Below are 115,343 nucleotides of genomic sequence, written 5' to 3' on the forward strand. Positions count from 1 at the left end.
CCGGGTGACAAGCACTAATTTCAACTTTTTTATCACCCGGCTAATGTTTGTGCAAAACCGGTTATTTATGCCTGTTTAATGCGCGCCGGCAGCTCTGCCAGGCTATTTAATACCCAATCTGCTGCTGCCTCACCTTCAGCTGTCACCGCCTGGCCGCTGCGCACCAGCACGCGGGTGCCCACGCCAGCGGCCTGCCCTGCCAGCATATCTTCCAGCTTGTCACCTACCATATAAGAAGCGGCCATATCGATGTTCAGTTCCTGCTGTGCAGAGAGCAGCATGCCGGGCTGAGGTTTGCGACAGTCACAGTTCTGACGATAAGCAGGCACGGCGGCATCCGGCAGATGAGGACAATAGTAGATACCATCCAGATCAATATCGCGATCGGCCAGCGACCAGTCCATCCATTCGGTCAGCTGCATAAAGGTATCTTCCGTATACATCCCGCGGGCAATACCCGACTGGTTGGTCACCAGCACCAGCGCATAGCCCATCTTTTTCAGCGTCTGCAGCGCTTCAATGGTGCCTTCTATAAACTGAAAATTGTCGATCTCATGAACATAACCGTGATCAACATTCAAGGTGCCATCACGATCGAGAAAAATAGCCGGAACTGGGTTCGCCACGTAAATACTCCTGCTGCAATTAATAGTGCTAAGTATTGCATGATTGGGCATAGCGAGAGAATGGCAGATTGCATTACGTCGATTGATTTAGACGTCTGGATGCCTTACCATCCATTCAGCTTTCGTCCAGCTTTGCTGATCGAATATTGATACACCACGGACAACGTCAGACGATAATAATTAACTAATGATTAAACTCGAAAATATCACCAAAGTGTTCCAGCAGGGTTCACGCACAATACAGGCGCTTTCCGGCGTCAGCCTGCATGTGCCGGCGGGACAGATTTATGGCGTCATTGGTTCATCAGGCGCAGGCAAGAGTACGCTGATTCGCTGCGTTAATCTGCTTGAGCGCCCTACTTCCGGTCGCGTGCTGGTTGATGGTCAGGACCTCACTGCACTCTCCTCCGGTCAGCTGACGCTGGCACGCCGTCAGATCGGCATGATTTTTCAGCACTTCAATCTGATGAACTCACGTACGGTGGCAGGCAATGTGGCGCTGCCGCTGGAACTGGGTAACCTGTCACGCGAGCAGATTAAAGCACGCGTCAGCGAGCTGCTGGAACTGGTTGGTCTGAATGATAAGCATGACAGCTGGCCGGCTAACCTCTCTGGCGGGCAAAAGCAGCGTGTGGCTATTGCGCGTGCACTGGCCAGTAACCCCAAAGTGCTGCTGTGCGACGAAGCCACCAGCGCGCTCGATCCGGCTACCACCCGTTCGATACTGGAGCTGCTGAAAGACATTAACCGCCGTCTCGGCATTACTATTCTGCTTATCACCCATGAGATGGATGTGGTTAAGCGCATCTGCGATCAGGTTGCCGTGATCAGTAATGGTGAACTGATTGAAAAAGACAGCGTCAGCGAAGTCTTTTCTCATCCGAAAACGCCGCTGGCACAACAATTTATTCAGTCGACGCTGCATCTGGATATTCCGGAAGATTATCAGGCGCGCATGCGTGCGCAGCCTGCCACGCAAACTGTGCCGCTGCTGCGCCTGGAATTCACCGGTAAATCTGTTGATGCACCGCTGCTGTCGGAAGCCGCGCGTCGCTTTAATGTAAATAACAACATTATCAGCGCGCAGATGGATTACGCAGGCGGAGTCAAGTTCGGCATCATGCTGGCAGAAATGGATGGCAGTGAAACAGATACGCGGGCCGCAATAAGCTGGCTGAAAGAACATCATGTGAAAGTAGAGGTATTAGGTTATGTCTGAAGCGATGCTGTGGTTACTGACGCGCGGCGTCTGGGAAACGCTGATGATGACCTTTGTCTCTGGCTTCTTCGGTTTTGTTATTGGCTTGCCGGTCGGTGTACTGCTGTATGTTACGCGTCCTGGCCAGATTCTGGCCAACAGTGCGCTTTACCGCGTACTCTCTGCTATCGTCAATATCTTCCGGTCAATCCCGTTCATTATATTACTGGTATGGATGATACCGTTTACCCGCGCGATTGTCGGCACCTCTATCGGACTGCAGGCAGCCATTGTCCCGCTGACCGTTGGCGCCGCGCCGTTTATTGCCCGTATGGTTGAAAACACCCTGCTGGAGCTGCCGACTGGCCTGATCGAAGCGTCCCGCGCAATGGGCGCCACGCCGCTGCAGATTGTCCGTAAGGTATTGCTGCCGGAAGCGATGCCGGGCCTGGTTAACGCAGCCACCATCACGCTCATTACGCTGGTTGGCTATTCTGCTATGGGTGGTGCCGTGGGTGCGGGTGGTCTGGGTCAGATTGGCTATCAGTATGGTTATATCGGGTATAACGCTACCGTAATGAATACTGTACTGGTGCTGCTGGTCGTGCTGGTATATCTCATTCAGTTCTGCGGCGATCGCATTGTTCGCGCGGTGTCGCATAAATAAGCCAATAACATCAATACTTCTCTATTAAGGAAAGGATATGTCTTTCACATTTAAAAAGATTGCCGCAGCAGGTGCTCTGATTGGTGCTATTGCTCTGGCCGGATGCGATCAGCAGGCGAAGGATCCCAACCATATCAAGGTGGGCGTGATTGTCGGTGCTGAACAGCAGGTTGCTGAGACTGCCGTTAAAGTGGCTAAAGATAAATATAATCTCGATGTCGAGCTGGTAACGTTCAATGATTACGTTTTACCCAATGAAGCCCTGAGCAAAGGGGACATTGACGTTAACGCTTTCCAGCATAAGCCCTATCTGGATCAGCAGATTAAAGATCGTGGCTATAAACTGGTACCGGTTGGCAACACCTTTGTTTACCCGATTGCCGGCTACTCTAAAAAGATCAAATCGCTGACCGAACTGCAGGATGGTGCGCAGATCGCCATCCCTAACGATCCGACCAACCTGGGCCGTTCTCTGCTGCTGCTGCAGAAAGCGGGCCTGATTAAGCTGAAAGAGGGTGTGGGTCTGCTGCCAACCTCACTGGATATTGTTGAAAACCCGAAGAACCTGAAAATTGTTGAGCTGGAAGCGCCACAGCTGCCGCGCTCACTTGACGATCAGCAGATTGCGCTGGCGGTTATCAACACAACGTATGCCAGCCAGATTGGTCTGACCCCGGCGAAAGATGGCATCTTTGTTGAAGATAAAGATTCTCCATACGTTAACCTGCTGGTAAGCCGTGAAGATAACAAAGACGCGGAGAACGTGAAAAAGTTTGTTGAAGCGTACCAGTCAGACGAAGTCGCTGAGTCCGCAAACAAAATCTTTAACGGCGGTGCGGTTAAAGGCTGGTAAGCCAGCGTATTTCTTCCCCTGAGGGCGGCGCTGGCCGCCCTTTCTATTTCTGCATGTGGCTGCTGACTTGTTATTTGCGGGCGTCCTTGTTTCAATAACGCCACTTTTATTACAGGAGGATGTTGCCATGCGTTTTTTACCGCTCTGCCTGTTGGCGTTGATGCTGACCGGGTGCGTTCGTGAATATCACCCGATAAGCAGTGCTCCGGTCCGTCCGCAGCAGTCATCCGCTCAGCCGCAGCGCAAGCCGGCCCCACGCCCGGCCCCGGTGAAAATCTATACCGACGCAACCGATCTGGTCAGCAATCCTTTCCGCGATCTGGGTGAAGTGTCTGGCGAAGATTGCCAGAGCAGCACGCAGGATTCGCCCCCCAACATCAATACCGCACGCAAACGTCTGCAGATTAAAGCGGCAGGCATGAAAGCCAACGCCGTGCTGCTGCACAAGTGTGAAATTGTGACCAGTACACCAGGCTGCTACCGCCAGGCGATCTGCCAGGGCTCAGCGCTGAAAGTTTCCGGTCAATGAGTGAGTTTGCCGTTACGCAGATTGGCGTGATCCGCTCTCCGTGGAAAGAGAAGTTTGCCGTGCCGCGCCAGCCAGGTCTGGTTCAGGATGGCAGCGGCGAACTGCATCTGCAGGCTCCGTATAACCAGCCGGAAGCCGTACGCGGTCTGGAAGCGTTCAGCCATATCTGGATCCTGTTTATGTTTCATCAGACGATGGCGGGTGGCTGGCGCCCCACTGTCCGTCCGCCACGCCTCGGCGGTAACGCGCGTATGGGCGTATTTGCAACGCGATCAACATTTCGCCCTAACCCGGTGGGTATGTCACTGGTTGAGCTGAAAGGAATTCGCTGTGAGAAGTCGCAGGTTATTCTGCAGCTCGGCAGCCTTGATCTGGTAGATGGCACACCGGTCATTGATATCAAGCCCTACCTGCCGTTTGCCGAGGCGCTGCCCGACGCGCGCGCCGGTTATGCCCAGGCTGCACCTGAAGCAACCATGCCGGTGCGTTTTTCAGCAGTGGCACAGCAGCAGATTCAGCAGCAGGCGCATATGCCTCAGCTGCAGCGTTTTATCACAGAGGTTCTGGCTCAGGATCCGCGTCCCGCCTATCGCAAAGGTGAATCGCTGGATCGTGAATATGCCGCCTGGCTACTCGATTTCAACGTGCGCTGGCGCATTGATGAAGCGGGTACTGAGGTCATTGCCGTGGATCCACGCTAAAACAGGCTTTTGAGCGCTGTTTCTCGCTGGTACACTAACGGCCAGCAACGATCTGCTCTTCTTCTTCCATATAACTGGAATCATAATTAATGCGTACTACTCAATATCTGCTCTCCACCCTTAAGGAGACGCCTTCCGATGCAGAAGTGATCAGCCATCAGCTGATGCTGCGTGCCGGGATGATCCGTAAACTGGCTTCCGGACTCTATACCTGGCTGCCGACCGGGGTTCGCGTGCTGCGAAAAGTTGAAAACATCGTGCGTGAAGAGATGAACAACGCCGGCGCAGTAGAAATCTCTATGCCGGTCGTTCAGCCGGCCGACCTGTGGGAAGAGAGCGGTCGCTGGGAGCAGTATGGCCCGGAGCTGCTGCGCATTAAAGATCGTCACGAACGTCCGTTTGTGCTGGGTCCGACGCACGAAGAGGTGATTACCGATCTGATCCGCAACGAGCTAAGTTCTTATAAGCAGCTGCCGCTGAATCTGTATCAGATTCAGACCAAGTTCCGTGATGAAGTGCGCCCGCGGTTTGGCGTGATGCGTTCGCGGGAATTCATCATGAAAGACGCATACTCCTTCCATACCTCGCAGGCGTCACTGCAGGAAACCTACGATGCGATGTACCGCGCCTACAGTCAGAGCTTTACCCGCATGGGTCTCGACTTCCGCGCAGTGCAGGCGGATACCGGATCTATCGGCGGCAGCGGCTCACATGAATTCCAGGTACTGGCGCAGAGCGGCGAAGATGATGTCATCTTCTCCAGCGAGTCAGACTACGCTGCGAATATTGAAAAAGCTGAAGCGCTGGCGCCAGCTGGCGAGCGTCCGGCGGCGACACAGCCGATGACGCAGTTTGCCACGCCGCATGCTAAAACCATCGCTGAACTGGTTGAGCAGCATCAGATCCCGGTTGAGAAAACCGTTAAGACGCTGATTGTGAAAGCGAGTGAAGAGAGCGGTCATCAGCTGGTCGCCCTGCTGGTGCGTGGCGATCACGAGCTGAATGAGATCAAAGCTGAACACCTTGATATCGTTGCTTCGCCGCTGGAAATGGGCAATGAAGACGCGATCCGTGCCGTAACAGGCGCAGGCTTTGGCTCTATCGGACCGGTCGGCCTGACTATTCCGGTAATTGCAGACCGTACCGTGGCCAAAATGAGCGACTTCTCAGCCGGTGCTAACATTGATGGCCAGCACTTTGCCGGCATCAACTGGGGCCGCGATCTGCCCGAAGCGCGGGTTGAGGATATTCGCAATGTGGTTGAGGGCGATCCGAGTCCGGATGGTAAAGGTGTGCTGCAGATCAAACGGGGTATCGAGGTGGGTCACATTTTCCAGCTTGGCACCAAATATTCTGATGCAATGAAAGCAACCGTTCAGGGTGAAGATGGTCGTAACCAGATCATGACCATGGGTTGCTACGGTATCGGTATTACCCGCGTGGTGGCTGCGGCGATTGAGCAGAACCACGATGAGCGCGGCATTATCTGGCCTGCTGCCCTGGCGCCGTTTGAAGTCGCTATTCTGCCAATGAATATGCATAAATCTTTCCGGGTCCAGCAGCTGGCAGAATCGCTTTACAGCGAACTGCGCGCCCGGGGCATTGACGTTATCCTCGACGATCGTAAAGAGCGTCCGGGCGTTATGTTTGCTGATATGGAGCTGATTGGCGTGCCGCACACCATCGTGATTGGCGATCGCAATCTGGATAACGAAGAGGTTGAGTACAAGTCCCGCTCCGCAAGCGAGAAGCAGATGATCAAACAGCATGAGATCGTCAGCTTCCTGGCAAGCGCACTGAATAAGTAAGGGCAAACGCCTCCTGCGGGAGGCGTTTTTTATCGCACTTTGCCGCGCATCGCTTTTACGCTGCTGCGCCGTGATTTCCCCTCCAGCCGCCGCTCTTTTGACGCGCGCGTGGGCCGCGTCGCGCGGCGCGCTTTTTCCACTGTGGTTAACTCGCGGATCAGATTGATCAGACGCTGCAGCGCGGCCTCACGATTCATCTCCTGACTGCGATACTCCTGCGCTTTAATAATGACCACGCCTTCTGCCGTGATCAGATGATGACTGGCAGCAAGCAGCCGGGTTTTATAAAACTCCGGCAGCGATGAGGCACGGACATCAAACCGCAGGTGAATGGCCGTCGAGGTTTTATTTACGTGTTGTCCCCCCGCCCCCTGGGCGCGGATAGCCGTCAGCTCTATTTCACTCTCCGGGATCTCAACCGTTCGTGACAGCATAATCATCTGCCACCTGCCGGTGCAGGTGACGTTCTGTACTGAATTTTCCTGTTCATCAACTTAACCTTTTGTGCGCCAGCCAGAGTCCGGCAGGCCGTGCCGGCCGCTGTTCTGCCGCTTTTCTTTATGTGTTTCCCCGCTTACCCCGGCTGATTTCCTGGAAACCCCTGTGTTATAGTCGCCAGGCAACCAGGGTATTTATGCTCTGCTGAGGAGGTGCATGTGCAAACGTATTGTGAGTTAGTTCGCCAGAAATATGCTGAAATCGGCAGCGGTGAGCTGGGATATGTGCCCGATGCGCTGATGTGCGCGCTGAAGGCACTCAATGATATTGCCGCTAATTCCGCGCTAAACTCTTCTGTCAGGGATCAGGCAGCCTATGCTGCTGCAAACTTATTGGTGAGCGACTATGTTGACAAATGAAGCTTATAAACCCATCAACTGCGATGACTACGACAACCTGGAACTCGCCTGTACCCGACACTGGATGCTGTCACTGCAGCTGAAAAATGGCGACCAGCTGAAGGCGAAAGCGCGGGATATGGTCTCGCGCAAAAACGTTGAGTATCTTGCGGTTGACCTCTCTGGTGAAACCCGCGAGCTGCGCCTCGATCACATTGCCAGCTTCAGCCATCCTGAACTCGGTACCGTGGTAGTCAGCGAAGACGAGTAGTCTCGTGGCGGGCGGACCCTCTCCGCCCGCGCTTCTTACGGCTTAAGGCCGCTGTAGTAAGCCGCTATATCCTCAATATTGTTATCGCTCAGTCCCGCCACAAACGCTTTCATCACTTCTGCCTGACCGCCGCTGCGCTCACCTTTTTGATAAGCGCGCAGCGCATGCGCCAGATAGGGCGCCTGCTGCCCGGCCAGATGAGGATAGAGCGGCACCGCGCTTTTACCCTCTGCGCCGTGACACGCCATACAGCGGGCCACTTTCTCCGCACCCGCGGCCGCATCCCCTTTAGCCCAGAGCGGCAGCGCGACAAAACATAGCACAGCCGTCAGCCAGTGCCTCATGATACCTTCTCCCCGTCAGGCTGATGCCAGATCGCCTGCCAGCCCCGATCGCTGCAGGCAGCGCCTTCATGGGTAACAAACAGACCCGGCGCACTAATCAGCGTATGGTCATAGTAGATCAATGGAATACGTTCCCGCTGCCAGGGCGGGATCGCCAGCTCCTGCCACAATTTTTTCATTTCGCGCCCGCCCGCCCGTCCCAGCAGATGATAGTAGCCACGCGCCTGAAAGCGAACGTAGACCGTTTCATCCGCCGCGGGCAGGCGCAGCTCCGCGCGTGAGAAGTCAGCCCGCAGCTGACCCAGTCCGGCAGGCAGCAACAGCGGTCGGGTCAGCTGCGGCCAGCAGCACGTCTGATCGCGCAGCGACGGCTGTGGCGGTAACCAGTAAAGCGCGTCGCGATAACGGCGCAGCGTAAATTGTCCCAGCTGCAGCGCCGGCTGTGCATCAGCCCGGCTCGCAATAACCTCGGTATACATACGCTGCAGCGCCGCACGCGATGGCATCGCCCCGCCCTGCCCGGCGATCCAGCGCCGCAGCAGCGCATTACGCCGCGCGTCGCTCATGGTCTGCAGCGGCGGAAAATGCAGTGCACCCTGTGGGGTGATCAGCTGGCTCAGCTCCTGCTGCAGCAGCTCATCCAGCAGCTGCTCCTGCTCTGCACAGAGCGCGGCGCTGCGGGCGCTGGCAGCGCTGAAGTGCGGCCAGCGCTGATGCAGCAGTGGCAGAATCTGCTGACGCAAAAAGTTACGGTCGTAGCGGCTGTCGTGATTACTCTCATCCTCGATCCAGCTGAGCTGGTGCGCAGTCGCCCACTGCTCCAGCTGCTCACGGCTGAGGCTGAGCAGCGGACGCAGATGTTCATGCTCTCCCGCGGTACGCCGCGGTGGCATCGCCGCCAGCCCGGCCGGGCCGCTGCCGCGCTTGAGCGCCAGCAGCAGCGTTTCGCACTGATCGTCCAGATGCTGCGCGGTAAGCAGCTGTTCACCCGGCAGCAGCCGGGCGAACAGCGCCCGATAGCGCTCTCTGCGCGCTGACGCTTCCACGCCGCCCGCCCGGGCATCGACCGTCACCGGTAACACATCACAGCTTATATCCCAGCGCTGACACTGCTGCTGGCAGTGTGCGGCCCACCGGTCGGCGTGCGGACTCAGTCCGTGATGCACGTGCAGCGCCCGCACGCTCAGCTGCGGATGCTGCTGCTGCCAGCAGACCAGCTGATGCAGCAGTACGGTGGAATCCAGCCCGCCGCTGAATGCCACCACATAGCGGCCAGCCGGATTCAGCAGCGCAGCAAGGTGGGAAAAAGACATAGTGCCGTTCCATCTGATGATGCCGCCTGATTGCGGCATCCTGCGGCGGCTATTTTACGCCTGGTAGAGCTCCAGCGGCAAACCATCCGGGTCAGTAAAAAAGGTGCAGGCTTTACCGGTCAGCGCATCGATACGCACGGGTTCGCAGGTCACGCCTTTCTCTGCCAGTGCCGCAACGGACTGCGCGACATCCTCTACGCAAAATGCCAGGTGGCGCAGGCCGCAGGCTTCAGGTGCGGTCACGCGCGGCGGCGGTGAGGGGAATGAGAATAGCTCGATGGTATAAACACCGTGCAGGCCGAGATCGCCTTTCCACGAGTCGCGTTCAGCGCGGTAGTATTCACCCAGCAGGGAAAAGCCCAGCACATCGCAGTAGAACGCTTTGCTGCGCGGGTAGTCAGTGGCAATAATCGCAATGTGATGAATCTGTTTGATCTGCAGCATAGCGGCTCCGGAAAAATTTCTGAGCCGCCAAGCCTACGTGCCGGACGCCAGTGTGAACAGAGGCATTTATCCGAAGTTATGGCTGTGATACGTCACGCAGCACCCGCACCAGATAACGCCCATCCTCTGTCAGCGTGGCACCGTGAATATCCGTTTCAAAACCAGGGTAGTGCCGCCCGATGGTGCAGAGCATCAGCAGAAAGTCGAGCACGGCCCGGCTCTGCCCGGTAATCATCTCTCCCGGCATCACCAGCGGCACGCCCGGCGGATAGGGCAGGATCATGTTGGCGGAGATGCGCCCCACCAGCTCGCGGATATCCACGGTTTCAACCTCGCCTTTCACCTGATGCTGGAATGCCTGATGCGGCGTCATCTTCATTTCAGGCAGCACATCAAAGGCCTTCAGCATCAGCCGCGGCAGATCGTGCTGCAGGATCAGCTGGTGGATCCCCTGCGCCAGCGTCTGGATCCGCATATTGCGATAGAAATCGGGATCTTCCGCATAGAGATCGGGCAGCATATTTTTCACGCGCAGATTGAGATCGTAGGCGCGCTTAAATTCGGTCAGGCCGCGCAGCAGGCTCATGGCGCGGGTTTTGTCGATCCCGATACTGAACAGAAACAGAAGATTGTAAGGCCCGGTTTTCTCTACCACCACACCGCGCTGATCGAGAAATTTCGCCACCAGCGCCGCCGGGATCCCCTCTTCCGCCATCGCGCCCAGTTCGCTCATACCCGGTGTCAGGATCGTGACTTTAATGGGATCGAGATACATATGATCGCGATCGGCCTGCTGAAAGCCGTGCCACGCCTCTTCCCCCGGCTGAATCGGCCAGCATTCTGCCTCATCCACCTGCTCTGGCTGCCAGATATCAAAGAACCAGCCGTCTGACTCTTCACGCAGCCGCTGGATCTCGCGCCGGAAGTGCAGCGCGCGCTCAACCGAACGGTTGATTAACCGCTTGCCCGGATTGCCGCGCAGCATCGCCGCAGCGGTTTCGATGGATGACACAATGCCGTAGCTCGGCGAGGTCGTGGTGTGCATCATATAAGCTTCGTTGAACGTATCGTGGTCGTAGTCGCCTTTGATATGAATCAGCGAGGCCTGTGAAAACGCGGCCAGCAGCTTATGGGTGGATTGGGTTTCATAGATCACTTTGCCCGGGATACGTTCACCGCTCATCCCGCTTTTTCCGCTGTAGATGGGGTGGAAGTTGGTATAGGGCACCCAGGCAGAATCAAAGTGGATCGAAGGCACGTCCAGCGTCTGCTTGATATATTCGGTGTTATAGAGCAGTCCGTCATACGTTGAATTGGTGATCACCGCATGGACCGGCCAGCTGGCACGCGGCGTGTTATCCACTTTATTCTGAATACTGTCCCGGGTAAATTCACGCTGCGGAATGCCGCCCAGAATACCCAGCGCATTGCGGGTCGGCTTGAGCCAGACAGGCACGATATCGCTCATCATCAGCAGATGGGTCAGCGATTTGTGACAGTTGCGGTCTATGATCACCGTACTGCCTGCCGGGGCGGCATACATACCGACGATTTTATTTGAGGTTGAGGTGCCGTTAGTCACCATATAGCTCTGCTCTGCCCCAAAGGTGCGGGCGATATACTCTTCGGCGTCGAGGTGCGGCCCGGTATGGTCGAGCAGCGAACCCAGTTCAGTAACAGAGATAGAGACGTCGGCTTTGAGCGTGTTGGCACCGAAAAAGTCATAAAACAGACTGCCGACCGGGCTTTTCTGGAAAGCGGTGCCGCCCATATGGCCTGGCGTGCAGAAGGTGTACTTGCCCTCTTTGACATACGTAAACAGCGCTTTGGTCAGCGGGGGTAAAATTTTATCGATGTACTCATCGGTGTACTGACGGATATGCAGTGCGATGTCATCCGCGGTGCTCAGCGCATATTCAAAAAACTGCAGCGCCATCCGCATTTCATTAACGCTGACATCCATCTGCGAATGGGTGTTGATAAAGGCGTAGAGCGGCAGTGATTCATTGAGCTGGTTGATGTCGCTGCAGAGCGCCATGCTGTATTCGTCCCAGTCAAATACGACGCCGCACACGCGCGGGTTGTGCTCAATCAGCTTCAGCAGGTCGCTGGCATTGCTGGGATAGACGGTGTGGAAGCCCTGCAGTTTCAGCGCGGCATCCAGTTCGCGGATCGGTTCATCTTTATAGAACGCGCCGTGCGGTCCCATGATCGCAATAATGTTCAATGCTCACCTCCTGTGGTCTTGTGGCACAGAGTAAGGATAGCGAAAAGTGACCGGAGAATGTTCCGGAATCGATGGGCAGACAGCGTGACCGCAAGCGGTACGCCGCCAGCAGGAAAATTCAGGCATAAAAAAAGCGGACCGGAGTCCGCTTTTTTGCTGCAGTGCTTACCTTACGCGTAACCGTAGTTCATCAGGCGCTGGTAGCGGCGATCGAGCAGCTCTTCCGTGCTCAGCCCGTCGAGATCGGCCAGATCGGCCAGCAGCTGCTGCTTCAGAGAAGCGGCCATATCGACCGGACGACGATGTGCGCCACCCAGCGGTTCAGGAACGATGGAATCAATCAGCTTCAGCTCCTGCAGACGCTCAGCAGTGATGCCCATCGCCTCTGCCGCCAGCGGCGCTTTGTCTGCGCTTTTCCACAGAATTGACGCACAGCCTTCCGGTGAGATCACCGAGTAGGTGCTGTACTGCAGCATGTTCACTTTGTCACCCACGCCAATCGCGAGTGCGCCACCGGAGCCGCCCTCACCAATCACGGTGCAGATCACCGGAATTTTCAGACCAGACATCTCACGCAGGTTACGGGCAATCGCTTCAGACTGACCGCGCTCTTCAGCGCCCACGCCCGGATAAGCACCCGGCGTGTCGATAAAGGTGATAAGTGGCATCTTAAAACGCTCTGCCATCTCCATCAGACGCAGCGCTTTACGATAGCCTTCTGGTGCAGGCATACCGAAATTACGGCGAATTTTCTCTTTGGTTTCACGCCCTTTCTGATGACCAATGATCATCACCGGACGACCATCCAGACGCGCGATACCGCCGACAATCGCTTTGTCGTCTGCATAGGCACGATCGCCTGCCAGCTCGTCAAAGTCGTCAAACGCGTTGCGCACGTAGTCCAGCGTATAAGGACGCAGCGGATGACGCGCCAGCTGCGCGACCTGCCATGCACCCAAATCGGAGAAGATTTTACGGGTCAGTTCAACGCTTTTCTCGCGAAGGCGCTGAATCTCTTCATCCAGATTAATATCGTGTTTCTCATCTGAACGGCCAATCGATTTCAGCGAATCGATCTTCGCTTCGAGTTCAGCGATCGGCTGTTCAAAATCCAGGTAATTAAGACTCATAATGTTCCTGTTTTAGTCAAACTCCAGTTCCACCTGCTCCGATCCTACTAACGACCGCAAATCGTTGAGTAAACGATCGCTGGGCGAAATACGCCACGCTGCACCAAAGCGCAGCTTCGCCCGCGCATCTGCTCTCTGATAATAGAGATGTACCGGAATGGTCCCGGAACGATGAGGTTCCAGAGACTGGCGGAGACGGTTTAAAAGCTGGTCATCAATTTGCCTGTCCGTCAGCGAGATAGCAAGTCCGCGCGCATATTTTTCCCGCGCTTCATCAATATCCATCACTTCCCTGGCGGTCATTTTAAGCCCGCCGCTGAAGTCATCAAAGCTGACCTGTCCGCTGACGATCAGGATACGGTCTTTCTCCAGCAGCTGCTGGTACTTATCTAACGCATCGGTAAATAGCATGACCTCCAGACGACCGGAACGATCGTCCAGAGTACAGATACCAATTCGGTTGCCGCGCTTGGTCACCATGACACGGGCGGCAATCACCAGCCCCGCAGCGATGGTCACCTTGCCACGTTCAGTCGGATGCATATCTTTCAGCCGCATCCCGCCGACGTAGCGCTCGATCTCTTTCAGATACTGATTAATCGGGTGCCCGGTGAGATAGAGCCCCAGCGTTTCACGCTCGCCATCCAGCTGCACCTGCTCTGGCCACGGTGTAATTGACGCATACGATTTCTCAACCTGCTCCGGCTCTTCCGCCAGCACGCCAAACATATCCGCCTGCCCAATCGCTTCTGCTTTCGCATGCTGGTCAGCGGCTTTCAGGGCATCGCCCAGGGCGCTCATCAGCGCCGCGCGATGGGGCCCGAGCCGGTCAAACGCGCCAGACATGATGAGCTTTTCCATCACCCGGCGATTGATTTTGCGCGTATCGGTACGGGCGCAGAGATCGAACAGCTCTTTAAAATAGCCGCCCTGATTACGCGCTTCCAGAATCGCTTCGATCGGGCCTTCACCGACGCCTTTAATCGCGCCAATGCCGTAGACAATTTCACCTTCGTCGTTGACGTGGAACGGATAGAGGCCGGCATTGATATCAGGCGGCAATACTTTCAGCCCCATGCGCCAGCACTCATCCACCAGCCCGACCACTTTCTCGGTGTTATCCATATCGGCGGTCATCACCGCAGCCATAAACTCAGCCGGATAGTGCGCTTTCAGCCACAGCGTCTGGTAGGAGACCAGCGCATAGGCTGCGGAGTGTGATTTGTTGAAGCCATAGCCGGCGAACTTCTCTACCAGGTCGAAGATTTTCATCGACAGTTCGCCGTTGATGCCCATGCTCTCAGCGCCATCTTTAAACACTGAGCGCTGCTTCGCCATCTCTTCCGGTTTCTTTTTACCCATCGCACGACGCAGCATGTCGGCGCCGCCGAGCGTATACCCCGCCAGCACCTGGGCGATCTGCATCACCTGTTCCTGGTAGAGAATGATGCCGTAAGTAGGCTCCAGTACCGGCTTCAGACTCTCATGCTGCCACTGGATGTCGGGATAGGAGAGCTCTTCACGGCCATGCTTACGGTCAATGAAGTTATCCACCATGCCGGACTGCAGCGGGCCGGGACGAAACAGCGCCACCAGGGCGATCATATCTTCAAAGCAGTCAGGCTTCAGGCGCTTGATCAGATCTTTCATGCCGCGCGATTCAAGCTGGAATACCGCCGTCGTCTCTGAGCGCTGCAGCATATCGAAGCTTTTTTTGTCATCCAGCGGAATCGCCGCAATGTCGATCGGCGGCAGCCCCTGCTTTTCACGGCGCGGGTTGATCATCTTCAGCGCCCAGTCGATGATGGTCAGCGTACGCAGGCCGAGGAAGTCAAACTTCACCAGCCCGGCATACTCCACATCATTTTTATCAAACTGGGTGACAGGGAACTGGCCGTTTTCGTCGCAGTAAAGCGGGGCAAAATCGGTGATTTTAGTCGGCGCAATAACCACGCCGCCGGCGTGCTTACCGGCGTTTCGTGTGACACCTTCCAGCTTGCGCGCCATGTCGATCAGCGCCCTGACCTCTTCATCAGCATCATAGATCTCAGGCAGCTGCGGCTCAGCCTGAAACGCTTTTTCCAGCGTCATGCCCGGATCGGGCGGCACCAGCTTGGAGATGCGATCGACAAAGCCATAGGGATGGCCCAGCACGCGCCCCACATCCCGGATCACCGCTTTCGCCGCCATGGTCCCGAAGGTGATGATCTGCGAAACCGCTTCCCGGCCATACATCTCGGCGACGTGATCGATCACCTGATCGCGCTTCTCCATGCAGAAGTCGACGTCAAAGTCAGGCATAGAGACACGTTCCGGATTCAGGAAGCGTTCAAACAGCAGGTCAAATTCCAGCGGATCGAGATCGGTGATCTTCAGCGCGTAGGCCACCAGCGAGCCGGCACCGGAACCGCGCCCCGGCCCGACCGGGATCCCGTTATCCTTTGACCACTGGATAAACTCCATCACGATCAGGAAGTAGCCCGGGAAGCCCATCTGGTTGATAACGTTAAGCTCAATCTCCAGACGCTCATCATACGCCGGACGCTTCTGCGCACGCAGCGCCGCATCCGGAAAAAGAAACGCGAGGCGCTCTTCAAGTCCTTCGCGTGATTTCACCACCAGAAACTCTTCGGTGGTCATCTCACCGGTCGGGAACTGCGGCAGAAAATATTCGCCGAGGCGGACGGTAACGTTACAGCGCTTAGCAATCTCTACGCTGTTTTCCAGCGCCTCCGGGATGTCCGAAAACAGCTCGCACATCTCCTCTTCACTGCGCATATATTGCTGAGGACTGTAGTGGCGCGGGCGTTTCGGATCGTCCAGCGTATAGCCGTCGTGGATCGCTACGCGGATTTCATGCGCATCGAAGTCCTCTTCATTGATGAAGCAGACTTCATTGGTTGCGACCACCGGTATCCCTTCCGCTATCGCCAGCTCAACGGCCGCATGCAGATAGCTCTCCTCATCGGCACGTCCGGTGCGGAGCAGTTCAAGATAGTAACGGTCGGGAAAGTGCTGCTGGTAAAAGCTCAGACACTGCGCCACCAGCGCGTTGTTGCCGCGCAGCAGGCTGCGCCCGACATCGCCGCGTCGTCCGCCTGACAGTACAATCAGCCCTTCGCCCAGCTCAATCAGCCAGTCGCGATCGAGGATAGGACCGGCAATGCCGTAGCCGCGCTGATAGGCGCGCGAAATCAGCAGCGTCAGATTCTGATAGCCGGTGTTATTCGCCGCCAGCAGCGTAAGCTGCGTAAGCTCATCGCCCATCAGCTCGCTGGCGACCTGAAAATCAGCGCCGATAATCGGTTTAACGCCGGCACCGTGGGCGCTGCCATAAAAGCGTACCAGCCCGCAAAGGTTGGTGTAGTCCGTGATCGCAATGGCCGGCATACCCAGCGCCGCGGCTTTTTTCACCAGCGGGCCGGTTTTCGCCAGGCCATCGACCATGGAGTAGTCGCTGTGCACGCGCAGATGTATAAAACGAGGTTCAGCCATATCGGTTTCCGGTTAAAACAGCGTCAGGCTTAATAAAGCGGCGCAGGTTGTACTGAGGCCTGCAGTTCAGCATCCAGCAACGCGTTGCGCACCGGCGCAAAACTGCGACGATGATGCGGCGTGGCACCAAACTGTTTGAGTTTCGCCATATGCAGCGCGGTAGGATAACCTTTGTGCTGCGCAAAGCCATATTGCGGAAAGAGGTGATCGAGCTCAGCCATTTCGCGATCGCGCGTCACTTTGGCAATGATCGATGCGGCGCTGATTTCCTGCACCAGACTGTCACCTTTGATCACCGCCTGCGCGGGCATCGCCAGTGCCGGACAGCGGTTGCCATCAATCAGCACAAAATCGGGCGTCAGGTGCAGTCCTGCTACTGCGCGCTGCATCGCCAGCAGGGTGGCATGCAGAATATTAAGCTGGTCGATCTCTTCTGGCTCAGCGCGGCCAAGGCTCCACGCCAGCGCCTTTTCGGTAATTTCATCATACAGCGCCAGACGGCGTTTTTCCGACAGCTTTTTTGAATCGGCCAGGCCGGCAATCGGGTTCGCAGGATCGAGGATCACCGCCGCCGTTACCACGGCACCGACCAGCGGACCGCGTCCTACTTCGTCCACGCCCGCAATACGCTGCGCATCAGGATAGATAAATTCAGCCATGGGCGATCTCCAGTACCGCATCCGCCGCCTGCTCATCGGCGTTCCAGCGGATCTGCTGATGCAGCTGAGTAAAGGTTTCCAGCAGCGCATTGCGCTCGGCACCGGCATGCAGCAGCGGCTCCAGCGCGGCGGCCAGCGTCTGCGGCTGGCACTCATCCTGCAGCAGCTCTTTAACCAGCTCACGACCCGCCAGCAGATTAGGCAGCGAGACATAAGGTGTTTTAACCAGGCGCTTTGCCAGCCAGAACGTGAAGGGTTTCATACGATACCCCACGACCATCGGGCACTTTGCCAGCATACACTCCAGCGCCGCCGTGCCGGACGCCAGAATAGCCGCATCGCTGGCGATCATCGCCTGACGCCCTTTGCCATCCAGCAGGTGCATGGGCAGCTCAGGCGCAACCTCTGCTTTAATCTGTTCAAACTGTGCCCGCCGCTTTGCGTTAACCAGCGGAACCACAATTTCCAGCGCCGGGTAGCGCTGACGCAGCAGCTGCGCCGCACGCAGAAAATCAGCGCTCAGCATCTCAACTTCTGCTCCACGGCTGCCGGGCAGTAAACCCAGGCAGATCGCGTCGTCTGCAATACCCAGCTCGCGACGTGCCGCCTGCTTGTCAGGCTGAAGCGGCATCGCATCGGCCATGGTATGGCCGATAAAACGGCACGGCACGTTAAAGCGATCGTAGAATGCTTTCTCGAATGGCAGAAACGCCAGCACCATATCGGTGTTGCGGCCAATCTTAAAGACACGTTTCTGACGCCATGCCCAGACGGAAGGGCTGACGTAGTGCACGGTACGAATACCGGCACGCTTCAGGTTGCCTTCCAGCGTGATGTTAAAGTCCGGCGCATCAATGCCTACAAACACGTCAGGACGAAGCGCGGTGAAGCGCTGCGTCAGGTCTTTGCGGATGGTCAGCAGGCGCCGCAGACGGCCCAGCACTTCGACAATGCCCATGACCGCCAGCTCTTCCATCTCATACCAGACTTCGCAGCCTTCTGCCTGCATCAGCGGGCCCGCCACGCCAACAAAGCGTGCATCAGGATGACGCGCTTTGAGCGCGCGGATCAGACCGGCACCAAGAATATCGCCGGAGGTTTCTCCGGCGACCAGGGCAATCGTTAAGGGACGCACTGACATGAATTAACGAATCAATCCACGGGTTGAACGGGCGAAGAAATCAAAGAACGGCTGGACTTCGCTGTGCTGCTGCGCCAGCGCCTCAATTTCAGGCTTTACCTCATCCAGCGTTTTACCGCTGCGATAGAGCAGCTTGTAAGCGTTGCGAATGGCATGCAGCGCCTCTTTGCTGAAGCCCCGACGCTTGAGACCTTCAATATTGACGCCAAACGGCGTGGCGTGGTTGCCCTGCGCAATAATGTATGGCGGTATATCCTGCGCCACGCCGGAACAACCGCCAACCATAACGTGAGCGCCGATAGTGCACCACTGATGCACAGCCGTCACGCCGCCGATGATCGCAAAATCATCAACGGTAACATGGCCGCCCAGCGTCACGTTGTTCGCCAGAATACAGCGGCTGCCAATTACGCAGTCGTGTGCAATGTGCGCATTCACCATCAGCAGGTTGTCGCTGCCAACTTTAGTCAGTCCGCCACCCTGCGTGGTGCCGCGATGAATGGTCACGCTCTCGCGGATCCGGTTGCGATCGCCAATTTCGGTGCGGGTAGGCTCACCCGCATATTTCAGATCCTGGTTTACCTCTCCAATAGAGACAAACTGATAGATCTGGTTCTCTTCGCCGATACGCGTATGGCCATTAACCACAACATGTGATTTCAGCACCGTACCAGCGCCAATTTCCACATCAGCACCCACGATACAGAATGGGCCGATATGAACATTTGCACCCAGTACAGCACCCTCTTCAACGATGGCGGTCGGATGGATGGTGGCGGTTGAATCAATCACTAATTATGCCTCCCGGCTACGGGCACACATCATGGTCGCTTCACAGACAATTTTACCATCCACTGTAGCAACGCCTTTAAAACGTGTCAGACCACGACGGGTTTTTTCGAAGGTGACTTCCATGATCATCTGGTCGCCTGGTACTACCGGACGCTTGAAGCGGGCTTCATCGATACCGGCGAAATAGTAGAGCTCGCCAGGTTCCAGCTTGCCGACGCTTTTAAACGCCAGAATACCGGTTGCCTGCGCCATCGCTTCTAAAATCAGAACGCCTGGGAAAATCGGTTTACCAGGGAAATGCCCCTGGAAAAACGGTTCATTAACAGAAACGTTCTTTACCGCACGCAGATATTTGTGCTCTTCAAAATCCAGCACGCGATCCACCAGCAAAAACGGATAGCGGTGCGGCAGCAGTTCTAAAATCTCTTCGATTTTCAGAGTATGCGTTTCAGTAGTCAAAATACTCTTCCTGTCCTAAAAAATCTGATGGCAACAATAACACGGCCTGCACCGATCAAAATGATCTTTCGCAGGCCGCAAATCAGTTCGGTGGCGTACGCTTCCCTGCGCTACCTGCCGCCCTCTGCAAAACTGAAGGGCAAAAGCAGGCAGGCTGCATTGTTATGAAAGCGGGTCGCGCGGATGTGCTTAGCTGTTTTTATCAACTTTGCGTTCGATGGCTTTCAGGCGTTTGCTTATGTCATCGATATTCATCACCAGCGCTGCCGTTTTACGCCAGGCTTTGTTCGGTTGCAGTGGGATCCCTGAGGAGTAAACGCCCGGTTCTGTGATGGGACGCATTACCATGCCCATACCGGTTACGGTTACTTTGTCGCAGATCTCCATATGGCCGTTAATGACGCTGGCGCCGCCAATCATACAGTAACGTCCAATCTTCAGGCTACCGGCCATGATCACACCACCCGCAACGGCTGTATTGTCGCCAATTACAACGTTGTGGGCAATCTGACACTGGTTGTCTATGATAACACCATTGCCGATCAGAGTGTTATCCAGCGCACCGCGATCGATGGTAGTGCAGGCACCAATCTCTGTCCGGTCACCGATGATAACCGTACCAAGCTGAGGGATTTTTACCCAGTTACCACGATCGTTAGCATACCCGAAACCATCCGCGCCAATGACAGTGCCTGACTGAATCAGACAATCCTGACCGATCTGAATCTCATGATAAATCGTCACGTTGGCCCAGAGACGCGTGCCGCTGCCAATCCGGCTCTTTTTCCCGACAAAGCAGCCAGCGCCAATCACGACGTTATCACCCAGCTCTACGCCAGACTCAATAACCGCGTTCGCGCCTACCGAAACATTCTGTCCCAGCGAGGCGGAAGGATCGATCACCGCGCTGGGCGCGATATTCTGCGCGGGCTGCGGCGTGGTGTCCAGCAGTTGTGCCATGCGGGCATAGGTAAGATAAGGGTTTTTCACTACCAGGGCGGCAGTATTGCACCATTCCAGATCCGCTTCCGTCAGCACCACGGCTGACGCCTGAACGCTGGCGAGCTGCTCGCGGTAGCGGCTGTTGGCAAGAAAAGTGATTTGACCAGGGGTGGCGGATTGCATAGAAGCAATGCCGGAGATGACGATATCGCCATCTCCGTGCAATTCTGCATCCAACTGCTGGGCTAAATCAGCCAGTCGAATTGATGACATCAATTATTTAACCTGTTTCAGCACGTCAGCAGTAATGTCTTTCGCATTAGCGGCATACGCTACGGCGTTAGCATCAATCACGACATCGTAACCATCGCTGTCCGCCACTTTCTTCACGGCATCCTGAATGCGGCTCAGCAATTTGTTACGCTCTTCCATCTGGCGACGACGGTTATCCTGCTCGAAAGACTGGGCTTTGCTGGAGAACGCTTCGCGCTGTGACATGATGTCTTTTTCCATGCGGCTACGCTCGCTCGCCTTCATGGTAGAAGCATCACGCTGCAGTCTCTGCATTTTGGTCTGCAGATCGCGCTCCTGGCCCTGCAGCTCAGTTGCGCGGCCTTTGAACTCATTCTCAAGCTGTTTAGCAACGGTCGCACGTTGCGGTAACTGCTGGAAAATGCTGGACACGTTTACCACTGCAATTTTGTCAGCAGCCTGAACGCCAGCGGAAACCGCTAAAGCAAGACCCAGACCTGCGGCACACAACAACTTTTTCACTATAAACTCCTTACCATCAACGTTTGTGTCTGCGACACAGTGTTTGGCTTGCTTAGCGCTTACTGCGCTAAGCCATGCCGTACTTCGCTTCCGCTTCCCTGCTCAGAGCATTACCAGGTTTTACCGATGTTAAACTGGAACTGCTCTGCTTTGTCTCCCTCGACTTTCTTCACCGGCTGGGCATAGGAGAAGACCAGCGGGCCCAGTGGTGACATCCACTGCAGCGCCAGGCCTGCAGAGACGCGAATGTTGTTAGGATCGCTGTAGTCCGGAATATCTGCAGCACGTGTTGCCGCCGTGTTCTGCCAGTTGGTATCCCAGACGGTACCGGCGTCCACAAACAGTGAGGTGCGCACAGAGTTAGCGTACTTCTCACTCAGGAACGGCGTCGGCGTGATCAGCTCCAGGCTGGCAATCGCCATCGCGTTACCCCCCACCGCATCATCTGACTTACAGATCCCGTTTGGATCGGTCAGATTACATGAGGAGGAGCGATCGTTAAGATAAGCAGCTTTCGGACCAATGGTATTGGAACGGAAACCACGTACCGTGCTGGAGCCGCCGGCATAGAAGTTCTCATAGAACGGCATCTCTTTATCCCCGATGCCGTCACCATAGCCCACGCGGCCGCGACCCAGTACTACCCAGGTGCCATCACGGTTCAGCGGCACATACTGCTGGGTATCCAGCGTGGCTTTATAGAACGCGTTGTCTGAACCTGGAATCGTCACCTTACCGTTCAGGTTGGTGCGGTTACCGCGCGTCGGGAAGAAGCCGCGATCCAGCGTATTGTAGGTCCAGCCATAGTTAAAGGTAAAATCATCCGCAGAGAAATCGCCTTTATTATTGAGTCCCTGAGGACGCCCGACCGAATCGAGGTAACGCCACATTGCTACCTGTGGGCGCATATTCGACAGATCGTTATGCACGTAGCCTAAGCCGACGCGCAGCGTGTTGTTCTCATTAACCGGGAAGCCCAGCGTGCCATCAACACCGTAACTCTTGTTGGTGTAGTCTGACAGATCGGCATCGTCCGCTTTAAAGTCGTTGTAGAACAGGCGACCGCCCAGACTCACGCCGTCAACCGTGAAGTACGGATCGGTCAGTGAGAACTCAGCATAGGTCTGATAATCGTTTTTGGTACCGCTGATGCCAACGGTGTTACCGGTGCCGAGCCAGTTGTCCTGGGTAACACCTACCTGGAAGCTGACGCCGCTTTCAGTACCGTAGCCCACACCAAAGTTAAAGGTACCGGTGTTGCGCTCTTTAACTTTGTAGACCACATCAACCTGATCCGGTACGCCCGATACACGCTGCGTATCCACATCGACGGTTTCAAAATAACCGGTGCGGTTCAGACGCTCTTTACCCTGGTCAACCAGATCGCTGCCCAGCCATGCGCCTTCCATCTGACGCATTTCACGGCGCAGTACGGCATCTTTTGAAGTGTCATTGCCTTCAAAACGGACTTTACGCACGTAATAACGATTACCGGCATCAACGTTGATATGCAGCTTAACGGTTTTGTCAGCGTCGTTGATTTCCGGCTGCGTCATGACGCGCGGATAGGCATAGCCATAGCGACCCAGCAGCTTTTTGATATCATCTTCCATCTGCGTCACTTTGGTGCCGTTGTAAAGCTCACCGTTCGGGATTTTGGTCAGATGTTCAATTTCTGCTGAGTGGCCCGCCATGCTGCCGTTCACGATCACGCCAGCAATTTTATACTGGTCGCCTTCGTTGATGTTGACGGTGATGTAGATGCCTTTTTTATCCGGCGTCAGGCTGACCTGTGTAGAGTCGATGTTAAAGCGCGCATAACCGCGATCCAGATAGAAGCTGCGCAGCGTCTCAAGGTCGCCGGCCAGTTTCTGCTTCTGATATTTGCGATCGCCGACCACGTTCCACCACGGCACTTCATCACGCAGCTGGAAGCGGGAGATCAGTTCATCAGAGCTGAACGCTTTGTTGCCCACGATGTTGATCTGCTGAATTTTGGCAGAGACCCCTTCCTGGAAAACAAATTTCAGATCGACACGGTTACGCGGCAGCGGTGTCGCAATCGCTTTTACGCTGGCGGTATATTTACCCACGCTGTAGTAAAAATCTTCCAGTCCCTTCTCGATTGAAGAGAGCGTGGTACGATCCAGCGCTTCACCTACGCGAATGCCTGACGCTTCGAGGTTCTGCTTCAGCTGATCCTCTTTCACCGCCTTGTTACCGGAGAAGGTGATGCTGGCAATAGTCGGACGCTCTTTCACCTGAACAATCAGGGTCGTTCCGTCACGTAAAACCTGCACATCTTCAAAATTGCCGGTGGCAAACAGTGAGCGAATAGTGTTTCTGATATCATCATCATTCACCGTATCACCGACGCGTACCGGCATGCTAAGCAGAGCCGCGCCGACGGCGACTCGCTGGAGACCTTCGAAATGAATGTCGTTCACCACGAAATCGTCTGCACCGTAAACGGTGGCGCTGCTAAACAGCAGCGACGCTATGAGCAACTTTTTCATCGCCATCGTTGTTATGCGTTTTCCTAACACATCCCGCACCTGTTTCCGTCCCGGACGTTACAGGCGAGAGAAATCATTGAAAAGTGCAAGTCCCATTAACAGCACCAGCAAAATTGAGCCGATGCGATAACTGAAGTCCTGAACTCGCTCAGACACCGGTCCCCCTTTGATCTTTTCGATCGCCAGAAAAAGCAGATGCCCACCATCTAAAACCGGTAATGGAAACAGGTTGATGATGCCCAGATTGACGCTAATCAGCGCCAGGAACATCAGATAGTAAATCACCCCGTACTCCGCTGATAAACCCGCACCCTGCGCAATCGAAATCGGGCCGCTCAGGTTATTCAGCTTTACATCACCTGTAATCAACTTACCCAGCATTGACACCGTAAGCTTCATCAGCTGCCAGGTTTTGACCCCTGCCTCACCGATAGCGGCCACCGGTCCATACTGTTTCACCGTTTTATACGCGTCAGGCAGCGGCTGCACGCGCGGAATAACGCCTGCGAACCCCTCATCAGGCTTGCCCGGCTTCGCGGCTGGCGTCAGCGTCAGACGCTGCTGTTCACCCTTTCGCTCAACCTCAAGCTGCAGCGGTTTATCCGGATTATCCCGCACCAGGCTGGCAAAAGCCTGCCACTGCGTTAACGGCTGACCATCGACTTTAACGATCCTGTCGCCCGCTTGCAAACCGGCAGCGCTGGCGGGTGAATTAGCCTGTATTTCTGCCAGCGTGGTTTCAATCTGCGGCCCGCGTGGGCGAATGCCGAGCGCCACCACCGGATCCTGCTTATCTGGCTCAAACTGCCAGTCGCGCAGATCAACCCGCTTCTGCTGCGTGACGCTTTCGCCAAACTGAGACACTGTCAGCGTGGTACTCTCATCGCCGATTTTCCCAATCAGGGCCATGCGCACAGCATCCCAGTCAGGCGTTTCGATACCGTCAACTGCGTTAAGTTCCATGCCAGACTGAATTTGCGCTTCCGCCGCAACGGAGCCGCTCACAATTTCGCCAACCACCGGCCGTACGCCGGGCACGCCGTGCATAAAGACCAGCCAGTAAGCGAAAATAGCGAAGAGGAAATTGGCAACCGGACCTGCGGCGATGACAGCTGCACGCTGCAGCACAGTTTTGTTGTTAAACGCTTCGTGACGGCGCTCAGCGGGAACGCTCTCTACACGCTCATCCAGCATTTTGACGTAGCCGCCAAGCGGGATCAGCGCAATCACATACTCTGTCCCCTGCCGGTCAGTACGTCGCCAGAGGGCTTTACCGAAACCGATAGAAAAGCGCTCGACATAGATGCCACAGCGCCGCGCCACCCAGAAGTGGCCAAACTCATGCACGGTGATCAGCACGCCCAGTGCGACGATAAAAGCAGCAAAACTCCAGAGAATGCTTAACATAGTTGCTGCTCCTAGAGGGTATGAAACACCAGCAGCAGCAGGCAGGCAAACACCGGCACGGCTGCTGTCAGGCTATCGATACGATCGAGGATACCGCCGTGGCCGGGGATAAGATTTCCACTGTCTTTGATGCCCGCTTCACGCTTGAACATGCTTTCTGTGAGATCGCCCAGTACGGAGGCAAGCGTGGCAACAACGGCACAGGCAATCAGCGTACCCGGCGCCACCGTCAGCGGAGCCAGCAGCGCAAACAGCCAGGCGATGATAGCCGAGGAGAGCAGTCCGCCAAAGAAACCTTCCCAGGTTTTACCCGGTGAGACTTTAGGTGCCAGCTTGTTTTTGCCGAACAGACGACCAAACATATAGGCACCCGAGTCCGCGCCCCAGACCAGCAGCATAACGAACAGGAGCCACCAGGCGCCGGCAAAGTGATCGGTGTCGTAGTGATACTGGCGCAGGGCGATCATGCCCCAGAAAAACGGCACAATGGTCAGCACACCAAATAGCAGACGTAGCGGGCGCGAGCCGCGCCATAGCGCGGCAGAGGCGGGATAGAACAGCACCAGGAATAGCGCAACGATCCACCAGCCAAGTGCCGCCCAGAGCGAGCTTTCCAGCTGAGGCTGGTGCGCATCGTGTGAATAGGACGGTAAGGTAAACAGCATCGCTGACAGCAGCAGACCACAGAGCAGTGCCAGCCAGACGCGCTGCTGACGGGTAGCCATGCCAGACAGCTGCCCCCACTCCCAGGCGGCAAGCATGCAGATAGCAATCGTGGTAATCGCGAAACCAGACAGCGGTAACCAGAATAGCGCAGCGATCACCAGCGGAATCAAAATAAACGCGGTGATCAGACGAGACTTCAGCAAAGGTTACCCCCAGGTAGCTCAGGCGCCGCCTGGTGCAGCGCCGCCATAGCGTCGCTCCCGCAGAGAGAATGCATTCAGTGCACCTTCAAAAACATGTTCATCAAAATCAGGCCAAAGAACATCGGTAAACCAGAACTCAGCATAGGCTATCTGCCACAGCAGGAAGTTGCTGATTCGATGCTCTCCCCCGGTCCTTATCACTAAATCCACCGGCGCCAGCTCCTGCATACAGAGGTAGGGAGCAAGGCTTTCTTCGGTTATCTGGTCAGGACGCAGTAGCCCTTCCTGAACCTGTTCGGCCAGTTTCCTGGCACCCTGGATAATATCCCAACGGCCACCATAGTTGGCAGCAATGTTGAGGGTCAGTCCATTATTTTGTTGAGTCAGTTCCTCGGCGCGGCGAATGCGTTCCTGAATACGACCAGAAAAACGACTGATATCACCAATAATGCGCAGACGCACATTATGTTTATGCAGGCTCTTTACTTCACTGTCGAGAGCCCAGATAAATAATTCCATCAACGCCGTCACTTCCTGCGGCGGTCGGCTCCAGTTTTCACTGCTGAACGCATAGAGCGTTAACGCTTCCAGCTTGTGACTGACCGCAAAGCTGACGGCACGGCGAACCGATTTTACCCCGGCTTTGTGGCCTGAAATACGCAGTTTGCCCTGATTTTTTGCCCAGCGACCATTACCATCCATAATGATGGCCACGTGACGTGGTGTGCAGTACGACCCGTCATCGATTGTATTGTGATTGTTGGACGACATAACGCGTAATAATTCCTTTCATCAGAAATGCTGTGTTTTCTGAATACATTGCGCCTGCGGCAAAGGCCGGCTCGTAAGCCGGATGACATCGAAACAATGTCGTGCCGTAAAACGCGAGCGACTATACCATTTTCAGCCAGAGCGAACAAATAGCGGGGCTATCAGCCAGCCAGAGAGACGCGTGACAGCAATGCCGTTGCACGCTGCCGCGCCAGCCGATCGATTTCCAGCACATCATCAATACTGGCGGGCTCCGGACAACTGAGCGTCCCCAGTACTTCGCTGTTGAGGGCGGCAATATCGGTAAAGCGAATCTGATGCTGCAGAAACGCTGCTACCGCGATTTCATTTGCTGCATTCAGCGTCGTCGTGGCCGCCTGCCCTGCAGTACACGCATCAATTGCCAGCTTCAGGCAGGGATAGCGCACGTAATCGGGTTCAGCAAACGTCAGTGCTTTCATTCGGGTGAAATCAAGCGGCGTAACGCCAGCGGCGATGCGTGCAGGCCATGCCATGCTGTGAGCAATCGGTGTGCGCATATCAGGCGAGCCCAGCTGCGCCAGCACGCTGCCGTCACAATAACGCACCATAGAGTGGATCACCGACTGCGGGTGCAGGATGACCTCCATTTGCGCGTCAGTGGCGTTGAACAACCAGCGGGCTTCAATGTATTCAAGACCTTTATTCATCATAGTGGCCGAATCAACGGAAATTTTGCGCCCCATCGACCAGTTCGGATGCGCACAGGCCTGATCCGGCGACATTGTAGCCAGATCTGCCAGTGGCGTGTCACGAAAAGGACCACCCGATCCCGTAAGGAGAATCGAGTCGATCCCGTTCTCCCGCAGATCAGCGTACCCCAACTGATGCTGTATGGAAGCGGGCAAACTCTGAAAAATGGCATTATGCTCGCTATCAACCGGCAGCAGCTGCGCCTGATGCTGACGCACCGCCTCCATAAACAAGCGGCCGCATGTGACAAGTGACTCTTTGTTGGCCAGCAGTACGGTTTTCCCGGCATGAATTGCTGCCAGCGTCGGCTGCAGGCCCGATGCGCCGACAATCGCCGCCATCACCTGATCAACATCATCCAGCGCCGCCAGCTCGCAGGCTGCCTGAACGCCGGAGAGCACTTCGGTATCAACGTTGAGTGCTTTCAGTCGCTCACGCAGGTCGGCAGCGGCAGTCTCATCAGACATCGCTGCATAGCGCGGCCGGAACTGGTGACACTGCTCAGCCATCAGCGCGGCATTCTGCCCTGCTACCAGCGCAGTGACCTGATAAAGTTCAGGATTCGCGGCCACAACCGCCAGTGTACTGGTGCCAATTGAGCCGGTGGATCCCAGAAGGGTTAATCGCTTCATCATGCTATCCCTGTGAAGTCATCATGGGTGCCCGCAACGGCGCCAGGCACAATGTAAAACGCCGCCAGAGTGCATTCGGTACGAATACGGCTCTGAACGGCGTTTTATATCTGTTACAGGCAGGCAATCACCTGCCTCCAGCAGATACAGACCGGGCTGACAGACTCAGAAGTCCATCAGCTCCTTCTCTTTTTCAGCCAGCGCAGCATCAACGTGCTTGATGTGAAGGTCGGTCATTTTCTGGATTTCATCCTGTGAACGACGTTCGTCATCTTCGCTGATCTCTTTATCTTTCAGCAGCGCTTTAATCTTATCGTTGGCGTCACGGCGAACGTTACGCACGGAAACACGTCCCTGCTCTGCTTCGCCACGTACGATTTTGATCAGATCTTTACGACGCTCTTCTGTCAGCGCTGGCAGCGGAACACGGATATCGGTACCGGCTGAACTTGGATTCAGGCCGAGATCAGACGTCATGATCGCTTTTTCAACGGCCGGGCCCAGAGAGCGGTCAAACACGTTGATTTTCAGCGTACGGGAATCTTCTACCGTCACGCTGGCGAGCTGACGCAGTGGCGTAGGTGTACCATAATATTCCACCACAATGCCGTCGAGCAGTGAAGGTGAAGCACGGCCGGTACGCACTTTGCTGATGGTGCTTTTGAATGCTTCCACGCACTTATCCATGCGTGTGTCGGCATCTTTTTTAATATCGTTAATCACGTTAAAACCCTTGGATTCGGTTTGACCTGGCCATTTCCGCACGCGTCGGAACTGGTATCGATAAACATCGATCATCCTGCTACCTGCTGCTGACGCATAAGCCGCCTGCAACAGCGATTATGTCAGGTAGTGGCGCAGCGTCAGGCACTGCGCTATCAGAATATACCTTATTTTACCTTGCATCGGATATTAATGCGTAATCAGGGTGCCTTCTTTTTCACCCATCACCACGCGACGCAGTGCACCAGGCTTGTTCATATTGAAGACGCGAATCGGCAGCGCGTGGTCGCGCGCCAGCGTAAAGGCGGCCAGATCCATAACTTTAAGCTCTTTTTCCAGCACTTCAGCGTAGCTGAGCTGATCGTACAGCGTCGCGTCCGGGTTTTTAACCGGATCGGCTGAGTAGACGCCGTCTACTTTCGTCGCCTTCAATACGACGTCCGCTTCAATTTCAATGCCGCGCAGGCAGGCCGCAGAATCGGTAGTAAAGAACGGGTTGCCGGTACCCGCAGAGAAGATCACCACGCGGTTATTACGCAGCAGGCTGATCGCTTCGGCCCAGCTGTAGTTATCACAGACGCCGTTAAGCGGGATGGCAGACATCAGGCGTGCGTTCACATAGGCGCGGTGCAGCGCATCACGCATCGCCAGGCCGTTCATGACGGTCGCCAGCATGCCCATGTGGTCGCCGACTACGCGGTTCATGCCTGCCTGAGCCAGACCTGCGCCGCGGAACAGGTTGCCACCACCAATCACCACACCTACCTGGATGCCCAGCTCAACCAGCTCCTTCACCTCTTGCGCCATGCGGTCAAGCACGCTCGCGTCGATACCAAAACCTTCGGCACCCTGCAGGGCCTCGCCGCTCAGTTTCAGTAAGATACGTTGGTATACAGGTTTTGCGTTGGTCGCCATGGTCAATTCTTCCTGGAGGATAAGATGAATGAGAAGTTAAATCTGGTGAATCATCCGCTTAGCGCGTCAAAAAAGCTATTGGGATGAGACTGAAAATCACTGCGTCAAAACGCAGACAAAAAAGAACCGCCTCGCGGCGGTTCCGGTCATTCATTAAGACTGTTTGGACATTGCAGCCACTTCAGCTGCAAAGTCGGTTTCAACTTTCTCAATGCCTTCGCCCACTTCAAAGCGGATGAAGTTGATGACGTCTGCGCCTTTCTCTTTCAGCGCCTGACCAACAGTTTTGCTTGGGTCAATAACGAAAGCCTGACCAGTCAGAGAGACTTCGCCGGTGAATTTCTTCATGCGGCCTTCAACCATCTTCTCTGCGATCTCTTTTGGCTTACCAGACTGCATCGCGATATCCAGCTGTACCTGGTACTCTTTCTCAACCACATCAGCAGAAACATCTTCTGGCTTAACGAATTCTGGCTTGCTCGCCGCAACGTGCATTGCGATCTGCTTGCTCAGCTCTTCATCAGCAGCAGTGGTAGAAACCAGAACGCCGATACGCGCGCCGTGCTGATAGCTGTTCAGCTGAGCACCTTCCAGTACTGCTACACGACGGATATTGATGTTCTCACCAATTTTAGCAACCAGTGCAACACGCTCTTCTTCGAACTGTGCTTTCAGCGCTTCAACGTCGGTGATTTTGCCGGCAGTTGCCGCATCCAGAACTTTGTCAGCAAACGCCTGGAAACCGCCATCTTTAGCAACGAAGTCAGTCTGGCAGTTAACTTCCAGAATCACGCCGTAGCCTTCAACGATTTTGGTTTTGATCACGCCGTCAGCTGCAACGTTACCCGCTTTTTTCGCAGCTTTGATTGCGCCAGACTTACGCATGTTTTCAATTGCCAGCTCGATGTCGCCGTTCGCTTCAGTCAGCGCTTTTTTGCAGTCCATCATGCCTGCGCCAGTACGCTCACGCAGTTCTTTTACCAATGCAGCGGTAATTTCAGCCATTCCAGAATCCTCGGTTCGTTTCCGGGTGCGTGGGCACGCGCAGAAACCTGTTGCGGAAAATTTACTCTGCCCCGCCAGCCCGTAACAGGGAGCGCGACAGACGGAGATAAATAAAAGGGGCCTGTGCGGCCCCTTATACAGATAACATCTGATGTCTAAGGGCTCTCAGAAAGAGCAATCCTTATTAAGCGTTTTCTAAAGACGCGTCTTCAGCCTGCTCAGCCAGATCCTGTGAACGGCCTTCGCGCACGGTAGTGGCAACAGCAGTCAGGTACAGGCTTACAGCACGGATCGCATCGTCGTTACCAGGGATAACGAAATCAACGCCATCTGGATCAGAGTTGGTATCAACGATAGCAAATACCGGGATACCCAGGTTGTTTGCTTCTTTGATTGCGATGTGTTCGTGGTCAGCATCAACAACAAACAGCGCATCTGGCAGACCGCCCATGTCTTTGATACCACCCAGGCTGTTTTCCAGCTTGGCCAGCTCACGAGCACGCATCAGTGCTTCTTTCTTGGTCAGTTTGTCGAACGTGCCGTCCTGAGACTGAGTTTCCAGATCTTTCAGACGTTTGATTGACTGACGAACGGTTTTCCAGTTAGTAAGCATACCACCTAACCAGCGGTGGTTAACGAAGAACTGGTCGCAGCTCAGAGCTGACTCTTTTACCGCTTCAGCAGCAGCGCGCTTGGTACCAACGATCAGGATTTTACCTTTGCGAGAAGAGATCTTCTGCAGCTCAGCCAGAGCGTCGTTGAACATTGGTACAGTTTTCTCAAGGTTGATGATGTGAACCTTGTTACGTGCACCAAAAATGAATGGCTTCATTTTTGGGTTCCAGTAACGGGTCTGGTGACCGAAGTGAACACCAGCCTTGAGCATGTCGCGCATGGAAACAGTTGCCATGATTACCTCTAAAGTATGTTTGGGGTTGGGCCTCCATGTATCCCATACGACCGACCTCTTTCAAGGCACCCCGGCGTATGTGTCGATACATGTGTGTTTTAGTACACATAATGAGATTTATGCGCTTCCTGCCGTCTCGCATTCGCAAGGCAGCAGAGAATCGTCGGCGCGCTTTATACCATAACAGGTATAAATACGCCAGCGGTTGTTAGCGCAAAACGTGTGCGGCAATCCCGATTTGGCAGCCCATTTGCTGCCTGCTAACATGACTGCCACAGAACTCATTATTGTCGAAAATTTCGGCGATTGCGGAAAAATTCATGGCTATCTCAATTAAAACTCCTGACGAAATCGAAAAAATGCGCGTGGCGGGCCGTCTGGCTGCTGAAGTGCTGGAAATGATCGCCCCTCACGTTGTGCCGGGTGTGACCACCGGTGAGCTTGATCGCCTCTGCCACGAGCACATTACGCAGAAGCAGCAGGCGGTTTCTGCCTGTCTGGGCTATCACGGCTTCCCTAAATCGGTCTGCATCTCGGTAAACGAAGTGGTGTGCCACGGTATTCCCAGCGACGACCGCGTTCTGAAAGATGGCGATATCGTGAACGTCGATGTCACCGTCATCAAAGATGAGTATCACGGCGACACCTCAAAGATGTTTATCGTCGGCAAGCCCACTATCCTCGGCGAGCGCCTCTGCCGCGTGACGCAGGAGAGCCTCTATATCGCTCTGCGTCTCGTGAAGCCGGGCATCCGCCTGCGTGAGCTGGGACGTGCGATTCAGCAATACGTTGAGGCGCAGGATTTCTCTGTGGTGCGTGAATATTGCGGTCACGGGATCGGCAAAGGCTTTCATGAAGAGCCGCAGGTGCTGCACTATGACGCCGACGACAGCGGCGTGGTGCTGCAGGCCGGCATGACGTTTACCGTGGAGCCGATGGTCAACGCAGGCGATTACCGCATCCGCACTATGAAGGATGGCTGGACGGTGAAAACCAAAGATCGCAGCTTGTCCGCGCAGTATGAGCATACTATTGTGGTGACGGAAACTGGCTGTGAGATTCTGACGCTGCGTGAGGATGACACCATTCCGGCGCGGCTGGAAAACGTATAATCCTCTCTCTGCTACACACCGAGCCGGCTTAATGCCGGCTTTTTAATGCGCGAAGGGGCATGTTGATGAGCGGTAACGTGACCGAGGCAGTACACAAAATTCTCACCGATTCACCTGCCGGCTGGGCCGACGACGCCCTGACGCGTGAGCAGCTGAAAGCCGCGCTGGAACAGTTTCAGCACGCGCTGAGCCTCGCTTTTGATGCCGGCAGCGATGTGGAGTCGCTGATCGATACGCGCACGCTATTTATCGATCGCCTGCTGCGACGACTGTGGCGTTTTTTTGGTTTTGATACGCTAAGCGATATGGCGCTGGTGGCGGTAGGCGGCTATGGTCGTGGCGAGCTGCATCCGCTGTCAGACATCGACATTCTGATCCTCAGTCGTCAGCCGCTCAATGAAGCAGCCGCGCAGCGCACCTCTGAACTGATCACGCTGATGTGGGACCTGCGGCTTGAAGTGGGACACAGCGTGCGCACGCTTGAGGAGTGCCTGCTTGAGGGGTTATCCGATCTCACCGTGGCGACCAACCTGATTGAGTCGCGTATGCTGACCGGCGACGTCGCGCTGTTTCTTGAACTGCAGAAAAATATTTTCAGCGAAGGCTTCTGGCCCTCGTCACGTTTTTTCGCTGCCAAAATTGAAGAGCAGCAGGAGCGTCATCAGCGCTACCACGGCACCAGTTACAATCTCGAACCCGATATCAAAAGCAGTCCGGGCGGCCTGCGCGATATTCATACGCTGCAGTGGGTGGCGCGTCGCCATTTTGGTGCCACCACGATGGATGAGATGATGGGCTTTGGCTTTCTGACCGAAGCGGAACGCAATGAAATCAACGAGTGTCAGGAATTTCTCTGGCGTATCCGTTTCGCGCTGCATCTGACGCTGCCGCGCTATGACAACCGCCTGCTTTTTGATCGGCAGCTGACCGTAGCGCATCGCCTCAGCTACTCCGGCGAAGGCAATGAGCCGGTTGAGCGCATGATGAAAGATTTCTACCGCGTAACGCGCCGCATCAGCGAGCTGAACCAGATGCTGCTGCAGCTGTTTGATGAAGCGATTCTTGCGCTGCCAGCGACCGAAAAGCCACGCGCGCTGGATGATGATTTTCAGCTACGCGGCGATCTGATCGACCTGCGCGATCCGGATCTGTTTCAGCGCGAGCCGCAGGCCATTATGCGCATGTTTTATGTCATGGTACGCAACGCCTCGATTAGCGGGATCTACTCAACCACCCTGCGCCAGCTGCGCCATGCGCGCCGCCATCTGCAGCAGCCGCTGTGCCAGATTGCTGAGGCGCGACGCACCTTTATGGCGATTCTGCGCCATCCCGGCGCGGTTAAACGCGCGCTGCTGCCAATGCATCGTCATAGCGTACTCTCCGCCTATACGCCGCTATGGGGCAACGTGGTGGGGCAGATGCAGTTTGACCTGTTTCACGCCTATACGGTGGATGAGCACACGATTCGCGTGCTGCAGAAGCTGGAAAGTTTTGCCGATGAGAGCACCCGGCCAAAGCATCCGCTGTGTGTGGAACTCTGGCCCCGCCTGCCGCAGCCGGAGCTGCTGCTGATGGCAGCGCTGCTCCATGATATTGCCAAAGGCCGCAACGGCGATCACTCAATCCTGGGCGCGCAGGATGCGCTGGAGTTTGCTGAGCTGCACAACCTCAACTCCCGTGAAACCCAGTTAGTGGCCTGGCTGGTACGTCATCATCTGCTGATGTCAGTCACGGCTCAGCGCCGCGATATTCAGGACCCGACGGTGATCCAGCAGTTCGCCGAGGTAATGCAGAATGAGAGCCGCCTGCGCTATCTCGTCTGCCTCACCGTCTCTGATATCTGCGCCACTAATGAGAGTTTGTGGAACAGCTGGAAGCAGAGCCTGCTGCGCGAGCTGTTTTTTGCTACCGAGAAGCAGCTGCGACGCGGCATGGAAAATAGCCCGGATCTGCGCGAGCGGGTGCGCCACCATCGTCTGCAGGCGCTGGCGCTGCTGCGCATGGAGAACCTTAATGAAGAGCGGCTGCACCATATCTGGAGCCGCTGCCGCGCCGACTATTTTCTGCGCCATACGCCTAATCAGCTGGCGTGGCATGCCCGTCATCTGATTGACCATGACCTCAGCCAGCCGCTGGTGCTGGTCAGCCCGCAGGCGACGCGCGGCGGCACGGAAATTTTTATCTGGAGCCCGGATCGCCCCTATCTGTTTGCTGCCGTAGCGGGTGAACTCGATCGCCGTAATCTGAGCGTGCACGATGCGCAGATTTTCACCAGCCGCGACGGCATGGCAATGGACACCTTTATCGTTCTTGAGCCGGATGGCAGCCCGCTGTCACCCGATCGCCACCCGCTGATTATTCAGGCATTGCAGCAGGCGATTACGCAGCAGGAGTGGGTGCCGCCGCGCACCCGACGCCAGTCTGCCCGCCTGAAACATTTCAGCGTGGATACCGAGGTGAAATTTTTGCCGACCCACACTGACCGGCGCAGTTATCTGGAGCTGATCGCGCTCGATCAGCCGGGTCTGCTGGCCCGGGTGGGCGAAGTGTTTGCCGATCTTGGCGTATCGCTGCACGGCGCGCGCATCAGCACCATTGGCGAACGGGTCGAGGATCTCTTTATCCTTGCCAACAGCGAACGGCGTGCGCTGAATGCAGAAATGCGTGATGTGTTACAACAACGGTTGACAGAGGCCCTTAATCCAAACGATAAAGTGTCCTGAATCACACTGCACAGATAAATTGAATCCTGTCCGGACACGTCCGGGCATCCGTATGACAGACTCAGGAAATAGCTATGCAACAGTTACAGAGCGTTATTGAATCCGCCTTTGAGCGCCGTGCTGACATCACGCCCGCCAGCGTCGACAGTGCCACCCGTGATGCGATCAATCAGGTGATTGACCTGCTGGATAGCGGCGAGCTGCGCGTCTCTGAAAAAATCGATGGCGAATGGGTAACGCATCAGTGGCTGAAAAAAGCGGTGCTGCTGTCGTTTCGCATTAATGACAATCAGGTTATGGAAGGGGCTGAAACCCGCTTCTATGACAAAGTCCCGATGAAATTTGCCGGCTGGGATGACGCGCGTTTCAAAGCGGCAGGTTTCCGTGTAGTGCCGCCTGCGGCCGTGCGCCAGGGCGCTTATATTGCGCGTAACACCGTGCTGATGCCCTCTTACGTCAACATTGGGGCTTTTGTTGATGAAGGCACCATGGTTGATACCTGGGCCACCGTGGGCTCGTGTGCTCAGATTGGCAAAAACGTGCATCTTTCCGGCGGCGTGGGTATCGGCGGTGTGCTGGAGCCACTGCAGGCTAACCCGACCATCATTGAAGATAACTGCTTTATCGGCGCGCGCTCTGAAATCGTTGAGGGTGTGATTGTCGAAGAGGGCTCGGTGATCTCGATGGGCGTTTACATCGGGCAGAGCACTAAAATTTACGACCGTGAAACCGGTGAAGTGCACTATGGTCGCGTTCCGGCCGGTTCAGTGGTGGTCTCTGGCAACCTGCCGTCGAAAGATGGCAGCTACAGCCTCTACTGCGCGGTAATCGTGAAAAAAGTGGATGCTAAAACGCTGAGCAAAACGGGTATCAACGAACTGCTGCGTACCATCGATTAACCTCCCGGCGTTATTCTTCTTCTGATGACGGTACCGGAAACAGTGCCGTCATTTTTTCTTTACAGCCTGCCTGATATAACCTGTTTTGCGCCGCAAATTAACTGGTGCGTTTACTTTTCAAACAGTTCATAATCCGCGCCAGTTAATGCCGGACGCGCACTGTCTGACCCGGTTTTTCGTCTAAAGTTTATAAGTATGCCGTAAGCGTTCCGGATCCAGCCTGGAACGATTGATGACATGTCTGCGCGCTCACTCACTCTCAGAGGGAATTTAAACGCCATGTATGACAACCTGAAAAGCTTAGGTATCAGCAATCCTGAAGACATCGATCGTTACAGTCTGCGTCAGGAAGCGAACAATGACATCCTGAAAATCTATTTCCGCAAAGATAAAGGTGAGTTTTTCGCCAAGAGCGTGAAATTCAAATATCCGCGCCAGCGCAAAACCGTGGTGGCCGAGCATAACGGTCAGGGTTTCCGTGAAATTCAGGAGATCAGCCCTAACCTGCGGTATGTTATCGATGAGCTGGATCAGATTTGCCAGCGCGATCGGGTTGAAGTGGATCTGAAGCGCAAGATCCTCGACGATCTGCGCCATCTGGAGAGCGTGGTCTCAAATAAGATCGCTGAAATTGAATCCGATCTCGATCAGCTGACCCGCAACAGTCGCTGATCGGTTTACTGACCGCTTTCAGGCCAGCGCAGCTGGCCTTTTTTATGCCTGTTCATCCAGCTGCAGCGCCACATACAGCAGCAGCCGATCGTCAAAATTACCGAGATCCAGCCCGGTCAGCTCTGAAATCCGGTTCAGGCGATACTCCAGCGTATTGCGATGAATAAACAGCGCGCGTGCCGTGGCGCCAGGCTGTACGTTATGGCTGAACCAGGCAAGCAGCGTTCGCCGCAATAAACCGTTGGTATCGATGCTTCTGAGTTTTTCCAGCGGGCGTGCCAGTTCACCGGCCTGCCAGCCGCCACGCAGGCTGTCGAGCAGTACCGGCAGCACCAGATCCTGATAAAAAAAACTGCGCTGCTCCGGCATACGCTGCTTACCCACTGACATAGTGGTGCGGGCTGTACGCCACGAGCGCGCAATGCCGCCCGGACCCGGAAAATAATTGCCCAGCGCAATCCGCATGCGCACCTGGCCGCTTTCTCGCATGCGCTGCAGCAGCTGGTCAACGCGCCGGCGGTGATCGTCGTGATCGTAACGGCCGTGAGCGTTCAGCGCAGGTTTCAGTACCACCATCTCCGTCAGTGATACAATGGCGATCAGGTTATCGCGATCCGGTGTGGTAAGCAGCGTTTGCAGCTGCTGCAGCTCTGACATTGCGCTGTCCACACCGAGCTGGCCGCTATCCACTTCCACCACCGCCACCACGCGTGGCTGGTTAAGATCGATGCCCAGCCGCTGCGCCCATTCGTTCAGGGTTGGCGAGAGCGTGTCACTGCGGATCAGGTTGAGCACCAGCTCTTCACGCAGGCGGCTATCCTGCGCCAGCAAATGCAGCAGCCGCGCCTGCTCCAGCATCATCTCTGCCGTCATGCAGACCAGTTCACCATAGTGCCGCAGGGCAGCAGGTTCTCCGGTCAGCCCGATAACGCCCACAATACTGCCTTCAATACGCAACGGCAGGTTGATGCCAGGCCGCACACCGTGCAGATGCTTGGCTACCGCTTCATCGATATCCACTACCCTGCCCTGCGACAGTACCAGCAGCGCGCCCTCATGCAGCTCGCCGATACGTTCACGGTCGCCGCTGCCGATGATGCGCCCGCGCGCGTCCATCACATTGACATTGCTGTCGATAATTTTCATGGTGCGCGCAACGATATCCTGCGCCAGACGCGCATCAAGATGAGAAGTTGCCATGGATCACTTCCTGAGCAAGAGGCAAACCGACAGAATACGCATCCTGATGGCTGCTGACATTGTGCAATTGCACATAGTGGCGGAGAGATTGCGGGAAATGTTACCGGGCGCACAAAAGAAAAAAGGCGAGCCGCAGCCCGCCCTGTTTATGCACCGGGAATTACTGCATCAGCAGATAAAGCGACGCGTCGCCGCGCAGAATGTTGAGCGCCAGTACAGGCGGTTTCGTGTCGAGGATTTTACGCAGTTCGCCCAGGTTGCTGATCGCCTGCTGGTTAACCCCGAGGATGATATCACCTTTCTTCAGGCCGATACGTGCGGCCGCGCTGCCTGCCTTCACGCTGTCAACGCGCACGCCTTTGTGGCCATTGCTCTCCACATTACTGAGATCGGCGCCTTCAATACCGGTGTAAATGGTCGCCGACTGTACTTTGTCTTTGGTACTCTGCTGCAGCTCAACCGTCACGCTCTGAGATTTACCCTCGCGCAGCAGACCCAGCTGCAGTTTGGTGCCCGTCGGCAGCGAGCCCACTTCGGCACGCAGGGCAGCAAAGCTGCTCAGCGGCTTGCCATTCAGTGAAACCACTACGTCGCCGGCTTTTACGCCTGCTTTTGCCGCCGCAGAACCTGGCAGTACCTGGCTGACAAAGGCGCCGCGCTGGGCATCAACCTTCATCGCTTTCGCCAGTTCTGAGTTCAGCTCGGTACCAAGGATCCCCAGCTCACCGCGTTTTACCTGACCAAACTCCACCATCTGCGCCGTCAGGTTTTTGACCATCGAGCTGGGAATAGCAAAGCCGATACCGATGTTACCGCCATCCGGTGCCAGAATAGCCGTGTTAATACCAATCAGCTCGCCGTTCAGATTAACCAGCGCGCCGCCCGAGTTACCGCGGTTAATGGCGGCGTCGGTCTGAATGAAGTTTTCATAATTTTCCACATTCAGGCCGCTGCGTCCCAGCGCAGAGACAATGCCGGAGGTCACGGTTTCACCCAGCCCATAGGGATTGCCAATGGCAACGGTGTAGTCGCCTACCCGCAGCGTATCGGAATCGGCCATTTTAATGGCGGTCAGGTTTTTAGCATCCTGCAGCTGGATCAGGGCAATATCAGACTGCGGATCTTTACCGATGATTTTAGCTTCATAGCGGCGACCATCGCTGAGCTGAACCTGAATTTTTGTGGCGTTATCCACTACGTGGTTATTGGTAACCACGTAGCCTTTTTCAGCGTTAATAATGACGCCGGAACCCAGCGCGCGGAATGGCTGTTTTGGTGCATTGCCGGGTGCGCCCTCATCTGCACCGCCGCCCTGGCAGAGCGGCGATCCCTGAAACGGGGATCCATCCTGACAGAACGGTGAATTATCGCCAAAGAACTGCTGGAACTGCTGCGGCATACGCGGGGTGTTTACCGCCGTACTGCCCTCAACGTTGATGCTCACCACGGAAGGCATCACTTTTTCCAGCATGGGTGCCAGGCTTGGCAGCTGCTGACTGGAGGAGGAAGCCGTCTCAGCGGCAAACACTGCAGCAGGCGCGCACGCCATACTCAGACTCAGTGCCAGCGCACTCAGCATCAATCTGTTTTTTTTCATTCGTTTTTTCTCTCTGAAAGTTGCAGCCTGACCATTGCTGTGGCCGTCATAACGGAGATAAATTTTATACGCAAAAAAGACGATAAAGTTTTGCCTAAAGGTAAATATTTATGCGTCATCTTTACAAAACTGGCCCTATTCTACTGCCATCATCCGGCGATATTCATCCCATGCGTAATTATCTGTCATGCCGCTGATATAATCCTGAATAAGACGAAAGCGATAATAGCGCTCCCACAACAGCCGCTGATATTTATGTTCTACAATGCGCGCACGCATCTGCTGCTGATATGCTTTTCGGTGTTTGCCGGAAAGTTTATGAAACAGGCGCGTTTCAATAGGATGACCCGCCAGATAATCGTCATTCATTAACGTAGTAAATTGCTCATAATCGAGCTGCATCAGCGACTGATAGATTTCCAGCAGACCTTTAATTACCCGGTAGCCCTGCAGCTCCAGCTGCTCTACCTCAGGATGATTGAATACCTGCTGGCGCGCCACGGTTTTAAACAGCTTCAGCAGGCGCCCTTCATCACCGTCATCTTCCAGCAGGGCGTGATTGAAATTGCCGGCAAAAATTGCCGGCAGGTTATCAACAAAGCGCCGCACGGCGTGACCCACCAGCAGATTCTGTACATTGACGCGCAGTGACATAAAAAACTGGTCGCTGATGCTGCGCCGTTTTTTCTGATTCGCCTCTTTCCAGGCTTCACCAATGGTGCGGCTAAATGCATCACCGGGAATAAGCGGCCCCCAGGCTTTGACCAGCGCGTGATAGAGCGTATCCACGGTAAATATCGCTTTTTCAACGGCGTCATCCAGATCGGCAATACAGTATGAAATATCATCAGCCGCCTCCATTATCCAGGTCAGCGGGTAGCGATGATGTTCTGCCAGATCGGTGGCGGCGCGCAGCTCTGCAATATATTCCCGTTCAGAGAGATAAAAGCCGGTTTTTTTCATCAATACGCTGAATTCAGCCGGCTTCTCCCCCTGCCACCAGGCAGGCGCGGTATATTTCAGAATGCAGGCGACCTGTGCATAGCTGAGGTTAAGCTGCAGCAGCGTATGGACCAGCCGAATCGCCTGCGCATTCCCCTCAAAATTGCACAGATCCTGACGAATCATTGCATTCAGTTCGCTAAAGTCAGCCTGCTGCTCGTCGCTGGCCACGCCGGCGACCAGCGGATCGACCAGTTCTGCCGGCAGATTATCTTCAAACCAGTCATTAATCGCCGCTTCGCCAAAATGACCAAACGGCGGGTTGCCGACGTCATGCAGCAGACAGGCCATCTCGACCAGCGTCTCCGCAGCGCCTTCAAAACCGTCCAGGCCATACAGCTCCAGCCCGCCGCCCTGCGTTTTCAGGGTATGCAGGATCTCTTTGGTGATGTAACGCCCGGTCTGCTGGACTTCCAGCGAATGGGTCAGCCGCGAGCGCACCGCTGCGTTACGCTCCAGCGGAAATACCTGGGTTTTCTGCTGCAGCCGGCGGATAGCGGCGGAGTTAATAATCCGGCCGCGATCGCTCTCAAAATGGCGGGTAATCGCGTATTCGCCTTCCGGCGCTTTACGGCTGGTATAAGGGCGCGTGAAACCGATCTTCTTCCTGAAATTAATCGCCACCATAGCGGGCCCTCTTTTTGGTGAATTCATCGCTTTGAAGCCATGATAGACTATGCCTCAGTTTCCTCTTAAACATCTATAAACACAGCGAGATTCTTTATGAAAGCAGGCATTATTGGCGCGATGGAGCAGGAAGTTACCCTGCTGCGTGACAAAATTGAAAACCGTCAGACGCTGAAGCTGGCCGGCTGTGAGATCTATACCGGTACCCTGAATGGCGTTGAGGTTGCCCTGCTGAAATCAGGAATCGGGAAAACGGCTGCCGCGCTGGGCACAACCCTGCTGCTGCAGCTCTGCAAACCCGATCTGGTGATCAATACCGGCTCCGCGGGCGGCCTTGCGCCGACGCTGCAGGTCGGGGATATCGTGGTATCCGATGAAGTTCGCTACCACGATGCCGACGTCACGGCTTTTGGCTATGTGCCGGGCCAGATGGCAGGCTGCCCGGAAGCGTTTGTAGCGGACAGCCAGCTGGTTACGGCCGCAGAGCAGACGATCAGCGAGCTTCAGCTGAACGCCGTGCGCGGGCTGGTGGTCAGCGGTGACGCGTTTATCAACGGTGCAGAACCTTTAGCCCGCATCCGCTCGCTGTTCCCGCAGGCGATCGCCGTGGAGATGGAAGCCACCGCCATTGGCCATGTCTGTCATCAGTTTAACGTACCGTTTGTGGTGGTACGCGCGATCTCTGACGTGGCCGATAAAACATCCCACCTGAGTTTTGATGAGTTTCTCAGCGTGGCAGCCCGACAATCCTCCCTGATGACAGAACGCCTGCTGGCCCGGCTGACGCATGGCTAAGTGGCTGTTCACCGGGCTGCTGCTGCTCTGCAGCGGCCTGGTTTTTGCTGCTCCGCGCGTTATTACCCTCGCTCCGCATCTTACAGAAATGGCCTTTGCCGCCGGTATCACGCCGGTGGCGGTCAGCGCCTGGTCCGACTATCCATCCGCTGCCCGGACGCTGCCACAGGTGGCGAACTGGCAGGGCATCGGGATTGAGAAGGTGCTGCAACTGAAACCGGACGTGGTACTGGCGTGGCGTGGCGGTAATCCGGCCCGTCAGATTGAGCAGCTGCAGCATGCTGGCGTCAATGTGATATGGATTGATCCACAAAGCCTGGATGAGATGATTGATGCCGTGCAGTCGCTGGCGCGCTGGAGCCCGCAGCCGGAACAGGCTGTTTCAGCGGCGCAGGCGCTGCGGGCACAGGCGGCGGCATTGCGCCAGCGCTACCGGCACGCTGACCCGGTGGCGCTGTTTCTGCAGTTCGGGCAACAGCCTTTGTTTACCGCTTCACGAAATACGCTGCAAAATGAGATCGTTACGCTGTGCGGCGGGCAGAATATTTTTGCCGACAGCAGGGTAAGCTGGCCGCAGGTCAGCCGGGAACAGGTGCTGACACGGCAGCCGCAGGCGATTGTTATCGGCGGTGATACCGCTCAGGCCGCCAGCGTCCTCCGGTTCTGGCAGCCGCAGCTCAGCGTCCCGGTGATTGCCATCAACCCTGACTGGCTGAGCCGTCCCGGTCCGCGCCTGCTGCTGGCGGCGCAGCAGCTCTGCTCTGTTCTGCATCCGGTAAAAAAATAAGCGTAAACGCATAAAGTTCAGCCGGTATTTGTCGACAATTAAGAAAGCAGGCACGGCAGCCACGTAAGCTCTGTGCCCTTTTAGCGCAACGCGCTTTTGACTACACCAGGAATTAATCATGACCCGAGCTGTGCTGCTGGCCATTATGCTGGCGGGCGCTGCGTCCGCCACGGCGGCAGGCACCACCGGCTCGATTGCGGTGTCGCTGACTATCGTGTCACGCTGCACTGTCTCATCCGCCGGTGCACCCGGGCTGCCTGCCGCTGACTGCGGCGGCGGCAGCGGCGCTCAGCCGCGTATTTCCCGGCAGACGCTCACCGGCGATGCGCGCCGGCACGACACAACACAATTAGTCACTATTGAGTGGTAGGACTGGCTGCCGGAACGGCAGCCAGATCGGCATCAGATGCTGAAAGAGGAGCCACAGCCGCAGGTGGTTTTAGCATTGGGGTTGGTAACAATAAAGCGCGAACCTTCCAGACCTTCAGTGTAGTCCACCGATCCGCCCACCAGGTACTGCAGGCTCATCGGATCCACTACCAGCGATACGCCCTGCTTTTCGATGGTCATATCGCCATCGTTCATCTGGTCATCAAAGGTAAAACCGTACTGGAAGCCACTGCAACCGCCGCCGGTGATATAGACGCGCAGTTTCAGCGCCGGATTCTCTTCATCCGCAATCAGATTTTTTACTTTGTTGGCTGCTGCATCGGTAAACTGCAAGGGCAGCGCTGCTACGTCATCACTCATGTTTTACTCCGGGTAAACGTCCAGGTCAGAAAACAACCTTAATCACGCTATTATCTGCCAGCCGCCCGGTGCAATCAAGTAGCGCCCTTGACACTGTGTGCCCCTGAAATGAACTACAGTTTAAACCCTGAGTGCGCGAGGCCCCGGCTGCGCGCCGCGTGACGGTTCACCGTCGCGGCATCTTCCCGTAGAATGGCGGGAAGATTTTTTCCAAACAGCTGGAGCCGAACCATGAGTAAGTCAGAAAATCTGTACACCGAAGCGCAACGTCTTATTCCCGGCGGCGTGAACTCCCCGGTGCGCGCGTTTACCGGTGTTGGCGGCGTACCGCTGTTTATTGAACGCGCCGACGGTGCCTTTTTATATGACGCAGATGGTAAAGCCTATATCGACTATGTCGGTTCGTGGGGCCCGATGGTACTGGGTCACAACAACGCGACCATTCGCAATGCGGTCATTGAGGCTGCTGCGCGTGGCCTGAGCTTTGGTGCGCCGACGGAAATGGAAGTAAAAATGGCGGAGCTGGTGTGCGAGCTGGTACCGAGCATGGATATGGTGCGTATGGTGAACTCCGGTACGGAAGCGACCATGAGCGCCATCCGTCTGGCACGCGGCTTCACCCATCGCGACAAAATTATTAAATTTGAAGGCTGCTACCACGGCCATGCCGACTGCCTGCTGGTTAAAGCGGGTTCCGGTGCGCTGACGCTGGGTCAGCCGAACTCCCCTGGCGTGCCGGCTGATTTTGCCCGCCATACTCTGACCTGCACCTATAACGATCTCGCCTCCGTGCGCGCGGCGTTTGAACAGTATCCGGACGATATCGCCTGTATTATTGTGGAACCGGTCGCCGGCAACATGAACTGTATTCCGCCACAGCCTGATTTCCTGCCGGGCCTGCGCGCGCTGTGCGATGAATTTGGCGCCCTGCTGATTATCGATGAGGTAATGACCGGTTTCCGCGTGGCGCTGGGCGGCGCCCAGGCCTACTACAACGTGACGCCTGACCTGACCTGCCTCGGTAAAATCATCGGCGGCGGCATGCCGGTCGGCGCATTTGGTGGCCGCCGTGACGTGATGGACGCGCTGGCACCCACCGGCCCGGTCTACCAGGCGGGCACGCTGTCAGGTAACCCGATTGCGATGGCAGCCGGCTTCGCCTGCCTGACACAGATCGCCCAGCCAGGCACGCACGCCACGCTGACCGAACGCACCACCCAGCTGGCTGAAGGCCTGCTGGCTGCCGCACAGGCAGAAAATATTCCGCTGGTGGTTAACCACGTGGGCGGCATGTTTGGTCTGTTCTTTACCGATGCTGCCAGCGTAACGTGCTACGCAGATGTGACCCGCTGTGACACAGAGCGTTTTAAGCGCTTCTTCCATCTGATGCTGGATGAGGGGATCTACCTGGCCCCATCCGCTTATGAGGCGGGCTTTATGTCGCTGGCGCATACGCCGGAAGATATTGAGCGCACCGTTGCTGCGGCACGGCGCTGCTTTGCGCAGCTGTAATGGTTGCTCTGAAGAGCGCCCTGCTCTGCCCTGACAGGCCATAACAAAAAGGTGCGCCGCGGCGCACCTTTTTTATATCACGCCCGGCGCAGCAGCCAGATAAAATAGGGGGCGCCAAAGAAGGTCGCCATCAGCCCTGCCGGGATCTGATCCGGAAACGCCAGCATTCTGCCGCACCAGTCAGCGACCAGCATCAGCCCGGCGCCGATCACGCCAGCCATCATCATCTGCGGCAGCGCGCGCCGGAAGCCGAGCATCCGCACAATATGCGGCGCCATCAGCCCGATAAAGCTCAGCGGTCCCACCGTCAGCGTTGCGGCAGCGGTCAGTGCGGCCGCCAGCAGCAGCAGCAGCAGCCTTGAGGCAGTCAGCGACATCCCCGCTGAACGGGCGGTTGCGCTGCCGAGCGGCAGCAGCGTCAGCCAGCGGCTTGCCAGGGGCGCCAGCGCAACCAGCACCAGAGCGATAGCCGCACTCTGCAGCGCCTGCGGCAGCGTAATGTTATAGGTGGAGCCCGAGACCCAGCTCAGCAGCCCCGCCATGCGCGGATCGCCACTCGCCATCAGCAGCATCAGCAGCGTCGCAAACGCGCTGTTCAGCGCCATCCCTGCGAGCAGCATACGCTGCGGTGAAAAGCCCCCCCGGCTGGCAACCAGCATAATCACGCCGAGCGTTAATGCGCCTCCGGCTATCCCTGCCGGCAGCAGCCACGCCAGCGCATCGCCTGGCACAAAAAACAGCATCAGCACGACGCCGCATGCCGCCCCGGAGCTGATACCCAGCACTTCCGGGCTGGCCATCGGGTTGCCGGTCAGACGCTGGATCAGCGTGCCCGCCACGCCCAGCATTAACCCCACCGCCAGCGCCGCCAGCACGCGCGGCGCGCGCCACGGCAGCAGCTGCTGCAGCATGTCACCGCTGACCCATGCCCAGCCTGTGGCGTTACGACCAAAACTGATCCCCGCAATCGTCAGCAGCAGCAGCACGGCCAGCCCCGTCAGCACCCAGTGCAGGACACGCTGACGCTCGGCCGGCACCCGATCGCCGCTGTTCATTTCCGGCGGCTGAGACCCGGCACGCAGTCGCGGCAGCAGCCACAGCAGCAGCAGCACGCCGGTCAGCGCCGTCGCCGTCCCGGTCGAAATCTCACGCCAGTACACCGTGAGCCACTGCACCGACTGATCGGCCAGCCACAGCAGCAGGGCGCCAATCAGCGGAGCCAGCAGAATGCGGCTGAGCAGCCGCCGCGCGCCCAGCATTTTTGCCAGCAGCGGCGCAAACAGGCCGATAAAACCGATAATGCCGGCAATGTTCACCAGCTGCGCGCTGAGCAGAATTGCCAGCGCAAGCGCGGCAACGCGCGCGACGGAAAGCGACAGGCCAAGATTTTTTGCCACGCTGTCATCCAGTCCCATCAGCGTCAGCGGACGCAGCAGCGCCAGCGTCAGCACAAACGCCAGCAGCAGCCGGGGCCAGAGCAGCGCCACGTTGTGCCCGTCCAGCTGATTAAGCGCCCCGGTACTCCAGAGGAACATATTCTGCAGCTGATCGTGATTAAAAATGGCAAAGACCTGATTAACCGCGCCGGCGTACAGGCTCAGAACCAGCCCGGCAAGGATCAGCGTCACCGGTGAAAGCCGTCTGCCCCACGCCACGCCAAACACCAGCACGCCGACCAGCAGCGCCCCGCCTGTCGCGGCAAACTGCTGCGTAAGCTCACCACCCGGCAGCTGCCACAGCGTGGCAACGGTAATGCCCAGCTGGGCGCCGGAGGAGATGCCGAGCGTGGCAGGCTCTGCCAGCGGATTACGCAGCACCTGCTGAAACAGCAGGCCCGCCAGCCCCAGTCCGGCACCGAGCAGCAGCGCCAGTGCCAGACGCGGCAGCAGACTGTAGTGAAATACCATCTGGTGAATTGCATCGGTATCGGGCGTGAAAAGCGCCTGCGGCCACTGCGACAGCGGCAGCGTGTGCTGCAGGTTGATACCCGTCAGCAGCAGTGCGACAGCAAACAGCGTGCTCAGCAGCGCCGCGGGAAACAGAGAGATACGCATTAGCGGGACTCCAGCGCGCTTTCCAGCACGCGTACAAAACGCAGGGCGGCCAGCGTGGCGCCGTAATACCATACGGCCGGTACGCGCCGGAAGCGGCCCGCGCGTACAAACGGCAGCGCCTGCCACAGCGCGGTGCGGGTCACCTGCTGCATATCGCGTTGATTATCGTGGTCAAAGCAGAGCACTTCAACGTTGCCCACCTCTGCCAGCCGCTCCAGGCCAATCACCGCGCTGCCCCAGTAGCTGGTTTCTCCCTGCCAGGCGCTGGTAAGGCCGAGCCGCTGCATCACATCAAGAAACAGGCTGTTTTGTCCGAAGACAATGGCGTGCCGGCTGTCGAGCAGCGACATCAGCAGGATCGGGCGTCCGGCCCATCGCTGCAGGCGCGTCCTTGCTGCCGCCAGCTGCTGTTCTGTCTCCTGCAGATGCTGCTCCGCCTGCGCTTCGCGGCCAATGCGCGCACCCAGCTGCCGCAGCGAGCGTTGTGCGGCGCTGAACGGTTTACCGTCACCGCTGTGAAGCGAAAAACCCAGCGTCGGGGCGATGTGCTGCAGCGTTTCTGCTGTCGGACCAAAGCCGCTATAGTACAGAATCAGCGAGGGCTCCAGCTGCGTCATCAGCTCCAGATTAGGTTCACCACGCAGCCCGATATCAATCGTGCTGGCGGGCAGCGGCGGCTCGCCAACCCAGATGTTGTAGTTATGCACGTCAGCCACGCCGAGCGGCGCCACACCCAGCGCCATCAGCAGTTCAGCAGAGAGCCACTCCAGCGCCAGAATGCGTGAACGATCCGGCACGGCAGCACGCAGCGGCGCGCACTGCATTAACGGTGAGAGCGCCAGCGCCGTCAGCAGACGACGACGGGTCAGTGAGATCATCCCTGCTCCTCAGCAAACAAAACTGACGGGTGCGCCGCCCTGCGGGTGCGGCAGTATGCCCATCGGAATGCCATAGATAGTGCCCAGCACGTCAGCCTGCATGATTGCCTCCGGCTCGCCTTCGGCGATAACCTCGCCCTGACGCAGCGCTACCAGCCGGTCGCAGTAGCGCGCCGCCATGTTGATATCGTGCAGGACGGCAATCACGGTGAGTCCGCGTTCGCGGCTCAGCCGCTGGATCAGTGCCAGCACCTCAACCTGATGCGCAATGTCCAGCGCCGACGTCGGCTCATCCAGCAGCAGACAGCGGCTGTTCTGCGCCACCAGCATCGCCAGCCAGGCGCGCTGACGCTCGCCGCCGGAAAGGCTATCCACCAGGCGGCCGGCAAAGGGTTTCAGCCCCACCAGCGCAATCGCTTCTTCCACCCGGTTGCGATCTTCTGCACCGTAACGTCCCAGCGCACCGTGCCACGGATAGCGCCCCATTGCGGTGAGTTCACGCACCGTCATGCCTTCGGCTGCGGGCAGCTGCTGGGGCAGATAAGCAACCTGACGCGCAAACGCTTTGCTGTTCCAGTGCGCCACCGGTTCATCGTTCAGCAGCACCTGCCCTGCCGTCGCGGCATGATGGCGCCCCAGCATTTTCAGCAGCGTCGATTTTCCCGAGCCGTTGTGGCCAATCAGTGCGGTGACTTTCCCCGGCGTAAACGTCAGCGACAACGGATGCAGCAGCGTACGCCCCGGCACGTGAAAGCTGGCATTCTCCAGCGCAAAAGTGGTTTCGGCGTAGTCCGGATGCAGCATGGTACTCCCTGGCTAACGGGCGCAGCGCGCCCGGATATCAGTTTCAGAAACGGAAGGTGGCGGTGCCGACGATACGGCGCTCAGCGCCCCAGTAGCAGGCGTAGTCGCGGTAGCAGCTGGCCACGTAGTCACGATTGAACAGGTTGTTGACGTTGACGCCCACAGTCGAACCCGGCAGGCCGAAGCGACCCAGATCATACTTCAGCGCGGCGTCTACCGTGGTGTAAGCGGCGACATCGAAGTTCTGGTTCGCGTTGCTACCGCTGGCATACAACCCTTTGCTTTCACCGACGTAACGCACACCGGCACCGATAGTTACGCCCGATAGCGCCGTGTCATGGAAGGTGTAGTCGCCCCACAGCGATGCCATGTGCTTCGGCACTTGCACCGGCGTGCGGCCTTTCAGCAAGTTATCTTCGGTGTATTCCGCATCGGTGTAAGAGTAAGCCGCCGTCAGGTTGATGCTGGCGTTCACCGCGGCTTTCGCTTCCAGCTCCACGCCGCGTGAGCGAATTTCGCCGCTCTGCACGCTAAATTGCGGATTGTTGGGATCGGCCGTCAGGTTTTTGGTTTTGGTAAGCTGATACACAGCGGCCGTCATAACAATCGGACGATCTTTCGGCACGTATTTTACGCCTGCCTCATACTGCTTAGCGCGTGAAGGATCGAATGCCTGACCGTCCCCTGTCGCACCGGCATTCGGAATAAACGCTTCGCTGTAGCTGAAGTAAGGTGCGATACCGTTATCGAAAACGTAGTTAAGCCCACCACGCCAGGTAAATGCCTGATCATTCTGACGGTCTACGGAATTTTCCACCCGGTCGGTAACGGAGTTCATCGCGTAATCGTAGCGGCCACCGAGCGTTAACACCCAGCGGTTCCATTCCATTTGATCCTGCGCATACAGGCCGGTCTGGCGCTGCTGATTTAAATGCTGATAAGGATTGGTATAAGGCGTATAGCTGTCATCACCATATTGCGGATTGAATGGGCTAAGGCCACTGGCGACACCAAACTGACCATCAATATCGTTACGGGTGCGCTGGAAATCAACGCCCAGCAGTAAGGTATGAGCTAAATCACCGGTAGCAAAGTTAGCCTGAGCCTGCGTATCAACCGCGAACTGGTTGAGTTTCTCTTTCGAGAATGCCGCATTACGGGTAATGCGTTGATTATCAGGGTTATAACCAAAGCCATAAATGCTGCGGTAATCCGTACGCAGTTCGGCATAGCGCAGGTTCTGCCGTACCGTCCAGGTATCGCTGAAGCTATGCTCAACGCTGTACCCGACCATTTTGGTGTTGCGCGAAATCTTGTTGCTGTCTTCGCCTTCATCAAAATCGGTCGGCAGCTTGTAACTGCTGCCGTCCGGGCGGGTGATGCCCACCACCGTGCCTTCGCGCGGCAGCCAGCCGTAATAGCCGGTTTCCGGTTCATTCTGGAAGTAAGTCAGCAGGTCAAAACGCGTATTTTCGTCCGGACGCCAGCTGAACGAAGGCGCAATGGTGTAGCGCTTCTCTTTATTACGTGCCTGCTGCGCATCCGCGCTGCGTGCGAGACCGGTCAGACGATAGCTGTAGACGCCTGCGTCATCGAGCGCACCGCCAAAATCGAAGCCGGTTGAGAACAGATTGTCATTGCCCATCTGAAACTGCACTTCACGCAGCGTCTCCTGCGTAGGACGCTTGCTGACCAGCGCCACCACGCCGCCCGGATTACTTTTTCCATAGAGCACCGATACCGGGCCGCGCAGCAGCTCCGCACGCTCCAGGAAGTAGGGATCGAGGGCGAATTCTGAGTAGTTGTCGCCCTGCAGTTTCAGGCCATCCAGATACTGATTGGTATTGGTTTCGCTGAAGCCGCGAATCGAGAGTGCGTCAATCACGTCAGAACTGCCGCGGTTACCGGTCAGTACGCCAGGGGTATAGTTGAATGCCCCTTTAACGCTGGTGACGGCATGCATCGCCATCTCTTCCTGCGTCACAACCGAAACCGACTGCGGGTTTTTCTCAATCGGCGTATCGGTTTTGGTGCCGGTGGCGCTCTGCTTCGCCGCAATGGTCGGGGCCGGGCCCCAGGCGCTCTCCTGCGCCACCGCGCCGGTATCGCCAGCGGTGACAACAACAGTCTCTTCTGCCAGCGCCTGCGCGCTCAGCGTACCCAGTGTTAACGCAATGAATAAAGCCAGCGGGCGACGAGGCGTCAGCACCGGCCGGAAAAAAGTAGTTCGCGCACTCATGAAGGAGTCTCTCAACAGATGAACAATGCGGGCGAATGAAAACGATAATGATTATCAGACGCAAAGATTCTAGGCGAAGCTGCGCGCGATCTGCAAGATGTAATCTGCGCTAACGGCCCGATCGCTGCCCGATTGCAGCAATTTTTGATCGCGGATAAAAATCAGAGACAAAAAAAGGGCGCCGGAGCGCCCTGTATGAAGGGATGACTTATTTACTGCCGAACATATCTTTGATCCAGCCCGCCACGCCGTCAGAATCCTTCTGTTCATTCTGCTGCTGAGGCTGCTGTTGCTGTTGCTGTTGCTGCTCAAGCTGCTGTTGCTGCTGCTGGAACACCTGCTGCTGCTCCATCTGCTGCTGGCAGAGCGCGGCCGGATCCAGCGTCCAGACAGGCAGTGAACGCCAGGTGCTGCTGCCGGATCCGCATACAAAATTACCTGCCGAATCAACGTTCATCTGCGTGATATCTTCCGGCGGCGTCAGCACCAGCGGCATCGGTGCCTGATTATCGAGATAGCGACGGTAGATCTGCATTGCGCCGCTGGAGCCATAAAGTTTCGACGTCTGGTTGTTATCACGTCCGACCCAGGTAATCGCCACTTCTTTGCCATCAACACCGGCAAACCAGCTGTCGATCAGATCGTTGGTGGTGCCGGTTTTGCCCGCCAGATGTGCTTTAGGATAGCGCGCGCCCAGCGCATGCGCGGTACCGCGTTCCGCCACCTGCTGCATGGTATAAAGCGTCAGATAGGCCGCCTGAGCAGGCTCCACGCGCTGTGCCTGCGGGAAGCTCTGGAACAGCACCGAGCCATCTTCGGCAATCACCGAACGCACCGCTGACAGATCAGCGCGGTTGCCGCCGCTGGCGATTGACTGGAACGCCTGCGCCACTTCCACCGGCGTCAGGTTCAGCGCCCCCAGCAGCATCGCCGGCACCGGGTGCAGCTGATCTTTCGATACCCCCAGTTTATTCCAGGTATCCACTACCGCATCCAGTCCCAGCGTCATACCGAGATTAACGGTTGGTACGTTCATGGAGTTAGTCAGCGCATCCACCAGCATCACTTTGCCGCTGAAACGACGATCGTCGTTCATCGGCTTCCAGACGCTGCCGTTAGGCTGCTTCAGCGCAATCGGTTCATCCGCGATCCAGCTATTCAGCCGGTAGCTGTTAGGCTGACTCAGTGCGGTAAGATAGGTAGCCGGTTTGGCCAGCGAGCCAATAGAGCGGCGCGCCTGCAGCGCACGGTTATAGCCGGCAAACTGCGGATCGGAACCGCCCACCATGGCACGTACTTCACCGCTGAAACGGTCTACCACTACCATGGCGGTTTCCAGATCTTTCAGCCCGCGCTGTTTTTTCAGCGTCGGAATGCCCTCTTCTACCGCCTTTTCCGCCGCGTCCTGTGAAACCGGATCGAGCGTAGTGAAAATTTTCACGCCCGAGAGATCTTTTACCTTATCGCCCAGCTTCGCCTGCAGTTCATTACGCACCATCTGCATAAAGGCGGGTTGCGGGGTGATCACGCCACCTTTCGGCTGGACGCCCAGCGGACGCGCCGAGAGCATGTCATACAGCTCCTGATCGATCACCTGCTGCTGCTGTAACAGACGCAGCACCAGATTACGTCGCTCCAGTGCCAGCTTTGGATTACGCCACGGGTTGTAGAGCGAGGCACCTTTTACCATCCCTACCAGCATCGCCTGCTGATCGAGGCTGAGCTCATCAACCGGACGCCCGAAATAGTAGAGGCTGGCCAGCGGGAAGCCGCGGATCTGATCGTTACCGGCCTGGCCGAGATAGACCTCATTGAGATAAAGCTCAAGGATGCGATCTTTGCTGTAACGCGCATCCATGATCACCGCCATATAGGCTTCGCGCGCTTTACGCCATAGTGAACGCTCATTGGTCAGGAACAGGTTTTTTACCAGCTGCTGCGTCAGCGTACTGCCGCCCTGCACCGCTTTTCCGGCGGTGATGTTGGCGAGAAACGCACGGCCAATTGAGTAAGGGCTGATCCCGTCATGCTCATAGAAGTGACGATCTTCAGTCGCGATCAGCGTATCAACCAGCAGATCCGGGAAGCCGGCACGCGGCACAAACAGACGCTGTTCGCCGTTAGGCGACTGCAGCATGGTGATCAGGCGCGGATCGAGACGGAAGAAGCCGAAGTCGCGTCCGGTATCGAGATTTTTAATGCCGGACAGCTCATCATTACTGAAGGTCAGACGCGCGTTAATCTGTCCCTCTTTACTGTCCGGAAAATCAAACGGCCGGCGCAGCAGATCGATGGTGTTACCTTTGACGCTGAACTCGCCCGGACGCGTAATGCGCGACACTTCGCGATACTGCGTGCCTTCCAGCAGCGCAATCATCTCTTTCTTGTCATAGGCCATGCCAGGCTCAAGGCTGACCATGCGTCCGTAGACGGCGGCAGGCAGCTGCCAGACTTTGCCATCAATACGGCTGCGGATCTCGGAGTCGAGATAGACACCCCAGGCCGCCATCACGACAACAACGATCAGGAAGAGCTTGATCAGCCAGCCTAACCAGCGGCGTTTGCCGCGCTGCGGACCTTTCCCTCTTCCTTTACTTTTCGGTGGCACCGGAGCGCTCTCCTCATAATCATCATCAATATCAGTTTGCCCGATGTGACCATCAGGCTCTTTGCGGGTCCCGCGCCGCGCGGTCGTGCGCGGCGGCTTTGGCGCTTTTCCTTTGCGCCCAATAGGTTCGCGATCGTTCCCAGACATACTCTTTTCTCTCCAGGCATAGCGGTGGCTGCGGCCGTTACTCTAACTGCTTTCTCCCGCGGCGCATGGCAGAACCCTCTGAATTCGATCCACAGGATTACGGGGAAAACTTTTTGGTGCGCCTTGTTGGCAGGGCGCTGGCCGGATCGTCCGGCCATGGGTGTTTGGGATAGCGCCCTTTCATCTCTTTCTGCACCTCGGGATACGCCCCGCGCCAGAACGCCGCCAGATCGCGGGTGATCTGCAGCGGACGATGCGCCGGTGACAGTAGCTCCAGCACCAGCGGTACGCGGCCGTCGGCGATAGCCGGATTCTGCGCCTCGCCAAACATCTCCTGCAGGCGAACGGCCAGCGCGGGCGGGTTCTCTGCATGATAGCGGATCGGCAGGCGGCTTCCGGTCGGCACAGTGTAGTGAGTTGGCAACGCACTATCCAGCCGCTGACGTTGCGACCATGTCAGCAAATGTAATAATGCCCGGCTGAGGCTGATGCCCTGCAGCCCTTTCAAATCGCGCACGCCCGTCATCTCAGGCAGTAACCAGCTTTCCAGTGTATCAAGCAATGCCATATCGTCCAGCGGTGGCCACTGCTCTTCCGGCAGCCACTGTTTCGCGCACTGCAGGCGCAGGCGCAGCTGCTCCGCTTCCGGTGTCCAGCCCAGTACAGACAGGCCCTTTTCGCGTATCCAGCGCAGCATGGCGAGATGCAGAATGTCCGGCTCTGGTCGCGCCTGCGGCTGCGCGCTGAGCACCAGCGCGCCCAGCAGTTCGCGCTTCCAGGCGCGCAGCGTGCCCCTCTCCTCATCCCACTCCACGTCAACCCGGCGGGTAACGAGCTGCGGCAGCGCGACACGCAACGCCGCCAGATCCACCGGCAGCGCCAGCAGCATCCGTGCCTCCGCCGCACCGGCTCCCTGCAGCAGTGCGGGCGCAATCAGCGCAGGATAACGACTGAGGCCATGATCCTCATCCAGCATGGCGCCCAGACCGTTTGCCAGCTGATAGCGGGCGCTCTCGCCGCGCCGCTGCGCAATGCGATCGGCAAAACCTGCCGCCAGCAGCGCCGGTATGCGGTCGGCATCAACCCGTCCGTCAGTGGCATGCAAACGCTGCTGCCACTGCCGCGCCCGTCGCTGCCACTGCGGCTGGGGGTGGTTCAGCGCGTCGCGCAAATCGGCACTGCCGCCGCGCGGCGGATCTTCGAGAATAGCCACCAGCAGCGCCGCGCTGGCAATGGCATCGCTCTCTTCACCTGCGGCACAGAGGATGGCTGCAAGACGCGGATCGCTGCCGAGCCGGGCCATTTTCCGGCCGGTGGCGTTAAGCCGTCCGGCGCCGTCAAGCGCACCCAGCTGGTACAGCAGCGCATCGGCTGCCTGCAGGTTGCGTGCCGGCGGCAGGTCAAGCCACTGCAGCTGCGTGACCGCGCTACAGCCCCACTGCAGCAGCTCCAGCCGCAGGCCGGCCAGATCGCTGCAGAGCATTTCTGCATCGCTCTGCGCCGGCGCGCGCAGCGCCTGCTCCTGCGGCAGCAGATGCAGGCAGATACCCGGCTCAAGCCGTCCGGCGCGGCCGGCGCGCTGTGTCATCGACGCCTGACTGATACGCTGCGTTTGCAGCCGGGTGACGCCGCTGCGGGCATCAAACTGCGCGACGCGCTCCAGCGCGCTATCGACCACCAGACGGATACCCTCAATGGTCAGGCTGGTCTCCGCGATATTCGTGGCGAGCACCACCTTACGGCGGCCTGTCGCGGCAGGCAGAATGGCGCGCCGCTGCGCCTCCAGCGGCAGCGCGCCGTAGAGCGGCGCCAGATCGATGTCGTCCCCTACCCGAGCGCTCAGCTCCCGCCTGACACGCTCAATTTCTGCCACGCCCGGCAGAAACAGCAGCAGCGAGCCATGCTCCTCGCGCAGCAGCTGTGCAACCTCGCGCGCCACGGCTTCGTCAAAACGCGTCTGCGGATTAAGGCTGGCATAGCGGCGCGCTACCGGATAACTGCGCCCGGCCGAAACAATGGCAGGCGCAGCGGGCAGCAGTGCCTGCAGACGCTGATTATCCAGCGTGGCAGACATCAGCAGCAGCTTCAGGTCATCGCGCAGTCCCTGCTGCACATCCAGCAACAGCGCCAGCGCCAGATCGGCCTGCAGACTGCGCTCGTGAAACTCATCGAGGATCACCAGCGCTACGCCCTCCAGCATGGGATCGCGCTGCAGCATACGCGTCAGGATCCCCTCAGTGACCACCTCAAGCCGGGTATGCGCGCCGATGCAGCTCTCACCGCGCAGCCGGAAGCCCACGGTTTCACCCGGCTGCTCGCCGAGCTGCTCCGCCAGCCGCTGTGCCACATTACGCGCTGCCAGACGACGCGGCTCCAGCATAATAATGCGCCCCGAAAGCGATGCCTGTTGCAGCAGCTGCAGCGGCAGCCAGGTCGATTTCCCTGCGCCGGTGGGGGCTGCCAGCAGCACCTGCGGCGAACTCTCCAGGGCTGTCAGCAGTGCAGGCAATACCTCGCTGACCGGTAATTCACTCACGCTCTTCTCCTGCTCTGCCTGTGCTAATATGGCGCGCATTGTACACCACCCGGCGCAGATTACCGGAGCACGCTTATGACCACGCAACGCCTCTTTTTTGCTCTTGAACTGCCTGCTCCGCTTCAGCAGCAGCTGGTGCAGTGGCGGGCGGATAATTTTGCCGCTGATGCCGGTACGCCGGTTGAAGCAGCCAACCTGCACCTGACGCTGGCGTTTTTAGGTGAAGTGAGTGGCGAGACGCAGAACCGGCTGCAACAGCTCGCCGCACGTATCAGCCAGCCCGCTTTTACGCTTGACCTGGATGATGCCGGACACTGGCCGCGCCCTGGCGTGGTATGGCTTGGCTGTCAGCGCGCGCCGCGTGGCCTGCTGCAGCTGGCGGCACTGCTGCGCGCTCAGGCCGCACGACACGGCTGCGTGCAGAGCGCACAGCCTTTTCATCCGCATGTCACCCTGCTGCGTCACGCCACGCAGCGTATTGCGCTGCCGCCGCGCGGCTTTCACTGGCAGACAGAGGCGACCCGATTCGCCCTCTGTTCATCGCTCTTTTCCCGCGGCCGTACGCGCTATAAAACCCTGGCGCGCTGGCCGCTGACTTCAGTCTGAGGATCCGCAATGCAGTTTACCCCGCCGCTCAGGCCGGCTCGCCTGGTAGCACGCTACAAGCGCTTTCTGGCTGACATCGTGACGCCTGACGGCACCCTGCTGACCATCCACTGCGCTAACACCGGTGCCATGACCGGCTGCGCCACGCCGGGCGACACGGTGTGGTACTCCACATCAGCCAGCACGACGCGCAAATACCCGCATAGCTGGGAGCTGACAGAGACGCAGATGGGCCACTGGATCTGCGTCAATACGCTACGTGCTAATCAGCTGGTGCAGGAGGCGCTGCAGCAGCAACGTATTCCGGAATTATCCGGTTACACCCACTGCCGCAGCGAAGTGAAATATGGCACGGAAAAAAGCCGAATTGACTTCCTTCTTCAGGCAGAGGGCAGATCAAACTGCTATATTGAAGTCAAATCCGTCACCCTTTTACAGAATGGTAAAGGCTATTTTCCGGATGCGGTGACGGCCCGTGGACAGAAGCATCTGCGCGAACTCAGTGCAATCGCAGCAGAAGGTCATCGGGCCGTTTTGTTGTTTGCTGTTCTGCACACGGGGATTGAGGACGTTTCCCCGGCGCGCCATATCGACGCGCACTACGCAGAACTACTGGTACAGGCACAGCGCCGTGGCGTAGAAGTGTTCGCGTATCAGGCCACGCTTTCTCCTGAACAGATGCGGCTCTCACGACCGCTGCCGCTGGCAGCCTGCGCTGAGCTGTCATAATAGTGGCGATAAACTGTGTCAGGATGGAGCCGGAGGCGCGCTAAATACGCTTTTACTCACAGGCTTGTCAAGGTGTGTTCAGGAATAATTGCCAACCTTGATTGCTTCTGCTATTTATAGCGGCCTGTTTTTTTCCCTGATGGGAATCGATAAACCCAGAGCAGACAGGCCAGCCGTACGGCAATCCTGCCGGGCAGTCTGAATCGCAACGGGTAGTGCGTGTTATCCAGGAGAAACAACATGCAAGAAGGGCAAAACCGTAAAACATCGTCCCTGAGTATCCTCGCCATCGCAGGTGTGGAGCCGTATCAGGAGAAACCGGGCGAAGAGTACATGAACGACGCCCAGCTAGGTCACTTCCGCAAGATCCTGGAAGCCTGGCGCAACCAACTCAGGGATGAAGTAGACCGTACTGTGTCACACATGCAGGACGAAGCTGCTAATTTCCCCGATCCGGTTGACCGTGCCGCGCAGGAAGAGGAGTTCAGCCTGGAACTGCGTAACCGCGATCGCGAGCGTAAGCTGATTAAAAAGATCGAAAAGACGCTGAAAAAAGTGGAAGATGACGACTTCGGCTACTGCGAATCCTGCGGTGTTGAAATCGGCATTCGCCGTCTGGAAGCGCGTCCGACTGCCGATCTTTGCATTGACTGCAAAACGCTGGCTGAGATCCGCGAGAAGCAGATGGCTGGCTGATGTCCATCCGCCTGTTCTCACCGCACAGCAGGGAAAAGCAACGCTTCCCCGCCGTGCGGTGTATCTTCTGATGACCCCCTCTGCTATGTCCTCCTGTACCGGTCGCTTCGCCCCTTCGCCCTCCGGCGATCTTCATTTTGGTTCCCTGATTGCTGCTCTGGGCAGTTACCTCAGCGCGCGCGCGCAGCAGGGCCGCTGGCTGGTCCGTATTGAAGATATCGATCCGCCGCGTGAAGTCCCGGGTGCAGCCACGCGCATTCTGCAGCAGCTGGAACATTACGGGCTGGAGTGGGATGGCGATGTCATGTGGCAGTCACAGCGGCATGAGGCGTATCGGGCGGCGCTGGCCTGGCTAAGGACACACCGCCAGAGTTATTTCTGCACCTGCAGCCGTCGGCGTATTCAGCAGCTGGGGGGGTATTATGATGGTCACTGTCGCGACCGCCAGCTGCCGCCGGATAACGCGGCACTGCGCCTGCGCCAGCATGCGCCGGTCTGGCATTTTACCGACCGGCTGCGCGGGGAACTGCTGGCGGATCGTCAGCTGGCAGAAGAGGATTTTATTATCCATCGCCGGGACGGGCTGTTCGCCTATAACCTGGCGGTGGTGGTCGACGATCATGATCAGGGCGTTACTGAAATTGTGCGCGGCGCTGATTTAATCGCCCCCACGGTGCGCCAGATTGCACTCTACCAGCAGTTAGGCTGGTCGCCGCCGGCATACCTGCATCTGCCGCTGGCAATCACCGCGGACGGCAATAAACTCTCCAAGCAGAATCACGCCCCTGCCCTGCCCGCAGGCGATCCGCGTCCGCTGCTGGTGCAGGCGCTGCGTTTTCTCGGGCAGCCGGTAGCGGAAGGCTGGCAGGATAGCCCGCTGGCGTCGCTGCTGAGCCAGGCCGTTACGCGCTGGTCACCGGCGCAGATCCCGTTACATGACGCGCTGAAGCCGGATGAAATGACAACGCCATTCCTAAATGGTTCGCAACAGGCTATGATTAGCCGCTGATTTTATTACCACCCATTTTTTGTCACTGTCGAGGTGTCCCATTTTTACCCGAGTCGCTAATTTTTGCCGGAGAGTCCTCAAGCGTGACGAGGAGGTGCCTGAAGAGGTGGAAGCTGAAAACCAGATGACCATCATTCCCCGGGAAAACCATAACATCTCACGCAAAGATATCAGCGAAAACGCCCTTAAGGTGCTCTATCGCCTGAATAAAGCGGGCTTTGAAGCTTACCTGGTCGGCGGCGGCGTACGCGACCTGCTGCTGGGTAAAAAGCCGAAAGATTTCGACGTGACGACCAACGCCACGCCAGAGCAGATGCGCAAACTGTTCCGTAACTGCCGTCTGGTTGGCCGCCGCTTCCGTCTGGCGCACGTGATGTTTGGGCCGGAAGTGATCGAGGTAGCGACCTTCCGCGGCCATCATCAGGAAGAGAGCGACGACGATCGCAACAGCTCGCAGCGCGGCCAGAACGGCATGCTGCTGCGCGACAATATTTTCGGCAGCATCGAAGACGATGCGCAGCGCCGCGATCTCACCATCAACAGCCTCTACTACAGCGTGGCGGATTTCACGGTCCGTGATTATGTGGGTGGCCTGCAGGATCTGCAGGAGGGCGTGGTACGCCTGATTGGCGATCCGGAAACGCGCTACCGCGAAGATCCGGTACGCATGCTGCGCGTGGTGCGCTTTGCCGCCAAACTTAATATGCAGATTGCACCGGCAACCGCCGAGCCGATCCCGCGTCTGGCAACGCTGCTGAATGACGTGCCCCCTGCCCGCCTGTTTGAAGAAGCGCTGAAGCTGCTGCAGGCTGGCTACGGCTATCGCACCTGGCAGATGCTGTGTGAATATCAGCTCTTCCAGCCGCTGTTCCCGACGCTGGCGCGTCATTTTACCGAACAGGGCGACAGCATGATGGAGCGCATGGTGGCGCAGGTGCTGAAAAACACCGATACCCGCCTGCACAACGATTTGCGTGTCAATCCGGCGTTTCTGTTTGCCGCTATGTTCTGGTACCCGCAGCTGGAATCCGCTGAGCGTATCGCTCAGGAGAGCGGCCTGACCTACTACGACGCTTTTGCGCTATCCATGAACGATACGCTGGATGAAGCGTGTCGCGCGCTGGCGATCCCGAAACGCATTACCACCCTGGTCCGCGATATCTGGCAGCTGCAGCTGCGTATGTCGCGTCGCCACGGTAAACGCGCGTGGAAACTGATGGAGCATCCGAAGTTCCGCGCCGCTTACGATCTGCTGGCGCTGCGTGCCGATGTGGAAAAGAACCCGGAGCTGCAGCGTCTTACTCAGTGGTGGGGTGAATTCCAGGCGGCCGTTCCGGTCCAGCAGAAAACCATGCTGAACACGCTGGGCGACGATCCGCAGCCGCGTCGTAAACCGCGCCGTCCGCGCCGTCGCTCTGCCGGTCCGCGTCGTGAGCAGGATAACAGCAGCAGCGCATCATGACTCGCGTCTACCTTGCCCTGGGCAGTAACCTTGCCGATCCGCTGCATCAGATTGATGCAGCGCTCGCCGCGCTGGATACGCTGCCGGAGACCTCCCGCGTGGCGACCTCATCGTTCTATCGCACGCCACCCTATGGCCCGGCCGACCAGCCCGACTACCTGAACGCGGTGGTCGCGCTTGACACCCAGCTGCTGCCCGAAACGCTGCTGGATCACACTCAGCATATTGAGCTGGAACATGGCCGCGTACGCAAAGCCGAGCGCTGGGGGCCGCGTACGCTGGATATCGATATCATGCTGTTTGGCAATCAGGTTATTCATACCCCGCGTTTAACCGTACCGCACTATGATATGCACAACCGTGCATTTATGCTGCTGCCGCTGCTGGAGGTTGCGCCTGGTCTGCGCCTGCCCGATGGCCGGCCACTGAGCGGCGTGCTCGCCACGCTGGACTGCAGTGAAATCACGCTCTGGTCCGTCTGAACCGCGATAATTTCCTGCCGGTCATATCCGCCCTGCAATCAATCCAGTACACTGCGCGCATCAGAAACGCCGGAGATTGCGATGAAACCAACCACTATCTCTCATCTGCGCCAGCTGAAAGCCAGCGGGCGCCGCTTTGCCACCCTGACTGCTTATGATTTCAGCTTTGCCCGCCTGTTTGCCGATGAAGGCATTCAGGTGATGCTGATTGGCGATTCGCTGGGTATGACGGTACAGGGGCATGATTCCACGCTGCCGGTGACGGTCGCCGATATCGCCTATCATACCGCCGCCGTACGTCGGGGTGCACCGCAGGCGCTGGTCATGGCTGACCTGCCGTTTATGAGCTATGCCACCCCGGAGCAGACTTTTACCAGTGCCGCACAGCTGATGCGCGCCGGTGCCAATATGGTCAAGCTGGAAGGCGGAGCCTGGCTGGCAGAGAGCGTACGCCTGTTAACCGAGCGCGCCGTGCCGGTCTGCGGCCATCTTGGCCTGACGCCGCAGTCGGTCAATATCTTTGGCGGTTATAAAGTGCAGGGCCGGGATGAGGCGGGCGCTGAACGTCTGCTGTCAGACGCTCTGGCGCTGGAAGCGGCTGGCGCGCAGCTGATGGTGCTGGAGTGCGTTCCGGTTGCGCTGGCGGCGCGCATCACCCAGGCGCTGACCATCCCGGTGATCGGCATCGGTGCAGGCAACGTCACCGATGGTCAGATTCTGGTGATGCATGACGCCTTCGGTATCACCGGCGGCCACATTCCAAAATTTGCTAAAAATTTCCTCGCCGAAACCGGCGACATTCGCGCGGCAATTCGCCAGTATATTGCCGACGTTGAGGCAGGCACCTATCCTGCCGCCGAACACAGCTTCTTCTGAATCCGGAGATTTATCGTGTTGATCATTGAAACGCTGCCGATGCTGCGCCGGGAGATCCGTCGCTGGCGGCAGGCGGGCAAACGTATCGCCCTGGTGCCCACGATGGGCAATCTGCATGATGGCCATCTGACGCTGGTCGATGAAGCCCGCCAGCGGGCTGACGTAGTTGTGGTCTCGGTGTTTGTTAACCCGATGCAGTTTGACCGCGCGGATGACCTTGCACGCTATCCGCGCACGCTGCAGGACGATTGCGAAAAGCTTAACCGTCACGGTGTGGATGTGGTGTTTGCGCCGGCCCCGCAGGCGATCTATCCGCAGGGTACAGAGAACCAGACGTTTGTTGAGGTGCCGGTGCTCTCCACGCTGCTGGAGGGCGCCAGCCGGCCGGGCCACTTCCGCGGGGTCGCCACGGTTGTCAGCAAACTCTTTAACCTCGTGCAGCCTGATGTCGCCTGTTTTGGCGAAAAGGATTTTCAGCAGCTGGCGATCATACGCAGACTGGTCGCAGATATGGGCTTTGATATCGACATTGTCGGTGTGCCCACGGTGCGGGCTAAAGATGGGCTGGCACTGAGTTCGCGCAATGGCTACCTTACTGCCGATGAACGCAGGCTGGCACCGGGTCTGAGCCAGGTGATGCGCAGTATGGCGGAGCGGCTCAGCAACGGCGAACGCCACATTGATGAGATTATTGAGCAGGCAAATACGGCGCTGCAGGAAAAGGGGTTTCGTCCTGACGGAGTGGCAATCTGCGATGCCGACACGCTGCAGCCGCTGACGGTGGAGAGCCAGCGCGCGGTGATCCTGATGGCCGCCTGGCTCGGCAATGCGCGTCTGATTGATAACCAGCAAGTGGATCTGATGGCGTAAGCCGTCGTTTAAATAGCAGCTTAAGGGTATACCGTGATGATTCGTACTGTTCTGCAGGGCAAACTGCACCGCGTTAAAGTGACGCAGGCCGATCTGCACTATGAAGGCTCCTGCGCGATCGATCAGGATTTTCTCGATGCCGCCGGCATTCTGCAATATGAAGCGATCGATATTTACAACGTGACCAACGGCCAGCGTTTCTCCACCTACGCCATCGCCGCCGAGCGGGGATCAAAAATTATCTCCGTAAACGGTGCCGCCGCGCGCTGCGCCTGTGCCGGAGACATCATGATTATCTGTTCTTACGTGCAGGTAGAGGATGAGGTGGCGCGCAGCTGGCAGCCAAAGGTGGCCTATTTTGAGGGCGATAATGAGATGAAACGTCTTGCCCGGGCGCTGCCGGTTCAGGTCGCGTAGCGTTCAGCCCGATTGCGCTGAGCGGCCAGAAACACCAGGGGCGCCCTTCCGGCGCCCCTGTTTATTATCCGCTTGCTGAATGACATTCAGGTGCGTAAGCCGCGACCGCGCTGGATCAGCGTATACACCAGCACATAGAACACGACGATAAACGCCATCAGTACCGACAGCGTAAACACCAGCGGCACATCGTTGATGCCGAGGAAGCCGTACCGGAAGCCGCTGATCATATACACCACCGGATTCAGCTTCGATACTGCCTGCCAGAATGGCGGCAGCAGCGCCAGTGAATAGAAGACGCCACCCAGGTAAGTCAGCGGCGTCAGCACAAAGGTCGGGATCAGGCTGATATCATCAAAAGTACGGGCAAACACCGCATTCAGCAGACCCGCCAGCGAAAACAGCACCGCGGTCAGCAGCAGGGTGATGGCGACCATCGGCCAGGAGAAAACGTGGAACGGCACAAAAAACAGCGACACCGCCGTTACCAGGATCCCTACGCAGACGCCACGCGCCACGCCGCCGCCGACATAGCCGGCAATGATGATATGGGTCGGCACCGGTGCTACCAGCAACTCCTCAATATTGCGCTGAAATTTGGCGCTGAAAAAGGAGGAGGCGACGTTAGCATAGGCGTTGGTGATCACCGACATCATAATCAGGCCCGGCACGATAAACTGCATATAGCTGAAGCCGTGCATGTCACCAATGCGTGAACCAATCAGGTTACCGAAAATAATAAAGTAGAGCGTCATGGTGATCACCGGCGGCACCAGCGTCTGGATCCAGATGCGGGCAAACCGGTTAATCTCTTTGCTCCAGATACTCTTTAACGCCACCCAATAAAGATGCGTCATGCTCTGCCTCCTGCTTTACCCTGTGTCAGTCCCACAAACAGCTCTTCCAGCCGGTTCGCCTTGTTGCGCATGCTCAGTACCTGCACGCCCTGCGCGCTCAGCTGACTGAATACGCTGTTAAGCCCCTGCTCACGCATCACTTCCACCTCCAGCGTCGAGGTATCAACCAGACGATACTGGAAGCCCTCCAGATGCGGCAGCGCGCTGCGCGGAGCGAGATCGAGAATAAAGGTTTCCGATTTGAGTTTGGAGAGCAGGCCTTTCATGGAGGTATTCTCCACCAGCTCGCCGCTCTGAATGATGCCGATATTACGACACAGCATCTCCGCCTCTTCCAGATAGTGCGTGGTGAGGATAATCGTGGTGCCTTTCGCATTCAGCTCTTTCAGAAACACCCACATTGAGCGGCGCAGTTCAATATCCACGCCGGCCGTTGGTTCATCCAGAATCAGCAGCTTGGGCTCATGCATCAGCGCACGCGCGATCATCAGGCGGCGCTTCATGCCGCCTGAAAGCATGCGGGCACGCTCATTGCGTTTGCCCCACAGATCGAGCTGGTTGAGATACTTTTCTGCACGCTTGTTCGCGTCTGCCCGCTCCACGCCGTAATAGCCCGCCTGATTTACGACGATCTGCATCACGGTTTCAAACGGGTTAAAGTTGAACTCCTGTGGCACCAGCCCGAGCTGACGCTTGGCATTGACCACATCTTTTTGCAGGTCGTAACCAAATACCCGAACGCTGCCGCCGGATTTATTAACCAGCGAGCTGATAATCCCAATGGTGGTTGATTTACCGGCCCCGTTTGGCCCCAGCAGAGCGTAAAAGTCGCCTGCCTCTACGTTCAGATCGAGACCTTTCAGCGCCTGTACGCCGCCGGGATAGGTCTTGGTCAGCCCGGAAAGTTCCAGTGCATAAGTCATTGCGAGTCCATATCCTGTTGTTGTGACATCAAAGCCTGATGAAAATGATAGTGCGCCCGCGCCAGACGTGCGGTGAATTCAGCAGAATTTGTGTTGAAATCAGACGCGGTGCGCCTGCGGGGAGCGCATGACGCGCTATATCGTGCAGAAAAGTGCATCAGGCCCGCAAGTCAGTCACTTACGGGCGGCTGATTCTATCCCGGAACGGCCGAAATGCCCCAGGTAGATTGTGCGGTTATGCGTCCAGCATGGTGACTTTGCCGATGTAAGGCAGATGACGATAGCGCTGCGCGTAGTCAATGCCAAAGCCCACGACAAACTCATCGGGAATGGTAAAGCCGACATATTCAACCGGCACCTCAACTTCACGACGCTCGGGTTTGTCCAGCAGCGTGCAGATGGCCAGTGATTTTGGCTCACGCAGGCGCAGGATCTCACGCACTTTACTCAGCGTGTTGCCGGAGTCGATGATATCTTCCACGATCAGCACATCTTTACCGCGAATATCTTCATCGAGGTCTTTCAGAATTTTGACATCACGTGACGACGACATGCCGCTGCCGTAGCTGGAGGCGGTCATAAAGTCGACCTCATGCGGGACGTCAATTTCCCGGCACAGATCGGCCATAAACATAAAGGAGCCGCGCAGCAGACCAACCAGCACCATCTCGCTGCCGCTGTCGCGGTAGGCTTCACTGATCTGTTTGCCCAGCTCGGCAATACGGGTTGCAATCTCCTCCCGGGAGATCATCACATCAACGGTGTGTTTCATTGCGTTCGCCTGGTTAAGGTTTTCAGAAAGCTCCGCAGTCTATCACAATGCGCCTGATGGCTAACGGCGCACACAAAACGCAAACGATTACGTAGCAAAATTTCCCGCGATGGCATTAACTCTATAGCAGGGTTAACGCGCTTTATCCTGATCCAGCCGGAGCTGCTATGACGAACTCTCCCAGCAACAAAACACCTTCCGATCGGCGCGCGCTGCATCCGGAAACGCAGATGCTTAATTATGGCTACGATCCGCGGCTGTCAGAGGGCGCGGTAAAACCGCCGGTGTTTCTTACCTCAACCTTTGTCTTTAACAGCGCCGAAGAGGGCAAAGATTTTTTTGATTATGCAGCGGGCCGCCGTCAGCCGCCTGATGGCCAGAGCGGCGGGCTGGTCTATTCACGCTTTAATCATCCCAATAGCGAAATCGTTGAAGATCGCCTGGCGATTTATGAAGGCGCTGAGAGTGCGGTGCTCTTCTCTTCCGGTATGTCAGCCATTGCCACTACGCTGCTTGCGTTTGCGCGGCCGGGCGAGGTGATCCTGCATTCGCAGCCGCTGTATGGTGGCACAGAAACGCTGCTGAGCAAGACGCTGCACGATATGGAAATTAAAGCCGTGGGGTTCAGCGAGGGTACGGATGAAGAGAGGGTTTATGAAGCGGCGAAGCTGGCGTGCCAGCGCGGCCGGGTTGCCCTGATACTGATCGAAACGCCAGCCAACCCTACCAACAGCCTGGTGGATATCCGGCTTATTGCGCAGGTGGCTGATGTGATTGCGCAGCAGCAGGGTTCACGTCCGGTGATCGCCTGCGATAACACGCTGCTGGGGCCACTGTTTCAGCATCCGCTGCAGCACGGCGCTGATATCTCGCTCTATTCGCTGACAAAATATGTGGGCGGCCATTCCGACCTTATCGCCGGTGCCGCGCTGGGCAGCCGGGCACTGATGAGCCGCGTGCGCGCACTGCGCAGCGCGATCGGCACGCAGCTCGACCCGCACTCCAGCTGGATGATTGGCCGTTCGCTGGAGACGCTGGCGCTGCGTATGGAGAAAGCCGCTGCAAACGCGGAACGGGTCGCCGCCTTCCTGCGCGACAGGCCCCAGGTGGCGGCGCTGTTCTGGCTGCCCTATCTCGATACGCAGAGTGCGGCAGGTGAAACGTACCGGCGCCAGTGCAGCGGTGCCGGTTCGACCTTCTCTTTTGATATTCAGGGCGGCGAGCCTGCGGCTTTCCGCTTTCTCAATGCGCTGACGCTGTTTAAGCTGGCAGTGAGCCTGGGGGGCACCGAGTCGCTGGCCAGCCATCCGGCCAGCACCACCCATTCCGGCGTCCCGCAGGCCGTACGCCAGCGCATTGGCATCAGCGATGCCACGGTGCGTCTGTCGATCGGGATTGAGCATCCGGATGACCTGATTGCGGATATCCGCCAGGCGCTGGCGGCGGCGGACAGCTGACGGCAATCGGCATATATCCTGCGCCTGCGTTCATCTGAAGCCGTTATGCCACCGTGAATCCCAGCATCATGCCGGTATCTTCGTGCTCCAGCAGATGGCAGTGCGCCATGTAGGCATGCTCTGCACTGGCAGCATAGTCGAAACGCACCACGACTTCGCTCCGCCAGCCGTTAACGTTAACCATATCTTTCCAGCCGGCGCGATGCGCGGCAGGCGGCTTGCCATTTTCTGACAGGATGCGGAACTGGGCGCCGTGAATATGGAACGGATGCAGCATCGCATCGCCCTCGCCTGAAATCGTCCACTTCTCGGTTTTGCCCAGCGGCACGGCAAACATCGGCTTCTGCATGTTAAATGCCTCGCCGTTGATCTTATTGCCGTTATGGAAATCATACGCGGCAGCGCCGTGCGCACCGTGATCCATCGGCATCGCGCTATGTTCACTATGCTCCATCGGCATGGCATCGTGTCCGTTATGCGTTTCTGCCGCGCCGTGGTCTGCCGCGCCCCCCATCGCCTGATGGCCATAACGATCCATCAGCGCCTGCATACCCTGCTTATCCAGCTGCGGATCCATCATCAGCTGCAGCCAGCGGTTCTGTACGCCGTCACTGGCAGGCAGCGGCGGCAGATCCACCAGCGTGTCCGGCAGCGTCCCGCTCGCCATAATGCGCAGCGGCAGGATCTGCACCAGCGGCAGTGGCCGATCAAACGGCGGTAGCGTCATCCCCATCTGCGTCACCGGCAGCGTGACGATATCAAAAGGCTGGCCGTCGGAGGTATCGATCAGCACCTCAAAGCGCTCGCCCGGCAGCAGGGACAGCGATGTCACCTGTACCGGTTCAGCAAGCAGTCCGCCATCGCTGCCCACCACATAGACTGGCCGTTTATCGCTGGCGGCGATCTCCAGCGAGCGGGCGTTACAGCCGTTAAGCAGCCGCAGGCGCAGCCAGCCGCGCGGCACGGCGTGCTGCGGATACTGTACGCCGTTGGTCAGCATCATATCGCCAAACCAGCCCACCGCCGCGCGCATCACATCCAGCTGATAATCGATATGCGTGCCGGCGCTGTTAAGCTGTTTATCCTGGAAAATCAGCGGTACGTCATCCGCTCCCCACTGCATCGGCAGACGCAGCTTGCCGGACGCGTCATCCTCCAGCAGCACCAGTCCGGCTAATCCCTGCGCCACCTGATGACCGGTCTTGCCGTGCAGATGCGGATGAAACCAGCAGGTCGCCGCTGGCTGATCGGGGGTAAAGCTCACCTGACGCGTGGCACCGGGCGCGATAATCGCCTGCGGGCCACCATCCACGTCGCCCGGGATCGCCAGGCCGTGCCAGTGCACGGTGGTCGCCTCCGGCAGCCGGTTATGAATATTGACCGTGACGCGCTTCTCCCGCTGCAGGCGCAGAACCGGTCCGAGCAGGCTGCCGTTATAGCCCCAGGTCGGCACCGCTTTACCCTGCCACTGCGTGCTGCCCGTCATGGCGGTAAGGCTGTAGTGACCACGCGCATCAGGCTCCAGCAGCGCAGGGATCGGCAGCAGCGGCCGGGTAGCCGCCATCAGTGAACGACTCCATAACGGCAGTGCGCCTGACGCGCTGAGCGCCGCGGTCAGTTTGAGAAAAGTGCGACGTTGCATACGCATATCCTTGTGATAATGAGACCCCCAGCCTAAACCCTGCCCCTGCAGGAGGGTCAAGCGCCGGGCAGCAAAATGTTAACCCGCCATCTGCGGGGGTAAAAGAAGCGGAATCCGGACGGTAACTGTGCTAACGTCAATGGATTGTCCTTTGCTGAGAACCATTATGACAAAAAGCATTAAGATCCTGCTGCTGGCGGGACTCTTTGGCTTCTCCACCAGCAGTTTTGCACTGAGCGAGTCTGAAGCGGAAGATCTGGCTGATCTGACGGCGGTCTTTGTCTATCTGAAGAACGACTGCGGCTATCAGGCACTGCCTGATGCACAAATCCGCAAAGCGCTGGTATTTTTTGCCCAGCAGAACCGCTGGGATTTAAGCAACTACAGCAGCTATAACATGAAAGCGCTGGGTGAAGAGAGCTACAAAGATCTGAGTGGCATTGCAATCAACAATGATAAAAAGTGCAAATCGCTGGCGCGTGATTCACTGAGCCTGCTGGCCTACGTCAAGTAACGGGGCGTCATGCGGGCTGTGCGGGTTATCTGCCCGCTATAAACTGCCGGTAAGCGGCGATGACCGCCAGAAAGTCCTCCACGCCGCAGAACGAGAGACTCTCTTCATCGTAGTAGGCCATGCCCTCTTCCAGTCCCTCATCCTCCAGCGCCAGCTGATTAGCGCGGATCATCACCTCTTCCTCGTCCAGCCACAGCGTGTACTCATGTCCGATGCGCTGCCACTGCTGATGGGTGCCTTTTACCGCGCGCGCGGCAGCTTCCACCTCATCCAGCAGGCCGGGGTTATCCCTGACTTCCTCATTAAACCAGTGGCCTACCGCTTCGTGATCCATCGACATGCGTACTCTGACCTGGCCGGTGAGATCGCGTAAAAATTCATACTCCATCGTGTTACCTCATACCAGTCGCGCGCCGGGCAGCACATTGATTGCATTCTGAACGCAGCGCACGTAATAAAGTGGGATCGCGCTCGCATTATGCCGGGAGTGCAGCAGGGAAAAAAGGCATAAAAAAAGGGGATGATTTGCATCATCCCCTGGTCTGTCCGTCGCGTTATACGGCGGTCTGGAAAATCACGCTGTCCGCTTTCTCAGTATATTGACCCAACTGGTCAAAGTTGAGGTAGCGATAGGTGTCATCGGCCGTTTTATCCACCTGTACCATAAACTGCTGATACTCGTCCGGCGTTGGCAGTTTGCCAAGCAGCGAAGCGACGGCAGCCAGCTCGGCTGATGCCAGGAAAACGTTGGCGCCGTTACCCAGACGGTTCGGGAAGTTACGGGTCGACGTGGAAACCACCGTCGCGCCGTCCTGCACGCGTGCCTGGTTACCCATGCAGAGCGAACAGCCCGGGATCTCAATACGCGCACCGCTTTTGCCAAAGACGCTGTAGTAGCCCTCTTCCGTCAGCTGAGCCGCATCCATCTTGGTTGGCGGAGCCACCCACAGACGCGTCGGCAGCTGGCCCTTATGCGCGTCCAGCAGCTTACCGGCCGCACGGAAGTGACCGATATTGGTCATGCAGGAGCCGATAAACACTTCGTCAATCTTCTCGCCCTGCACGTCAGAGAGCCAGCGCGCATCATCCGGATCGTTTGGTGCGCACAGAATCGGCTCTTTGATATCCGCCAGATCGATCTCGATCACCGCAGCGTATTCCGCGTCTGCATCGCCTTCCAGCAGTTGCGGATCGGCCAGCCATTTCTGCATGCCCTCAACGCGACGCTCCAGCGTACGGCGATCGCCGTAACCTTCCGAGATCATCCACTTCAGCAGAACGATGTTGGAGTTCAGGTACTCGATAATCGGCGCTTTATCCAGCTTGATCGTACAACCGGCAGCAGAACGTTCAGCAGAGGCATCAGACAGCTCAAACGCCTGCTCAACTTTCAGATCCGGCAGACCTTCAATTTCCAGAATACGGCCGGAGAAGATGTTTTTCTTGCCCTTCTTCTCTACCGTCAGCAGACCCTGCTTAATTGCGTACAGCGGGATAGCGTGCACCAGATCGCGCAGCGTGATGCCCGGCTGCATGGCGCCCTTAAAGCGCACCAGTACGGATTCCGGCATATCCAGCGGCATGACGCCGGTCGCAGCAGCAAACGCCACCAGACCGGACCCTGCCGGGAAGGAGATGCCAATCGGGAAGCGGGTGTGTGAATCACCGCCGGTGCCGACGGTATCCGGCAGCAGCATACGGTTCAGCCAGCTGTGGATGATACCATCTCCCGGACGCAGTGAGACGCCACCGCGGTTCATGATGAAGTCCGGCAGCGTATGGTGCGTGGTCACATCGACCGGCTTTGGATAAGCCGCCGTGTGGCAGAAAGATTGCATCACCAGATCGGCGGAGAAGCCGAGGCACGCCAGATCTTTCAGCTCGTCGCGCGTCATCGGACCGGTGGTATCCTGTGAGCCCACAGAGGTCATCTTCGGCTCGCAGTAAGCGCCCGGACGAATACCCTCGACGCCACAGGCACGGCCCACCATCTTCTGCGCCAGCGAATAGCCGCGCGTGCTGGAGGCGATATCTTTCGCCTGCACAAAGACGTCGCTTGCCGGCAGGCCAAGTGACTCGCGTGCTTTTGTCGTCAGACCACGACCGATAATCAGCGGAATACGGCCGCCGGCGCGGACTTCATCCAGCAGCACGTCAGTCTTCAGTTCAAAGGTCGCCAGCAGTTCACCGGTTTCGTGATTGCGTACTTCGCCTTTATACGGGTAAACGTCAATCACATCGCCCATGTTGAGGCGTTCAACATCCAGTTCGATCGGCAGCGCGCCGGCATCTTCCATGGTGTTGAAGAAAATCGGGGCGATTTTACCGCCGAGGCAGAGACCGCCGCCCTTTTTATTCGGCACGTACGGAATATCTTCACCCATAAACCACAGCACCGAGTTGGTGGCGGATTTACGCGAGGAGCCGGTTCCGACAACGTCGCCGACATAAGTCAGCGGGAAACCTTTTTGCTGCAGCGCCTGAATCTGTTTGATCGGGCCGATATTGCCCGCTTCATCTGGCTCAATGCCATCACGCGGGTTTTTCAGCATTGCCAGCGCATGCAGTGGAATATCCGGGCGTGACCACGCATCCGGCGCCGGAGAGAGGTCGTCGGTGTTGGTTTCGCCGGTCACTTTAAACACGGTGGTGGTGATTTTTTCAGCCAGTTTAGGACGCTTCAGGAACCACTCGGCATCAGCCCAGGATTGCAGAATTTTTTTTGCGTGGGCATTACCCGCTTTGGCTTTCTCTTCCACATCGTAGAAGTTGTCGAACATCAGCAGCGTATGGGACAGCGCTTCAGCGGCAATCGGTGCCAGCGCCTCATCGTCGAGCGCTTCAATCAGCGCGTGGATGTTATAGCCACCCTGCATGGTGCCCAGCAGTTCAACAGCTTTCTCGCGCGTAACCAGAGGAGAGTGGGCTTCGCCCGTTGCGACAGCAGCCAGGAAACCGGCTTTAACATAGGCGGCTTCATCAACGCCTGGCGGGACGCGGTTAACCAGCAGGTCAACCAGAAATTCTTCTTCACCCGCAGGCGGGCTTTTCAGCAGTTCAACCAGCGCGGCCATCTGGGAAGCATCTAACGGCTTAGGTACGATTCCCTGGGCAGCACGCTCGGCAACGTGCTTACGGTATTCTTCTAGCACGACGTTCTCCTCGCTCTCATTGTATAGCTTTCCGGTACACCTTGATGCTGTTAAACAGTAGGGTGAGGTGCCCGGTTCTGCGTCGGCCAGCATAGCAGGATTTCGCCTGATTGTTAATCTGTTTACAAAAAAGCAACATCCAGCCGGTTTCCGGCATAATGCTCCGGATAAACCCGGTCGGACGGAAACAAAACCGGCAGGCGCGCAGTGAGTTGTTTTCGGATCATAACTTTTAGCGTGGCAGAGAATGACCTCGCTAACGTCTGGTTATGCTTACGGCGGCAACAGCAAAAAAAAAACGGCTCCCGCAGGAGCCGTTATTAGCAGAAGCGAAACTTACTTCTTCTTCGCTTTCGCGTTTGGCAGATCGGTGATGCTGCCTTCAAAGATTTCAGCCGCAAGGCCGACTGACTCATGCAGCGTCGGGTGCGCATGGATGGTCAGCGCGATATCTTCGGCATCACAACCCATCTCGATCGCCAGACCGATTTCACCCAGCAGCTCGCCGCCGTTGGTGCCGACTACAGCACCACCGATAACGCGATGCGTCTCTTTGTCAAAAATCAGCTTGGTCATACCGTCAGCGCAGTCGGAAGCGATAGCACGGCCAGAGGCCGCCCACGGGAAGGTAGAGACTTCGTAGCTGATGCCCTTCTCTTTGGCTTCTTTCTCGGTCAGACCTACCCACGCAACTTCCGGCTCGGTATAGGCGATTGATGGGATCACTTTCGGATCGAAGTAGTGCTTCAGACCAGAGATGACCTCAGCGGCAACGTGGCCTTCATGCACGCCTTTGTGCGCCAGCATAGGCTGACCCACGATATCACCGATAGCGTAGATGTGCGGCACGTTGGTGCGCATCTGCTTATCCACACGGATAAAGCCGCGCTCATCCACTTCCACGCCCGCTTTACCGGCGTCGAGGCCTTTACCGTTTGGTACACGGCCAATGGCAACCAGTACCGCGTCATAGCGCTGCGCCTCGGCAGGCGCTTTTTTGCCTTCCATCGATACGTAGATACCGTCATCTTTCGCGTCAACCGCGGTGACTTTGGTTTCCAGCATCAGATTGAATTTCTTGCTGATACGCTTGGTAAAGACTTTAACCACATCTTTATCCGCTGCCGGGATCACCTGGTCAAACATCTCAACCACGTCAATCTCTGAACCCAGCGCGTGGTAAACGGTCGCCATCTCCAGACCGATGATGCCGCCGCCCATGACCAGCAGACGCTTCGGCACTTCGCGCAGCTCCAGCGCTGACGTAGAGTCCCAGACGCGCGGATCGTGATGCGGGATAAACGGCAGCTCGATAGGACGTGAGCCTGCGGCGATGATCGCGTTATCGAAGTTAATGGTGGTTGCGCCACCCTCACCTTCAACCACCAGGGTGTTAGCGCCGGTGAATTTACCCAGACCGTTAACAACTTTGACCTTACGGCCTTTGGCCATACCAGCCAGGCCACCGGTCAGCTGGTTGATCACCTTCTCTTTCCAGGTGCGGATCTTGTTAATGTCTGTCTGTGGCTGACCAAACACGATGCCGTGCTCTTCCAGCGCTTTCGCTTCTTCAATCACTTTCGCGACGTGCAGCAGCGCTTTTGACGGGATACAGCCTACGTTCAGACAAACACCGCCGAGGGTGTTGTAGCGCTCAACCAGAACGGTCTCCAGACCTAAGTCAGCGCAACGGAAGGCTGCAGAGTAACCTGCAGGACCTGCCCCAAGTACCACGACTTGAGTTTTAATCTCTGTACTCATCATGACCTCTTGTTAGATTGCCGGCGGTCAGAGCGACCCTTTCCCAGGCTCATGCTACCCTGTCGCCACCGGGACATTTCACCGCGAGAGTTTACAGAATTGTTAATAAACTGCCAACCGCGGTAACAACTGAATGCTTACAACAAGGCCGGCATTTGCCGGCCTTGATTAACTTCACATCACCAGACGGCGAATATCAGACAGCATATTGTTGATGATGGTGATGAAACGCGCACCATCAGCACCGTCGATCACGCGGTGGTCAAACGAGAGCGAGATCGGCATCATCAGACGCGGTGCGAACTCTTTACCGTTCCATACCGGCTCCATGGCCGACTTGGAGACGCCAAGGATCGCCACTTCCGGCGCATTGACGATAGGCGCGAAGTGCGTCGTGCCCAGGCCGCCAAGGCTGGAGATGGTGAAACAGCCGCCCTGCATATCGCTGGCGGTCAGCTTGCCATCACGCGCTTTCTTCGAGGTTGCCATCAGCTCACGCGAGAGTTCAGTGATGCCTTTCTTATTCACATCCTTGAACACCGGAACCACCAGACCATTTGGCGTATCTACCGCCACGCCGATGTTGATGTATTTCTTCAGCGTCAGTTTCTGACCATCTTCAGACAGCGAGCTGTTGAAACGTGGCATCTGCTCCAGCGCCGCCGCGACCGCTTTCATGATGAACACCACCGGGGTGAACTTCACATCCAGCTTACGCTTCTCGGCTTCGGCGTTCTGCTGCTTGCGGAACGCTTCCAGATCGGTGATATCGGTTTTATCAAAGTGCGTAACGTGCGGGATCATGACCCAGTTACGGCTCAGGTTAGCACCAGAGATTTTCTGGATACGGCCCAGCTCCACTTCTTCCACTTCACCAAACTTGCTGAAGTCCACTTTCGGCCACGGCAGCATGCCTGGCAGACCGCCGCCTGCAGCAGCTGCTGGCGCAGCCTCAGCGCGTTTCACCGCCTCTTTCACGTAAGTCTGCACATCCTCTTTCAGGATGCGACCCTTACGGCCGGTGCCTTTTACCTTCGCCAGATTCACGCCAAACTCGCGCGCCAGACGACGGATCACCGGCGTAGCGTGCACGTAAGCGTCATTCTCAGCGAAGTCATTTTTCGCTTCTGCTTTGGCTGGCGCAGGTGCTGCAGCCGGTTTAGCCTCTGCTTTCGCCGGCGCGGAGGCCGCTTCCGATTTGGCTGCCGGTGCCGGCGATGGCGCGCCGCCTTCCACTTCAAAGATCATGATCAGTGAGCCGGTACTGACTTTGTCGCCCGTGGCTACTTTCAGCTCTTTCACCGTACCGGCAAACGGTGCCGGTACTTCCATAGAGGCTTTATCGCCTTCAACCACAATCAGCGACTGTTCAGCGGTGACTTTGTCACCCGCTTTCACCAGTACCTCGGTCACTTCAACTTCGTCACCGCCGATATCCGGTACGTTTACCTCTTTCGCGCCTGCCGCTGCAGCCGGGGCGGAGGTCGCCTCTTCTTTCATCTGTGGTTTCGCGTCGGCCGCCGGCGCATCGCCTTCTGCGTCAAAGATCATAATCAGTGAACCGGTGTTCACTTTATCGCCGGTAGCGATTTTGATCTCTTTCACTACACCCGCAAACGGCGCAGGCACTTCCATTGAGGCTTTGTCACCTTCAACGGTGATCAGCGACTGCTCTGCTTCAACCTTGTCGCCCACTTTAACCAGGATTTCTGTGACTTCGACTTCATCACCACCGATATCCGGTACGTTAACCTCTTTGCTGGCGGTTGCCGTTGCAGCAGCAGGAGCCGGCGCGGCTTCTGCTTTTTTCTCTTCGGCAGCCGGTGCAGCTTCTGCCGCACCTTCAGCGTCAAACACCATAATCAGCGAGCCGGTATTCACTTTGTCACCGACGGCGATTTTGATCTCTTTAACCACGCCCGCCTGCGGTGAAGGCACTTCCATTGAAGCTTTATCGCCTTCCACAGAGATCAGCGACTGCTCAGCGTCAACGCTGTCGCCCACCTTCACCAGAATTTCGGTGACTTCAACTTCGTCCGACCCGATATCCGGTACGTTAATTTCGATAGCCATTACTCTTTACCTCTTAAGCCAGACGCGGGTTAACTTTATCAGCGTCGATATCGAATTTAGCGATAGCGTCCGCTACCACCTGCTTCTCGATTTCGCCGCGTTTAGCCAGCTCACCCAGCGCAGCCACAACCACATATGATGCATCCACTTCGAAGTGATGACGCAGATTTTCACGGCTGTCAGAACGACCAAAGCCATCGGTACCCAGCACGCGGTAGTCGCTGGCCGGCACATAGCTGCGAACCTGTTCTGCGAACAGCTTCATGTAGTCAGTTGACGCAACGGCCGGCGCATCATTCATCACCTGAGCGATGTAAGGCACGCGTGGCGTTTCTGTCGGATGCAGCATGTTCCAGCGCTCGCAATCCTGACCGTCTCGCGCCAGCTCGGTGAACGAGGTTACGCTATAGACATCAGAGCCGATACCGTACTCTTTCGCCAGAATCTGTGCCGCTTCGCGCACGTGACGCAGGATAGAACCTGAGCCCAGCAGCTGCACTTTACCTTTCTTGCCTTCTACTTCTTCCAGCTTGTAGATACCCTTGCGGATACCCTCTTCCGCACCCTGCGGCATCGCCGGCATGTGGTAGTTTTCGTTCAGCGTGGTGATGTAGTAGTAGATGTTTTCCTGCGCTTCACCATACATACGCACCAGACCATCCTGCATGATCACGGCCACTTCATACGCGTATGACGGATCGTAGGAGATGCAGTTAGGGATGGTCAGCGACTGAATATGGCTGTGGCCATCTTCATGCTGCAGGCCTTCGCCGTTCAGCGTCGTACGGCCTGAAGTCCCCCCGACCAGGAAGCCACGCGCCTGCTGATCGCCCGCCAGCCACATCAGATCGCCAATGCGCTGGAAGCCAAACATCGAGTAGTAGATGTAGAACGGGATCATCGGCAGGTTGTTGGTGCTGTAAGAGGTCGCCGCCGCCAGCCAGGATGAACCTGCGCCCAGCTCGTTGATCCCTTCCTGCAGAATCTGGCCTTTCTCATCTTCTTTATAGTAAGCAACCTGCTCACGGTCCTGCGGCGTATACTGCTGGCCGTTCGGGCTGTAGATACCGATCTGACGGAACAGGCCTTCCATACCAAAAGTACGGGCTTCATCCGCGAGGATCGGCACCAGACGATCTTTGATCGACTTGTTCTTCAGCATCACGTTCAGCGCGCGCACGAAAGCGATCGTGGTAGAGATCTCTTTGCTCTGCTCTTCCAGCAGAGGTTTGAACTCTTCCAGCGTCGGCATTTCCAGCTTCTCAGTGAACTCTGCCTGACGGGTCGGCAGATAGCCACCCAGCTTCTCACGCTGGCCGTGCAGGTAGTTGTACTCTTCTGAGCCTTTCTCGAAGGTGACGTAAGGCAGCTCTTCGATTTTTTCATCAGCCACTGGCACATTGAAGCGATCGCGGATGTAGCGTACGCCATCCATGTTCATCTTCTTGACCTGATGGGCAATGTTCTTGCCTTCCGCCGTATCACCCATACCGTAACCTTTAATGGTATGAGCCAGAATCAGCGTTGGCTGGCCTTTGGTCTCCTGCGCTTTTTTCAGAGCAGCGTAGATTTTCTTCGGATCGTGGCCGCCACGGTTCAGCGCGAAAATTTCGTCGTCAGACCACTCTTTTACCAGCTCAGCAGTCTCCGGATATTTGCCGAAGAAGTGCTCACGCACATAGGCACCGTCGCGTGATTTAAAGGTCTGGTAGTCACCGTCAACGGTTTCATTCATCAGCTGAATCAGTTTGCCGCTGGTATCTTTCTTCAGCAGCTCATCCCAGCGTCCGCCCCAGATCACTTTGATCACGTTCCAGCCAGCACCGGCAAAGATGCCTTCCAGCTCGTTGATGATCTTACCGTTACCGGTGACCGGGCCATCCAGACGCTGCAGGTTGCAGTTGATGATGAACACCAGGTTATCCAGCTTCTCGCGGGTCGCGATAGTAATGGCACCTTTAGATTCCGGCTCATCCATCTCACCATCACCGAGGAAGGCGTATACCGTCTGACCAGACGTATCTTTCAGGCCGCGATGCTCAAGGTATTTCAGGAACTTCGCCTGATAGATAGCGTTCAGCGGGCCCAGGCCCATTGAAACGGTCGGGAACTGCCAGAAGTCCGGCATCAGCTTCGGATGCGGATAAGATGACAGGCCGTTGCCGTGCACTTCCTGACGGAAGTTGTTCATCTGCTCTTCAGTCAGGCGCCCTTCAAGGAACGCACGCGAGTAGATGCCTGGAGAAATATGACCCTGGAAGTAGACCAGATCGCCGCCATCTTTTTCGCTGCGTGCACGGAAGAAGTGGTTAAAGCACACTTCATAGATTGTGGCAGAACTCTGGAAAGAAGAGAGGTGTCCCCCCAGCTCCAGATCTTTTTTCGACGCACGCAGAACTGAAACAATGGCGTTCCAGCGAATTGCGGAACGGATACGACGTTCGAGAGAGGTGTTACCCGGATAGTCCGGCTCATCTTCTGTCGCAATGGTGTTGATATAGTTACTGATCGCTGCAGCAGCACCGCCGCCGCCAGCTACTTTCACACCACCTTTGCGGGCTGCGCTCAGAACCTGATCAATCAGATACTGCGCACGCTCAACACCTTCTTCACGGATGACCGATTCGATCGCCTGTAGCCAGTCACGAGTTTCGATCGGATCCACGTCATTCTGTAAACGTTCTGACATGGGGGGTATTCCTTATCTGTGTCTAATACGTTGAATTATCAGGAGCCTGTCTGCTTGTGTTGTGTTTCAGGTTCACAGCACAAGAAGACAGGCCCGTCGTTTATGTCGCACGTTCGTTGCCGTACGTTATTCCTTGCGTTGCTGTAAACGACGCAGGGAGCGTTCACGACGGCTCTGCTCCCGACTTCTGTCCAGCAAGATTTCCTCTATGAACGCCAGATGACGATGCGAGGCTTCACGGGCCTGTTCCGGCTCGCGTGCCACAATCGCCGCAAAAATACTGGCGCGATGCTCGCTCACTTTCGCCAGCATTTCGCGGCGAGCGTAAAGCAATTCGAAATTCTGACGTACGTTTTGTTCCAGCATCGGGCTCATGGAGCGCAGCAGGTGCAGCAGCACCACATTATGCGCCGCTTCCGTGACCGCAATCTGATACTTCATGACGGCATCCGCCTCAGCGTCGAGATCGCCGCTCTCCTGCGCCTGCTGAATCTGAAGATGGCAGTCGCGAATACGCTGCAGATCTTCATCGGTGCCGCGCAGTGCTGCGTAGTAGGCCGCCACACCTTCCAGCGCATGACGGGTTTCCAGCAGATCAAACTGAGATTCCGGATGCTGGGCCAGTAGCCCGACCAGGGGGTCGCTTAAGCTCTGCCAGAGATTCTGCTGCACAAATGTGCCGCCACCCTGGCGACGCAGCAGTAAACCTTTGGCTTCCAGACTCTGAATCGCTTCGCGCAGCGATGGACGTGAGACATCAAACTGTTTGGCCAGTTCGCGCTCGGGGAGCAGTTTCTCACCCGGCTGAAGGGTCCCTTCCATAATCAGGGATTCCAGCTGCTGCTCTATCGCATCGGAGAGCTTGGGCTGGCGAATTTTACTATAAGCCATCTTCCCTTCTTATAAGCCAAACGTCTGGAGTAAATTGGTAATACCAATTGAAAAATGGTGCCCGTAAAGTAACAAAGTATTCACCTTGTGTCTATATGGCCACTCTCTTACTTCCAGTCCGTTGCAGGCCTGAACCCAGGCAGCACGCCTTAAGCCGCCGTAGTAACAGGAAAAAGAAACAACTGCGCGAAGTTGTTAACAGATTTCACTTTTACCAAACCTTACACTGCAAAAGCGGTTGCTGCTCTTATACGCCATAAGCGAAAGCTATTCGTGTTTAAGCATTATTCATGACAGAAATATCGCAAGGGAAACCACAGAGTAAATCGCTGCTTTTTCCATCACTCCTTAGCACAAAAAGCAAAAGCAGGTGCAAAGTCGCGCGCTTATCACTATTCTGGTCGCCTGAATAGCGTCTCGCTACAGAGAGCCAGTCTGAAGTCGTAAAGAAAAGATTACACGCAGTATCACAGCCTTAAGTGCGGGCACTGCAGGCGCACAATAACAATACAAAGAGGTTTGTATGGAACAACAGCATGGCGAAGCGCTGCACCGCGGCCTGAAGAATCGCCATATCCAGCTGATCGCGCTGGGCGGTGCCGTCGGCACCGGCCTGTTTCTGGGAAGCGCATCGGTTATTAAATCTGCCGGCCCGGCAGTGATCCTGGGGTATGCCATTGCCGGATTTATCGCCTTTTTAATTATGCGCCAGCTGGGTGAAATGGTGGTTGAAGAGCCGGTTGCCGGCAGCTTTAGCCATTTTGCCTATAAATACTGGGGCAATTTTGCCGGCTTCGCCTCAGGCTGGAACTACTGGGTGCTCTATGTGCTGGTTGCGATGGCAGAACTCAGCGCCGTCGGTAAATATATTCAGTTCTGGTATCCGGAGTTTCCGGCCTGGGCCAGCGCCGCTATTTTCTTTGTTGTCATCAATGCCATTAACCTGACCAACGTCAAAGTGTTTGGTGAGATGGAGTTCTGGTTCGCGATCATTAAAGTCGTGGCCGTTATCGGCATGATCCTGTTTGGCGGCTGGCTGCTGTTCAGCGGCAACGCCGGTCCGCAGGCATCTGTCAGTAACCTGTGGGATCAGGGTGGCTTTCTGCCGCACGGCATGACCGGTCTGGTGATGATGATGGCGATTATCATGTTCTCCTTTGGTGGCCTTGAACTGGTGGGTATTACCGCTGCAGAAGCGGATAACCCGGAAGAGAGCATTCCTAAAGCCACTAATCAGGTGCTGTGGCGCATTCTGATTTTCTATATTGGCTCACTGGCGGTACTGCTGTCGCTGCTGCCCTGGACCCGCGTCACGGCAGATACCAGTCCGTTTGTCCTGATTTTCCATGAGCTGGGTGATGCGCTGGTCGCTAACGCCCTGAACGTCGTGATCCTGACTGCGGCGCTCTCGGTCTACAACAGCTGTGTTTACTGTAACAGCCGTATGCTGTTTGGCCTGGCCCAGCAGGGTAATGCGCCAAAAGCGCTGCTGAAGGTTGATCGCCGCGGCGTACCGGTTGCCACTATTATGGTTTCGGCGGTTGCTACCGCACTGTGTGTGTTGATCAACTATCTGATGCCGGGAGAAGCCTTTGGTATTCTGATGTCACTGGTGGTGTCGGCTCTGGTCATCAACTGGGCAATGATTAGCCTGGCGCATATGAAATTCCGCCGTAAGAAAGATCAGCAGGGTGTCACCACGCGCTTCCGGGCGGTGCTCTATCCGGCCGGTAACTGGCTCTGTCTGCTGTTTATGGCCGCCGTGCTGGTGATCATGGCGATGACACCCGGAATGGCGATTTCAGTCTGGCTGATTCCGGTCTGGCTGGTTATTCTGGCGGTGGGTTACGCCGTTAAAAACAGAACGCAGAAAGCCTGATAGTCCCGCGTGCCCGGTTTATCTGACCGGGCACCTCTGCCGATCGCCTTCACACTTTTTCCCCTGCACCCGTTTTGTCCATCTACGCGACTCATTGTTGATCATCCCTGCCTGCCATTTCCGCTGATACTTTTCGCTCCACTTGTCGCAGGAGACGACGATGAAAAGTGCTGCACTCTCATTCAGAGAAAAACTGGGATATGGCATGGGCGATGCCGGCTGTAACATGATTGGTGGCGCAATCATGCTGTTTCTTAACTACTTCTACACCGATGTTTTTGGCCTGGCACCGGCGCTGGTCGGCGTGCTGCTGCTTTCAGTACGCGTACTGGATGCGGTGACAGACCCCATTATGGGCGCGTTAGCGGACCGGACTCAGAGCCGCTGGGGCCGCTTCCGCCCCTGGCTGCTCTGGGTCTCGGTGCCGTATGTGCTGTTCAGCGTACTGATGTTTACTACGCCAGACTGGAGCTATGAAAACAAAGTTATCTGGGCCTTTGTGACCTATTTCCTGATGTCGCTGACCTATACGGCTATCAATATTCCCTACTGTTCGCTGGGCGGTGTCATCACCAGCGATCCGGGCGAACGCGTGTCCTGTCAGTCTTATCGCTTCGTGATGGTGGGGGTTGCCACGCTGATCCTCTCACTCTCACTGCTGCCTATGGCAGAGTGGTTTGGCGGTGACAACAAAGCGCGCGGTTATCAGCTGGCGATGAGCGTGCTGGCGCTGATTGGCCTGGCGATGTTTCTGTTCTGTTTTGCTAATGTCCGTGAACGTATCCGGCCTGCGGTGCCGACACATGACGATCTGAAGAAAGACCTGCGCGATATATGGAAAAACGATCAGTGGGTACGCATTCTGCTGCTGACCTTCTGCAACGTCTGTCCCGGCTTTATCCGCATGGCGGCCACCATGTATTACGTGACCTGGGTAATGGGCCAGTCGACGCATTTTGCCACGCTATTTATCAGCCTGGGCGTAATTGGCATGATGGCTGGCAGCACGCTGGCTAAATATCTCACCGATCGCTGGTGTAAGCTGAAAGTCTTTTTCTGGACCAATATCGCGCTGGCGCTCTTTTCCTGTGGATTTTACTGGATCGATCCACACGCCACCATCACGGTAGTGGTGGCCTATTTCCTGCTGAATATTCTGCATCAGATCCCCTCGCCGCTGCACTGGTCGCTCATGGCCGATGTGGATGACTATGGCGAGTGGAAAACCGGCAAGCGTATTACCGGCATGAGCTTTTCCGGCAACCTCTTTTTTCTCAAGGTCGGGCTGGCGGTTGCCGGTGCCATGGTCGGCTTTCTGCTGTCGGTTTACGGCTATGACGCCGGCGCAAAACAGCAGTCCGCCACCGCCGTCAACGGCATTATGCTGCTCTTCACCGTGATACCCGGTATCGGCTATCTGATCACTGCCGGCGTGGTGCGCCTGATGAAAGTGGATCGCAAGCTGATGCGTACTATTCAGGATGACCTGGCGCTGCGCCGCGCTAACTTTCGCGATTTGTCTGCCCCATCCCCGGCCGCAACCACTCAACCCGGAGAAGTCAAATGACCTGGCCTAACCCTTTTATTACACAGCGCGCCGACCCCTTTATTCTGCGGCACGGCGCTGGCTACTACTTTATCGCCTCAGTACCGGAATATGATCGGCTGGAGCTGCGTCACGCCACCACGCTCGCAGGACTGCGTGAGGCGCCCGCCGTTACCGTCTGGCGCAAGCCGGACCAGGGTGAATACAGTGAGCTGATCTGGGCACCTGAGCTGCACCACATTAATGGTCAGTGGGTCATCTACTTTGCGGCGGCGCCGAGCCGTGAGATTAAAGAGGGGCTGTTTCAGCATCGTATGTATGCGCTGGTCTGCGATGACGCCGATCCGCTGACCGGCTACTGGCAGCCCTGTCGCCGGATTGAAACGCAATTCGATAGCTTTGCGCTGGATGCCACGCACTTTGTCCATCAGGGTAAAAACTGGTACCTCTGGGCACAAAAAGATCCCGCGATTCCCGGTAATTCCAATCTTTATCTGGCTGAGCTGCTGAATCCCTGGACGCTGAAAGGTACGCCGGTGATGCTGAGCCGGCCTGAATATGAGTGGGAGTGTGCCGGATTCAGCGTTAATGAAGGACCGGCGGCGATCCGTCACGGTAACCGGCTGTTTGTGACCTACTCCGCCAGCGCGACCGATGAAAACTACTGTCTGGGTATGCTGAGTATCGATGTGCAGGCCGATCCGCGCGATCGCATCGCCTGGCAGAAGTCAGCACGGCCGGTGTTTACCACCAGCTGGGAGAATCAGCAGTATGGTCCGGGACACAACAGTTTTACGACGGATGAAGCGGGACGCGACGTGCTGGTTTATCACGCCCGCAACTACACGGAAATCGAGGGCGATCCGCTGTGGGATCCCAATCGCCATACGCGCCTGAAATATTTCAGCTGGCGCGAGGATGGCACGCCCGATTTCGGCGTGCCGCCGGCGGATCACACCAGCGTGCCGTAGATAGTCAGGAGCGCGACCACCACCACCAGCACCAGCGAGGTGCGTTTTGCCAGCGCCACCGCCACGCGAGGGGTGGCGACCTTATCCGTGTGCGGATCGCGCGCCAGCGAGAATTGCGCCAGGCTGGTCAGCACCTGATACTGAGAACGACGGAGATCGCTCAGAGAGGCAAACCACGCGGGCAGCGCGCGCTCGCCGTGCCCCAGCAGCGCATAAGCCACGCCCGCCAGCCGCACCGGGATCCAGTCCAGCACGTGCAGCAGCGCATCAACGCCTGAGGCAGCGCGCGCCTGGTCTGATGCGTGTCGTGCCAGCCAGCTCTGCCAGGCGCGCAGAAAAGCGTACCCCACCAGCAGCACCGGTCCCCCGACCACAAACCAGAACAGCGGAGCAAGATAGAAACGGAAGTTGATCCAGATAAGTGCGTTCTGCAGCTCGCGCAGGAACTCGCGCTCGCTGCAGTTTGCCGGCACGCCATGGATCAGCGTCAGCTCTGCGGCCATCGCCTGATGCGCGGCCTCATCATCACGGCTGGCAGCCTGCAGGTAGTTATGGTAGTGCTGTCGCGCAGAACCGGCGCCGATACAGAGCAGCCCGGTCACAATCCAGAACAGCAGCTGCAGCAGCCCGAACAGCAGGCCGTGCAGGCTCCAGACCACCAGCCACACCAGCAGCATCGCCACTGCGGTCATAAGAAGCGTGCGCAGCAGCGAAAAGTGCTGCCGGCCACGAAACAGCGGCGTCAGCCGGTGATCCAGCTGCCAGTGCTCGCCCATTTTAAACAGGCGTTCCCATCCCAGAACAAGTAACAAACTAAACAACGTCATAATGGCTCCTGCGGTGTCAGGCATTCTCCTGAGTAATACCCTGTTTATAGCGCGACCAGTCAAACGCCGGGCCCGGATCGGTTTTACGCCCGGGTGCGATATCGCTATGTCCGGTAATGCGATCGGCGCTCAGTGGATAGTGCTGCTGCAGCAGCGCGGTGACCTGCTGCAGCATGGCGTACTGGGCGTCGGTGTAGGGCAGCGTGTCGGTGCCTTCCAGCTCGATGCCAATAGAAAAGTCGTTGCAGTTCTCCCGCCCGCTGAACACAGACACGCCCGCATGCCAGGCACGCTCATTCAGTGAGACATACTGTACCAGCTCACCGTCGCGCCGGATCAGACAGTGTGCTGCCACGCGCAGCTGCGCGATATCAGCAAAATAGGGATGTGCATCGGCAGGCAGCGAGCCGGTAAACAGACGATCGATCCACGGTCCGCCAAACTCCCCCGGCGGCAAACTGATATTATGGATCACCAGCAGCGACGGTACCTCATGGTCGGGACGTGCATTAAAATGTGGCGAGGGCACCTTACGGGCGCTGCTGATCCAGCCCTGTTCCAGTTTCATCTCTGTAATCCTTAGCAAAATCAGGCCGAGAATATCACGATTCAGAGCAGGGGTTAGCGTCTTCGTGCGATAGCGCGCCTTATCCTCCCCCCGCCCTTTGCCGTTGCTCCTGCAAAATAAGCCAGCGTGATAGCGCATCAGATGGCCCTCTGCTGCCCGGGTGTGTGAGCCCGCCCGGCAACAGAGCTGCCGCTTGCTGCAACAGATAAAAATGGCTGCGCACCACTCCCCGGTTATCAGGCAATACGCTTTCGTCATCCGTTTGTGCTGCTTATCGTAGCGCCTCAGCGAAAACGGAGCCCTGCTATGGAAAAACAACGCGGTTTTACCCTGATTGAACTGATGATCGTCATCGGCATCGTCGCTATCCTCAGCGCGATTGGCCTGCCTGCTTACCAGAATTACCTGCAGCGTGCAGCACTGACTGACATGCTGCAAACCATGTTGCCGTATAAAACGGCGGTTGAACTTTGCGCTATTGAGCGCGGTAGCCCGGCGCAGTGTCAGGCGGGTGAACACGGCATTCCGGCTGCGAAAGGCTCGCGCTATGTCGCCTCGCTCGCCGTTACCAATGGTGTCATTGCGCTTACCGGGCAGGAGAGCCTGAACGGGCTGAGCGTGGAGATGCAGCCGGTCTGGGATGTGGCTGAAGGCATGCTGCACTGGCAGCGCAGCTGTACCAGCACCAGGAGCGCCCTGCGTGATAACTGCCTGAATCAGTTCCGCTTTGCGGACAAGGACGGGACTAATGGCTGAGCATGATCCGGCACTGCTGGCGCTGTGCGCCCGCTACCAGGCGCGGCTGCTGCAGCACGATGACACCCGACTGCGTGTGGCCGTTACCGACTCTCCCCACCCGCAGCTGCTGGAGGCGCTGCAGTTCGCCTGCCAGTGTCAGGTAGAGATCGAGTGCTGGCCTGCTGCCCGCATGGAACAGACGTTGCACCAGCCGGTATCAGATGCCCGGCTGCCTGAGCAGCGCAGCGCCGCTTCAGCAACCGAAGCGGTAAACCAGATTCTGCATCAGGCCATACAGCGACGCGCCTCCGATGTGCATATTGAGCCTCAGCCGCAGGGATTACGTATCCGGCTGCGCATTGACGGTGTGTTACATAACCTGCCGCGCTTACCAGAGGTGCAGCCTGCTGCCGTGCTGGCGCGGCTGAAAGTGCTCGCCGGGCTGGATATTGCGGAGCGCCGTCTGCCACAGGATGGGCAGTTTACCCACGAGATAAACGGCAGCGGCGCGGCCTTTCGCCTCGCCACGCTGCCGGTCAGTCACGGTGAAAAAGCCGTTGTGCGTTTACTGCAGAGTGAAGGCAGTGCGATTGCGCTGGATAAGCTTGGTATGCCGCTGGCTCAGCTGCGCCTGCTGAAACAGGCGCTGGCTAAGCCGCAGGGGTTGATCCTGGTGACCGGCCCGACCGGCAGCGGCAAAACCTTCACGCTCTACAGCAGCCTCAGCGCACTGAACGTGCCGGAAAAAAATATCTGCAGCGTGGAAGACCCGATAGAGATCCCGCTGACCGGCATCAACCAGACTCAGGTGCGTCCCCGCAGCGGCCTCGACTTTAATCGCGTACTGCGTGCCCTGCTGCGCCAGGATCCGGATGTGATCATGGTCGGTGAAATCCGCGACAGTGAAACGGCCAGCATTGCGGTTAAAGCCGCCCAGACCGGGCATCTGGTTCTCTCCACGCTGCATACTAACTCTACCGCTGAAACGCTGACGCGCCTCAGACAGATGGATATTCCCGGTTATCTGCTGGGGCCGGCGCTGCAGCTGGTGATAGCACAGCGCCTGGTCCGCCGGCTATGCCTGCACTGCCGCCAGCCAGCGCAGGCTGTCGCTCATCTCCCGCCCGCACTCTGGCCCGGCACTCTGCAGACCTGGCGCGCCCCAGGCTGCGACCACTGTTTCTCCGGCTACTATGGTCGCCTCGCGCTGTTTGAAATTTTGCCGGTTAACAGCAGGCTGCAGAATGCCATCTCTTCAGAGATGCCGCTGGAGCATGTCCTGATGCTCGCCGGCGAACAGGGAATGAAAACGCTGCTGAGCGCGGGTCTGGAAGCGGTAAGCCGGGGAGACACATCATTTGAAGAGATGCAGCGCGTGGTAGGTCTGGACAATGGCTAAACGTTATCACTTCAGCTGGCAGGCGCTGGACACCATGGGCGAGCTGCAGACAGGGGAGTCGCTGCTGCGCGATCGGGCTGCCCTGCTGCATCAGCTCGCCGATCGCGGCATGCTGATTGTTAGCTGGCAACGCGGCCGCTGCTGGCGCAGACGCGACTGGAAATGGCAGCAAAAAATTGAGCTGATGCATCAGCTGGCTACGCTGCTAAAAGCGGGATTACCCCTGGCTGAAAGTCTGATGCTGCTGGCGCAGGGGCACCCGCATGCCGGATGGCGCGTGGTGCTTACAGGCCTGCAGCAGCAGGTGCTGGCCGGAGAGGCGTTTTCGCAGGCTCTGCGTACGTGGCCTGACCTTTTCCCGCCCCTGTTTTCCGCACTGATGCAGGTAGGCGAGGCCACCGGACAGCTCGACAGCTGCTGTCTGCGGCTGGCGCAGCAGCAGGCAAAGCAGCGTCAGCTGCGCCAGAAAGTCGGCAAAGCCCTGCGCTATCCGATCTTTATTCTGCTGGTGGCGCTGGCGGTCAGTGCCGGCATGCTGTTATTTGTACTGCCGGAGTTTATTGCCGTCTATGCCAGCTTTGATGCACCACTGCCCGCCTTTACCGCAGGCGTTGTGGCGCTGTCAGAGGGCATGCAGCAGACCGCACTGCCGTTGTTACTGGTTGCTGCCGGCTGTGCGATTGCAGCACGGCAGATTGCACGGCGCTCCGATCGCTGGCAGCGACGCTTACAGCATTTTATCCTGCGCCTGCCGCTGATCGCCCCGCTCTGGCGTGGTGCGCAGCTCAGCCAGATTTATGCCATTTTACAGCTGACGCAGCAGGCAGGACTTACGCTGCTGCACAGTCTGCAGACAGTAGAAATGACGCTGACGGCGCGGGTGTGGCGCGAAGCGATTGTAGCGCTACAGGCGCATATCGCTGCCGGTGCGCCGCTGCACCAGGCGCTGCAGCAGCATACGCTGTTTACACCGCTCTGTGCCCAGCTGACAGGCGCCGGTGAAGAGGCTGGCGCGCTTGATATCATGCTGGCCCGGCTGGCAGAGTGGCATGAAACGGAAACCTCAAACCGGGCAGAGGCGCTGGCTGCTGCGCTTGAACCGGCGATGATGCTGGTGATCGGGGCGATCGTTGGCACGCTGGTGATCGCCATGTATCTGCCGGTGTTTGGTCTGGGAGAGGTCATACGCTAGCGGGCGCCTGCTGCGCCCGCACGGAGGGTTTATCGTGTGTACACGCGGTTCTCCTGCTCTGCCACACGGATAAACGTTGTACGCTTGGTCAGCTCTTTCAGACGTTCAGCGCCAACGTAGGTACAGGCTGAACGCAGGCCTCCCAGAATGTCTTTGATGGTCTCTGCCACCGGTCCGCGCAGCGGCAGGCGTACGGTTTTGCCTTCTGCTGCCCGGTATTGCGCTACGCCACCCACGTGGCGCTTCATCGCCGATTCAGAACTCATGCCGTAAAACAGCATAAACTGCTCGCCCTGCTCCTCCACAATCGTGCCTTCACACTCATCATGCGCCGCCAGCATACCGCCCAGCATGACAAAGTCAGCCCCGCCGCCAAACGCTTTGGCAATATCACCCGGTACGGAACAGCCGCCGTCACTGACAATCTGTCCGCCCAGACCGTGCGCGGCATCGGCGCACTCAATCACCGCTGACAGCTGCGGATAACCTACGCCGGTTTTCACGCGGGTCGTGCAGACCGATCCCGGGCCGATACCCACTTTAACAATATCCGCACCTGACAGAATCAGCTCTTCTACCATCTCTCCCGTCACGACGTTACCGGCACAGATGGTTTTATCCGGAAAGCGTTCACGCGCGCGCTGCAGAAATGCCACAAAGTGCTCTGAATAACCGTTCGCCACGTCGATGCAGATAAACTTCAGCTGCGGCGACAGGGCGAGAATCGCATTCAGTTTAGTGAAATCCGCTTCTGAGGTTCCGGTTGAAACCATGACGTAATTCAGCACGGACGCGGGCACGCGCTGGATAAACGCCTGCCATGCATCAATACTATAGTGTTTATGAACCGCAGTAAGTACTTCAAAGCCGGCCAGCGCTTCTGCCATGGTGAACGTGCCAACGGTATCCATGTTTGCTGCGATAACCGGTACTCCATGCCACTCCAGAGCAGAGTGTTTAAAGGTGAAGGTGCGTGCCAGTTCAACATCAGAACGGCTTTTGAGCGTCGAGCGTTTCGGGCGGATTAACACATCTTTAAAGCCCAGTTTGATATCTTCTTCAATACGCATAGCAGAGGGTCCTGGTTAGTGAAAACGAACCGCAGTTCGGGTAGCGCTCACGGCTCCAGTGTCGTTATCATACGCGCCATAACGGCGGTGGCAAGGGTGCGAATTTCACTTTACTTACGCTACAATCCTGTAAATCTGACCGATCGCTAAGAATGTGATCCTTTTCTCATTTTTGAGAGACTGCCGCCCTCTGATGCGCTGAATACCGGGAGAAAAATATGCTGTTTACCGTTGCGCTAACCGGAGGCATTGGTAGTGGTAAAAGCACTGTTGCTAACGCTTTTGCCGCTCTGGGCGTAGAGATCATTGATGCTGATGTGATCGCCCGCGAGGTAGTAGAGCCGGGTACACCAGCATTACAGGCGATTGTAAAACGCCATGGCGAATCCATTCTGACGGCAGAAGGCACGCTTTATCGCGCGCGGCTGCGGGAGATTATTTTTCAGCAGCCGCAGGAAAAAAACTGGCTTAATCAGCTGCTGCACCCGCTGATTAATGCCCGCACCCAGCAGCTCAGGGCACAGGCGTCATCCTCTTATGTGCTGTGGGTGGTCCCCCTGCTGATTGAAAACAATCTGCAACGACAGGCCGATCGCGTGCTGGTGGTCGATGTTGATGAGGCTGTTCAGCTGCAGCGTACGCGTCAGCGCGACGGCGTGTCGCTGAGCCAGGCACAACGTATTCTTGCCGCGCAGGTGAGCCGCGAACAGCGCCTCGCCTGCGCCGATGATATTATTGATAATAGCGGCACACCTGAACAGGTGCTGCCGCGGGTTGCTGAACTTCACCAGCGTTATTTGCGCCTGGCTGCAACCGGACGGGATTGAGATAATGAGTACAGTTGTTCTGTTCGAGCATCCGCTGAATGAGAAGATGCGCACCTGGCTGCGCGTCGAGTTTTTACTCAATCAGCTGCATGAAACGGTACCGGTAAACCATTCCGTTGCCGCACTGGGCGTATTTCGCATTCTTGCTGACCTGCTGGATATTTTTGAGCGCGGCGATATGCGGACTGAGTTGCTCAAGGAGCTGGAGCGTCAGCAGCAAAAACTGCGCGCCTGGCTGGATGTTCCCGGCGTGGATGAGCAGACGGTAAGCCAGCTCAGCAACCGTCTTAAACAGCTCTCTGCTGAACTGCTGAACGCACCGCGCATGGGCCAGCATCTGCGTGACGATCGGCTGATATCGCTGGTGCGTCAGCGTCTCAGTATCCCCGGCGGCTGCTGCAGTTTCGATTTGCCCGGATTGCACATCTGGCTGCACCAGGAGCAGGCGCTGCGTGATACGCAGGTAGCTGGCTGGCTGGCCTCGCTTGAGCCGCTGCGCAACAGCCTGACGATGATCCTCGATCTTATCCGTCAGTCTGGCGTATTTCGTTATCAGACCAGCCTGAATGGCTTTTATCAGGACAATGCTGAAGGCGCAGACCTGCTGCGGCTGCGGCTGACGCTGGAAGATGCGCTCTATCCGCAGATTTCAGGTCATAAAAGCCGCTACGCTATTCGTTTTTTGCCGCTGGATAGCGAACAGGGCGTGGTGCCTGCCCGCCTGAATTTTGAACTGGCCTGCTGTTAGAGGATATTATGCCGGAAGAGATGATTACCGTACCCTGCCCGAACTGCGGCAGAGATGTGATGTGGGATGAGCTGAGCCCGTGGCGTCCGTTCTGCAGCAAACGCTGTCAGCTGATTGATCTTGGTGAATGGGCCGCAGAGGAAAAACGCATTCCCAGCAGTGGCGACCAGACCGACAGCGATGAGTGGAGTGAAGAGCAGCAGTAAAGCAGCAGGGGCATGATGCCCCTGTTTCAGAGTTCGTCGGCCACCAGACGGGCAATCAGCGCATGGTTTGCAGCCGGAAACTCCTCTGCAATAAGATCGCGCTGCGCCACCCAGCGCTGTGGCTGTCCCTCGCGTCCCCACGGCTCACCCTGCCACGCTTCCACCAGAAAAAAATGCAGCGTGACGCGCAGATCATCATACGCGTGGTCAGCCTGACCGATTGCGGTTGCATGGGTCACCTCAATACCGGTTTCCTCCATCAGCTCACGCTTCAGCGCCTGTTCCGCGCTTTCATTCTGTTCAATCTTTCCGCCGGGGAATTCCCATTTGTTTGCCATATAAGAGCTGGCTGCGCGCTGCGCAAGGAAGATCTGGCGGCTGGCATTACGGATAATGCCGACTGCAACCTGCAGGTGCTTCATAGAGTTGATCCCGCTTTATTAGTAAAGAGCGCAGAGTGTAAAACAGCGCAGCGCGGATGTTAATAACCCGGCCTGAACAGCGTCACAGCGCCAAAAAAAAGGAGCCCGCAGGCTCCTTTTCAGGGTCAGGCCAGACGGCCGTGACACTGCTTATACTTTTTGCCCGAACCACACGGGCAGGGATCGTTACGCCCTGTTTTACGCTCACCGCCCTGCGCTGCCAGCGCCTCGGCGGCGGCGGTTTCATCATCCACATGGCTCAGCTGCTGCTGCTGTGCCAGGCGTTCAGCTTCTTCGCGACGCTGCTGCTCCATCGCTTCAACCTCTTCCGGCATCCGTACCTGAACTTTGCTCAGCGTGCTGATCACTTCATATTTCAGTGACTCCAGCATCGCCGCAAACATGGCAAAGGATTCACGCTTGTATTCCTGCTTGGGATCTTTCTGGGCATAGCCGCGCAGGTGGATACCCTGGCGCAGATAGTCCATCGCCGCCAGATGCTCTTTCCACAGCGAATCCAGCGTTTGCAGCATCACGCCTTTTTCAAAGTTGCGCATCATTTCGGTGCCCACAACCTCTTCTTTCGCCGCATAGCTTTCACGTGCGCGGGTCATGATACGTTCACGCAGCGTCTCTTCATGCAGATCCGGTTCTTTGTCCAGCCACTCAGCAACCGGCAGATCGAGATCGAAATCGTTACGCAGGCGCTCTTCCAGCCCCGGTACATCCCACATTTCTTCCAGCGACTGCGGCGGAATATAGGTGTCGATTGTCGCCTTGAACACATCCTCACGAATGCTGTTGATGGTGTCAGAGACGTCAGAGACATCCAGCAGTTCATTACGCTGACTGTAGATAGCACGACGCTGGTCGTTTGCAACGTCATCATACTCCAGCAGCTGCTTGCGGATATCGAAGTTGCGGCTCTCAACCTTGCGCTGCGCGTTAGCAATCGCTTTGGTCACCCACGGATGTTCAATCGCTTCGCCCGGCTTCATGCCGAGTTTGCGCATCATGTTTGAAACGCGATCGGAGGCGAAGATACGCATCAGCGCATCTTCCATAGAGAGGTAGAAGCGAGAGGAGCCGGCATCGCCCTGACGACCGGCACGGCCGCGCAGCTGGTTATCGATACGACGCGATTCATGACGCTCAGTACCGATAATATGCAGACCGCCTGAGGCCAGTACGGCATCGTGACGCAGTTTCCACGCCTCTTTAATCGCCTGCACCTGCTCTTCAGACGGCGCTTCCAGCGCAGCCACTTCAGCCTGCCAGCTGCCGCCCAGCACGATGTCGGTACCACGACCCGCCATGTTGGTCGCGATAGTCACCGCTCCCGGCTGGCCTGCCTGTGACACGATATCGGCTTCGCTGGCGTGGAACTTGGCGTTCAGCACGCTGTGCTTAATCCCGGCACGCGTCAGTTCGTTAGAGACCACTTCTGATTTTTCAATCGAAATGGTCCCCACCAGCACCGGCTGGCCTTTTGCCGTACAGGTGCGAATATCTTCGATAATGGCATCGATCTTCTCTTTCTCGGTCATGTAGACCAGATCGGCCATGTCTTTACGCACCATCGGACGGTTGGTTGGCACCACGATAGTGTCGAGTTTGTAGATGGAGCTGAATTCAAATGCTTCCGTGTCCGCCGTCCCGGTCATACCGGCCAGCTTCTCATAGAGGCGGAAGTAGTTCTGGAAGGTGATGGACGCCAGCGTCTGGTTCTCATTCTGGATATCTGCGCCTTCTTTAGCTTCAATAGCCTGATGCAAACCATCAGACCAGCGGCGCCCCTGCATGGTACGTCCGGTGTGCTCATCAACAATGATGACCTCACCCTCTTTAACGATATAGTCAACGTCCCGGGTGAACAGCGCGTGCGCCCGCAGCGCGGCGGTAACGTGATGCATCAGCATAATGTTGGTTGGCGAGTAGAGTGACTCACCCTCCTCCATAATGCCCTGGCTGACCAGCAACTCTTCAACCTTGACCAGACCGCGTTCGGTCATGTGCGCCTGACGCGCTTTTTCATCAACCCAGAAGTCGCCTTCGCCCTGGAAGTTATCAGAATCTTCTTTTTCCTGACGGACCAGGTGCGGGATGATTTTATTTACTTTGATGTAAAGATCGGAGCTGTCTTCTGCCGGACCAGAGATGATCAGCGGCGTACGCGCTTCATCAATCAGAATGGAGTCAACTTCATCCACCAGCGCATAGTGCAGTTTACGCTGTACGCGCTCTTCCGGACTGAATGCCATGTTGTCGCGCAGGTAGTCAAAGCCATATTCGTTATTGGTGCCGTACGTGATATCAGCCGCATAAGCTTCACGTTTGGCAACTGCAGGCATGCCAGGCAGGTTGATACCGATGCTCAGGCCCAGGAATTCAAACAGCGCGCGGTTGTTCTCCGCATCACGTTGTGCCAGGTAGTCATTGACGGTCACAACATGCACGCCTTTACCGCTCAGCGCGTTCAGGTAGGCGGGCAGCGTAGCGGTCAGCGTTTTACCTTCACCGGTACGCATCTCCGCGATGCAACGCTCATTCAGCACCATGCCGCCAATCAGCTGCACGTCAAAGTGGCGCATACCAAAGACGCGCTTACTCGCTTCGCGTACGGTGGCGAACGCTTCCGGGATCAGGCTCTCCAGCGCTTCACCCTTCTCCAGACGGGCGCGGAATTCATTGGTTTTGGCCTTCAGCTCATCGTCTGACAGTTTGACGAACTCAGGTTCCATCTTATTGATGACATCTACCGCTTTGCGCATGCGGCGCAGTGTACGATCGTTACTGCTGCCAAATACTTTCGTTAACAGTTTGATTAACATGTTTAATTATTCTCTTATCAGCCGGTATATCGCGGCCGGTTAACTCTTAAAAAGGGGGAAAAGGAGTGTAATCAGGCAACGAAAGGTCCGGCGCGGATACCATTGCTGGTAGCCTGCCAGTCGGCAGCGGCATGCGCCATCGGAGGATGATAACAGGCGTCCAGCAGAGTCAGATGCGCGGGCTGAGGCTGTACAGGCGATGTCAGCAGCGCCTGCAGCGAATCAATCAGTGCCAGCTTCTGTACAGCCAGCGGCAGCGCAATCTCAGCTTCGGCTTCAGTAACCGGAGACAGGCTGAATGAGAGATGGCGGATCACCGTGCGGATAGCGTGCTGATGCCAGTAATCGACATTAGCGCCAGGCCGGCGGGCGCTCTCCTGCAGCCGGATCAGGTGATCAAAATGAACCACATTGCCGGTAAACAGACTGCTGACAGGAGAATCGTTAGCGGAAGGCTCGGCATTTTGCGCGCAGGCAGGCAGGCCAAGACTGGCCGCCACCATCCCCAGCAGGAGATGTGGCCAGAAATAGCGCCTGCCTAATTGTCGCCAGCGTGAAAAAATTCCGATCACAATCCGTCCGCAACGTTAATAACACATCCGTGCGGCTGACATGCTGTCAGCCCGCTTATATGAGCGCCAGATAATAGCACTTATGTACGGCTTCCACAGCAGAGATCAGGCGGCTTACAGCGGATTTCACGCTTTTCGTTCAGCATTTCATCAGACAGGACAGCATTTTGCGGGCGGGCTTCCACGCCATCAGACAGGCGAAAAAAAACGGCGGATACCGCTGACCGGAGAGAGTGTCAGGGTATCCGCCGTTTTTATTACAGGCTGTTAAGCCAGTACTAAATTAGGTGCTTTAAATGCCAGCGGCAGCTCAGCTTCATCTTCGAAGGTGGCCCATTCCCAGGCTTCCTGTTTCGCCAGAACAGCCTGCAGCAGCTTGTTGTTCAATGCGTGACCTGATTTAAACGCCGAAAAGGCGCCAATCACGTTGTGACCACACATAAACAGATCACCGATAGCATCCAGCATTTTGTGCCGGACAAACTCATCTTCAAAGCGCAGGCCATCTTCGTTCAGCACGCGGAAATCATCAAGACCTATCGCACAATCTAAACTACCGCCCAGGCACAGGCCTTTAGACTGCAGATATTCGATTTCACGCATAAAGCCAAAGGTGCGCGCACGGCTGATCTGGCGGACAAACGCCTCAGCCGAGAAGTTGAGCTGGTAACGCTGCGAGCTTGAATCGATGGCCGGATGTTTGAAATCGATAGTGAAATCGAGCGAGAAACCGTTATAAGGTTTGATCTCAGCCCACTTATCGCCATCTTCTACCCGTACCGCCTGCTTAACGCGCACAAATTTTTTCGCGCTGTTAAGTTCTTCCACGCCCGCGTCCATCAGCAGATAGACAAAAGGTGCGGCGCTGCCATCCATAATTGGAATTTCCGGCGCATCGACTTCCACAATAATGTTATCGATACCCAGACCCGCCAGCGCGGCGTTCAGGTGTTCAACTGTTGAAATACGTACGCCTTCATCGTTCACCAGGCAGGTACTCAGCATGGTGTCGCGCACGTATTTTGCATCAGCCGGAAAATCAACCGGTGGATTCAAGTCAGTGCGACGATAGATGACCCCGGTGTTAGCCGACGCAGGGCGTAAAGTCAGCATGACTTTCTTGCCGGTATGTAAACCGACACCAGTCGCCTGAACAATACGTTTTAATGTCCTTTGTTTGATCATCGCATTATCTCGCAATATTACCATCCGACCGCCAGTATAAATTACCAGCGGGCGAAGACTTTAGCACAAAGAGCGGGAAATCCCAATTATCAGCTTATTCTTAATCTGCCTGTTTACGCAGGAATGCTGGAATATCAAGATAGTCAGGCTCTTTACCGGAAGCGGCCGGCTGCTCATTCACAACTTTAGCTGCTGGCTTCTGCTCCTGCGGCAGCGGCGCCATGCCGTGCTGCTGATAGCGGTGGTCCATAACCGGCTGTGAAGCAGGTTTATTGGTCACCAGGGTGATTTCCGGACGCTTATCCATACCGATGCCGGTGGCCACCACGGTGACACGCAGCTCGTCGTTCATCTCTGGATCCAGTGACGTACCGATAACCACGGTCGCATTGTCAGAAGCGAAGGCGCGGATGGTGTTACCCACGGTTTCAAACTCATCCAGACGCAGATCGAAGCCGGCGGTGATGTTAACCAGCACACCACGCGCGCCAGAGAGATCGATATCTTCCAGCAGCGGACTGGAAATCGCCATTTCAGCGGCTTCTTCAGCACGATCTTCACCGCACGCCACGCCAGAACCCATCATGGCGTAACCCATTTCTGACATCACGGTACGCACGTCTGCAAAGTCGACGTTCATCAGGCCCGGACGGGTAATCAGTTCTGCAATACCCTGTACCGCACCTTTCAGTACATCGTTTGCCGCGCCAAAAGCGTCCAGCAGTGAGATACCGCGGCCCAGTACTTTAAGCAATTTGTCATTCGGGATGGTGATCAGGGAGTCAACGTGTTTGGACAGCTCAGCAATACCCTGCTCAGCAAACGCCATACGTTTTTTGCCTTCAAAATTGAACGGCTTGGTCACGACGGCAACGGTCAGAATACCGAGATCTTTCGCCACTTCAGCGACAACAGGTGCCGCACCGGTACCGGTACCGCCTCCCATACCGGCTGCGATAAACACCATGTCTGCCCCATCCAGCGCAGAACGCAGTGCTTCGCGATCTTCTTCCGCTGAGGTACGACCGACTTCCGGGTTAGCCCCTGCGCCAAGACCTTTGGTGATATTGGTCCCGATCTGGATCGTCTGGCCGACCGCTGTCTTACGTAACGCCTGAGCGTCCGTGTTTACAGCAAAGAATTCCACACCTTCGATACGCTCGCGCACCATGTGCTCTACGGCGTTGCCACCGCCACCGCCGACGCCGATGACTTTAATCACCGCGTCATTGGTTAATTCCATAGGTTCAAACATGATTTCTCTCCGTTATGTGCCTGTTCGCCTGGAGATCATAAACATTGCCAGCATGATCTCCTTTTATCAAAATTAAAACTCTTTCTTCAGCCAGCTGTTGATTCGTTTAAACCAGTTGCCAACCGAAGCACGTTTTTCTGTTTCTGCATCACCGTTCAGGTGTGACTCTTTACCATAGTGCAGCAGGCCGACCGCCGTAGAGTAATATGACTCCTGAGCGTAATCGGTCAGGCCGGTAATGTTCAGCGGCTGGCCAATACGCACCTGCGTATGAAATACACGCTGTGCGCAGGCTGCCAGACCTTCAATTTGCGCCGCGCCGCCGGTTAATACAATACCGGCAGCAAGATGATGCTTCACACCCTGCTGGCGCAGCTGTTCCTGCAGTTGCAGAATCTCGTCGTTCACCAGATTCAGCAGTTCGGTGTAGCGCGGCTCAATGACTTCAGCCAGCGTCTGACGCTGCAGGCTGCGCGGCGGGCGTCCACCTACGCTTGGCACTTCTACATTCTCATCTTTGCCGACAATCGATCCCAGCGCGCAGCCGTGGCGGACTTTGATCGCCTCGGCGTCAGTAGGCGGTGTACCAAACGCGTAGGCGATGTCGCTGGTCACAACGTTCCCGGCATAGGGGATAACTTTGGTGTGACGCAGTGCGCCGCCGGTGTATACCGCGATATCCATTGTACCGCCACCGATGTCGACAACACAGACGCCCAGCTCACGTTCATCTTCGGTCAGGACAGAAAAGCTGGAAGCCAGTCCGGCAAAAATCAATTGGTCAACTTTAAGCCCGCATCGTTCAACTGCTTTCACGATATTTTTCGCCATATCGTTGTGACAGGTGATTAAATGTACTTTGGCCTGCATACGGACACCGGATAAGCCCACCGGGTTCTTGATGCCCTCCTGGTAATCAATGGCGTATTCCTGCGGAATAACATGCAGAATGCGATGCTCATCGCGTACACGCACCGATTTAGCCGTATGGACAACGTTTTCCACATCATCCTGAGTCACTTCCTCTTCGGAAATCGGAACCATCCCGATTTCGTTCTGACAGCTGATGTGTTTGCCCGATAAAGCCAGGTAGACTGACGAAATCTGGCAATCTGCCATCAGTTCCGCCTGATCGATAGCGCGCTGTACGCACTTCACCACTGACTCCAGATCGTTTACGCCGCCTTTGTCCATACCGCGCGACGGGCAGCTGCCCACCCCGATAATATTGACCATACCATCGGGCAGAATTTCTCCAACCAGGGCGGCAACCTTCGCGGTGCCAATTTCAAGTCCTACTACCAGTTTTCTGTCCGTTGCCTTGATCATTATGGTTTAGCCTGTGCCTGGTTCTGTTGCTGATTACTGTCCTGTGGCTCAATCGGTGCCGGAACCCAGCCTACTGCGGCGCCAGAGTCATAGCGTAGATCAACATAATCAACACGCTTGCTTTCATTCTGGCCCTGCAGCTGAAGCTCCGGATAGAGCTCAATAAAACGGTTCAGACGCTTCATGGTATCGCTCCGCCCCAGTTCGATTCGGATATCGTCCCCGGTGACCAGCTGCCATGAGCGACGCGCCGTCATCGACGCGACCTTCAGGGTAAACTTGCTGGCCTGGAGCACATCCCGCAGGGAGTGATAGCCCGCCAGCACCTCTTTTTCACTGCCTTCCGGTCCATAGAGCATCGGCAGATTTTCTTTGCCGACATGGCTGGCCGGAACGCTGAAGGAGACGCCATCGGCATCTACCATGTGTGAGTCGTTCCAGCGTGCAACCGGAACATACTCCACCAGATTTATCTTCAGCTCATCAGGCCACTGCTTACGCACGCTGACCTGTTTAATCCAGGGTAATCGTTCAATCTGCTGCTGAATGATGTCCACATTCTGCGACATAAAGGTCCCGGGGGCACCCAGTGACAGAATCGCCTGGCGAATATCGTCATGCGTGGTGTAATGGGTTTGCCCCGTTACCACCAGCCTCGATAGCGGCAGACGTGAAGCGTCATTCATCCACTTCAGCACCACCAGACCACCGGCTATCATGGTGCCCAGCACCAGCAGCAGAAACACAATGCCAAACAGCCGTGCGCCGTTGCTGCGCCCGGTGCGGGCTCGCTCCTGAGGTTCGCGATTGCGTACGCGTAGCGCTGCCTGAGACATATCAGTCAGCCAGCGCCAGAATGCGCGTCACCAGCTGCGGGAAACTGTAACCCGCCTGCCGCGCTGCCATCGGGACCAGACTATGGCTGGTCATGCCCGGCGACGTATTTACCTCCAGCAGCTGAAAATCGCCTTTGCTGTCGGTCATGACATCCACACGCCCCCAGCCGCTGCAGCCCAGCGACTGCCAGGCAGCCAGCACCAGCTTTTGCAGTTCCGCTTCTTTTTCCGCACTCAGACCACTGGGACAGAAGTACTGAGTATCGTCAGAAATGTATTTTGCTTCATAGTCATAGAAAGCGCTGGCTGTTTTAATTTTAATGGATGGCAGGATTTCTTCCCCGACAATTGCCACGGTATATTCATCACCGCTTAAAAAAGCTTCAATCAGCACATCATTGTCATGGCGAAATGCTTCATCCAGCGCCGCTGGCAGGCTGTCAGCGTCGTCAACCCGGCTGATACCTACGCTGGATCCTTCACAGCTCGGCTTAACAAACAGCGGTAAACCCAGCGCCCCGATAGCGTTCACGGTCTGCGCATCGATCCCCTGCTGATACTGTTCACGGGTCAGCCAGACAAATTTGCCTGACGGCAGTCCCCTGCCCTGCCAGAGCAGCTTGGTTCGCAGTTTATCCATGGTGACAGCAGAAGCCATCACGCCACTGCCCGTATAGGGCAGCTGCATAAAGTCCAGCACGCCCTGCAGCGTGCCATCTTCACCACCGCGCCCGTGCAGCGCGATAAAGGCTTTGGTAAACCCCTGCTGTTTCAGCGTCAGTACCGATACATCACGGGTATCCACACCGTGCGCATCAATACCCATTTCCTGCAGGCCAGCCAGCACCGCGCTGCCTGACTTTAGTGACACCTCGCGCTCTGCCGAGGTGCCGCCCATCAATACGGCGACTTTATCAGCCATGACGCGCCTCCTGACCCGGTACAGTCTGCAGCTGATTATCAGCCAGCCGGCGTGCAATTTTGCCGATATTCCCCGCGCCCTGCACAATCACTAAATCATCACCTGATAGCAGGGGGGCCAGCGCATCCGGCAGTGCGTCATGCTCAGCCACCAGAATCGGGTCGACTTTGCCGCGACTGCGGATCGCACGGCACAGAGAGCGGCTGTCGGCGCCCGGAATCGGTGCCTCTCCGGCCGGATAAACCTCCAGCATTAGCAGCACATCCACCTGGGAGAGCACATTGGCAAAATCGTCAAACAGATCGCGGGTGCGGGTATAGCGGTGCGGCTGGAAAACCATCATCAGCTTTTTATCCGGCCAGCCAGCGCGCGCGGCCTTAATGGTGACATCCACTTCGGTAGGGTGATGACCGTAATCGTCAACCAGCATTGCGCTGCCCGGCTTGCCGTTTACGGCAGCCGTATCAAACTCACCCAGCACGTCAAACCGGCGTCCGGTGCCCTGGAAGCTCTCCAGCGCCGCAAGAATGGCCTCATCCTCAATACCCTCTTCGCTGGCGACCGCTACGGCCGCCGCGGCGTTAAGAGCATTATGGCGGCCAGGCGCATTCAGGGTGACCTGCAGCAGCGGCTTATCGTGACGGCGCAGAGTAAAATGTCCCTGCGCACCGCGCTGCTCATAGTTCTCTACCCGCACATCCGCATCATCGCTGAAGCCGTACGTAGTAATCTGGCGACCCACGCGCGGGATCAGGTCGCGGATCACGACATCATCCACGCAAAGCACCGCGCGGCCATAAAACGGCAGGTTGTGCAGGAAATTGATAAAGGTCTGTTTCAGGTTCTCAAAATCGCCCTGATAAGTATCCATATGATCCGCTTCGATGTTGGTCACAATCGCCACCATCGGCTGCAGATGCAGGAAAGAGGCGTCGCTCTCGTCCGCCTCAGCAATCAGGTAACGGCTGGTCCCCAGCCGCGCATGCGTGCCTGCCGCTTTCACCAGGCCGCCGTTAACAAAGGTCGGATCCAGCCCGCCTTCCGCATAGATACTGGTGACCATCGCGGTAGTCGTGGTTTTACCGTGCGTACCGGCAATGGCGATGCCGTGGCGGAAACGCATCAGCTCTGCCAGCATCTCTGCGCGACGGATCACCGGAATACGCTGCTCGCGGGCAGCCACCAGCTCCGGATTATCCTGCGCCACCGCGGTTGAAACCACGACCACGCTCGCATCGGTGACGTTCTCCGGACGATGGTTAAAATAGATAGTCGCCCCCAGCGAAGCGAGATGCTGGGTCACCGGATTGGGCGCCAGATCGGATCCGCTGATGTGATACCCTTCATTCGCCAACACTTCGGCAATACCGCCCATGCCGGCACCGCCGATGCCAACAAAGTGGATGTGCCGGACGCGTCGCATCTCGGGCACAATTGAACGCAGTTTTGCCAGTTGTTGTGTATTCATCGCTCTCTGTTACCTGTTTTCCTGTTCGCACCCGCATACGGATGCAGGCCTATTCATCAGGCCCGAAAATTTACTTTGCAGCGCGCGCCACTTCACGGGCAACGCGTTCGGTGGCATCCGGGATCGCAACCTGACGGGCCTGTTCAGCCATGGTCAGCAGCGTCGCGCGGTCCCACTGGCGCAGCGTCTCCGCTACCCCTTCCGCAGTGAACTGCGGCTGCTCAAAAATTTTGGCCGCGCCCGCGTTTTCCAGCGGCAGCGCATTCCAGTATTGCTGGCGATCTTTATGCTGAAACGGCACGAAAATAGCCGGCAGACCTGCCGCCGCAATTTCGCTGACCGTCAGCGCACCTGAACGACATACCACCACGTCCGCCCAGGCGTAGGCAGCGGCCATATCGTCGATAAACTCGGTAACCTTATGCTGTGGCTGACCCGCAGCCTGATACGCCTGCTGCACTATCGCCTGGCCGCCTCGGCCAGTCTGATGCCAGAGGGTAATGGCATCGCCCAGTTCGGCAGCAACCTGGGGCAGCGTCTGATTCAGGATCCGTGCGCCCTGACTGCCGCCAACAACCAGCACCCGCAGCGGGCCGCTGCGATCGCGCAGGCGTTCAGCCGGCGACGGCAGCGCCAGCACATCGGTACGCACCGGGTTACCGACGATATCCGCCGCCGGAAACGCACCGGGAAACGCCTGCATCACTTTAGTGGCAATTTTTGCCAGCCATTTGTTGGTGAGTCCCGCGATACCGTTCTGCTCGTGAAGCACCACCGGGATACCGCAACTCCATGCCGCCAGACCACCCGGCCCGGAGACATAGCCACCCATGCCCAGCACCACGTCGGGCTGCCACTGTTTCATGATGCGGCGGGCCTGACGCCAGGCGTTGATAATACGCACCGGGGCCAGCAGCAGCGCTTTGATGCCTTTGCCACGCAGTCCGCTGATGCGAATGAAGTCGATCTCAATGCCGTGTTTTGGCACCAGATCCGCTTCCATCCGGTCAGCCGTTCCCAGCCAGCGTACCTGCCAGCCCTGCTCCATCAGATGATGTGCCACGGCCAGGCCGGGAAACACGTGTCCGCCGGTTCCGCCAGCCATGACCATCAGCCGTTTGCTACTCATCGGGCACCTCGGGTAAACGCCTGCGCTTTCGCGAGGCGCGTTTCATAATCGATACGCAGTAAAAATACGATGGCGGTCGACATAATAATCAGACTCGAGCCCCCGTAACTGATCAGCGGCAGCGTCAGGCCTTTTGTCGGCAGCATACCGGCTGCCGCACCGACATTAACCAGCGCCTGGAAGCTAAACCAGACGCCAATTGAACAGGCGAGAAAGCCGGAAAAGCGCTGGTCAAGTTCAAGGGCGCGACGGCCGATCGACATCGCGCGAAAAGCGACGAAGAATACCATTAACAGGGCTAAAACCACACCGACATAACCGAGCTCTTCGCCGATTATCGAGAAGATAAAATCGGTGTGCGCCTCCGGCAGATACTCCAGCTTCTGCACGGAATTCCCCAGCCCCTGCCCCCAGAATTCACCGCGGCCAAACGCCATCAGCGACTGCGTCAGCTGATAGCCGCTGCCAAACGGATCTTCCCAGGGATTCCAGAACGAGGTGACGCGGCGCATACGATAGGGTTCGGCGATAATCAGCAGCACCACGGCAAAGATCCCGGAGCCGATAATCGCAAGGAATTGCCACAGTTTGGCGCCCGCGAGGAACAGCATCGCCAGCGTGGTCACAAACAGCACCACCACCGTTCCGAGGTCCGGCTGCGCCAGCAGCAGTACGGCGAGGATCACCATCACGCCCATCGGCTTACAGAAACCCCAGAAGTTATTACGCACCTCTTCCACTTTACGCACCAGATAACTGGCGAGATAGCAGAACAGGGAGAGCTTTGAGAGTTCCGCAGGCTGAATACGCAGCGGCCCCAGCGCAATCCAGCGCGATGCACCGTTAACCGAGCTGCCCACGACCAGTACAATCAGCAGCATCAGCACCGACGCTACCAGCATGGCGTTGCTGTAGCGCTGCCAGAAATCCATCGGAATACGCAGGGTAACCAGCGCCATACCGAGTGCCAGCAGGATATAAAACGCATCGCGCTTGGCAAAATAAAAGGGATCGTCGTTCAGACGCTGTCCTACCGGCATGGAGGCAGACGTCACCATGACAAACCCGATAATGGCCAGACCAAACGTCAGCCATAAAAGCGTGCGATCGTAAAGCACCACCGGCGCATCGTCGCCGTCGCGCGCGCCCATGACCCAGTCGCGCAGACGCACGGACAGGAAACTGGCAAGGGCAGTTCCGGGTATACGCATCAGCCTGACTCCTTCGCCAGCTGCGCGAAGAGATCGCCGCGCTGCTCAAAATTACGAAACTGATCGAGGCTGGCACAGGCGGGCGAAAGCAGCACCATGTCACCAGCCTGAGCCGCCGCGGCAATCTGTGCGACCGCCTGCTGCAGCGTTTCGGTTCGTGTCGCCACGTCTGGTCGCAGTGCGGCCAGCGCATCGCCATCGCGGCCAAAGCAGAACAAACGGACATTGTCGCCCTGCAGATAACGCGCAAGCGGAGAGAAATCCGCGCCTTTACCATCGCCGCCGAGCAGCAGCCAGAGCGTACCCGCTACCTGCAGCCCCTGCAGCGCCGCTTCGGTACTGCCAACGTTGGTGGCTTTGGAGTCGTTGATCCAGCGCACTCCGCGCGCTTCATGCACTAACTGGAAGCGGTGCGGCAGACCGCTATAGGTCGTCAGCGCTTTCAGGCTCGACGCGCGCGGGATAGCCACTGCATCCGCCAGCGCCAGCGCAGCCAGCGCATTGGTGTAATTGTGCTGCCCCACCAGCTTCATCTCAGCGGTGTTCAGGATCTTTTCGCCGCGAGCGCGCAGCCAGGTGCTGCCCTGCTGCCGGGTCAGATGATAATCGCCCAGGTCGACGCCAAAGCTGATACAGCGCCGATCGGCACCGCGGACCGGCATGGTCAGGCCATCATCGGCATTGACGACACAAATCGCTGCGTTTTCATAAATACGTAACTTGGCGGCGCGATACTGCTGCATACCCAGCGGATAGCGATCCATATGATCTTCGGTCACGTTGAGGATCGTAGCCGCCGCCGCTTTCAGACTGTGTGTTGTTTCCAGCTGAAAGCTGGAGAGCTCAAGAACATAGAGCTGCGCGGGCGATTTCAGCAGCGTCAGCGCCGGCAGGCCAATGTTGCCCCCGACGCCCACAGCCCAGCCCGCTGCACGGGCCATTTCGCCCACCAGCGTCGTGACCGTACTTTTACCGTTGGAGCCGGTGATGGCTACCACCGGCGCCTGCGCTTCACGGCAGAAAAGCTCAATATCTCCCACAATCTCAATTCCGGCGTCCGCTGCTTCGCTCAGGGCCGGATGCGCCAGCGCAATGCCGGGGCTGGCCACGATCAGATCGGCGGCCATCAGCCAGTCGCTGTTGATACTGCCGGTATGACACGCCACCTGCGCCGGCAGCTTATCCTGGCCGGGTGGTGAGACGCGGGTATCCATAACGCGCGGCGTCACGCCCTGCCCCAGGAAGAAATCGACACAGGAGAGGCCGGTAATACCCAGCCCGATAATGACAACGTTTCTGCCCCGATAGTCAGCCATGATTAACGCACCTTCAGCGTAGCCAGGCCAATCAGCACCAGCATCAGCGAAATAATCCAGAAGCGCACGATAACGCGCGGCTCCGGCCAGCCCTTGAGTTCATAGTGGTGATGAATAGGTGCCATGCGGAAAATACGCTGGCCGCGCAGTTTAAAGGAGCCGACCTGCAGGATCACCGACAGCGTTTCAACCACAAACACGCCACCCATGATCACCAGCAGAAACTCCTGACGCAGCAGCACCGCCAGCGTGCCGAGCGCGCCGCCCAGCGCCAGTGACCCTACGTCACCCATGAAAACCTGCGCCGGATAGGTGTTAAACCACAGGAAACCGAGCCCGGCCCCGACGATCGCAGTACAGACAATCACCAGTTCACCGGCATGGCGCAGATAGGGAATGTGCAGATACTCAGCAAACTTCACGTTGCCGGTTGCCCAGGCGACCAGCGCAAAGCCAGCGGCGACAAACACCGTTGGCATAATCGCCAGGCCATCGAGACCATCGGTAAGGTTCACGGCGTTACCGGTGCCCACAATAACGAAGTAGGCCAGCACCACATAAAACAGTCCCAGCTGCGGCATCACATCTTTAAAGAAGGGCACGACCAGCTGGGTAGCAGGCGTATCTTTGCCGGCCACAAACAGCGCAAATGCCACACCCAGTGAGATCACCGACATCCAGAAATATTTCCAGCGCGCGATGAGTCCTTTGGTATCTTTGCGCACCACTTTACGGTAGTCGTCAACAAAGCCAATGGCGCCAAAGCCCAGCAGGACCACCAGTACACACCAGACGTAGGGATTAGAGGGATAGGCCCACATCAGTACGGAGATCGTGATTGACGTCAGGATCATAATGCCGCCCATGGTCGGCGTGCCGCGTTTGCTGAAATGCGACTCCGGGCCATCATTACGTACCACCTGGCCAATCTGCAGCTTCTGCAGCCAGGCGATCAGGCGCGGTCCCATCCATAATGAGATAAACAGAGCGGTCAGCAGGCTGACAATGGCGCGAAACGTCAGATAGGAAAAGACGTTAAAACCGGAATAAAATGCGACCAGATGTTCGGCCAGCCAGACTAGCATGTTCCTTTCTCCTTCAGTCCCTGTACTACCTGCTCCATGGCGGCACTACGTGAACCTTTAACTAAAATAGTGATCTCAGGATGCTGCGCGAGCAGCGCCTGCAGATGCGCGATCAGTGCGGCTTTGCTGGCAAAATGCTGTCCTTTGCCGCTGCTGTCGCTGATAAAATGGCTGAGCTGCCCCGTGCTGAGCACGGCGTCCACGCCAGCAGCGAGTGCTGCGGCACCCACCTGACGGTGGCACGCTTCCGCTTCGTCACCCAGCTCGCCCATGTCCCCCACCACCATAACGCGGAAGCCTGGCATCTCACCCAGCACCTGCGCAGCGGCCGTCATCGATCCCACGTTCGCGTTATAGCTGTCATCCAGCAGCAGCTGTGTTGCCGAGAGACGAACCGGGAACAGACGTCCCGGCACCGGCTGCAGCGTTTTCAGGCCAGCCTGAATAGCCGTCAGTGGCGCATCTACCGACAGGGCCAGCGCCGCAGCGGCCAGCGCGTTAGCGATATTGTGGCGGCCCGGCAGCGGCAGTTCGATAGCGATCTCTCCGCGCGGCGTGTGCAGCGTAAAGCAGGTCACGTCAGGTCGCAGTACGATATCGCTGGCGCGAAACTCCGCGTCCGTCAGCGGTTGTGGCGAAAAGTGCCACAGCGTTCTGCCGGCAAAATAGGGCTGCCAGTTAGGGAGATCGTGACTGTCCGCGTTCACAATGGCCGTGCCGTGCAGCGGCAAACCGGCAAAAATTTCGCCTTTCGCTTTCGCCACGCCTGCCAGTGAACCAAAGCCTTCGAGGTGAGCCGCCGCCAGGTTGTTGACCAGCGCGGTCTCCGGCTGCACCAGCGCGGTGGTATAGGCTATTTCACCCTGGTGGTTAGCGCCCAGTTCAATGACTGCGTACTGATGTGCCGGCGTCAGGCGCAGCAGCGTCATCGGCACGCCGTAGTCGTTGTTCAGGTTACCGGCAGTGTAGAGCGTTTCACCGCACTGGCGTAAAATCGCCGCCGTCATCTCTTTCACTGAGGTTTTACCCGAGGAGCCGGTCAGCGCAACAACGCGCGCAGCTGACTGCTGGCGTACCCAGGCACCAAGCTGGCCGAACGCAATGCGCGTGTCAGCCACCACCACCTGTGGCAGCGCAACCGGTAACGGCCGGCTGACCAGCAGCGCCTGCGCACCGCTGTTCATCGCCTGTTCAGCAAAATCGTGCGCATCAAAACGCTCACCCACCAGCGCCACAAACAGGCAGCCTGGCGTGATTTTACGGGTGTCAGTGGTGACTTCATGCAGGGTTGCATCGCTGCCGTGCAGCGTGCCGCCGCTGATGTCAGCCAGCGTTTGCAGCGTAATCGGGATCATGCCATTACTCCCAGCAGTCGGGCGACCGTATCGCGGTCCGAGTAGTCGAGACGACGATTGCCAATAATCTGATAATCCTCATGTCCCTTACCGGCGACGAGCACGATATCGTCAGCTTTCGCCTGCATCACGGCACTGGTCACCGCCTGTGCCCGGCCTGGCACCACGCGCGCGCGGCCAGGATCAAGCAGCCCGGTCAGAATATCGTCCACAATCGCGGCGGGTTCTTCGCTGCGCGGGTTGTCATCGGTGATCACCACAACGTCAGCAAACTGTTCAGCAATCGCCCCCATCAGCGGACGCTTGCCTTTGTCGCGATCGCCGCCGCAGCCGAAGACGCACCAGAGCTGGCCCTTACAGTGCAGACGCGCCGCTTCCAGCGCTTTCTCCAGCGCATCCGGAGTATGCGCATAATCCACCACAACGGTGGCTTTGCCCGGTGCGCTGAATACTTCCATGCGGCCGCATACCGGCTGCAGTTCTGCAGCGGTTGCCACTAAGGTTTCCAGCGGATAGTCCATGGTCAGCAGCGTAGCCAGCGCCAGCAGCAGATTGCTGACGTTAAAAGCGCCCATCAGGCGGCTGTTGAACGTGCCTTCACCCCAGCTGGAGCTGAAGCGTACGCGTGCACCATTGTCGTGGTACGTAACCTCAGTGGCGTTGAGCCAGCGCCCGTGCCAGCTGGCTGGCAGGTTATTTTCCATGGTTACGGCGACCGCATCGGGCAATTGCTGCAGCCAGCGGTAGCCGGTCTCATCATCAGCATTGATGATTGCGTCACCAATCTGATGTTCAGAAAAGAGCAGCCACTTGGCTGACTCATAGCTTTGCATGTCGCCATGGTAGTCGAGATGATCGCGGCTCAGGTTAGTAAACACCGCAGCAGCAAACGGTAATGCCGCTACGCGGTGCTGTACCAGACCGTGCGACGAGACTTCCATCGCCGTCAGGGTAGCACCCTGCCCGACTAAGTCGTGCAGAATATGCTGAACCTCAACCGCCGATCCGGTGGTGTTCTCTGCTGGCAGCAGCTGGCCATACAGACCATTACCCACGGTGCCCATAACTGCGCCCGTCTCGCCCAGCAGATTAGCCCACTGCGCGATCAGCTGGGTGGTCGTGGTCTTGCCGTTTGTTCCGGTCACGCCTGCCAGCTTCAGCTTGTTGCCCGGCTGCTGATAAAAACGCCCCGCCAGCGCCGAGAGGCGCTGCGGCAGCTGCGCCAGATAGATCACCGGCACGCCGTGTATTTCACGGATATCGCCGTCGCTGGCTTCGCCTTCCGCTTCGGCAATCACAGCAGCAACGCCCTGCGCAATGGCCTGCGGGATAAAGCGCCGGCCATCTGCATGATGGCCCGCTACGGCGATAAACAGATCGCCGGCCGCCGCCGCGCGGCTGTCCAGCGTCATGTCACGAAGGGGACGCGCCGGCGCGCCAGCCACCCAGGGGGCCAGTAAGTCGCGCAGGTTACGATCTGTCACTTGATGCCTCATTTCTGTTCTTCACTAATTCGTTTTTGTCCACGACAGGCAGTGCATCCGGCTCAATATTCATGGTGCGTAATACGCCGCCCATAATGGCGCCAAACACCGGCGCAGAGACTGCACCGCCATAATATTTACCGGCCTGCGGATCGTTAATCACCACGACCAGCGCAAAACGCGGCTGACTGGCGGGCGCCACACCGGCGGTGTAGGCGATATATTTATTGACGTAGCGGCCATCGGGACCCACTTTTTTCGCGGTGCCGGTTTTAATCGCAATGCGATATCCTTTGATAGCGGCTTTTACACCACCACCGCCAGGCAGCGCCACGCTCTCCATCATATGCATCACCGTTCTGACCAGGTTCTCCGGAAAGACGCGCTCACCCGCAACCGGCGGATCCACTTTGGTAATGGAGAGGGGACGATTGATGCCATAGCTGCCAATCGTTGCGTAGACTCGCGCTAACTGTAACGGCGTTACCATTAGCCCGTAGCCGAAAGAGAAGGTGGCCCTCTCTATGTCAGACCACCGTTGTTTTTGAGGGTATAAGCCACTGCTTTCCCCGACCAGCCCCAAATTGGTCGGTTTTCCCAGTCCAAAGCGCGCGTAAGTCTCTACCAGCGCTGAGGAGGGCATCGCTAACGCCAGACGTGAAACTCCGACGTTACTCGACTTCTGCAAGACCCCGGTCAGGGTCAGTTCGTTATAGCGTGCCACGTCTTTGATCTCATGACCGTTTACGCGGTACGGCACGGTATTCAGTACGCTGTTCTCTTTCACCACCCCACGCTGCAGCGCGGTCATCACCACCATGGGTTTCACCGTTGAACCGGGCTCAAAAATATCGGTGATGGCGCGGTTACGCATGACATCTTTTGGCGTATTACTGAGGTTATTCGGGTTGTAAGCAGGGCTGTTTGCCATTGCCAGCACTTCACCGGTGCTGACATCAACCAGCACCGCCGTGCCCGACTCCGCTTTGTTAAAGGCGACCGCATTGTTGAGTTCGCGATACACCAGCGCCTGCAGCCGCTCATCAATACTCAGCGTCAGATTGTGTGCAGCACGGCTGTCGACCGACGAGATATCTTCAATCACGCGCCCGAAGCGATCTTTACGCACCGTCCGCTCGCCTGGCGCGCCCGTCAGCCATTTATCGAAGCTTTTCTCAATCCCTTCGATGCCCTGTCCGTCAATGTTGGTGAAACCAATCAGATGCGCAGTGACCTGACCGGCCGGATAGTAGCGGCGCGACTCCTGACGCAGATAAATACCCGGCAGCTTCAGTTTTTTCACATAGTCGCCAATGGCCGGGTTAACCTGACGCGCCAGATAGATGAAGCGCCCTTTGGGATTAGCGTTGATGCGTGCGGCCAGCTGATCCAGCGGGATCGACAGCGCATCTGAGAGCGCTTTCCAGCGGCTGTCCAGAGTAACGCCGCCGTGACCAATCAGCTCTTTGGGATCGGCCCAGATAGCATTGACCGGCACGCTGACGGCCAGCGGACGTCCGGCGCGGTCGCTGATCATGCCACGCGCTGTCGGTACTTCCTGCACGCGCAGCGAGCGCAGATCGCCCTCTTTAACCAGCCGATCGGGCTTGATTACCTGCAGCCAGGCGACGCGCGACAGCAGCCCACCCAGCGCCAGTAAAATACAGCCGCACAGCAAAGCAAAACGCCAGCTTACAAAGCTGGCCTTATCTTCCTGTTTTTTTAACTTCAGCGTTTTGCCTGCGCCGCTCATTGAGGTCTGCGATTCCTTATTTCTGCACCACAATATTTTCCTGAGAAGGATCAACGTGCCGCAGCTGCAGCTTATCGGTTGCGATCCGCTCTACCCGGCTGTGATCGCCAAGCGCGTTCTCTTCCAGAATCAGGTTACGCCATTCGATATCCAGCGCATCACGCTCCAGCACCAGCTGTTCGCGCTGCGCCGTTAACAGGCGCGTTTTATGTGTTGTGGTCACGACCAGTACAGAAGAGACCAGTACGGCAATCAGTAACAACACCGGGATCTTGCCAAAGCGCAGCAGGTCTCCGCCGATCACGCCGGGCAGACTGTGCCGCTCATTGCCAATCATGGCGCGGTCCTTTCAGCAATACGCAGCACCGAGCTGCGCGCACGCGGGTTTTCCCGCACTTCTGCTTCACCCGGGATCAGTTTGCCCAGCGTTTTCAGCTCGCGTCCGCCCAGCGCTTTCAGCTGGCTTTCCGTCATCGGAATACCCGCCGGAACCTGCGGACCGCGGCTTTGATCGCGCATAAAACGTTTCACCAGGCGATCTTCAAGAGAATGGAAGCTGATGATGGATAAACGGCCGCCCGGGGCCAGAACAGAAAGCGCGCCTTTAAGAGCGGTATCAATCTCTTCCAGCTCGCTGTTAATCCAGATACGAATAGCCTGAAAGCTGCGCGTAGCCGGGTGCTTAAATTTGTCTTTGACCGGGGTCGCTGCGGCAATGACGTCAGCCAGCTCTTTGGTGCGCGTCATCGGTTGTTCCCGATTACGCTCTGTGATGGCACGTGCAATACGCTTTGCGAAACGCTCTTCACCGTATGTTTTCAGCACAAAGGCGATATCAGCTTCTTCTGCGTGCAGCAGCCACTCAGCAGCAGAGTGACCTCGCGTGGGATCCATGCGCATATCCAGCGGACCGTCGCGCATAAACGAGAAGCCGCGTTCGGCGTCGTCCAGCTGCGGCGAAGAGACGCCCAGATCAAGCAGGACGCCACTGATTTTCCCGGTTAGCCCGCGCGCGTCGACATAATCTGCCAGCGCTGAAAAAGGGCCGTGCACAATGGAAAAGCGCGGATCGTTGATCTCAGCGGCCGCCGCAATTGCCTGCGGATCGCGATCGATGGCCAGCAGCTGTCCATTCTCGCCAAGCTGCGAAAGGATCAGGCGTGAGTGGCCACCGCGACCAAAGGTGCCGTCAATGTAAATGCCGTCTTCCCTGATATTAAGGCCGTTTACCGCCTCATCCAGCAGCACCGTGGTATGTTTAAAATTTTCCTGCATAGCTATAGCGATAAGTCCTGCAACCGCTCAGATAAAGGTTCCTGAGCTGAATGTTCTGCGTCAATATCATCCCTGACTTGTTGATACCAGGTCTGTTCATCCCACAATTCAAACTTGTTGAACTGCCCAACCAGCATCACTTCTTTTTTCAGTCCTGCGTGCTGCCTCAAGGTATTTGCCAGCAGCAACCGGCCTGCACTATCCATCTGGCATTCGCTGGCATGTCCAAGTAGCAGACGCTGTACGCGTCGTTCTGCCGGATTCATGCTCGATAAGCGAGCCAGTTTTTTCTCAATGATTTCCCATTCGGGCAGGGTATAAAGCAGCAGGCAGGGCTGGTGCAGGTCGATAGTAGAGACCATCTGACCCTGAGACTCTGCGATCAGTAATTCGCGATAGCGCACCGGAACCGCTAACCGCCCTTTACTGTCGAGATTGACTAACGTTGCCCCGCGGAACATGCCAGCCTGACTCCTCAGCTACCGTTTTCACCACTTTATCCCACTTTTTACCACGAAACGAGTTTACGGAGCCGATGAAAACATTGTCAAGCCGCAACGGCAGGTGAATATCACTCTTTACATCCCGGAAAAATAAGCGGAAAGCGAAATAAAAAAGCGCGCGGAATGGCAAAGCAAAATTAAACCGATGAATAACAGTATAAAAATATCTGCTCACTTCAAATATGATTAAATTTGATTCAGATTTGGCTTAAGTACGCCAGAGCAGGGTTATGCGACAGCGGCAGCATTTTAGGGGATTTCTGAAAGGAAGCCCAGCGCAAGCGCCTGTTGATGGGGATCAAAAATGACTAACTTTTACCCAGCAAGATTAAATTGATATCTGTTTTGTGATAATTAATGGCTGTTATTTACGCTTTTTTACGTCGGATAATTAATTGCCCGCCAGATACTGAATAAAATGGCGGGCATTATCATGCCCGCTGACTCATTTTGTCAGACGGCTTAATTGCCCGCGATGAAATAAGTTACGGCGAATGCGTGTTAACCCGGGTTTAGGTTTACGTGGTTCATCAAGTGAAGCCAGCACCAGCTCCAGAACCCGCTCTGCCACATCGCGGTGCCGCTGTCCCACCGCCAGTACCGGACAATCAAGAAAATCGAGTAATTCATGATCGCCAAACGTGGCGATCGCCAGATCTTTCGGCAGTCGCCCTTCTCGTTTCAGCGTGACATCCATTACGCCCTGCAGCAGACCAAACGAGGTGGTAAACAGCGCATCGGGCATCGGATTTTCATCCAGATAGTGTTCAAACAGTGCGGCAGCCGCCGCGCGATCAAAACTGTTGCAATAGAGATAACTGACCGAACGCTCATCATCCTGCCAGGCTTCGCGAAAGCCCATTTCGCGCAGAAAACTCACGGAAAGCTCCGGCAGCGCGCCCATAAACAGTACGTTTTTCACCGGGAGCTGA

The 115,343-nt window shown here is 57.0% G+C and carries 102 protein-coding genes (1 of these 102 only partly in view); 36 read left to right on the top strand and 66 right to left on the bottom strand.

Features of this window, described 5'->3' with window-relative positions:
- Positions 1-65 precede the first annotated feature (65 nt).
- Positions 66-626: a D-glycero-beta-D-manno-heptose 1,7-bisphosphate 7-phosphatase gene (gmhB, locus tag BBA90_RS16355; protein WP_065650066.1), complete on the bottom strand. Its 561-nt coding sequence runs from the start codon at positions 624-626 to the stop codon at positions 66-68.
- A gap of 187 nt (positions 627-813) precedes the next feature.
- Here gmhB and metN point away from each other — a divergent pair, with 187 nt between their 5' ends.
- The 6 genes from metN to proS all read left to right on the top strand — a co-directional run bounded on the left by metN (position 814) and on the right by proS (position 6,382).
- Positions 814-1,845: a methionine ABC transporter ATP-binding protein MetN gene (metN, locus tag BBA90_RS16360; RefSeq protein ID WP_065650067.1), complete on the top strand. Its 1,032-nt coding sequence runs from the start codon at positions 814-816 to the stop codon at positions 1,843-1,845.
- On the top strand, positions 1,838-2,491 hold the full coding sequence (locus tag BBA90_RS16365; RefSeq protein WP_065650068.1) for a methionine ABC transporter permease MetI: 654 nt from the start codon (positions 1,838-1,840) through the stop codon (positions 2,489-2,491). The genes metN and BBA90_RS16365 overlap by 8 nt, the downstream gene beginning before the upstream one ends.
- 37 nt (positions 2,492-2,528) lie before the next feature.
- Entirely contained in the window at positions 2,529-3,344 is an 816-nt protein-coding gene (locus BBA90_RS16370; RefSeq protein ID WP_065650069.1) for a MetQ/NlpA family lipoprotein, read from the top strand.
- Between the two features lie 127 nt (positions 3,345-3,471).
- A complete protein-coding gene (gene rcsF, locus BBA90_RS16375; RefSeq protein ID WP_065650070.1) occupies positions 3,472-3,873 on the top strand; it encodes an Rcs stress response system protein RcsF in 402 nt (133 codons plus the stop codon).
- Positions 3,870-4,574, top strand: coding sequence for a tRNA (N6-threonylcarbamoyladenosine(37)-N6)-methyltransferase TrmO (gene tsaA, locus BBA90_RS16380; RefSeq protein ID WP_065650071.1), 705 nt, complete (start codon positions 3,870-3,872; stop codon positions 4,572-4,574). Before rcsF ends, tsaA begins: the two co-directional genes overlap by 4 nt.
- 89 nt (positions 4,575-4,663) lie before the next feature.
- Positions 4,664-6,382 carry a proline--tRNA ligase gene (gene proS, locus BBA90_RS16385; protein ID WP_065650072.1) on the top strand — a complete coding sequence of 573 codons (1,719 nt, stop codon included), beginning with the start codon at positions 4,664-4,666 and terminating at the stop codon, positions 6,380-6,382.
- Positions 6,383-6,411: 29 nt separating this feature from the next.
- On the opposite strand, the gene arfB is transcribed toward proS, so the two are convergent.
- On the bottom strand, positions 6,412-6,822 hold the full coding sequence (arfB, locus tag BBA90_RS16390; RefSeq protein WP_039382771.1) for an alternative ribosome rescue aminoacyl-tRNA hydrolase ArfB: 411 nt from the start codon (positions 6,820-6,822) through the stop codon (positions 6,412-6,414).
- A 216-nt stretch (positions 6,823-7,038) separates the two neighbouring features.
- On the opposite strand from arfB, the gene BBA90_RS16395 reads away from it, so the two are divergent.
- Together BBA90_RS16395 and rof are read left to right on the top strand one after the other, a co-directional pair.
- Complete coding sequence (locus BBA90_RS16395) at positions 7,039-7,239, top strand: YaeP family protein (RefSeq protein WP_065650073.1); 201 nt, start codon at positions 7,039-7,041, stop codon at positions 7,237-7,239.
- Positions 7,226-7,489, top strand: a complete 264-nt coding sequence (gene rof / locus BBA90_RS16400; RefSeq protein WP_039382769.1) for a Rho-binding antiterminator — start codon at positions 7,226-7,228, stop codon at positions 7,487-7,489. Before BBA90_RS16395 ends, rof begins: the two co-directional genes overlap by 14 nt.
- Positions 7,490-7,524: 35 nt before the next feature.
- Here rof and BBA90_RS16405 read toward each other — a convergent pair whose 3' ends face one another.
- The 21 genes from BBA90_RS16405 to rpsB form a co-directional block, all read right to left on the bottom strand.
- Positions 7,525-7,833, bottom strand: coding sequence for a c-type cytochrome (locus tag BBA90_RS16405; RefSeq protein WP_065650074.1), 309 nt, complete (start codon positions 7,831-7,833; stop codon positions 7,525-7,527).
- Entirely contained in the window at positions 7,830-9,146 is a 1,317-nt protein-coding gene (tilS, locus tag BBA90_RS16410) for a tRNA lysidine(34) synthetase TilS (protein ID WP_065650075.1), read from the bottom strand. The genes BBA90_RS16405 and tilS overlap by 4 nt, the downstream gene beginning before the upstream one ends.
- A gap of 54 nt (positions 9,147-9,200) precedes the next feature.
- Complete coding sequence (locus BBA90_RS16415; protein ID WP_065650076.1) at positions 9,201-9,590, bottom strand: VOC family protein; 390 nt, start codon at positions 9,588-9,590, stop codon at positions 9,201-9,203.
- 76 nt (positions 9,591-9,666) lie between these two features.
- Positions 9,667-11,817: a lysine decarboxylase LdcC gene (locus BBA90_RS16420; protein WP_065650077.1), complete on the bottom strand. Its 2,151-nt coding sequence runs from the start codon at positions 11,815-11,817 to the stop codon at positions 9,667-9,669.
- 170 nt (positions 11,818-11,987) lie between these two features.
- Positions 11,988-12,947, bottom strand: a complete 960-nt coding sequence (accA, locus tag BBA90_RS16425; RefSeq protein ID WP_065650078.1) for an acetyl-CoA carboxylase carboxyl transferase subunit alpha — start codon at positions 12,945-12,947, stop codon at positions 11,988-11,990.
- A 12-nt stretch (positions 12,948-12,959) separates the two neighbouring features.
- Positions 12,960-16,442 carry a DNA polymerase III subunit alpha gene (gene dnaE, locus BBA90_RS16430; RefSeq protein ID WP_065650079.1) on the bottom strand — a complete coding sequence of 1,161 codons (3,483 nt, stop codon included), beginning with the start codon at positions 16,440-16,442 and terminating at the stop codon, positions 12,960-12,962.
- Positions 16,443-16,471: 29 nt separating this feature from the next.
- The gene (gene rnhB, locus BBA90_RS16435) at positions 16,472-17,101 is read right to left on the bottom strand and encodes a ribonuclease HII (protein ID WP_065650080.1); all 630 of its coding nucleotides are present in this window, start codon (positions 17,099-17,101) and stop codon (positions 16,472-16,474) included.
- Positions 17,094-18,242: a lipid-A-disaccharide synthase gene (gene lpxB / locus BBA90_RS16440; protein WP_065650081.1), complete on the bottom strand. Its 1,149-nt coding sequence runs from the start codon at positions 18,240-18,242 to the stop codon at positions 17,094-17,096. Before lpxB ends, rnhB begins: the two co-directional genes overlap by 8 nt.
- A gap of 3 nt (positions 18,243-18,245) precedes the next feature.
- The gene (gene lpxA, locus BBA90_RS16445; protein WP_039382744.1) at positions 18,246-19,034 is read right to left on the bottom strand and encodes an acyl-ACP--UDP-N-acetylglucosamine O-acyltransferase; all 789 of its coding nucleotides are present in this window, start codon (positions 19,032-19,034) and stop codon (positions 18,246-18,248) included.
- 3 nt (positions 19,035-19,037) lie between these two features.
- Positions 19,038-19,493 carry a 3-hydroxyacyl-ACP dehydratase FabZ gene (fabZ, locus tag BBA90_RS16450; RefSeq protein ID WP_007893924.1) on the bottom strand — a complete coding sequence of 152 codons (456 nt, stop codon included), beginning with the start codon at positions 19,491-19,493 and terminating at the stop codon, positions 19,038-19,040.
- Positions 19,494-19,682: 189 nt separating this feature from the next.
- Positions 19,683-20,708 (bottom strand): UDP-3-O-(3-hydroxymyristoyl)glucosamine N-acyltransferase, encoded by a 1,026-nt coding sequence (lpxD, locus tag BBA90_RS16455; RefSeq protein ID WP_039382740.1) that lies wholly within the window; start codon positions 20,706-20,708, stop codon positions 19,683-19,685.
- A 3-nt stretch (positions 20,709-20,711) separates the two neighbouring features.
- Positions 20,712-21,209, bottom strand: coding sequence for a molecular chaperone Skp (gene skp, locus BBA90_RS16460; RefSeq protein WP_065650082.1), 498 nt, complete (start codon positions 21,207-21,209; stop codon positions 20,712-20,714).
- A 110-nt stretch (positions 21,210-21,319) separates the two neighbouring features.
- Positions 21,320-23,731, bottom strand: a complete 2,412-nt coding sequence (gene bamA, locus BBA90_RS16465; RefSeq protein WP_065650083.1) for an outer membrane protein assembly factor BamA — start codon at positions 23,729-23,731, stop codon at positions 21,320-21,322.
- 51 nt (positions 23,732-23,782) lie between these two features.
- The gene (gene rseP, locus BBA90_RS16470) at positions 23,783-25,132 is read right to left on the bottom strand and encodes a sigma E protease regulator RseP (RefSeq protein WP_065650084.1); all 1,350 of its coding nucleotides are present in this window, start codon (positions 25,130-25,132) and stop codon (positions 23,783-23,785) included.
- Between the two features lie 11 nt (positions 25,133-25,143).
- Positions 25,144-26,001: a phosphatidate cytidylyltransferase gene (gene cdsA, locus BBA90_RS16475; RefSeq protein WP_065650085.1), complete on the bottom strand. Its 858-nt coding sequence runs from the start codon at positions 25,999-26,001 to the stop codon at positions 25,144-25,146.
- A gap of 18 nt (positions 26,002-26,019) precedes the next feature.
- Positions 26,020-26,772: a (2E,6E)-farnesyl-diphosphate-specific ditrans,polycis-undecaprenyl-diphosphate synthase gene (gene ispU / locus BBA90_RS16480; RefSeq protein ID WP_065650086.1), complete on the bottom strand. Its 753-nt coding sequence runs from the start codon at positions 26,770-26,772 to the stop codon at positions 26,020-26,022.
- A gap of 161 nt (positions 26,773-26,933) precedes the next feature.
- A complete protein-coding gene (ispC, locus tag BBA90_RS16485; RefSeq protein WP_206099917.1) occupies positions 26,934-28,136 on the bottom strand; it encodes a 1-deoxy-D-xylulose-5-phosphate reductoisomerase in 1,203 nt (400 codons plus the stop codon).
- A 165-nt stretch (positions 28,137-28,301) separates the two neighbouring features.
- Positions 28,302-28,859: a ribosome recycling factor gene (frr, locus tag BBA90_RS16490; protein WP_065650507.1), complete on the bottom strand. Its 558-nt coding sequence runs from the start codon at positions 28,857-28,859 to the stop codon at positions 28,302-28,304.
- A 189-nt stretch (positions 28,860-29,048) separates the two neighbouring features.
- Entirely contained in the window at positions 29,049-29,774 is a 726-nt protein-coding gene (gene pyrH, locus BBA90_RS16495; RefSeq protein WP_039382729.1) for a UMP kinase, read from the bottom strand.
- A 153-nt stretch (positions 29,775-29,927) separates the two neighbouring features.
- A complete protein-coding gene (gene tsf / locus BBA90_RS16500) occupies positions 29,928-30,779 on the bottom strand; it encodes a translation elongation factor Ts (protein ID WP_065650088.1) in 852 nt (283 codons plus the stop codon).
- A gap of 184 nt (positions 30,780-30,963) precedes the next feature.
- Complete coding sequence (gene rpsB, locus BBA90_RS16505) at positions 30,964-31,689, bottom strand: 30S ribosomal protein S2 (RefSeq protein ID WP_039382724.1); 726 nt, start codon at positions 31,687-31,689, stop codon at positions 30,964-30,966.
- A 320-nt stretch (positions 31,690-32,009) separates the two neighbouring features.
- Between rpsB and map the strand changes: the two genes are divergently transcribed.
- The 4 genes from map to BBA90_RS16525 all read left to right on the top strand — a co-directional run bounded on the left by map (position 32,010) and on the right by BBA90_RS16525 (position 37,095).
- Complete coding sequence (gene map, locus BBA90_RS16510) at positions 32,010-32,801, top strand: type I methionyl aminopeptidase (protein WP_065650089.1); 792 nt, start codon at positions 32,010-32,012, stop codon at positions 32,799-32,801.
- Positions 32,802-32,866: 65 nt separating this feature from the next.
- Positions 32,867-35,524: a bifunctional uridylyltransferase/uridylyl-removing protein GlnD gene (gene glnD / locus BBA90_RS16515; protein ID WP_065650090.1), complete on the top strand. Its 2,658-nt coding sequence runs from the start codon at positions 32,867-32,869 to the stop codon at positions 35,522-35,524.
- Positions 35,525-35,598: 74 nt separating this feature from the next.
- Complete coding sequence (dapD, locus tag BBA90_RS16520; RefSeq protein WP_065650091.1) at positions 35,599-36,423, top strand: 2,3,4,5-tetrahydropyridine-2,6-dicarboxylate N-succinyltransferase; 825 nt, start codon at positions 35,599-35,601, stop codon at positions 36,421-36,423.
- Positions 36,424-36,702: 279 nt separating this feature from the next.
- The gene (locus BBA90_RS16525; RefSeq protein WP_065650092.1) at positions 36,703-37,095 is read left to right on the top strand and encodes a DUF3461 family protein; all 393 of its coding nucleotides are present in this window, start codon (positions 36,703-36,705) and stop codon (positions 37,093-37,095) included.
- A gap of 42 nt (positions 37,096-37,137) precedes the next feature.
- Here BBA90_RS16525 and BBA90_RS16530 read toward each other — a convergent pair whose 3' ends face one another.
- The 3 genes from BBA90_RS16530 to dgt form a co-directional block, all read right to left on the bottom strand.
- Positions 37,138-38,295 carry a CdaR family transcriptional regulator gene (locus BBA90_RS16530; RefSeq protein WP_065650093.1) on the bottom strand — a complete coding sequence of 386 codons (1,158 nt, stop codon included), beginning with the start codon at positions 38,293-38,295 and terminating at the stop codon, positions 37,138-37,140.
- A 160-nt stretch (positions 38,296-38,455) separates the two neighbouring features.
- Positions 38,456-39,892 (bottom strand): serine endoprotease DegP, encoded by a 1,437-nt coding sequence (degP, locus tag BBA90_RS16535; protein WP_065650094.1) that lies wholly within the window; start codon positions 39,890-39,892, stop codon positions 38,456-38,458.
- Positions 39,893-40,027: 135 nt separating this feature from the next.
- On the bottom strand, positions 40,028-41,521 hold the full coding sequence (gene dgt / locus BBA90_RS16540; protein WP_065650095.1) for a dGTPase: 1,494 nt from the start codon (positions 41,519-41,521) through the stop codon (positions 40,028-40,030).
- Positions 41,522-41,617: 96 nt separating this feature from the next.
- Between dgt and mtnN the strand changes: the two genes are divergently transcribed.
- The 3 genes from mtnN (at position 41,618) to BBA90_RS16555 (ending at position 43,473) form a co-directional block, all read left to right on the top strand.
- Entirely contained in the window at positions 41,618-42,316 is a 699-nt protein-coding gene (mtnN, locus tag BBA90_RS16545; protein ID WP_065650096.1) for a 5'-methylthioadenosine/S-adenosylhomocysteine nucleosidase, read from the top strand.
- Positions 42,309-43,103, top strand: a complete 795-nt coding sequence (gene btuF / locus BBA90_RS16550) for a vitamin B12 ABC transporter substrate-binding protein BtuF (RefSeq protein ID WP_065650097.1) — start codon at positions 42,309-42,311, stop codon at positions 43,101-43,103. The genes mtnN and btuF overlap by 8 nt, the downstream gene beginning before the upstream one ends.
- A 118-nt stretch (positions 43,104-43,221) precedes the next feature.
- Positions 43,222-43,473 carry a hypothetical protein gene (locus BBA90_RS16555; RefSeq protein ID WP_065650098.1) on the top strand — a complete coding sequence of 84 codons (252 nt, stop codon included), beginning with the start codon at positions 43,222-43,224 and terminating at the stop codon, positions 43,471-43,473.
- Between the two features lie 32 nt (positions 43,474-43,505).
- Here BBA90_RS16555 and erpA read toward each other — a convergent pair whose 3' ends face one another.
- A complete protein-coding gene (gene erpA / locus BBA90_RS16560) occupies positions 43,506-43,853 on the bottom strand; it encodes an iron-sulfur cluster insertion protein ErpA (RefSeq protein ID WP_039382693.1) in 348 nt (115 codons plus the stop codon).
- Positions 43,854-44,084: 231 nt separating this feature from the next.
- Between erpA and hemL the strand changes: the two genes are divergently transcribed.
- A complete protein-coding gene (gene hemL, locus BBA90_RS16565) occupies positions 44,085-45,365 on the top strand; it encodes a glutamate-1-semialdehyde 2,1-aminomutase (RefSeq protein WP_065650099.1) in 1,281 nt (426 codons plus the stop codon).
- Between the two features lie 77 nt (positions 45,366-45,442).
- Here hemL and fhuB read toward each other — a convergent pair whose 3' ends face one another.
- The 6 genes from fhuB to hrpB all read right to left on the bottom strand — a co-directional run bounded on the left by fhuB (position 45,443) and on the right by hrpB (position 56,670).
- The gene (gene fhuB / locus BBA90_RS16570) at positions 45,443-47,419 is read right to left on the bottom strand and encodes a Fe(3+)-hydroxamate ABC transporter permease FhuB (protein ID WP_065650100.1); all 1,977 of its coding nucleotides are present in this window, start codon (positions 47,417-47,419) and stop codon (positions 45,443-45,445) included.
- On the bottom strand, positions 47,419-48,297 hold the full coding sequence (gene fhuD, locus BBA90_RS16575) for a Fe(3+)-hydroxamate ABC transporter substrate-binding protein FhuD (protein ID WP_065650101.1): 879 nt from the start codon (positions 48,295-48,297) through the stop codon (positions 47,419-47,421). Before fhuD ends, fhuB begins: the two co-directional genes overlap by 1 nt.
- Positions 48,298-48,306: 9 nt before the next feature.
- Complete coding sequence (gene fhuC / locus BBA90_RS16580; RefSeq protein ID WP_065650102.1) at positions 48,307-49,101, bottom strand: Fe3+-hydroxamate ABC transporter ATP-binding protein FhuC; 795 nt, start codon at positions 49,099-49,101, stop codon at positions 48,307-48,309.
- Positions 49,102-49,144: 43 nt separating this feature from the next.
- Positions 49,145-51,340 (bottom strand): ferrichrome porin FhuA, encoded by a 2,196-nt coding sequence (gene fhuA / locus BBA90_RS16585; protein WP_065650103.1) that lies wholly within the window; start codon positions 51,338-51,340, stop codon positions 49,145-49,147.
- Positions 51,341-51,548: 208 nt separating this feature from the next.
- Positions 51,549-54,095, bottom strand: a complete 2,547-nt coding sequence (mrcB, locus tag BBA90_RS16590; RefSeq protein WP_065650104.1) for a bifunctional glycosyl transferase/transpeptidase — start codon at positions 54,093-54,095, stop codon at positions 51,549-51,551.
- 97 nt (positions 54,096-54,192) lie between these two features.
- On the bottom strand, positions 54,193-56,670 hold the full coding sequence (hrpB, locus tag BBA90_RS16595; protein ID WP_065650105.1) for an ATP-dependent helicase HrpB: 2,478 nt from the start codon (positions 56,668-56,670) through the stop codon (positions 54,193-54,195).
- Positions 56,671-56,706: 36 nt separating this feature from the next.
- Here hrpB and thpR point away from each other — a divergent pair, with 36 nt between their 5' ends.
- From thpR to panD, 9 genes are all read left to right on the top strand, one after another.
- Positions 56,707-57,237 (top strand): RNA 2',3'-cyclic phosphodiesterase, encoded by a 531-nt coding sequence (gene thpR, locus BBA90_RS16600; RefSeq protein WP_065650106.1) that lies wholly within the window; start codon positions 56,707-56,709, stop codon positions 57,235-57,237.
- Positions 57,238-57,246: 9 nt separating this feature from the next.
- Positions 57,247-57,966: a DNA/RNA nuclease SfsA gene (gene sfsA / locus BBA90_RS16605; RefSeq protein ID WP_065650107.1), complete on the top strand. Its 720-nt coding sequence runs from the start codon at positions 57,247-57,249 to the stop codon at positions 57,964-57,966.
- A 240-nt stretch (positions 57,967-58,206) separates the two neighbouring features.
- Positions 58,207-58,662, top strand: a complete 456-nt coding sequence (dksA, locus tag BBA90_RS16610) for an RNA polymerase-binding protein DksA (protein WP_039382663.1) — start codon at positions 58,207-58,209, stop codon at positions 58,660-58,662.
- A gap of 70 nt (positions 58,663-58,732) precedes the next feature.
- Complete coding sequence (gene gluQRS / locus BBA90_RS16615) at positions 58,733-59,671, top strand: tRNA glutamyl-Q(34) synthetase GluQRS (RefSeq protein WP_065650508.1); 939 nt, start codon at positions 58,733-58,735, stop codon at positions 59,669-59,671.
- 40 nt (positions 59,672-59,711) lie between these two features.
- Positions 59,712-61,133 (top strand): polynucleotide adenylyltransferase PcnB, encoded by a 1,422-nt coding sequence (pcnB, locus tag BBA90_RS16620; RefSeq protein WP_206099918.1) that lies wholly within the window; start codon positions 59,712-59,714, stop codon positions 61,131-61,133.
- Positions 61,130-61,615, top strand: a complete 486-nt coding sequence (gene folK / locus BBA90_RS16625) for a 2-amino-4-hydroxy-6-hydroxymethyldihydropteridine diphosphokinase (RefSeq protein WP_065650108.1) — start codon at positions 61,130-61,132, stop codon at positions 61,613-61,615. Before pcnB ends, folK begins: the two co-directional genes overlap by 4 nt.
- Positions 61,616-61,696: 81 nt before the next feature.
- Positions 61,697-62,491 (top strand): 3-methyl-2-oxobutanoate hydroxymethyltransferase, encoded by a 795-nt coding sequence (gene panB, locus BBA90_RS16630; RefSeq protein WP_065650109.1) that lies wholly within the window; start codon positions 61,697-61,699, stop codon positions 62,489-62,491.
- A 15-nt stretch (positions 62,492-62,506) separates the two neighbouring features.
- Positions 62,507-63,361 (top strand): pantoate--beta-alanine ligase, encoded by an 855-nt coding sequence (panC, locus tag BBA90_RS16635; protein WP_065650110.1) that lies wholly within the window; start codon positions 62,507-62,509, stop codon positions 63,359-63,361.
- 36 nt (positions 63,362-63,397) lie between these two features.
- Complete coding sequence (panD, locus tag BBA90_RS16640; RefSeq protein WP_039382649.1) at positions 63,398-63,778, top strand: aspartate 1-decarboxylase; 381 nt, start codon at positions 63,398-63,400, stop codon at positions 63,776-63,778.
- 86 nt (positions 63,779-63,864) lie between these two features.
- Here panD and BBA90_RS16645 read toward each other — a convergent pair whose 3' ends face one another.
- The 3 genes from BBA90_RS16645 to hpt all read right to left on the bottom strand — a co-directional run bounded on the left by BBA90_RS16645 (position 63,865) and on the right by hpt (position 66,330).
- Positions 63,865-64,635 (bottom strand): ABC transporter permease, encoded by a 771-nt coding sequence (locus BBA90_RS16645; protein WP_065650111.1) that lies wholly within the window; start codon positions 64,633-64,635, stop codon positions 63,865-63,867.
- The gene (locus BBA90_RS16650; protein ID WP_065650112.1) at positions 64,632-65,558 is read right to left on the bottom strand and encodes an ABC transporter ATP-binding protein; all 927 of its coding nucleotides are present in this window, start codon (positions 65,556-65,558) and stop codon (positions 64,632-64,634) included. The genes BBA90_RS16645 and BBA90_RS16650 overlap by 4 nt, the downstream gene beginning before the upstream one ends.
- Positions 65,559-65,793: 235 nt before the next feature.
- Positions 65,794-66,330 (bottom strand): hypoxanthine phosphoribosyltransferase, encoded by a 537-nt coding sequence (gene hpt / locus BBA90_RS16655; RefSeq protein ID WP_039382640.1) that lies wholly within the window; start codon positions 66,328-66,330, stop codon positions 65,794-65,796.
- Between the two features lie 167 nt (positions 66,331-66,497).
- On the opposite strand from hpt, the gene BBA90_RS16660 reads away from it, so the two are divergent.
- On the top strand, positions 66,498-67,787 hold the full coding sequence (locus BBA90_RS16660; RefSeq protein ID WP_065650113.1) for a cystathionine gamma-synthase family protein: 1,290 nt from the start codon (positions 66,498-66,500) through the stop codon (positions 67,785-67,787).
- 43 nt (positions 67,788-67,830) lie between these two features.
- On the opposite strand, the gene cueO is transcribed toward BBA90_RS16660, so the two are convergent.
- Entirely contained in the window at positions 67,831-69,429 is a 1,599-nt protein-coding gene (gene cueO / locus BBA90_RS16665; RefSeq protein ID WP_065650114.1) for a multicopper oxidase CueO, read from the bottom strand.
- A 166-nt stretch (positions 69,430-69,595) separates the two neighbouring features.
- Between cueO and BBA90_RS16670 the strand changes: the two genes are divergently transcribed.
- The gene (locus tag BBA90_RS16670; RefSeq protein ID WP_039382635.1) at positions 69,596-69,943 is read left to right on the top strand and encodes a YacC family pilotin-like protein; all 348 of its coding nucleotides are present in this window, start codon (positions 69,596-69,598) and stop codon (positions 69,941-69,943) included.
- Between the two features lie 25 nt (positions 69,944-69,968).
- On the opposite strand, the gene yacL is transcribed toward BBA90_RS16670, so the two are convergent.
- From yacL to pdhR, 6 genes are all read right to left on the bottom strand, one after another.
- On the bottom strand, positions 69,969-70,331 hold the full coding sequence (gene yacL / locus BBA90_RS16675; RefSeq protein WP_065650115.1) for a protein YacL: 363 nt from the start codon (positions 70,329-70,331) through the stop codon (positions 69,969-69,971).
- A 166-nt stretch (positions 70,332-70,497) separates the two neighbouring features.
- Positions 70,498-73,095 (bottom strand): bifunctional aconitate hydratase 2/2-methylisocitrate dehydratase, encoded by a 2,598-nt coding sequence (gene acnB / locus BBA90_RS16680; protein WP_075050755.1) that lies wholly within the window; start codon positions 73,093-73,095, stop codon positions 70,498-70,500.
- Between the two features lie 336 nt (positions 73,096-73,431).
- A complete protein-coding gene (gene lpdA / locus BBA90_RS16685) occupies positions 73,432-74,856 on the bottom strand; it encodes a dihydrolipoyl dehydrogenase (RefSeq protein WP_039385712.1) in 1,425 nt (474 codons plus the stop codon).
- A gap of 174 nt (positions 74,857-75,030) precedes the next feature.
- The gene (aceF, locus tag BBA90_RS16690; RefSeq protein ID WP_065650117.1) at positions 75,031-76,929 is read right to left on the bottom strand and encodes a pyruvate dehydrogenase complex dihydrolipoyllysine-residue acetyltransferase; all 1,899 of its coding nucleotides are present in this window, start codon (positions 76,927-76,929) and stop codon (positions 75,031-75,033) included.
- A 13-nt stretch (positions 76,930-76,942) separates the two neighbouring features.
- Positions 76,943-79,618: a pyruvate dehydrogenase (acetyl-transferring), homodimeric type gene (gene aceE, locus BBA90_RS16695; RefSeq protein ID WP_065650118.1), complete on the bottom strand. Its 2,676-nt coding sequence runs from the start codon at positions 79,616-79,618 to the stop codon at positions 76,943-76,945.
- 126 nt (positions 79,619-79,744) lie between these two features.
- On the bottom strand, positions 79,745-80,509 hold the full coding sequence (gene pdhR, locus BBA90_RS16700; protein WP_039382625.1) for a pyruvate dehydrogenase complex transcriptional repressor PdhR: 765 nt from the start codon (positions 80,507-80,509) through the stop codon (positions 79,745-79,747).
- Between the two features lie 523 nt (positions 80,510-81,032).
- On the opposite strand from pdhR, the gene aroP reads away from it, so the two are divergent.
- From aroP to BBA90_RS16715, 3 genes are all read left to right on the top strand, one after another.
- On the top strand, positions 81,033-82,388 hold the full coding sequence (gene aroP / locus BBA90_RS16705) for an aromatic amino acid transporter AroP (protein ID WP_065650119.1): 1,356 nt from the start codon (positions 81,033-81,035) through the stop codon (positions 82,386-82,388).
- A gap of 160 nt (positions 82,389-82,548) precedes the next feature.
- Positions 82,549-83,955 (top strand): glycoside-pentoside-hexuronide (GPH):cation symporter, encoded by a 1,407-nt coding sequence (locus BBA90_RS16710; RefSeq protein WP_065650120.1) that lies wholly within the window; start codon positions 82,549-82,551, stop codon positions 83,953-83,955.
- Positions 83,952-84,905, top strand: a complete 954-nt coding sequence (locus BBA90_RS16715) for a glycoside hydrolase family 43 protein (RefSeq protein WP_065650121.1) — start codon at positions 83,952-83,954, stop codon at positions 84,903-84,905. Before BBA90_RS16710 ends, BBA90_RS16715 begins: the two co-directional genes overlap by 4 nt.
- On the opposite strand, the gene ampE is transcribed toward BBA90_RS16715, so the two are convergent.
- Together ampE and ampD are read right to left on the bottom strand one after the other, a co-directional pair.
- A complete protein-coding gene (gene ampE, locus BBA90_RS16720; protein WP_065650122.1) occupies positions 84,887-85,732 on the bottom strand; it encodes a beta-lactamase regulator AmpE in 846 nt (281 codons plus the stop codon). The genes BBA90_RS16715 and ampE overlap by 19 nt on opposite strands.
- Before the next feature lie 16 nt (positions 85,733-85,748).
- Positions 85,749-86,300 (bottom strand): 1,6-anhydro-N-acetylmuramyl-L-alanine amidase AmpD, encoded by a 552-nt coding sequence (gene ampD / locus BBA90_RS16725; protein WP_065650123.1) that lies wholly within the window; start codon positions 86,298-86,300, stop codon positions 85,749-85,751.
- A 306-nt stretch (positions 86,301-86,606) separates the two neighbouring features.
- Between ampD and ppdD the strand changes: the two genes are divergently transcribed.
- From ppdD to hofC, 3 genes are read left to right on the top strand one after another with little or no spacing between them, the layout of a single operon-like run.
- Entirely contained in the window at positions 86,607-87,056 is a 450-nt protein-coding gene (gene ppdD, locus BBA90_RS16730) for a prepilin peptidase-dependent pilin (protein WP_065650124.1), read from the top strand.
- Positions 87,049-88,437, top strand: coding sequence for a type II secretion system protein GspE (gene gspE / locus BBA90_RS16735; RefSeq protein WP_065650125.1), 1,389 nt, complete (start codon positions 87,049-87,051; stop codon positions 88,435-88,437). Before ppdD ends, gspE begins: the two co-directional genes overlap by 8 nt.
- A complete protein-coding gene (gene hofC, locus BBA90_RS16740; protein WP_065650126.1) occupies positions 88,430-89,629 on the top strand; it encodes a protein transport protein HofC in 1,200 nt (399 codons plus the stop codon). The genes gspE and hofC overlap by 8 nt, the downstream gene beginning before the upstream one ends.
- Positions 89,630-89,658: 29 nt before the next feature.
- Here the strand turns inward: hofC and BBA90_RS16745 are convergent, their stop codons facing one another.
- Positions 89,659-90,699: a GMP reductase gene (locus BBA90_RS16745; protein ID WP_065650127.1), complete on the bottom strand. Its 1,041-nt coding sequence runs from the start codon at positions 90,697-90,699 to the stop codon at positions 89,659-89,661.
- A gap of 218 nt (positions 90,700-90,917) precedes the next feature.
- Here BBA90_RS16745 and coaE point away from each other — a divergent pair, with 218 nt between their 5' ends.
- The 3 genes from coaE to yacG are packed head-to-tail and all read left to right on the top strand — an operon-like array spanning position 90,918 to position 92,480.
- Positions 90,918-91,526: a dephospho-CoA kinase gene (coaE, locus tag BBA90_RS16750; RefSeq protein ID WP_039382604.1), complete on the top strand. Its 609-nt coding sequence runs from the start codon at positions 90,918-90,920 to the stop codon at positions 91,524-91,526.
- A gap of 4 nt (positions 91,527-91,530) precedes the next feature.
- Positions 91,531-92,274 carry a cell division protein ZapD gene (gene zapD, locus BBA90_RS16755; protein WP_065650128.1) on the top strand — a complete coding sequence of 248 codons (744 nt, stop codon included), beginning with the start codon at positions 91,531-91,533 and terminating at the stop codon, positions 92,272-92,274.
- Between the two features lie 8 nt (positions 92,275-92,282).
- Positions 92,283-92,480, top strand: coding sequence for a DNA gyrase inhibitor YacG (yacG, locus tag BBA90_RS16760; protein WP_039382601.1), 198 nt, complete (start codon positions 92,283-92,285; stop codon positions 92,478-92,480).
- Positions 92,481-92,506: 26 nt separating this feature from the next.
- Here the strand turns inward: yacG and mutT are convergent, their stop codons facing one another.
- The 20 genes from mutT to cra all read right to left on the bottom strand — a co-directional run.
- On the bottom strand, positions 92,507-92,902 hold the full coding sequence (gene mutT, locus BBA90_RS16765) for an 8-oxo-dGTP diphosphatase MutT (protein WP_065650129.1): 396 nt from the start codon (positions 92,900-92,902) through the stop codon (positions 92,507-92,509).
- Between the two features lie 125 nt (positions 92,903-93,027).
- Positions 93,028-95,733: a preprotein translocase subunit SecA gene (gene secA / locus BBA90_RS16770; protein WP_065650130.1), complete on the bottom strand. Its 2,706-nt coding sequence runs from the start codon at positions 95,731-95,733 to the stop codon at positions 93,028-93,030.
- Between the two features lie 71 nt (positions 95,734-95,804).
- Positions 95,805-96,305, bottom strand: a complete 501-nt coding sequence (gene secM / locus BBA90_RS16775) for a secA translation cis-regulator SecM (RefSeq protein WP_065650131.1) — start codon at positions 96,303-96,305, stop codon at positions 95,805-95,807.
- A 267-nt stretch (positions 96,306-96,572) separates the two neighbouring features.
- Positions 96,573-97,490 (bottom strand): UDP-3-O-acyl-N-acetylglucosamine deacetylase, encoded by a 918-nt coding sequence (gene lpxC, locus BBA90_RS16780; protein WP_065650132.1) that lies wholly within the window; start codon positions 97,488-97,490, stop codon positions 96,573-96,575.
- A 100-nt stretch (positions 97,491-97,590) separates the two neighbouring features.
- Positions 97,591-98,745 (bottom strand): cell division protein FtsZ, encoded by a 1,155-nt coding sequence (gene ftsZ / locus BBA90_RS16785; protein WP_039382590.1) that lies wholly within the window; start codon positions 98,743-98,745, stop codon positions 97,591-97,593.
- Between the two features lie 72 nt (positions 98,746-98,817).
- The gene (gene ftsA, locus BBA90_RS16790) at positions 98,818-100,074 is read right to left on the bottom strand and encodes a cell division protein FtsA (protein ID WP_039382588.1); all 1,257 of its coding nucleotides are present in this window, start codon (positions 100,072-100,074) and stop codon (positions 98,818-98,820) included.
- Positions 100,074-100,910 (bottom strand): cell division protein FtsQ, encoded by an 837-nt coding sequence (ftsQ, locus tag BBA90_RS16795; RefSeq protein WP_065650133.1) that lies wholly within the window; start codon positions 100,908-100,910, stop codon positions 100,074-100,076. The genes ftsA and ftsQ overlap by 1 nt, the downstream gene beginning before the upstream one ends.
- A 1-nt stretch (position 100,911) precedes the next feature.
- The gene (locus BBA90_RS16800; RefSeq protein WP_065650134.1) at positions 100,912-101,832 is read right to left on the bottom strand and encodes a D-alanine--D-alanine ligase; all 921 of its coding nucleotides are present in this window, start codon (positions 101,830-101,832) and stop codon (positions 100,912-100,914) included.
- Complete coding sequence (gene murC / locus BBA90_RS16805; RefSeq protein ID WP_065650135.1) at positions 101,825-103,300, bottom strand: UDP-N-acetylmuramate--L-alanine ligase; 1,476 nt, start codon at positions 103,298-103,300, stop codon at positions 101,825-101,827. The genes BBA90_RS16800 and murC overlap by 8 nt, the downstream gene beginning before the upstream one ends.
- Before the next feature lie 70 nt (positions 103,301-103,370).
- Complete coding sequence (gene murG, locus BBA90_RS16810; RefSeq protein ID WP_065650136.1) at positions 103,371-104,429, bottom strand: undecaprenyldiphospho-muramoylpentapeptide beta-N-acetylglucosaminyltransferase; 1,059 nt, start codon at positions 104,427-104,429, stop codon at positions 103,371-103,373.
- Positions 104,426-105,640 carry a cell division protein FtsW gene (gene ftsW, locus BBA90_RS16815; protein WP_065650137.1) on the bottom strand — a complete coding sequence of 405 codons (1,215 nt, stop codon included), beginning with the start codon at positions 105,638-105,640 and terminating at the stop codon, positions 104,426-104,428. The genes murG and ftsW overlap by 4 nt, the downstream gene beginning before the upstream one ends.
- Positions 105,640-106,956: a UDP-N-acetylmuramoyl-L-alanine--D-glutamate ligase gene (gene murD / locus BBA90_RS16820; RefSeq protein ID WP_065650138.1), complete on the bottom strand. Its 1,317-nt coding sequence runs from the start codon at positions 106,954-106,956 to the stop codon at positions 105,640-105,642. The genes ftsW and murD overlap by 1 nt, the downstream gene beginning before the upstream one ends.
- Positions 106,957-106,958: 2 nt before the next feature.
- Positions 106,959-108,041 carry a phospho-N-acetylmuramoyl-pentapeptide-transferase gene (gene mraY / locus BBA90_RS16825; RefSeq protein WP_039382574.1) on the bottom strand — a complete coding sequence of 361 codons (1,083 nt, stop codon included), beginning with the start codon at positions 108,039-108,041 and terminating at the stop codon, positions 106,959-106,961.
- The gene (gene murF, locus BBA90_RS16830; RefSeq protein ID WP_065650139.1) at positions 108,035-109,396 is read right to left on the bottom strand and encodes a UDP-N-acetylmuramoyl-tripeptide--D-alanyl-D-alanine ligase; all 1,362 of its coding nucleotides are present in this window, start codon (positions 109,394-109,396) and stop codon (positions 108,035-108,037) included. The genes mraY and murF overlap by 7 nt, the downstream gene beginning before the upstream one ends.
- A complete protein-coding gene (gene murE, locus BBA90_RS16835; RefSeq protein ID WP_065650140.1) occupies positions 109,393-110,880 on the bottom strand; it encodes a UDP-N-acetylmuramoyl-L-alanyl-D-glutamate--2,6-diaminopimelate ligase in 1,488 nt (495 codons plus the stop codon). Before murE ends, murF begins: the two co-directional genes overlap by 4 nt.
- On the bottom strand, positions 110,867-112,633 hold the full coding sequence (locus tag BBA90_RS16840) for a peptidoglycan glycosyltransferase FtsI (protein ID WP_065650141.1): 1,767 nt from the start codon (positions 112,631-112,633) through the stop codon (positions 110,867-110,869). The genes murE and BBA90_RS16840 overlap by 14 nt, the downstream gene beginning before the upstream one ends.
- 16 nt (positions 112,634-112,649) lie before the next feature.
- The gene (gene ftsL, locus BBA90_RS16845; RefSeq protein WP_039382567.1) at positions 112,650-112,970 is read right to left on the bottom strand and encodes a cell division protein FtsL; all 321 of its coding nucleotides are present in this window, start codon (positions 112,968-112,970) and stop codon (positions 112,650-112,652) included.
- Complete coding sequence (rsmH, locus tag BBA90_RS16850; RefSeq protein WP_065650142.1) at positions 112,967-113,908, bottom strand: 16S rRNA (cytosine(1402)-N(4))-methyltransferase RsmH; 942 nt, start codon at positions 113,906-113,908, stop codon at positions 112,967-112,969. The genes ftsL and rsmH overlap by 4 nt, the downstream gene beginning before the upstream one ends.
- 2 nt (positions 113,909-113,910) lie before the next feature.
- On the bottom strand, positions 113,911-114,369 hold the full coding sequence (mraZ, locus tag BBA90_RS16855; protein WP_065650143.1) for a division/cell wall cluster transcriptional repressor MraZ: 459 nt from the start codon (positions 114,367-114,369) through the stop codon (positions 113,911-113,913).
- A gap of 487 nt (positions 114,370-114,856) precedes the next feature.
- Positions 114,857-115,343, bottom strand: partial view of a catabolite repressor/activator gene (gene cra, locus BBA90_RS16860; protein ID WP_065650144.1) — the 3' end only. Its footprint extends 524 nt past the window's final position; only the last 487 of its 1,011 coding nucleotides appear in the window; its start codon lies beyond the right edge, outside the window — the gene reads right to left on this strand; its stop codon occupies positions 114,857-114,859.

It is taken from the genome of Pantoea eucrina, assembly GCF_001691555.1.
Lineage (GTDB): Bacteria > Pseudomonadota > Gammaproteobacteria > Enterobacterales > Enterobacteriaceae > Pantoea > Pantoea borealis.

Excerpts from the sequence above, each read along its gene's own strand:
- mraY (WP_039382574.1), bottom strand. The coding sequence starts at position 108,041 with ATGCTAGTCTGGCTGGCCGAACATCTGGTCGCATTTTATTCCGGTTTT.
- gluQRS (WP_065650508.1), top strand. The coding sequence starts at position 58,733 with ATGACCCCCTCTGCTATGTCCTCCTGTACCGGTCGCTTCGCCCCTTCG.
- murD (WP_065650138.1), bottom strand. The coding sequence starts at position 106,956 with ATGGCTGACTATCGGGGCAGAAACGTTGTCATTATCGGGCTGGGTATT.
- lpxD (WP_039382740.1), bottom strand. The coding sequence starts at position 20,708 with ATGTCATCAATTCGACTGGCTGATTTAGCCCAGCAGTTGGATGCAGAA.
- BBA90_RS16530 (WP_065650093.1), bottom strand. The coding sequence starts at position 38,295 with ATGGCAACTTCTCATCTTGATGCGCGTCTGGCGCAGGATATCGTTGCG.
- BBA90_RS16370 (WP_065650069.1), top strand. The coding sequence starts at position 2,529 with ATGTCTTTCACATTTAAAAAGATTGCCGCAGCAGGTGCTCTGATTGGT.
- BBA90_RS16405 (WP_065650074.1), bottom strand. The coding sequence starts at position 7,833 with ATGAGGCACTGGCTGACGGCTGTGCTATGTTTTGTCGCGCTGCCGCTC.
- hofC (WP_065650126.1), top strand. The coding sequence starts at position 88,430 with ATGGCTAAACGTTATCACTTCAGCTGGCAGGCGCTGGACACCATGGGC.
- ampD (WP_065650123.1), bottom strand. The coding sequence starts at position 86,300 with ATGAAACTGGAACAGGGCTGGATCAGCAGCGCCCGTAAGGTGCCCTCG.
- cueO (WP_065650114.1), bottom strand. The coding sequence starts at position 69,429 with ATGCAACGTCGCACTTTTCTCAAACTGACCGCGGCGCTCAGCGCGTCA.
- murG (WP_065650136.1), bottom strand. The coding sequence starts at position 104,429 with ATGAGTAGCAAACGGCTGATGGTCATGGCTGGCGGAACCGGCGGACAC.
- BBA90_RS16415 (WP_065650076.1), bottom strand. The coding sequence starts at position 9,590 with ATGCTGCAGATCAAACAGATTCATCACATTGCGATTATTGCCACTGAC.
- BBA90_RS16365 (WP_065650068.1), top strand. The coding sequence starts at position 1,838 with ATGTCTGAAGCGATGCTGTGGTTACTGACGCGCGGCGTCTGGGAAACG.
- mtnN (WP_065650096.1), top strand. The coding sequence starts at position 41,618 with ATGAAAGCAGGCATTATTGGCGCGATGGAGCAGGAAGTTACCCTGCTG.
- pdhR (WP_039382625.1), bottom strand. The coding sequence starts at position 80,509 with ATGGCTTATAGTAAAATTCGCCAGCCCAAGCTCTCCGATGCGATAGAG.
- rof (WP_039382769.1), top strand. The coding sequence starts at position 7,226 with ATGTTGACAAATGAAGCTTATAAACCCATCAACTGCGATGACTACGAC.
- yacL (WP_065650115.1), bottom strand. The coding sequence starts at position 70,331 with ATGGAGTATGAATTTTTACGCGATCTCACCGGCCAGGTCAGAGTACGC.
- tsaA (WP_065650071.1), top strand. The coding sequence starts at position 3,870 with ATGAGTGAGTTTGCCGTTACGCAGATTGGCGTGATCCGCTCTCCGTGG.
- pyrH (WP_039382729.1), bottom strand. The coding sequence starts at position 29,774 with ATGGCGACCAACGCAAAACCTGTATACCAACGTATCTTACTGAAACTG.
- dapD (WP_065650091.1), top strand. The coding sequence starts at position 35,599 with ATGCAACAGTTACAGAGCGTTATTGAATCCGCCTTTGAGCGCCGTGCT.
- thpR (WP_065650106.1), top strand. The coding sequence starts at position 56,707 with ATGACCACGCAACGCCTCTTTTTTGCTCTTGAACTGCCTGCTCCGCTT.
- BBA90_RS16710 (WP_065650120.1), top strand. The coding sequence starts at position 82,549 with ATGAAAAGTGCTGCACTCTCATTCAGAGAAAAACTGGGATATGGCATG.
- fhuD (WP_065650101.1), bottom strand. The coding sequence starts at position 48,297 with ATGATCTCACTGACCCGTCGTCGTCTGCTGACGGCGCTGGCGCTCTCA.
- BBA90_RS16555 (WP_065650098.1), top strand. The coding sequence starts at position 43,222 with ATGACCCGAGCTGTGCTGCTGGCCATTATGCTGGCGGGCGCTGCGTCC.
- aceF (WP_065650117.1), bottom strand. The coding sequence starts at position 76,929 with ATGGCTATCGAAATTAACGTACCGGATATCGGGTCGGACGAAGTTGAA.
- ftsL (WP_039382567.1), bottom strand. The coding sequence starts at position 112,970 with ATGATTGGCAATGAGCGGCACAGTCTGCCCGGCGTGATCGGCGGAGAC.
- lpxC (WP_065650132.1), bottom strand. The coding sequence starts at position 97,490 with ATGATCAAACAAAGGACATTAAAACGTATTGTTCAGGCGACTGGTGTC.
- rcsF (WP_065650070.1), top strand. The coding sequence starts at position 3,472 with ATGCGTTTTTTACCGCTCTGCCTGTTGGCGTTGATGCTGACCGGGTGC.
- dgt (WP_065650095.1), bottom strand. The coding sequence starts at position 41,521 with ATGGTGGCGATTAATTTCAGGAAGAAGATCGGTTTCACGCGCCCTTAT.
- rpsB (WP_039382724.1), bottom strand. The coding sequence starts at position 31,689 with ATGGCAACTGTTTCCATGCGCGACATGCTCAAGGCTGGTGTTCACTTC.
- sfsA (WP_065650107.1), top strand. The coding sequence starts at position 57,247 with ATGCAGTTTACCCCGCCGCTCAGGCCGGCTCGCCTGGTAGCACGCTAC.
- lpdA (WP_039385712.1), bottom strand. The coding sequence starts at position 74,856 with ATGAGTACAGAGATTAAAACTCAAGTCGTGGTACTTGGGGCAGGTCCT.
- accA (WP_065650078.1), bottom strand. The coding sequence starts at position 12,947 with ATGAGTCTTAATTACCTGGATTTTGAACAGCCGATCGCTGAACTCGAA.
- zapD (WP_065650128.1), top strand. The coding sequence starts at position 91,531 with ATGAGTACAGTTGTTCTGTTCGAGCATCCGCTGAATGAGAAGATGCGC.
- dnaE (WP_065650079.1), bottom strand. The coding sequence starts at position 16,442 with ATGGCTGAACCTCGTTTTATACATCTGCGCGTGCACAGCGACTACTCC.
- mraZ (WP_065650143.1), bottom strand. The coding sequence starts at position 114,369 with ATGTTCCGCGGGGCAACGTTAGTCAATCTCGACAGTAAAGGGCGGTTA.
- glnD (WP_065650090.1), top strand. The coding sequence starts at position 32,867 with ATGAGCGGTAACGTGACCGAGGCAGTACACAAAATTCTCACCGATTCA.
- ampE (WP_065650122.1), bottom strand. The coding sequence starts at position 85,732 with ATGACGTTGTTTAGTTTGTTACTTGTTCTGGGATGGGAACGCCTGTTT.
- BBA90_RS16525 (WP_065650092.1), top strand. The coding sequence starts at position 36,703 with ATGTATGACAACCTGAAAAGCTTAGGTATCAGCAATCCTGAAGACATC.
- ftsQ (WP_065650133.1), bottom strand. The coding sequence starts at position 100,910 with ATGTCTCAGGCAGCGCTACGCGTACGCAATCGCGAACCTCAGGAGCGA.
- tsf (WP_065650088.1), bottom strand. The coding sequence starts at position 30,779 with ATGGCTGAAATTACCGCTGCATTGGTAAAAGAACTGCGTGAGCGTACT.
- hemL (WP_065650099.1), top strand. The coding sequence starts at position 44,085 with ATGAGTAAGTCAGAAAATCTGTACACCGAAGCGCAACGTCTTATTCCC.
- fhuA (WP_065650103.1), bottom strand. The coding sequence starts at position 51,340 with ATGAGTGCGCGAACTACTTTTTTCCGGCCGGTGCTGACGCCTCGTCGC.
- panB (WP_065650109.1), top strand. The coding sequence starts at position 61,697 with ATGAAACCAACCACTATCTCTCATCTGCGCCAGCTGAAAGCCAGCGGG.
- aroP (WP_065650119.1), top strand. The coding sequence starts at position 81,033 with ATGGAACAACAGCATGGCGAAGCGCTGCACCGCGGCCTGAAGAATCGC.
- murC (WP_065650135.1), bottom strand. The coding sequence starts at position 103,300 with ATGAATACACAACAACTGGCAAAACTGCGTTCAATTGTGCCCGAGATG.
- arfB (WP_039382771.1), bottom strand. The coding sequence starts at position 6,822 with ATGATTATGCTGTCACGAACGGTTGAGATCCCGGAGAGTGAAATAGAG.
- BBA90_RS16660 (WP_065650113.1), top strand. The coding sequence starts at position 66,498 with ATGACGAACTCTCCCAGCAACAAAACACCTTCCGATCGGCGCGCGCTG.
- mrcB (WP_065650104.1), bottom strand. The coding sequence starts at position 54,095 with ATGTCTGGGAACGATCGCGAACCTATTGGGCGCAAAGGAAAAGCGCCA.
- mutT (WP_065650129.1), bottom strand. The coding sequence starts at position 92,902 with ATGAAGCACCTGCAGGTTGCAGTCGGCATTATCCGTAATGCCAGCCGC.
- BBA90_RS16645 (WP_065650111.1), bottom strand. The coding sequence starts at position 64,635 with ATGACGCATCTTTATTGGGTGGCGTTAAAGAGTATCTGGAGCAAAGAG.
- yacG (WP_039382601.1), top strand. The coding sequence starts at position 92,283 with ATGCCGGAAGAGATGATTACCGTACCCTGCCCGAACTGCGGCAGAGAT.
- BBA90_RS16670 (WP_039382635.1), top strand. The coding sequence starts at position 69,596 with ATGACAAAAAGCATTAAGATCCTGCTGCTGGCGGGACTCTTTGGCTTC.
- degP (WP_065650094.1), bottom strand. The coding sequence starts at position 39,892 with ATGAAAAAAAACAGATTGATGCTGAGTGCGCTGGCACTGAGTCTGAGT.
- BBA90_RS16650 (WP_065650112.1), bottom strand. The coding sequence starts at position 65,558 with ATGACTTATGCACTGGAACTTTCCGGGCTGACCAAGACCTATCCCGGC.
- bamA (WP_065650083.1), bottom strand. The coding sequence starts at position 23,731 with ATGGCGATGAAAAAGTTGCTCATAGCGTCGCTGCTGTTTAGCAGCGCC.
- aceE (WP_065650118.1), bottom strand. The coding sequence starts at position 79,618 with ATGTCAGAACGTTTACAGAATGACGTGGATCCGATCGAAACTCGTGAC.
- metN (WP_065650067.1), top strand. The coding sequence starts at position 814 with ATGATTAAACTCGAAAATATCACCAAAGTGTTCCAGCAGGGTTCACGC.
- rsmH (WP_065650142.1), bottom strand. The coding sequence starts at position 113,908 with ATGCAGGAAAATTTTAAACATACCACGGTGCTGCTGGATGAGGCGGTA.
- rseP (WP_065650084.1), bottom strand. The coding sequence starts at position 25,132 with ATGTTAAGCATTCTCTGGAGTTTTGCTGCTTTTATCGTCGCACTGGGC.
- gspE (WP_065650125.1), top strand. The coding sequence starts at position 87,049 with ATGGCTGAGCATGATCCGGCACTGCTGGCGCTGTGCGCCCGCTACCAG.
- ppdD (WP_065650124.1), top strand. The coding sequence starts at position 86,607 with ATGGAAAAACAACGCGGTTTTACCCTGATTGAACTGATGATCGTCATC.
- BBA90_RS16715 (WP_065650121.1), top strand. The coding sequence starts at position 83,952 with ATGACCTGGCCTAACCCTTTTATTACACAGCGCGCCGACCCCTTTATT.
- btuF (WP_065650097.1), top strand. The coding sequence starts at position 42,309 with ATGGCTAAGTGGCTGTTCACCGGGCTGCTGCTGCTCTGCAGCGGCCTG.
- lpxB (WP_065650081.1), bottom strand. The coding sequence starts at position 18,242 with ATGTCAGTGCGTCCCTTAACGATTGCCCTGGTCGCCGGAGAAACCTCC.
- hrpB (WP_065650105.1), bottom strand. The coding sequence starts at position 56,670 with ATGCGCGCCATATTAGCACAGGCAGAGCAGGAGAAGAGCGTGAGTGAA.
- ispU (WP_065650086.1), bottom strand. The coding sequence starts at position 26,772 with ATGTCGTCCAACAATCACAATACAATCGATGACGGGTCGTACTGCACA.
- BBA90_RS16840 (WP_065650141.1), bottom strand. The coding sequence starts at position 112,633 with ATGAGCGGCGCAGGCAAAACGCTGAAGTTAAAAAAACAGGAAGATAAG.
- secA (WP_065650130.1), bottom strand. The coding sequence starts at position 95,733 with ATGTTAATCAAACTGTTAACGAAAGTATTTGGCAGCAGTAACGATCGT.
- folK (WP_065650108.1), top strand. The coding sequence starts at position 61,130 with ATGACTCGCGTCTACCTTGCCCTGGGCAGTAACCTTGCCGATCCGCTG.
- ftsA (WP_039382588.1), bottom strand. The coding sequence starts at position 100,074 with ATGATCAAGGCAACGGACAGAAAACTGGTAGTAGGACTTGAAATTGGC.
- proS (WP_065650072.1), top strand. The coding sequence starts at position 4,664 with ATGCGTACTACTCAATATCTGCTCTCCACCCTTAAGGAGACGCCTTCC.
- dksA (WP_039382663.1), top strand. The coding sequence starts at position 58,207 with ATGCAAGAAGGGCAAAACCGTAAAACATCGTCCCTGAGTATCCTCGCC.
- BBA90_RS16800 (WP_065650134.1), bottom strand. The coding sequence starts at position 101,832 with ATGGCTGATAAAGTCGCCGTATTGATGGGCGGCACCTCGGCAGAGCGC.
- hpt (WP_039382640.1), bottom strand. The coding sequence starts at position 66,330 with ATGAAACACACCGTTGATGTGATGATCTCCCGGGAGGAGATTGCAACC.
- tilS (WP_065650075.1), bottom strand. The coding sequence starts at position 9,146 with ATGTCTTTTTCCCACCTTGCTGCGCTGCTGAATCCGGCTGGCCGCTAT.
- coaE (WP_039382604.1), top strand. The coding sequence starts at position 90,918 with ATGCTGTTTACCGTTGCGCTAACCGGAGGCATTGGTAGTGGTAAAAGC.
- murF (WP_065650139.1), bottom strand. The coding sequence starts at position 109,396 with ATGATCCCGATTACGCTGCAAACGCTGGCTGACATCAGCGGCGGCACG.
- erpA (WP_039382693.1), bottom strand. The coding sequence starts at position 43,853 with ATGAGTGATGACGTAGCAGCGCTGCCCTTGCAGTTTACCGATGCAGCA.
- rnhB (WP_065650080.1), bottom strand. The coding sequence starts at position 17,101 with ATGGCTGAATTTATCTATCCTGATGCGCAGCGTATTGCGGGCGTGGAC.
- ftsZ (WP_039382590.1), bottom strand. The coding sequence starts at position 98,745 with ATGTTTGAACCTATGGAATTAACCAATGACGCGGTGATTAAAGTCATC.
- ispC (WP_206099917.1), bottom strand. The coding sequence starts at position 28,136 with ATGAAGCGATTAACCCTTCTGGGATCCACCGGCTCAATTGGCACCAGT.
- BBA90_RS16745 (WP_065650127.1), bottom strand. The coding sequence starts at position 90,699 with ATGCGTATTGAAGAAGATATCAAACTGGGCTTTAAAGATGTGTTAATC.
- map (WP_065650089.1), top strand. The coding sequence starts at position 32,010 with ATGGCTATCTCAATTAAAACTCCTGACGAAATCGAAAAAATGCGCGTG.
- fhuB (WP_065650100.1), bottom strand. The coding sequence starts at position 47,419 with ATGCGTATCTCTCTGTTTCCCGCGGCGCTGCTGAGCACGCTGTTTGCT.
- fhuC (WP_065650102.1), bottom strand. The coding sequence starts at position 49,101 with ATGCTGCATCCGGACTACGCCGAAACCACTTTTGCGCTGGAGAATGCC.
- ftsW (WP_065650137.1), bottom strand. The coding sequence starts at position 105,640 with ATGCGTATACCCGGAACTGCCCTTGCCAGTTTCCTGTCCGTGCGTCTG.
- panD (WP_039382649.1), top strand. The coding sequence starts at position 63,398 with ATGATTCGTACTGTTCTGCAGGGCAAACTGCACCGCGTTAAAGTGACG.